At 62.3% G+C, this 89802-nt stretch carries 68 protein-coding genes, 1 tRNA gene and 2 pseudogenes; 35 read left to right on the forward strand and 36 right to left on the reverse strand.

Annotation, left to right across the window (positions count from 1 at the left end; genetic code table 11):
* Window positions 1–331 precede the first annotated feature (331 nt).
* The gene (locus tag IVB13_RS24605; protein ID WP_247490778.1) at window positions 332–781 is read right to left on the reverse strand and encodes a PAS domain-containing protein; all 450 of its coding nucleotides are present in this window, start codon (window positions 779–781) and stop codon (window positions 332–334) included.
* A gap of 831 nt (window positions 782–1612) precedes the next feature.
* On the opposite strand from IVB13_RS24605, the gene IVB13_RS24610 reads away from it, so the two are divergent.
* The gene (locus IVB13_RS24610; protein ID WP_018460443.1) at window positions 1613–1918 is read left to right on the forward strand and encodes a phage integrase N-terminal SAM-like domain-containing protein; all 306 of its coding nucleotides are present in this window, start codon (window positions 1613–1615) and stop codon (window positions 1916–1918) included.
* Window positions 1919–2693: 775 nt separating this feature from the next.
* Window positions 2694–3020, forward strand: a complete 327-nt coding sequence (locus IVB13_RS24615) for a lipocalin-like domain-containing protein (protein ID WP_157643159.1) — start codon at window positions 2694–2696, stop codon at window positions 3018–3020.
* A 425-nt stretch (window positions 3021–3445) separates the two neighbouring features.
* Here the strand turns inward: IVB13_RS24615 and IVB13_RS24620 are convergent, their stop codons facing one another.
* Window positions 3446–3985, reverse strand: a complete 540-nt coding sequence (locus IVB13_RS24620) for a hypothetical protein (RefSeq protein WP_198293420.1) — start codon at window positions 3983–3985, stop codon at window positions 3446–3448.
* Between the two features lie 2576 nt (window positions 3986–6561).
* Here IVB13_RS24620 and IVB13_RS24625 point away from each other — a divergent pair.
* From IVB13_RS24625 to IVB13_RS24645, 4 genes are all read left to right on the forward strand, one after another.
* A complete protein-coding gene (locus IVB13_RS24625; protein ID WP_083926609.1) occupies window positions 6562–7074 on the forward strand; it encodes a septal ring lytic transglycosylase RlpA family protein in 513 nt (170 codons plus the stop codon).
* Between the two features lie 184 nt (window positions 7075–7258).
* Window positions 7259–7498: a hypothetical protein gene (locus tag IVB13_RS24630; protein WP_247490780.1), complete on the forward strand. Its 240-nt coding sequence runs from the start codon at window positions 7259–7261 to the stop codon at window positions 7496–7498.
* Window positions 7499–9127: 1629 nt separating this feature from the next.
* A complete protein-coding gene (locus IVB13_RS24640) occupies window positions 9128–9610 on the forward strand; it encodes a hypothetical protein (RefSeq protein ID WP_247490783.1) in 483 nt (160 codons plus the stop codon).
* Window positions 9611–9778: 168 nt separating this feature from the next.
* On the forward strand, window positions 9779–10918 hold the full coding sequence (locus IVB13_RS24645; RefSeq protein ID WP_083926610.1) for an FAD-dependent oxidoreductase: 1140 nt from the start codon (window positions 9779–9781) through the stop codon (window positions 10916–10918).
* Window positions 10919–11667: 749 nt separating this feature from the next.
* Here the strand turns inward: IVB13_RS24645 and IVB13_RS24650 are convergent.
* Together IVB13_RS24650 and IVB13_RS24655 are read right to left on the reverse strand one after the other, a co-directional pair.
* On the reverse strand, window positions 11668–12465 hold the full coding sequence (locus IVB13_RS24650) for a tetratricopeptide repeat protein (protein ID WP_245288580.1): 798 nt from the start codon (window positions 12463–12465) through the stop codon (window positions 11668–11670).
* 23 nt (window positions 12466–12488) lie between these two features.
* On the reverse strand, window positions 12489–13109 hold the full coding sequence (locus tag IVB13_RS24655) for a FecR family protein (RefSeq protein WP_026234035.1): 621 nt from the start codon (window positions 13107–13109) through the stop codon (window positions 12489–12491).
* Window positions 13110–13404: 295 nt separating this feature from the next.
* Between IVB13_RS24655 and IVB13_RS24660 the strand changes: the two genes are divergently transcribed.
* The 5 genes and pseudogenes from IVB13_RS24660 to IVB13_RS24680 all read left to right on the forward strand — a co-directional run.
* Window positions 13405–15618 carry a VCBS domain-containing protein gene (locus tag IVB13_RS24660; protein ID WP_247299817.1) on the forward strand — a complete coding sequence of 738 codons (2214 nt, stop codon included), beginning with the start codon at window positions 13405–13407 and terminating at the stop codon, window positions 15616–15618.
* A gap of 610 nt (window positions 15619–16228) precedes the next feature.
* Window positions 16229–17386, forward strand: coding sequence for an FIST N-terminal domain-containing protein (locus IVB13_RS24665; RefSeq protein ID WP_247490785.1), 1158 nt, complete (start codon window positions 16229–16231; stop codon window positions 17384–17386).
* A gap of 5 nt (window positions 17387–17391) precedes the next feature.
* On the forward strand, window positions 17392–19137 hold the full coding sequence (locus IVB13_RS24670) for an ATP-binding protein (RefSeq protein ID WP_231190465.1): 1746 nt from the start codon (window positions 17392–17394) through the stop codon (window positions 19135–19137).
* Between the two features lie 480 nt (window positions 19138–19617).
* A complete protein-coding gene (locus IVB13_RS24675) occupies window positions 19618–19830 on the forward strand; it encodes a hypothetical protein (RefSeq protein WP_204512002.1) in 213 nt (70 codons plus the stop codon).
* 471 nt (window positions 19831–20301) lie between these two features.
* Window positions 20302–20548, forward strand: a pseudogene (locus tag IVB13_RS24680) (DNA polymerase IV); the annotation flags it as partial.
* A gap of 718 nt (window positions 20549–21266) precedes the next feature.
* Here the strand turns inward: IVB13_RS24680 and IVB13_RS24685 are convergent.
* Complete coding sequence (locus IVB13_RS24685; protein ID WP_018460462.1) at window positions 21267–21437, reverse strand: hypothetical protein; 171 nt, start codon at window positions 21435–21437, stop codon at window positions 21267–21269.
* Between the two features lie 1080 nt (window positions 21438–22517).
* Here IVB13_RS24685 and IVB13_RS24690 point away from each other — a divergent pair.
* A complete protein-coding gene (locus IVB13_RS24690; RefSeq protein ID WP_094183477.1) occupies window positions 22518–22916 on the forward strand; it encodes a hypothetical protein in 399 nt (132 codons plus the stop codon).
* A gap of 1384 nt (window positions 22917–24300) precedes the next feature.
* On the forward strand, window positions 24301–24516 hold the full coding sequence (locus tag IVB13_RS24700; RefSeq protein ID WP_247294782.1) for a hypothetical protein: 216 nt from the start codon (window positions 24301–24303) through the stop codon (window positions 24514–24516).
* A gap of 1296 nt (window positions 24517–25812) precedes the next feature.
* Here IVB13_RS24700 and IVB13_RS24705 read toward each other — a convergent pair.
* The 3 genes from IVB13_RS24705 to IVB13_RS24715 form a co-directional block, all read right to left on the reverse strand.
* Entirely contained in the window at window positions 25813–26151 is a 339-nt protein-coding gene (locus IVB13_RS24705; protein ID WP_018460464.1) for an ABC transporter substrate binding protein, read from the reverse strand.
* On the reverse strand, window positions 26148–26456 hold the full coding sequence (locus tag IVB13_RS24710; RefSeq protein ID WP_157643160.1) for a hypothetical protein: 309 nt from the start codon (window positions 26454–26456) through the stop codon (window positions 26148–26150). Before IVB13_RS24710 ends, IVB13_RS24705 begins: the two co-directional genes overlap by 4 nt.
* Window positions 26457–26839: 383 nt before the next feature.
* Complete coding sequence (locus IVB13_RS24715; RefSeq protein WP_018460466.1) at window positions 26840–27310, reverse strand: nuclear transport factor 2 family protein; 471 nt, start codon at window positions 27308–27310, stop codon at window positions 26840–26842.
* 1355 nt (window positions 27311–28665) lie between these two features.
* On the opposite strand from IVB13_RS24715, the gene IVB13_RS24720 reads away from it, so the two are divergent.
* Window positions 28666–30075, forward strand: a complete 1410-nt coding sequence (locus IVB13_RS24720; RefSeq protein WP_247490787.1) for a patatin-like phospholipase family protein — start codon at window positions 28666–28668, stop codon at window positions 30073–30075.
* A gap of 48 nt (window positions 30076–30123) precedes the next feature.
* Here the strand turns inward: IVB13_RS24720 and IVB13_RS24725 are convergent, their stop codons facing one another.
* Window positions 30124–33474, reverse strand: coding sequence for an adenylate/guanylate cyclase domain-containing protein (locus tag IVB13_RS24725; RefSeq protein WP_247294791.1), 3351 nt, complete (start codon window positions 33472–33474; stop codon window positions 30124–30126).
* Window positions 33475–34180: 706 nt separating this feature from the next.
* Between IVB13_RS24725 and IVB13_RS24730 the strand changes: the two genes are divergently transcribed.
* Window positions 34181–35203 carry a tyrosine-type recombinase/integrase gene (locus IVB13_RS24730; RefSeq protein ID WP_247490789.1) on the forward strand — a complete coding sequence of 341 codons (1023 nt, stop codon included), beginning with the start codon at window positions 34181–34183 and terminating at the stop codon, window positions 35201–35203.
* 61 nt (window positions 35204–35264) lie between these two features.
* Here the strand turns inward: IVB13_RS24730 and IVB13_RS24735 are convergent.
* From IVB13_RS24735 to IVB13_RS24755, 5 genes are all read right to left on the reverse strand, one after another.
* Window positions 35265–35340, reverse strand: a tRNA-Lys gene (locus IVB13_RS24735).
* 200 nt (window positions 35341–35540) lie between these two features.
* Complete coding sequence (locus tag IVB13_RS24740) at window positions 35541–36164, reverse strand: Spy/CpxP family protein refolding chaperone (protein WP_247490792.1); 624 nt, start codon at window positions 36162–36164, stop codon at window positions 35541–35543.
* A 193-nt stretch (window positions 36165–36357) separates the two neighbouring features.
* Window positions 36358–37362: a TRAP transporter substrate-binding protein gene (locus tag IVB13_RS24745; protein WP_018457501.1), complete on the reverse strand. Its 1005-nt coding sequence runs from the start codon at window positions 37360–37362 to the stop codon at window positions 36358–36360.
* Between the two features lie 170 nt (window positions 37363–37532).
* Entirely contained in the window at window positions 37533–39095 is a 1563-nt protein-coding gene (locus IVB13_RS24750) for a 2-isopropylmalate synthase (RefSeq protein WP_018457500.1), read from the reverse strand.
* Window positions 39096–39524: 429 nt separating this feature from the next.
* Window positions 39525–39788 carry a hypothetical protein gene (locus tag IVB13_RS24755; RefSeq protein ID WP_018457498.1) on the reverse strand — a complete coding sequence of 88 codons (264 nt, stop codon included), beginning with the start codon at window positions 39786–39788 and terminating at the stop codon, window positions 39525–39527.
* A gap of 276 nt (window positions 39789–40064) precedes the next feature.
* On the opposite strand from IVB13_RS24755, the gene IVB13_RS24760 reads away from it, so the two are divergent.
* The 10 genes from IVB13_RS24760 (at window position 40065) to IVB13_RS24805 (ending at window position 54099) form a co-directional block, all read left to right on the forward strand.
* A complete protein-coding gene (locus tag IVB13_RS24760; RefSeq protein ID WP_018457497.1) occupies window positions 40065–41285 on the forward strand; it encodes an SMP-30/gluconolactonase/LRE family protein in 1221 nt (406 codons plus the stop codon).
* Between the two features lie 198 nt (window positions 41286–41483).
* Window positions 41484–42668 (forward strand): hypothetical protein, encoded by a 1185-nt coding sequence (locus IVB13_RS24765; protein ID WP_247294795.1) that lies wholly within the window; start codon window positions 41484–41486, stop codon window positions 42666–42668.
* Window positions 42669–42678: 10 nt separating this feature from the next.
* Entirely contained in the window at window positions 42679–43782 is a 1104-nt protein-coding gene (locus IVB13_RS24770) for an FAD-dependent oxidoreductase (protein WP_247490795.1), read from the forward strand.
* Window positions 43783–44032: 250 nt separating this feature from the next.
* Window positions 44033–45274 carry an ABC transporter substrate-binding protein gene (locus IVB13_RS24775; protein WP_026233384.1) on the forward strand — a complete coding sequence of 414 codons (1242 nt, stop codon included), beginning with the start codon at window positions 44033–44035 and terminating at the stop codon, window positions 45272–45274.
* 104 nt (window positions 45275–45378) lie between these two features.
* On the forward strand, window positions 45379–46254 hold the full coding sequence (locus IVB13_RS24780; protein WP_018457493.1) for a branched-chain amino acid ABC transporter permease: 876 nt from the start codon (window positions 45379–45381) through the stop codon (window positions 46252–46254).
* A gap of 1 nt (window position 46255) precedes the next feature.
* Complete coding sequence (locus IVB13_RS24785; protein ID WP_018457492.1) at window positions 46256–47182, forward strand: branched-chain amino acid ABC transporter permease; 927 nt, start codon at window positions 46256–46258, stop codon at window positions 47180–47182.
* The gene (locus IVB13_RS24790; protein ID WP_026233383.1) at window positions 47182–48663 is read left to right on the forward strand and encodes an ATP-binding cassette domain-containing protein; all 1482 of its coding nucleotides are present in this window, start codon (window positions 47182–47184) and stop codon (window positions 48661–48663) included. Before IVB13_RS24785 ends, IVB13_RS24790 begins: the two co-directional genes overlap by 1 nt.
* 41 nt (window positions 48664–48704) lie before the next feature.
* The gene (locus IVB13_RS24795) at window positions 48705–49946 is read left to right on the forward strand and encodes an ABC transporter substrate-binding protein (RefSeq protein ID WP_026233382.1); all 1242 of its coding nucleotides are present in this window, start codon (window positions 48705–48707) and stop codon (window positions 49944–49946) included.
* A 175-nt stretch (window positions 49947–50121) separates the two neighbouring features.
* Window positions 50122–52635, forward strand: coding sequence for an excinuclease ABC subunit UvrA (gene uvrA / locus IVB13_RS24800; protein ID WP_247490797.1), 2514 nt, complete (start codon window positions 50122–50124; stop codon window positions 52633–52635).
* Between the two features lie 153 nt (window positions 52636–52788).
* Window positions 52789–54099 (forward strand): ABC transporter substrate-binding protein, encoded by a 1311-nt coding sequence (locus IVB13_RS24805; protein WP_018457488.1) that lies wholly within the window; start codon window positions 52789–52791, stop codon window positions 54097–54099.
* Between the two features lie 270 nt (window positions 54100–54369).
* On the opposite strand, the gene IVB13_RS24810 is transcribed toward IVB13_RS24805, so the two are convergent.
* From IVB13_RS24810 to IVB13_RS24845, 8 genes and pseudogenes are all read right to left on the reverse strand, one after another.
* Complete coding sequence (locus tag IVB13_RS24810; protein WP_247294797.1) at window positions 54370–55539, reverse strand: Gfo/Idh/MocA family oxidoreductase; 1170 nt, start codon at window positions 55537–55539, stop codon at window positions 54370–54372.
* Between the two features lie 42 nt (window positions 55540–55581).
* Window positions 55582–55893 (reverse strand): septal ring lytic transglycosylase RlpA family protein, encoded by a 312-nt coding sequence (locus tag IVB13_RS24815; protein ID WP_026233379.1) that lies wholly within the window; start codon window positions 55891–55893, stop codon window positions 55582–55584.
* Window positions 55894–55996: 103 nt separating this feature from the next.
* Window positions 55997–56842 carry a CmcJ/NvfI family oxidoreductase gene (locus tag IVB13_RS24820; RefSeq protein ID WP_247294798.1) on the reverse strand — a complete coding sequence of 282 codons (846 nt, stop codon included), beginning with the start codon at window positions 56840–56842 and terminating at the stop codon, window positions 55997–55999.
* A 405-nt stretch (window positions 56843–57247) separates the two neighbouring features.
* Window positions 57248–58347: pseudogene (locus tag IVB13_RS24825) on the reverse strand (LLM class flavin-dependent oxidoreductase).
* Window positions 58348–58376: 29 nt separating this feature from the next.
* Window positions 58377–59549: an acyl-CoA dehydrogenase family protein gene (locus IVB13_RS24830; RefSeq protein WP_018457483.1), complete on the reverse strand. Its 1173-nt coding sequence runs from the start codon at window positions 59547–59549 to the stop codon at window positions 58377–58379.
* Window positions 59543–60343: an ABC transporter ATP-binding protein gene (locus IVB13_RS24835; protein ID WP_018457482.1), complete on the reverse strand. Its 801-nt coding sequence runs from the start codon at window positions 60341–60343 to the stop codon at window positions 59543–59545. The genes IVB13_RS24830 and IVB13_RS24835 overlap by 7 nt, the downstream gene beginning before the upstream one ends.
* Window positions 60337–61359: an ABC transporter permease subunit gene (locus IVB13_RS24840; protein WP_247294801.1), complete on the reverse strand. Its 1023-nt coding sequence runs from the start codon at window positions 61357–61359 to the stop codon at window positions 60337–60339. The genes IVB13_RS24835 and IVB13_RS24840 overlap by 7 nt, the downstream gene beginning before the upstream one ends.
* Window positions 61337–62440 (reverse strand): ABC transporter substrate-binding protein, encoded by a 1104-nt coding sequence (locus IVB13_RS24845; RefSeq protein WP_085360713.1) that lies wholly within the window; start codon window positions 62438–62440, stop codon window positions 61337–61339. Before IVB13_RS24845 ends, IVB13_RS24840 begins: the two co-directional genes overlap by 23 nt.
* A gap of 475 nt (window positions 62441–62915) precedes the next feature.
* Between IVB13_RS24845 and IVB13_RS24850 the strand changes: the two genes are divergently transcribed.
* Window positions 62916–63896 carry an ABC transporter substrate-binding protein gene (locus IVB13_RS24850; protein ID WP_247490799.1) on the forward strand — a complete coding sequence of 327 codons (981 nt, stop codon included), beginning with the start codon at window positions 62916–62918 and terminating at the stop codon, window positions 63894–63896.
* Between the two features lie 381 nt (window positions 63897–64277).
* Window positions 64278–65372 (forward strand): catalase family protein, encoded by a 1095-nt coding sequence (locus IVB13_RS24855; RefSeq protein WP_026233377.1) that lies wholly within the window; start codon window positions 64278–64280, stop codon window positions 65370–65372.
* Window positions 65373–65377: 5 nt separating this feature from the next.
* Here the strand turns inward: IVB13_RS24855 and IVB13_RS24860 are convergent, their stop codons facing one another.
* On the reverse strand, window positions 65378–68449 hold the full coding sequence (locus tag IVB13_RS24860; RefSeq protein ID WP_247294805.1) for an AAA family ATPase: 3072 nt from the start codon (window positions 68447–68449) through the stop codon (window positions 65378–65380).
* Between the two features lie 202 nt (window positions 68450–68651).
* Between IVB13_RS24860 and IVB13_RS24865 the strand changes: the two genes are divergently transcribed.
* Complete coding sequence (locus IVB13_RS24865; RefSeq protein WP_018457475.1) at window positions 68652–68831, forward strand: hypothetical protein; 180 nt, start codon at window positions 68652–68654, stop codon at window positions 68829–68831.
* A 204-nt stretch (window positions 68832–69035) separates the two neighbouring features.
* Here IVB13_RS24865 and IVB13_RS24870 read toward each other — a convergent pair whose 3' ends face one another.
* Window positions 69036–69467, reverse strand: a complete 432-nt coding sequence (locus IVB13_RS24870; protein WP_247490801.1) for a hypothetical protein — start codon at window positions 69465–69467, stop codon at window positions 69036–69038.
* Between the two features lie 335 nt (window positions 69468–69802).
* Here IVB13_RS24870 and glgC point away from each other — a divergent pair, with 335 nt between their 5' ends.
* Genes glgC through IVB13_RS24885 form a run of 3 tightly spaced genes read left to right on the forward strand, consistent with a single transcriptional unit; the run spans window position 69803 to window position 72814 of the window.
* Complete coding sequence (glgC, locus tag IVB13_RS24875; RefSeq protein ID WP_007613273.1) at window positions 69803–71065, forward strand: glucose-1-phosphate adenylyltransferase; 1263 nt, start codon at window positions 69803–69805, stop codon at window positions 71063–71065.
* Entirely contained in the window at window positions 71062–72516 is a 1455-nt protein-coding gene (gene glgA / locus IVB13_RS24880) for a glycogen synthase GlgA (RefSeq protein WP_247490803.1), read from the forward strand. The genes glgC and glgA overlap by 4 nt, the downstream gene beginning before the upstream one ends.
* Window positions 72517–72553: 37 nt before the next feature.
* Window positions 72554–72814: a SemiSWEET transporter gene (locus tag IVB13_RS24885; protein ID WP_018457471.1), complete on the forward strand. Its 261-nt coding sequence runs from the start codon at window positions 72554–72556 to the stop codon at window positions 72812–72814.
* A 44-nt stretch (window positions 72815–72858) separates the two neighbouring features.
* Here the strand turns inward: IVB13_RS24885 and IVB13_RS24890 are convergent, their stop codons facing one another.
* The gene (locus IVB13_RS24890) at window positions 72859–73656 is read right to left on the reverse strand and encodes a class III extradiol ring-cleavage dioxygenase (protein WP_247294809.1); all 798 of its coding nucleotides are present in this window, start codon (window positions 73654–73656) and stop codon (window positions 72859–72861) included.
* Window positions 73657–73814: 158 nt separating this feature from the next.
* On the opposite strand from IVB13_RS24890, the gene IVB13_RS24895 reads away from it, so the two are divergent.
* Window positions 73815–73994 (forward strand): hypothetical protein, encoded by a 180-nt coding sequence (locus IVB13_RS24895; RefSeq protein WP_007601069.1) that lies wholly within the window; start codon window positions 73815–73817, stop codon window positions 73992–73994.
* A 15-nt stretch (window positions 73995–74009) separates the two neighbouring features.
* Here the strand turns inward: IVB13_RS24895 and IVB13_RS24900 are convergent, their stop codons facing one another.
* The gene (locus IVB13_RS24900) at window positions 74010–75470 is read right to left on the reverse strand and encodes a carboxylesterase family protein (protein WP_018457469.1); all 1461 of its coding nucleotides are present in this window, start codon (window positions 75468–75470) and stop codon (window positions 74010–74012) included.
* A gap of 81 nt (window positions 75471–75551) precedes the next feature.
* Complete coding sequence (locus IVB13_RS24905; RefSeq protein WP_018457468.1) at window positions 75552–75797, reverse strand: hypothetical protein; 246 nt, start codon at window positions 75795–75797, stop codon at window positions 75552–75554.
* A gap of 191 nt (window positions 75798–75988) precedes the next feature.
* Here IVB13_RS24905 and IVB13_RS24910 point away from each other — a divergent pair, with 191 nt between their 5' ends.
* The 3 genes from IVB13_RS24910 to IVB13_RS24920 all read left to right on the forward strand — a co-directional run bounded on the left by IVB13_RS24910 (window position 75989) and on the right by IVB13_RS24920 (window position 79474).
* Window positions 75989–78679, forward strand: a complete 2691-nt coding sequence (locus tag IVB13_RS24910) for an alpha/beta hydrolase fold domain-containing protein (RefSeq protein ID WP_026233376.1) — start codon at window positions 75989–75991, stop codon at window positions 78677–78679.
* 128 nt (window positions 78680–78807) lie between these two features.
* A complete protein-coding gene (locus IVB13_RS24915; RefSeq protein ID WP_018457466.1) occupies window positions 78808–79080 on the forward strand; it encodes a hypothetical protein in 273 nt (90 codons plus the stop codon).
* A gap of 88 nt (window positions 79081–79168) precedes the next feature.
* Window positions 79169–79474 (forward strand): hypothetical protein, encoded by a 306-nt coding sequence (locus IVB13_RS24920; RefSeq protein ID WP_018457465.1) that lies wholly within the window; start codon window positions 79169–79171, stop codon window positions 79472–79474.
* Between the two features lie 19 nt (window positions 79475–79493).
* Here the strand turns inward: IVB13_RS24920 and IVB13_RS24925 are convergent, their stop codons facing one another.
* The 9 genes from IVB13_RS24925 to IVB13_RS24965 form a co-directional block, all read right to left on the reverse strand.
* Window positions 79494–79649, reverse strand: coding sequence for a hypothetical protein (locus IVB13_RS24925; protein WP_018457464.1), 156 nt, complete (start codon window positions 79647–79649; stop codon window positions 79494–79496).
* A 111-nt stretch (window positions 79650–79760) separates the two neighbouring features.
* Window positions 79761–80276 (reverse strand): septal ring lytic transglycosylase RlpA family protein, encoded by a 516-nt coding sequence (locus IVB13_RS24930; protein WP_018457463.1) that lies wholly within the window; start codon window positions 80274–80276, stop codon window positions 79761–79763.
* Window positions 80277–80369: 93 nt separating this feature from the next.
* Window positions 80370–80591 (reverse strand): hypothetical protein, encoded by a 222-nt coding sequence (locus tag IVB13_RS24935; RefSeq protein ID WP_026233375.1) that lies wholly within the window; start codon window positions 80589–80591, stop codon window positions 80370–80372.
* Between the two features lie 30 nt (window positions 80592–80621).
* Window positions 80622–81872: a DUF1501 domain-containing protein gene (locus IVB13_RS24940; protein WP_018457461.1), complete on the reverse strand. Its 1251-nt coding sequence runs from the start codon at window positions 81870–81872 to the stop codon at window positions 80622–80624.
* Between the two features lie 2 nt (window positions 81873–81874).
* A complete protein-coding gene (locus IVB13_RS24945; RefSeq protein ID WP_018457460.1) occupies window positions 81875–83326 on the reverse strand; it encodes a DUF1800 family protein in 1452 nt (483 codons plus the stop codon).
* Between the two features lie 171 nt (window positions 83327–83497).
* Window positions 83498–86014 (reverse strand): M56 family metallopeptidase, encoded by a 2517-nt coding sequence (locus tag IVB13_RS24950; protein WP_018457459.1) that lies wholly within the window; start codon window positions 86012–86014, stop codon window positions 83498–83500.
* Window positions 86011–86403: a BlaI/MecI/CopY family transcriptional regulator gene (locus IVB13_RS24955; RefSeq protein WP_018457458.1), complete on the reverse strand. Its 393-nt coding sequence runs from the start codon at window positions 86401–86403 to the stop codon at window positions 86011–86013. The genes IVB13_RS24950 and IVB13_RS24955 overlap by 4 nt, the downstream gene beginning before the upstream one ends.
* A 261-nt stretch (window positions 86404–86664) precedes the next feature.
* Complete coding sequence (locus tag IVB13_RS24960; RefSeq protein ID WP_083926483.1) at window positions 86665–88317, reverse strand: NAD-dependent malic enzyme; 1653 nt, start codon at window positions 88315–88317, stop codon at window positions 86665–86667.
* A gap of 313 nt (window positions 88318–88630) precedes the next feature.
* Window positions 88631–89626 (reverse strand): tripartite tricarboxylate transporter substrate-binding protein, encoded by a 996-nt coding sequence (locus IVB13_RS24965; RefSeq protein WP_085350245.1) that lies wholly within the window; start codon window positions 89624–89626, stop codon window positions 88631–88633.
* Window positions 89627–89802 lie beyond the last annotated feature (176 nt).

The following is an 89802-nucleotide window of genomic DNA, read 5'->3' on the forward strand; positions in this document are numbered from 1 at the left end:
GATCTCCTTCAGGCTAGGCTGATTGGCGCGCCATAAACACAATCACGATCATCGAATATGCGTCAGAGCCAAAGTTCGGTGCTTATTCACAAAGCGTTGACCCCAGCACTCTGGCTCTTGCTGAACGGATTCCAGGAAGTGATGAAAGCGCCGCCCCTCGCTTTCATTCTGGTAAATAATCCCTCGATGATGACAGGGCGTTGACCCATTCGAATTGAGAAAGTCCGAGCGCCACTGAATGCCACATAGTCCGTGGCTCGATAAGCTAGAACGAGGTTTGACGGCATTTTCTCTGTTTCTATTACGTTGGATGACGTAAGCGCGAATCGTATCAAGAGGTGTTAGGAATTGCCTCAGCGCTGTAGCGCTCGGCGTCACTTCGCAGCGTCTGGACCAACCGACGTTGCGCTGTAATGTCGAGAGCGATCCCCAAAATACATTCCGGCTCACCTGCGCTATTCAGTAGCACTTCGGTATGGCAGTTAATCCAGCGCAAAGCGCCATTGGGCCGAATGATGCGAAATTCACCGTCGAGCAACGTCCGATCTATCATCAACTCGCTGGGACCGCGAGTCGGACCGCGATCGTCCGGATGAATCCTTCGTTGGATTTCGGTGTATGACGGCGACACCGCATGCGGATCCAATCCGAGCAGCCTAAAAAAGCCACGCGACCATTGCATCTGGCCGGCTGCATCACAGCGCCAGACACCTGCTCCCAGCTTTTCTTCAATCAAACGAAGCACATCGGATATACCGAGATGTGCCTCCAGCTGCAGCAAATTAACCCCCGTTCTCAAATACAAACATTCAACTCTCAATTGCAGAACAATTCAACACTGATGTTTGAGTGAACCCGGCCATACGGTCGCAGGCCGGTGGAACGTCTCTCCACGGGCAACGCCAACGAGAGAGGGCAACGTCGTGCGGTCCTAGAGACCGCCTACACCTCAACCCGGCCAATCGGCTGCGCGCCATTCGACGAGGCCAATGACCCGAAAATCCCTTCCGGCACTGCTGATTTTCTCGAGCATGGTGGCACTGGTTGTCGCATTCGGATTTCTAGCACAGTAAGACCCGCGGATTGTGTGCGACGTCCTCTTTTCCCCCGATAGCGACTCAAATAGCGGACGTCGTGCACTTCGCATTTGGGCCAAGCGGTAGAGTAGCGCTCTAGATATTTGGAGGGGCCTCTTACCAGGCAGGCCCTGTTGCCGCGAGATGGTCTATGGACGCGAAATCAGCCACACGATTTAAACAGCACGTAGATCGGATCATGGAGAGTTATCCCTGGCGCTCACGCTCGCCCAAGAATCTCCAGTAGCTGAGTTTCTGAGATTGAGGACATCGGTCGGCGATATCATCTCTCGGAATAGACTCCGTGCTTCAGGAAAACATTTACAAAGATTATCCCGGTCTGGATGGCATGAAAGGCTGACTGATAACTTCGGCTTCGGGTCAAAGAACGAACCCGCTCTCGCGGGAGGGCTGGCGGCGCGGTCCGCCGATCACGTCTACCGCTGTAACCGTTTGAACGAGCACAGGTGACGGGCGGGCGCTCCGTCTGCAGGATCGAGGGGTCAAGCACTCCAACCTCAAGACAGGAGCCCCCAATGAGCGAGAAGCCCATCAGCCCGCTGCGCCAACGCATGCTCGACGACATGAACATGCGCAGGTTCGTACCCGATACGCAACGCGAGTACATCCGCGCCGTCAAGAGGCTTAGGGTTTTCCTCAGCCCTCCCCCCGACAGTGCGACGGCGGAAGAGCTGCGCGCGTTCCAGCTGCATCTGACCGAGGCCCTGAGGCGGTGGACGCCGGGTGCGTCGCCTATTTGCGCAAGCCGTTCGCACGGCAAACCTTGCGGGATGCCATTGCGAGAGTACTGGCGTAACAGGCGCGGCGCTCCATCGGGGTAGGTCAATTGGGCGCCCATAACCTCAGCAGACTGAACCGCAAGTTGTTCGGCTAGGTGTGAGGCTAGTGAGAACGGGGCTGTCCGTTTTGATCCTGCGCAAGCCGGAGAGTTGCGGTGCTTGAGCAACGGCCAATGGCGAACTAGACCATGTACTCCGCGAAGTGGACAAGTCCGTTCTGGCTTCAAACCGGAGATGGCCGGCTCGCTAGGGCGCTACGGAACTGCTCAATGTATTCCGCTGGCAGGTCCCTTTGAGATCGCGCGCGTTGCAGCTTCAAGACGGGCCGCGATCTCGCTCATCCGGCGCGCCAGATCTTGGAGCGTTGTTGGCTGTACTGGGCCGGCGCCCCTTGGGGAATTCAGCTCCGTTTGCAGGTGCTCGAACTCTGCCTTGCACCGCTCCAGCTCGGCGAGAAGCATTGCGAGATCATCCATTTGGCCGAATGCGCCTCATTCCGGTGAGCTGGGGCCGTCGTACCAGATCAGGGGCAGGCGCGGCACTTGGGAAATTTACGGGTGGGCCGACCCGCTCTCCGCCGCAGGTCGATGATCCCGAGACACACATCTGGGTAGGAGATCAGCCGGCATTCCTGCTGGGTTGGCGGTTGGCACGTGGGTACTGCGGCTAGTCTGTGTCTGTGGGTGGGCCCGCTGTCCAGGTTAGATCGGAATGGCATCGTGTGGGTTTTCATCGCCGATTTTGACCCCGAAGCTCACGCCGACCTTGATCTCACGTGACCGTAGTTGAACAATTAAATTTTGTGGTGGAGGACATAATGAACAAAGCCATTGTTGCTATCGGGCTTGGGCTTGCCCTGTCGGGCGCAGCATTCGCGCAAGAGAAGTCGGCTAAGGAACAGCTTGTTGGTGCGTGGACGCTAGTCGCTGTTACCAGTGAAATGGACGACGGCCAAATAGGCGAACCCTTCGGTCCTTCCCCAAAGGGTGTGATGATTTTCTCAGTTGATGGCCATTTCTCGCTTTTCCAATCGCGCGCGGAAATTCCAAAGATTGCGGCTAATGACCGAGCCAAGGCGACGCCCGAGGAGGCGCAAAGTATCGTGGCGTCAAGCATTTGCCTATTACGGCACATACTCGGTTGACGAAAATACAAAAGGTATGATGGTCAACCTTGCAGCCAGCACCTCCGCGAATGTCGCCGCCATTCCCAATCAGAAAAGAACGATTACTTTGCTAAACTCAGACGAACTAAAATTCGACAATCCCTGAACTCCAAACGGTATGACGCTGCGAACCACTTGGAAGCGCGTAGCGGCGCCCCAGTCGAATTTGAACGGTGGCAATCGCACGCGACATAACGCCACTCTGTAAAAAACCGGAAAACCAACCGGCTGGTTCTCGTCAGATGGTGTCAGAGCGTTGGGCACCAGACGAAAATCGGCCCCGACCAACACGGGGGCTGGCGGTCGGGGGCCGTCCCTTCCAGTGCGCCACAGGCGGCGGTCGTGGGCACACGCGCTGACGTTCGGGTAGCGACAAACCGGTACACCAACTGGCGCGCGCTCTTTCAGGCCGCAACGTGTGGATTGACAACTGTATAGCCGCGCAACGATCGCGCGTGCATCCTTGTCGCGTGTCCGCCTGAGTTGGCGTCATACGCCATCCAAATGTCGCCTCTGAGATGCTGTTCTAGTACGAAGACGTGCCCACGGCGTGCCGCGACCATTCCGGGCGACGGCGACGTACGCGGAAAGCGTAGCCAGTTGGCTGCGAGGTTTAGTTCAGGCACCACACGACCAAACACGCGCAGCGCTGCGCCACAACCACAGAATGCCGCCGGGCAGCCGGGCGGCCGACCCCCGGCGATCCGGCTCTCAGCAGGGACACTCATCGCCAAGCTGTTGGCTGCGGTTACTACGAGTTGTTTGGGACGATACGCCTGCAGTGAATATTGCGAAATTCGTTCGCCGCGCGTCTGCGCGGACGAGAAGTCACATGGCATGATCACGTTGCATTCGGGCGCGTGGCCGATGCGGTAGGGTCTTGCTTCCGAACAGATCGAGCTGAGGACAACGAAGAGACACGCAGAAAATACTTGCTTGAACATTGCAGGGCTCCAAAATGAGGTCCTGCCCCGAGTACCAAGCAACAAACAACAATTTGGCCGAAAAGCGGCCAAGGTTAACAGCGATCGCGGTCCAATATCGTCAACCCTCACGGCCAGACGTTGCGACGCTATCTGATTAACTCGCAGAGAGAGAGAGAGAGAGAGAGCCTTGCACTCGTCCGACTTGTCAAGTCTGCTCCGGGGTGACCACCGGCAACGCTCGGATCGAAGCGATATAATTTCCGCTTCGCGCCCCTGAGCGGCTGCCGGTGTAGATGGAGCCCTAACAAACGGCCCCGACGCATTCCACGTCGGGCCCTTAAGATCGTCGAGCCGGTTACATCCGCCGTGCCCTCTGATGCTTGATGTGTCGATTACCGCCCACGATCTAGTGCAGAGCGTGCACTGCGGCCGCAATAGCAAGGCCGTTTGAACAGTCGTCATAACACGCGCGTCGATGTTAATGCCACGAGGTTCCCGCACCTGGACGGTTGCTTGGGCAACAATTAAAAGTCGAACCGCTCGTTCCTGCGCGCCATGAAGATTTTGGAAGCCACGAGCCGCGGCGAAATGTCAATTCATGATCGTAAGCAGATCCGAACCAACCCGGCGTAGCTCTCGCTTTTTCTCGACCGGTCAGCCCGAGCTCTCACGCACCAGCCGGGCAATTCTGCGAGGACCATCCCACACCTCTACGGCGGGGTACGTATCGAGAAATTTCTCTGCTCGCGTTCTGGCGCCTTCATCCGTCGGACTGTCTTGATAAACCGCCCGAGCAACGCCGGATAAATCGACCACATACGCAACGTACCGCATGGCAGTTCCCAAGTGCCGGAAGCTACAATACGACTCCGCCAACTGTGACGGCCTTCGTTTCATCTTACTTTCGAACCTTTGACGAGCGCCGGCTGGTGATCGAGACTTGCTCTTGGACAACCTGCCGCGCCTCCACCTCGCCTGTTTGGTTTAGGAGGGCAGGAACTCTCTTTCGGACGTTCTCTTGCCAGCCATCGCAGTACTCTAGAACAATTTACGAGGCTCCCAAGATCGACCTATGGCTTAGGAACCAACCGGCGCCTACGGACCCGAATACCCGAATATCCGTTTCGGTTGGAGTTCGTTCCGCAATGGGGACCGGGGCGCCCCTTCCCCGGTGAGCCATGCTTGCGCAGGGGTCGGGGCCGTTCCGCGCGACGCGCGCTGCATTCACAAGATCCTCCTTGCGCGAGGATCTGTAATGGCGCGCCTCGCCCCCGCCGAAAGTGGTTCGCTACAGAGGAGGTGGCGCAGGCTTGGATTGATGAGAACGATCGGGAGGGCGTCGGCTTCGAATACGAGGTGATCGGCGCGCCAGCGTGAACTTCATTGGCAAGCCATGTCGCAGAGCCACCGCGCGGCCGCCCGGCGGATAGGATCGAGAGAACAACCCCTCGCGCGTGGCCCAATTGTGCCGAAACATACAGCCAGCCAGGGCGCGCGCGAAAGCTGCGGCGTGGTCATCCGAGGTTCAGGAAGGAACGTCTAAGGTTGGTCAGCGGGGATGGGCTCCGCCGGAGTAGCATGGATGAAATACAAACTTACACTTGCCGCAATAACCGTTCTCGGTGGGGCGGCATTCTCAATTGCAACGGCATCGGCAATGCCCGTTGCTCCGTTGGGACAATCAAACATCGCGAACGTTGAGACGGTAGCTCTGGTTTGCGGCCGGCACGGATGCGTCCGAACCCGCCCGGTCTATCGTCCTGCCTATCGCCGCGGCGTAGTCGTCGTTCGTCGGCCTTATGCCCATCGGTACTATCGGCGCTACTGATCAGAGGTTTCGTTCACGTAAACTGGCGTACCCTACTTGTAAAAAGGCCGCCAACTGAGGCGGCCTTTGGTTCTTTGCTCAACCGTTTTAGTGAGGAGAGAGGACAGCGGCCACGTTAAACGCCAGTGGAACCAGAGCGCATGCGCCAGCTGAGAGCAGTCCCTATGTCACCGGCCTCCTTCGCGCATGCATTCCTGTGGGAGAAGTGGTAGCCAACTGCTGAGGTCCGACATTTTCTGGCGTTATTTGGACGTCATCCAACAACTTCGCGAGTTCGTTTCGGAGATTTATGTTCATAGCAATTGCTCCGAGGCAGTTTCGCTGAAGAAGCGCGAAAGACGCAAACTGCCGGCGATTGGAATAACACAGAAGAGCCGTGTACGGTTGCGATCCACTGCGAGCGAGGCTGGATAACGCGCGGAGCTTCTTAGGCGGCTCGCGGCATCTCGCCCCACGAGCTGCCCGTGGCCCGTTCAATGTCCTGCTCGTCTCTATAATCAGGCGAAGAGATTCACGCCACTGAACCGCCTGCACGCCAGGCCAGGTTGACGCTGCTTCGCAAAGCGTCGAGCTCTAGAACGGCTCGCCGGTTCTCGTGAATGCGCTGCAGCGGACCATCTGCTTGTTGCACTGCTTCCACTCTTCGCCATGCAACACATTCAAATCGGTATCAGATCACCTCTCTACACATGAATCCCGATGTGCCGGAACGCGCCTTACGAGTTTGCATTGTTTGTCAGTCTGGTGATTTGTAGTGAGGTCGATCATGCGTCCGCTTTCTGGAATGATCGTGATTGCAGCGGTCTCAATCTGGACGGGGCTTCACGCCGCCCCAGCCGTTGGGCAAACATTCAATGATAGATGGTCCATCGTGCCAGACGCTCACGCCGAGCCCGCTCCTGAAGGACTCGATAAGACAAAGAAGGAGGAGCCGCAAGCGCAACGCCCGAGCGGACAAGAGCCCCTGAAAGATCGTTCAGGCGCTCAATCTTTCAATCGAGTTATTTCCGGAAAAGCCTCCTACTATTCGTATTCCAAAGGCAAGACAGCGAGCGGTTCATCGTTTGATCGGAATCTACTAACCGCGGCGCATCGCCGTCTGCCGTTCGGCACGAGAGTCCGCGTCATTGATCTTGAGACGAACAAGTCGGTGGTGGTTCGTATCACCGACCGCGGACCATGGGTCCGTGGCCGCGTCCTCGACCTCTCGCTGGCGGCTGCGCGCAGCTTGGGGATTACGAATCGTGGCGTGGCTCAGGTTCGTGCTGAGGTGTTGTAGCGGACGACCATGCCCTGCGAAAACACGCGACCGCCGCCCACGCGCCCTTACGTCAATAGTCCGCCTTTTGGCCTGAAACGAATCTGCCGTGTCTCTAAAGAACCCTGACGCTATCGCGGCCCTCGTATCCGTCCTCAGGCTCGTCCACGGAGACGAAGTCGCGCGAACCATGCTCCTGGAGGGTATGAGCCTCGCCACGCTGACGGACACGATGTTCTCCGCGCCGATAGCACATCGCGATGCCGTTCGATACGTCGCGAGTGCCTTAGATGACTTCGCCATTACACCAGAACTTGGCTCCGTCTGGCAACTTCGTTACCTGTATGATGATCAACCCGGCTCATTTCGCGTCGTCGATATGGAGATAGCCACGCCGGCCGGTACGCTGTCCAGCAACGACCTTTGGCTTCGGCTGCCCGTCTAACTTGCAATGCGGACCGTGCTTCGACGATTAGCCGGAGCCCCCTGCCCTACGTGCCGGCCTTGTAGGTCTGGATCGTGCCGGCCGTTATCTCACAGCATGAGAGGGCGCGGCTGCAGCTCATCGATGCCTTTCCCGGCAGGGCTGCGTCTTTACATGCCATGGCCTGAGCCCGGTTGGCCGCGATGATCCAACTGCTCCCGCGCCCGTTCACGTAGGCGAAATTGCGAGATCGGTGACGCCCAGCGAGCTCTGAAATCTTGATCTAACTTGCATCCTGCGTGCAGGCTGGCAGCTCTCTTAAATCCGCGGGGGATCGACCTTCCGAGCACGAACGCGACGAAGAGCGACTGCAAGGAAGATTTTAGAAGCTACAATCGAAACCGGCGTGTGCAGAAAGTATTCGCAGTTGAGCGGCACGAGGCGTGCCAAAGGACACTATGCCCGTCGAAGTCGGAAGAGCCCAGCAGGACAAAGAAGTTCAAATCCTTGCAGGCGGATGTCCACAGTGGCATCACGTATCGCCATTTAGCCGAGTTACCGTAGTTCCTTACTGTAGCTTATTTCTAGAGCCGTCCACGGTTTGCGAAAAATGAACGTCTTCGCGAAAGCTTAGCGCCCAGAGTTCGGAGGAGTGGATATCCTCGGCGCGGCGAGAACCAGGGACCAGTAGCTCGCCCCCTTCCGCGAAAGCGCTCTGCGTTTTTTCCGCGCGGAGCTTGTCACTTCTACGGTTCGAGCCACGTTGACACATTAGATCGCGGGAGCCGCTAGGCTCAGTCGCGCTTGACCCGAAGTGAGGTGTGGGGCTCCCGGCTGACGGTTAGCCTCACAAGCCACCTGCGGAATCCTCCGCGAAAAGTGTGGAGAGATAGTCTGGAGCGGCCGGATTATGGGCGCGATGATGATGCGCAAGGAGCCCGCGAGCGCGCCCAGGAGGCCGTTCGAGAAGCCGACGGGCGGAGGCGGAAGCCTGGTCCGTCCGCATGGAATGCTACGGGGGCCCTGCGCAGCCCTGCCCGACGATCGATCAATGCTTAGTGGCGGACTCGCCTGGCTGGAGGTTGAGTGCGCCCGCTGCAAGACACGCGAGCCTGCCATTCGACGTCATACATCGGCATAAGCACACGCCGCTCTGGAGTTTAGGCGCTTTTTCCTGCCTCGATCAGCCTCGAACTTTCGGCGATCGGACTCATTTGCCGACGGCGCCTTCGCGCGCAGCGCTGGGCCCGAGCGCACAGGCTAAAACTGTGCTAAACAACGAAAGTCAGCACCATCGTCAAGGGTTCACATGGAGCACCAAATGGCTTCCACGCGGGACGACAGCGTCGCGGAACGGCAGATCGCGGAGGAGCTTTCGCACCTGACGCGCAAGGCGGAAGACGGTGCCTCGGTCCAGCCGACCATGGAGACGTCTCGCGCACCGGCAACGAACCATCAACCGACGAAACAGCCCCACGTGGCCTTCGTCTGCTCTCTGTTGGCTGTGTCCTTTGCTGCTTGTGGTGGTGGTCGTCCTCCGCACAACCGGCGATGAGGGCCCCTTCGGACCCTGCACCCCTGACGCGGGGCCCCCGAGATGCTGCGGCGCCGAAAGACGCGGCGCCGTCTGCAATCGCCCTGGTTTCCGACTTGACGCAGCAGCTGCAGTCGATGACGCGCGATCTCGCTGCCTTGAGGCAAGCAGTCGAACAGCTTAACGTGACGCAAGAGAAATTGGTCCACGACAATGAAAATGTGGCGCGCCAACTCAAGACAGGCCAGGAAGAACTCGCACGTAACAGCCGTGTCATCGACGATGTCAAAGGGATCCAGATCCAGATGGCCCGCGAAAGTCAAACGCTCACCGATCGCCTCAACGCAAACCAGGAGCAACTCGCCCGCGCCACGGCGAACGCCTCAGCACCAAAGGAGATGATGCCTGAAGGTACGAACGCAATCCCAGAAAAGCCACAGGTCATGCAGGAAGTACCATTGCCGCGTCCACGGCAGTCGGCCAATGTTGCCCAGGCGCCAAAGCCGGCGCCAATTGCCAGACCGCAAGCTATAAAACCGCAACCGTGTGGCCATGGTCGCGCTAAGCCGCGACCGACCTGCTCCTGCGGCCGAAACTAAAGCTATGGAGACGGGCGCCGTTGACTGCGGCTCCTATTCAGACTTTCGGATCTGGCCCGCTGTCGCCCCGCGGTCCCTTTCGCTACGTAATCGCCCTCCCGTAGACCTTGTAAACCCGCGAAATCATCAGGATGATCGGCGAGTCGTAGCATCGCTCGCGAGGCCTTCATGCGAAAATGCGAAGTCGCCGTGCTGGGTCTAGGACTCATGGGCGGAGCAGCGCTCAACTCATTGTTGGATGCCGGCGTCGATGCGCTCGGCTTCGACCCTGTCGGACCCGGTTCGGATCGAGGCTCGTCACATGGTTCATGTCGAATTTTCCGTCGCTTCAATTTCGAAAACCCCAACTACACCAGCCTGAGCGACGAGGCTCATGCCGGTTGGATCCGGCTGCAGGCCGAAAGCCGTCAAACGGTTCTGACGGAAACCCCTGTTTTGGAGGCAGGCCTCCCCGGCTCTGCGATGGTGGCGTCGTCACGCGCGGCCGCGATCGCGAAAGGGCGCCCTGATCCGATGTTGACCGCGACCGTAGCGAACAAGGAATTTCCGGCTTTCGCCCTGCCCGACGACTGGGACGTCGTAGTACAAGACGGTGGCGCGATACTGCGGACCGGTGTCGTCATGAGACTGATGCGCTCACGCGCCGGCAACCGTGTGATTCCGGAACGCGCGAGCTTCACGCCGCACCACGACGGCGTATCGATCCGCACGGTGACCGAAGAGTTCTTCGCCGAGCGCGCGATTCTGGCGCTGGGTCCATGGCTCGGTCGCGCACTCCCGACACTGGGCGCGCTGCTCAACGTGACCCGACAGGCGGTCGGCTGGTTCAAGCCGACCCGCCCTGACACTGTGGCGCTCGGTCGTTTCCCGATCTTCATTCTGGACCGAGGTCCGAACGACGTGGTCTACGGCTTTCCGGACTTCGAACAGCGCGGCGTCAAAGCGGCGCCTCACAACCACGGGCCCGTGGTCGGCCCCGACGACTGGGGTCCGCAGGCCACCGAGGCCGAACTCCGCCCGGTCGGCGATGCGTTGGCGGCCCTTGTCCCGGGCGCGGCCGGGCCAATCATCGATCGAGACGTCTGCCTCTACACCAACACCGTGCCCGCCGACCGCCTGCCCGATGCGGGCGAGGAATTCATCATCGATCGCTGGCCGGATTCCCGCCTAATCGTCTGCTCCGCGTGTTCAGGCCACGGTGCGAAGTTCGCGCCTGCCATCGGGCAAAGGCTTGCCCGACTGGCCACCGATCCGTCCTACGAAGCGGAGTCCTTCTTTCAGCTTTCCCGATATTCTCAATTCGCCTGAGCGGATATCGCGGCGTGGCCGGATCGGCTACGTTACCCTAGCGGTGTCACTGGCCGATATGTTCTGCGCCGGCGAGCTTCGGCGCGGGACCTCCGAATTCGCGCGCGAAGACTATTGAAGCGCGAATTGAGCCTTGAGCCGTGGTGTGAATCGGCGTGGCCCGAGGCTGATCGGCACGATAAGTCTCTGATTCACATCACATTGGAGGGGGCATGCTTCGATGCCGATTCACATCCCGGCCTTCCGCCGACCTGCACGCTCGTCGGCCGGACGTGCCGCGGTGGTCTCGCAGCGGCGAGCAAATCCTGTAGCTTGTAACCGTAGTTAGTCACGTCAACCGCGCCTCACCCCACCGAAAATTTTAGAATCCTCAACGCCTTGGTCATTCCCGTTTGGAGGAGCGGTGATCCTCGGGTAGGCGGGATACGTACTCGTCCACATTCCGGACCAGCGGAGCACTGATAAGGTTTTGCGTATTACCTTATCAGTTGGCCAGCTGACTCCGCTTCGTATGAAAGCTTATCAGTCGATCAACTGACCCCGTTTTGACTCGAAAGCTGATGAGTTCGCCATCTGGCTCTGTTTCGTACGTCTGCTTATCGGTTTTGTAGGAAGCAGAACCGTTTAGCATTTTTCGGGTATCGCTCGCTGGGGGAAAAATCAATAAAAAAACTGCTCGACTGCTGCAGCTCAGGTTCTCTCGGTAGGGGAGAGATGGCATTCTCCGACGGGCACGCGTTGAGGACGGACTACGGTACGCCGTAGCGCGCGAATTCCTCGGCGATGTCGCCCCGGACAGCTTTCGCGGCCGCGACATCGGCTTCTCCCGAAGCCGTCTCGCCGCGGCGGATCTTTGCCCGGCCGCGACCGTACAGCGCGGCGGCGAGCGTGGGGTCGATGCGTAGCGCGGCGTCGTAGTCGGCGATGGCCGCATCGGTCCGTCCAGCCTTGAGGTGGGCGAGCGCGCGGGAATCGTAGGTCGCAGCCGTATGCGCGCCCGACCCGATCGCCTTGTCGCAGGCTTCCACCGCGCCTTGCGGGTCGCCCGTGCTCGCCCGGATCCAGCAAAGGCCGCTCCAAGCCACTTCCATGTCGGCGTTCAGACGAGTCGCGGCGGTGTAGTCGCTTTCGGCGCGTACGAGATCGCCCTTCTTCAGCCAGGCCTGGGCGCGGTTGACGAAGGCGCCGGGGTATGCCGGCTGGAGGGCGATGGCTCGGTCGAAATCCTCCATCGCGGCGTCGTAGTCGCCTGTCCTCAGTCTCGCCGCGCCGCGGTTGTTGACGGGCTTGGCGAAGGTCGGATCGATGCCTATGGCCGCCTCGAAGTCGGCGACAGCGCGGTCGTAGTCGACCTTCGCTGCGTAGGCGATGCCGCGGTTGTTGTGGGCGATGGCCAAGGCCTGTGGCCCGCCACGGCCGGCTGCGATGAAGGCAGAGCAGGCCTCGATCCTCCGGTCGGGGGACGAAGCGGCGTTGCAGAGCTCGACGTTCCGGAATTGACCTTCCGGCTTCTGCGCCGACGCGGGGGCGGCCAGCAGCAGGATCATAACTGGCGCCGTCCCGAAGACCTTCAGCATCCCCGGCAGATGCCGAGAGCGCGGTCGGCCCTCCGCTGCCGGGGAGGCGCAACGGTCGGACCGGCCTTCCGCTTCATGACCGCATCCTTGCCCTCCTCGATCAGGGTGGCGAACTTGACCGTGCCGTCGTCCGAAATCTCGATGTGGGGCGTGGTGCCCCGGATCCCCAACGTCGCCACCGGCGTGTCCACCTTCATGCTCCCGGTCTTGGCGACGCTGCCGGCGACGAAGGTGAAGGTGCCTCTGGTCAGGCTGATCAGGGTTGAATTGTCCTTGCCGTCCGGATCGTAGACGAACTCGCTCATTTCCATGCTGGCGTTACTCGACAGGCTGAAGGAGCTGCCGTCGGCGAAATTGATACCGAGGCGCCCGTCGGCGCCCGTCCTGACGACGTCGCCCCGATAGACTGGATCGCCGACCTTCGCGCTGGCCCCGTTCTCGGACAGTCTCGCCTGCACAACCGCGGCATCGATATGCTCGATCACTGCCTTGCCAGCGACGGTCACGACCTTGCCGATTGGCTTGACGTCCTGCGCCCGAAGCGGCGCAGGCGGATACGCCACTGCAACGAGCAAAAGGCAGAGAAGTCCTGCGACCGTCCTTAGTCCGTGCATGCGTCGCTCCCGTCCGTGAAGTGCCCGCTTCGGCGGAATGATGCCAGAGCGCGCCCGGCGCACCATACCGCATGTTGCGACCGCCACTCTTTAGTCGCAACGGACGATGGTCCCGACCGCTCAGCGCCAACAAAAGAGCGCATTTGCGCGCACTCAGTCAACATTTCGTGAAGGGGTCTCGGGATGACAAAGCGTAGTCTGATGCGCAAAACCGGACACCTCGGCGGGTGGACTCACACGCGATCCATGGGTCCGGCCGCTTCGGCGGAAGCGGGCAGCATGCGAGGCGTTCAAGATGTCGCTCGCACGTGTCTTCACCGGTCTTTGGCCGGCGCAGAACCAACGCAGTCCGTCGTCCGTCCGCGGCGGGCGCGCTGTAGAGTCGGCGGTTGTCGCGAGACTCGGATGGGCCGGAGCGCTGTCTTTCGTCCCGTTGATCCTGACGGCGCTGAAAGAAGCGTGGGCCGCCGATCCCGATCTCGCGTTGTTCGACGATGCCTCCATCACCTACAAGGGCTTCGAGCATGGCACCTTCGAACTCATCACGAAGGAGGCGGTGCCGCGCCACATCATCGTGGACGATCCCGGGCAGACGGTCATCCTCAGCAAGACCGGATCGTCCGTCAGCTTCGCGCAGGTCGCCAACAACGCTTCGCGGATGGAGGACCTGCAGAGCCGGCAGCAGGACGTGCTCGACAACTACTCGAAGGACCATGGGCCGTCCGGATCCGGCACGCCTCCGGGCGAAGCGGTCGATCAGACGCTGCAGCCGATCGATTTCCACGCGCCGGACGGGCCCAATCCACAACATGCCCTTCCCGGGCTGGTGGTGCCGGCCAGCTTCGTGCCGGATGGGCCGTTGATCCATTCGCCACCGACACTGACGCTCGGGTCGGGCCCCGTCGAGATCGACACAGTCGCGTTCGATGAGTTCTCGGCGAGCAGCGGCAGCTTCTCGGCCACGAGCTTCGGCTCCGGCACGACCCCGACCTTCGGCATCGCGGGCGGCGCGATCGGCGCTTTCACCGTCGCGGGCGCAAGCTACGACGTCGAGAAGGCCGGCTCCTTCGGAATCCTGTACTTGAACAGCGGGACCGGCGCCTACGCCTACGTACCGAACAACGACGCTATCAACGCGTTGAAGGCGCCGAACGCCGACAGCTTCACGATCACGGCGTCCGACGACTTTGCCTCGGCAAGCCAAACCTTCACGATCGACATCGCCGGCACCGACGACGCGGCAGCGATAAGCGGCGAGACCGGCGGATCCGTCGCCACGATCGCCATGACTGCCGCCGCAATCGCGGCGGCGGCCATGGCGCACCACGTCCCAACCGCGACCGGCAAACTCGCCGACACCGATGTCGACGATCCGGCCAACACGTTTACGGCGGTGAGTTCTCCGCATGCCAGCGACAAAGGCTATGGCAGCTTTACGATGACGTCCGACGGGCACTGGACCTATGCGCTGGATTCCGCCAGCGCCGCGGTGCTGGCGCTAACGGCGGGCCAGACCCTGACAGACACCTTCACCGTGACCACCATCGGCGGCACGCCGCAGGTCGTCACGATGACCATCCAAGGCGCCGACGATCCGGCCGTCATCTCCGGGGACACGCATGGTCGCGTGGTCGAAGCAGGCGGAGCCGACAATTCCGCGCAGGGCGTCCCAACCGCGTGCGGCCTTTTGACCGCCACCGACGTCGACGGCCCGTCGAACGCGTTCGATCCCGTCAAATGTCCGGAGCCGAGCGACCACGGTTACGGCAGCTTCACCATGACCGCGGATGGGCACTGGACCTTCGCGCTCGACAACGGCAACTGCGCGGTGCAGGCGCTGAACGCAGGTCAATCGCTGACTGACGATTTCACCGTGAGGGCCGCGGACGGTACGGCACAGACGGTGACGGTCACCATCGAGGGCGCCAACGACGCCGCGGTCGTCTGCGGCGATATTTGCGGACGCGTGACCGAGCCAAGCAATTCCTGCGAACCCCCGCCAAGCGCCAGCGGCACCTTGTCCGAGCGGGACGTCGACAATCCCGACGACACCTTCACGGCCACGACATGTCCGCAGGCGAGCGACCACGGCTACGGCAGTTTCACGATGACGACCTGCGGCACGTGGACATATGTCCTCAACCCCGACAATCCCGCGGTCCAGGCCTTGAGGTCTTGTGACGCGCTGACCGACACCTTCACCGTGACCACGATCGACGGCACGCCGCAGATCGTGACCGTGGTCATTCAGGGCGCCGACGACCAAGGCTTTGACAACCGGGCCGAGCCCGCGTTCCATTTCGAGGCGGGTGCGGAACAGCAGCATGCCAGCTCGACGCCCCCGGCGGTCACTTCCTCGGTACCCGTCGCCGCGCTCAATCCGGAGTACGATTCCGCCGCGGCCGCATGGCCCCATCCGGCCGATGAGGCGCCGGAGGGTTGGCGTTTCGACGGGGAGGCTGCTGGCAAGGGCGGACAGCTACCCTTCCAACACGATCTGATCCTCTGAGAGCCGCCGACGCCTTCGTCGCGTCCGGCTGATTGGCGTTTTCCGGGGCGCTCCCATGGCTGCGCCGATCACATTCATGGACCCGCACCGCCATCAGCTGCACGGCCATCAAGAAGCTGCACGGCCATCAAGAGCCATGAAGGGGCGCTACTTCATTTCCGCTCCGAGGCACGATAATAATGAGTCATTGTAACCTCCAAAATCATACTCGGAAAGGCGACAGGAGCAGCACTTTCAGGATTCGCGATGTCCGCTTCGGGTCAATCGCGTCGGTCGGCCGTTCGGTTGACCACTTCTCGTCGGCCCGACAGCAGACATTCGCATCAGGCCGCCGCTCCGAAAAAAGATCCAGCCGACCACGGCTCGATCGCGGATAGCTGTCCGCTTTGGGTCGCCAGAAGGAAAGCGTCCCGACTAAAGCGTTACGACACCCCGAACCAACTTCGCTTTAAACCTTTGATTACCGACGGTGAGAATTGGCAGATTGCAGAGTAAAAGCCCCAAAAGGTTTACGTCACTTTGCCGCCTCGAGGCCCCTTGATATTTTCGAGCTACTTGGAACTTATCCTTTCGGAGGTTGTTTACTGCTGTTGTCTAAGTGGGGGAAACAATGAAAGCGTCGGTAGTCTCGACGGATTCGAGCGATAGCTCGACTGCAGGCGAATTTCTGGCCACCGAAATACGAAGATCCCTAAGCACACCGCCTGCTGCCTTGGTGTTATTTGCAGCTCCTCAGCATGACCACGGAGCGATACTTTCTGCCATAAAAAAGGAGCTGCCCGATACCATCATTGTTGGAGCTTCATCTGCCGGCGAGTTTACGAATGTGAGCAGTGGTCAAGGCTTGGCGTGTGCACTGGGGTTGGTGGGCGACGATGTGGTCTTCTCACATAGTGTTGGACGTAACCTCGCGATGGATGCCACTGCGGCAGCCCAGGAGATAGTTTCGAGGTTTACACCAACACCGCCCGGACGATTTCCGTTTCGGGCTGCTCTCGTTCTAGCTGATGCTCTAGCTGGGCATGCTGATATTTTAGTAGATCAGTTGACGTTAGCTACAGCCGGTCAGTATCAGTTTTTTGGTGGAGGAGCGGGGGACAACGCTCAATTTCAAAAGACCACTGTATTTTGTGGAGAAGAAGTTTTGTCCGACGCCGCGGTGGCATTGGAGATTCTCTCCTCGAAGCCGATCGGCGTGGGTGTTAGTCACGGCTGGAAACCTGCGTCCCGAGCCTATCGCGTCACGGCGAGCGACGGCATGAAAGTGATAAGCCTTGATGGGTTTCCAGCGATCGAAGCATTCGTAGAACACGCGGAAGAGACTCATCAGAACTTGGATCGGAAAGAACCGTTACCATTCTTCCTGCACAATATTATTGGGGTTGATAGCGGAGCTGAACATCGCTTGCGTGTTCCTCTGGCTGTGGATGAGGAAGGCGCAGTTGTGTGCGCCGCTGAGGTCCCCGTTGGTTCAGTTGTAAGAATTATGAAGACTAGCACGGCATCCGCAGTTTCTGCCGCGAAGCAGGCTGCAAATGCTGCTTTGGATGCATTAGGCGGCCCCCCAGCGGCGGCCCTTTTCTTTGATTGCGTCGCTACTCGCCTCCGTATGGGAGACGAGTTCGGGTTGGAACTCTCAAGCCTGCAAGAACGATTTTCGGAAGTGCCGTTGACGGGGTGTAACACCCACGGTCAAATCGCCCGAGCGGAGGGGCAGTTCAGTGGCTTTCACAACTGCACTGCAGTCGTTTGCGTATTTCCCGAGTAGGTCACTTGAAGGATGACGGGGCTCATCTTTTAAGTGGTTTTGCCAACGCCAACGGGAGGCGAGAAGCTGCCGCGCGATTAGCCAAGTTTATGGGAGGCGATGCTTTCCTCATTTTCTTGAAGGATGAAGAAACGGGGAGTTTTACGCCAGCTCAGGGATTTGACCAGCGCCTGCCTGGCGGCCCGTCTTGGCGAGCGTTTTTGAAGCAAGCATCAAGCTGCTGTGAGTTCTTCGGAGAGGTAGCATTTCCCGACGCTAACACGCTCGTTCCCGCGGTCGCTCGTTCGACCCCTGCGGCAATCCTGGTATTTGTCGGCAGGAACTTGTCTATCCCTTGGAATGATATCGAATCGAGCCTTCCGCTTTTAATTGAACTACTAAAGACTGAAGCGCGGGTTCATATGGCCCTAGCGCGCGCAAGTTCTGCCACGGAGGCGGCTACTCACGCAACGCATCTTGCGAGAGCACTCGATGGTGCGCGTAAAGATGTGTCCGCTACGTCCTTAAAGCTACAGCAACTCAATGCGACGCTGGAACAGCGTGTAGCGGAAGAAATCGCGCGTCGAACGGAGGCCGAAGCAGCGCTGCGCCAAGCTCAAAAGCTTGAGGCCATCGGTCAGCTTACCGGCGGTGTTGCACACGACTTTAACAACCTGCTTACGGTGATCATGGGTGGTCTTGATACGATCGGACGGCAGATCGCAAGCATGTCCGATGCGCCACAGTTTGGGCGCATCATGCGAGCGCAGGCGATGGCGCATCATGCATCCCAGCGCGCGGCCACACTCACCGCCCGCTTGCTAGCTTTTTCACGTCGCCAACCGCTGGATCCAAAGTCCATTGATGTAGATCGCTTGCTCGGGGGAATGAGCGAACTGCTCAAGAGCACTTTAGGAGAGCAAATCAGGATCGAGATAGTTGGCAATGCCGGTTTGTGGAGCGCCTTTGCTGACGCATCGGAACTAGAACATGGCATCCTCAATCTGGCGGTTAACGCGCGGGATGCAATGCCCGGCGGCGGACGACTTACAATCGAGACCGGCAACACCTGGCTGGATGATGAGTATGTTGCCGCGCTCCCAGAACCCGTGCCTCCCGGCCAATACGTTTTGGTTGCTGTCACCGACACTGGAACCGGAATGGATAAGGCAACCCTGGATCGCGTGTTCGAGCCGTTCTTCACGACTAAGGAGGTCGGCAAAGGAACTGGGCTGGGGCTAAGTCAAGTTTACGGGTTCGTGCGACAGACGGGTGGCCACATTAGGATTTATAGCGAACCGGGGCATGGCACGACGGTCAAACTCTATCTTCCTCGGTCCAAGACTGAACCCGACAAGCAGGAAGATCGCAGTATTCCGACAGCAACAATGTTACGGGGGAATGAGGCCATCCTCGTTGTGGAAGATCATGACGATTTGCGCGCGTATTCATCCGGTGTGCTCCGCGATCTCGGATATCAAGTTTTCGAAGCAGCCGACGCGGCATCAGCGATTGCTTTCCTTGAATCATCTCGCACCATCGATCTTCTCTTCACCGACGTCGTGCTCCCGGATGGCCTTCACGGACGTAACATCGCAGATCGGGCTAGAAGGTTGCATCCAATGATCAAGGTGCTGTTCACGACGGGCTACACACGGAATGCGATAGTCCACAACGGTCGACTTGATGCGGGGGTCAACTTGTTGAGCAAGCCATTTACCTTTCGCGGTCTGGCGGAGAAAGTACGAAGAATTCTTGACGAACAAACATGACTGAAATCGGATCGAGGCTATTCATTTGCCGGCCTTCGGATGGGTGCCGTCCTTCTCCTCCCGAAGTTGATCGTTTTCCAGATGCCGGAATGCTCAAATCCTCTGCGGAATCGCGAGACATAAATATTCGCCATCATTCGTCCAATAATTTCGGGGTTGCATGCGCAACGACTTACGCGAGACGTATCTGTTTGAAGCCAGGCCAGTTCTGAAATGGCGCTTGCATTTTCAGTGCGAGTCTAATCCGCTGAACCGCAGCCTCCCCTTCACGGTTTCATCGGAAGCAGCCGTTATCGGCCGGCCGGGCAAGCCTTCCGGAATGGATAGGACACTGCCATCTGATTCCCCGCGCTGCCCATCAACGTCCTTCGCCACTGCGATCTCAAGTCGGTCGCAGAAAGTTGCGCGGGTGCGTCGGCTCTTCTTGACTTCGCAACCGTAGCCTACTCAACTGAGAGCAGTGATGTTGCGAGGTGCGTCATGGAGCAGGAATTCTACCAGGGTCTCGCGCAGCGGGTCCGCGCCATCGCCCCGAAGGCCGATCCGTTCACCCGCCGTCGGTTGCTGGATCTCGCCAAGCGATACGATGCGAAGGGCAAGCCGGCGTCCCGGTCCGGAGCAAGCGAGCGGCCGCTCCCGGGGCCGCGCACAACGCCACCGCCATCGATCTTCTCCGGACCGGGCGAGGCCTGAGGCACCGGCGCCAGCAGCCACCTCAAAGGCCGTTTGTGATGAGATCACTCTCACCCGCTCCACGAACTCGGCCGGGAATCAAGAGTGCCAGCAGTGCCCCTCGAAGAAATCGAAAATGAGAATTGAGAATATGCTGAAAGCAGCACTCTCCAGGAACGCCGGGGGAGAGGGTGCGATGCCGGAGGCACAGAGCGGAATCAGCCGGCGGATTCGCATTTGAAGCAGCGCCACGTCGAGGGCGCGTTGCAATTGCAACTTTCGGCTTCTTGCAACCCGGACAGGCGGGAATGGAGCGCGGCATCGGGTTCGAGACGCAGGAGCCGTGCAGAGAATTTAGCTGAAGGGATTCGACGCGCTGGCTAACTCAGGAGAACTTCGAATATGATCCTGCGGAGGCTTCCGTGGCAAGCCTTTCGGCCTGTTCGGCGAGTACGGGCCCGCTGATTGCGTATCCGGGATCAGTCTAAGCCCCACTGCGAGGACAAGGGCGCACCGGGCCGGACGGACACGCTGAAGATAAAGTTCAAGGACTTCGGGATCATCACCCGCAGCGGTCTGTCTCCGTGGTGGTCTCGAGCAGAGACGACCTCGAGCGCTGTCCATCGCACTGCTTCAAAACGCGATGCCGCTTCCCAGGCTGGTCCGGCTGTTGGACGTCTCACTCTCCTCGCTGCAAGGGGAGGGCTTGGCAGAGCCGCAGTTTGGCCTGCCGATCTGATAGTCGATGGAAGCCACTAACTTCCCTAGGCAGCCGCGCGGGTTCGATGCAGCGGGAGGGCCATCAGGTGTCCTGAGATCGACCTTCGCGCCGAGACTGCTCATGTCACATTCGACGTGAATAAAGGTGATGCAATCGCGGCTGCTCTAAGCTAATTTCAGTGCTACGGCGCCACGCAAGAGTGCCACACAAAAACAGATCGCCGGACCGAAAACATCAATAAAATCAATGAAAAGCAGGATTGTGATCATAGTTCAATCCTGTCTGGCAGCACCAGCTAATTCAAACACTTACCTCCATCGTGCTCTCCGCAAAATTCGCGCCGGAAGCACCCCGGAAGCACGGTGAGCGGATCTTCGCCGCTCACCGATGCCTCGTGCAGCAATCAGTGGAGCTGCAGGAGCTTCTACGACTGTTGCTCGGCACAGAAAGGCAGTCGCCCTTCTTGCGCCAACGTCGGTCCGGCAAATAGGCCGACGGCAGGAAAAGTTCTGGTCATCGCAATATTCCGTCGGACCTGGTTGAGCTGATTCCCGCTTCGATTGTATCGCATTCTCCTGAGAGATGGCGCCACAACCTTGGCCGGCTATCCCCTGAAAGAGCAAAATAGGATCGACGGGCGGAGTCGATACTTGGCATCTCGCGGCCCCGAGTCCGGAGTTCGAAATACCCCTACCCCTGACCCATCCGGCGATTTCGCTGAGGGGCGCCTGAAGCTCTATTCACGATGTTCGGCGCCGAGGACCGTATTGGTTGCAGGGTCGAATGGACAGCCTTGCGCGAACGTGCCGCCGCCGACCGCGCCGATCCGAATGATATTGCCGGCACGGTCAAAAGGCATCGGTAGACCATCGAGCAGATCGCAAGCGATCAGTACGACGACGGGCAACGAAATCCCGGTCGTTCGGACCGAGCAGCTCGTGCCGGCCGGCGGACGGCCCAACGACCGGACCGCGGCTCAAGCGCGACACCCTGACGCAGTGAGCCTGACGAATCAGTCAGCTATTTTACCTGTGGTAGTCTTTTACTTTTACTACTCGCGATCTTTTGCTCTGACGCCGTCCTGATAGTGCCTTTTTTGTGCTGGGGAGGACATTTATGCGAGGCTCTCGCGCAATCCTTTACGTCGAACAACTTAGCGAACTCACTTCTCAGCTCTCAGAATTGGAAGATCTTCGAGGTCTGGTCGACGAAGCAGAGCGTCACGCCCGCGGTGTGCCCCCATTTCGCTTCACACGCCCTACTTCGCGCCGCCTTCGAAGTCGCAAACCGAGCGCCCTCTCTGTCCCATTCCGCCGCCTCACGCCACCAAGCTGGAACGCAGGAGCTCTCAGCCCTCCTGACAACGACAACCAAATCGATCGGACCTTGCTTGAGCCATTCCCCGATGGATGATGGGCTTCCCCCTGAGCCGCTCCAAGCGCGACCTTGACGAACAGATCGATCCATGGTGACAGCCGCGCAAGAGGCGTCAAAGGTCCTTGCCGATCGCATCTTGGAATAATGCCCTTTCCACCCTGATTTGCCGGTCCATAAGATGGCTCGTGAGCATTGTGGCGGCGTTCTTGATCTGCCTCTTTATCTATGCCGGGTCCGTCTTCGTTGCGGCCTTGAGCCTAGTTTCGGCCGTGCGAAGCGGAGATGCCGCTGAGGTGATGGCCGTACGAATTTGCCGCGCATCCGGCATTCGATCGTCGACCAGCCACAATTTTTGGTCCGCGCTGCGCACGGGGAACGACCCCGGTCGTCCCGGGGCTGGCGCCGGACGCGCCGGGGCCGCCCGACGTGCCACCGAAGCAGCGCGCCGTTGCCATCTTGCTTCCGGCAATAACTAGCTGGTGTATCATTTGATAGAACGGGCGCTAAATCCCGCTTCCCTCTTTCGAATGAATCCTCGGAGATGCCAGAACGGCACCAATCCCTCCCGACGCAAAAATGAGATATCCTGCCCCGACTCAGGGAGCCTCCCATGGCTAAAAAATCAATAGTCGAACGAATTTCAGACACTGTAAAAGAGATCGTGGACACCGCCTCGACTGCAGCCGCGGATGCTATGAAGCCCGATCCAGAAGCGGTTGCCGGAGTGACCAACGAGCAAGTCTACATTCCTGAAGCGACCGATGCTGCCGCTGTTCCGCCGCCGATCATCACTCGGAAGAAGAAGCGCGTTCCTGCCCCTATGAGAGCTAACAGACGGGTCGCAGCTGCTCGTACAAAGAAGACCGTATCCGCGGCGAAGAAGTCTGCCAAGAAGCCGGCTAAAACGCCACCCAAGGAGGCTGCAAAGAAAGCCGCACCACAGAAGGCGACCAAGAATTCTGCGTCTAAGAAGACCGCGAAGAAGAGCAAGAGTAAATCGAAGCGCTAGCGCTCCTTCGCGGAGCAGTTCGTTGCGACCACCAGAAACGACTCATGCTTTACTTCTGCGGCGCTCGGGTCTTCCTCCCCGTGTTCGTCCTTCACAGCCCGGCCGTCCTGACAGTCGGGGTAGAACCTTGTGATCCCCCAATGCGATGCCTTTACAACGGCTGAAGCTTTCTAGCCGGTTACTTTCACGTCTCGAACTGGGACGGGCGAAACCACATTTCTTTCAGACTCCTCTCCTAAGCATTACGCAGGAGGCCGATGATGAAGCCATCAGAGATTTACAAAGAGAACGCAGACAACTGCGCAACGCTCGCTGAAGGGGAACCATCTAAGAATAGTCCGGCTTACAAGCGGTACCGGCGCATGGAAGAGGCGTGGCGAGCTTTAGCCGAGGAGCAGGAATGGCTAGATGGGGAAGTGCCCCCCGTCGGGTCAAACCGAGCCGACACAACGAAAAAGCGGCCCGGTTAGGGCGGCTACGTCGGAGCATTCAATAGGTTGCGAGGTACTTCCGCTTTGATGGTGGCATGTCCCCTCCTGCTAGACGCCACACGCCAACGGCCGAGCGCTCAAGATCACCTTCGGCGAGATGCGCGAGATGGGCCTACGCGGTGTCCTGGTCTGCTGCCACTCCGGCCACAACGTTGCACTCAGCGCCGCTCGCTGGTCGGACGATGTTCGCCTGTCTGATATCGAGGCGCGTTGTGTATGCGCCGGATGCGGCAACCGAGGGGCTCAGGTCAGACCGGATTTTAGCACCGGCAAGCCGCCGCAGTTTGCGAGATCGAGCGCTCGTTGGAGGAACGAACGCGCAGAGGAAAAATTGCAGGTTTTGTTAGCTCTCTTCTTCGAGCTGGCGGAGCGGCCCCGGCATCAACCCTCAAGCCCCCAAGCCGGGGTCGTCTCTCAGTGCGCCAGCTTCCGCTGCCAACATATCCCGGATAGCTTCCGACCGCCACCCTTTCATCTGCCAAATTGACATAGGCGACCGCTAAATCAAACTGGGCGCCAAGACGGTCCTGGAAAAAGCGGCCCCAGGCAGATGATTCCTGAGGCCGGAAGTTCTACGCGTCCGCTCCGAGACATCGCCCGGAGCTGGAGGCGAACGCACCCAGATTGCCGAATGTTCCCGATCCCCATGGACCTGAGAGCCGGGGCACTGATGCACGTTAAGCCTTCTGCCGATTGTGAAACTGATCATATTGCGAGCCAGAGATGCTGCGGTACGATCATCGCACCGGGGCTGGCTGCATATTTCACCTAGTCGTTTTTGACCCGGAATTTTTGACCGCGCGGGCCGCAGCAGCAGTCCCCCTGCTGCGGCCTTCGTGATCACGGCTCTTAGTACCAATGACTTCGCGTCCTGTGCCATTGGAGAAGGTATTATGCCCAAAGAGAAAAATTGCCTGATTGTTCGTGCTGCGGGAAGACAACTGGACCTGTTACGCGACGAAGCCTCCCGCATCGCAAAAGGCAGTAACGTCGATTGGTGGATCGATCAGGCAGAGGTCGGCACTCGCTTTTGCTTCGAGGATACAAAAGCAAAAGAGTCATTCGCTCTCGCTTGTGACAACTTCGGTATTCCCTGCCAAGACGGCTAGTCCGCAGTTGAGCTGTAAGCCAGCGGCAGGGCCGCACAACCATCATAGCAGTCCAGCCCTATCCGGCTCCCGTGCCTGGAGGTCCGCACCTGATCCGAAGCACGTGAACCGAGCCCGTCAGCGCCGGCGCCGACAGCGGGCCATGAAGCAACGCACTGGCCGAGATAAGGGCCAAGCTGTTCCCGTCTGAACTCGTTGTCACCCGCTCTGAGGCCATCGCACTGAGATCAGATTGCGCTGTGTAGAGCCCGCCTGAATGGGGCGCGAGATCAGAACCAGGTGCGGTTATTTTGGAAGCATGCCTGTTTGGTGCGGTCCCAGATGAAATCCCCGCCGCCGCAGGGTGGACGGGGGCGAGCGGTCGCCGGGCATTCGTTCCGAACCTTGGCTCCCGTGCCCCAGCCGTCGACGACACATGCGCCACCGGTTGTCCTATGACAGCCCTCGCCACAGCCACCCGCTGCGTGCGCCCCACTAGCAGCAGCCAGAACCGTGGTCGCGAGGAGCATTCCTTGTAAGATTTTTATCACGCCAGACTCCTTCGAAGCGAATGACCCGAGCGAGAAGGAACAGATCATAACTCCTGCCGTGCCTCTTAGCTACGATCAGCGCGGCGCGAAGTCCCCGGCTCCCCACGAACCGCTCGATGGATGCGCTCCCCGTTCGAAGCTGTTGATCCAGCATTTTTACAAACTACAACCAGGTCAGCACAGCTGCATTTTTCGAATCATCCACCTGTCTCCGGACTGGAGGGACGTTCTGTTCCCGAGGCGCGTGTGAGCCACTTTGCCTCGGTCCTGCTCTTGCTGGCCAACTTGATGCTAACGCTATGTTTCGGCTTGGCAGCGTGGCGCGTTTCCGACGAGGGGACGCTGGTAAACCCGTAGCATTGGCCTAGGCTGGATGCAAACCTCGGCCAACTGACATATCCGCGTACCCCTCGCATTTTGATCTCGCGGGCTGCTGAGCGCAGGCGACCACCTGCCCCGCTATGCGCCGCGACGCTGCTACGCTCTCAACGGCAAGGCGGTCCTGAAGCATATGACGTCTAGAGTGGGTCACGAGCGGCCTTTGGTGTCCCAGGCTGCTTACTTCCGCTTGAGCTCCGGGGACCATCATCAGCGCCGGTCAGAATGTCCGAGATGGGCCCAACAGCAGACTCGTGCAGCGCAGAAGATCGTTATTCAATCACCTCGGCCGAGCAGCGTCGCAGGGAGATCGATGCCGAGCGCCTTGACCTTCGAGAACATCGGAATGCTCCCGGTCCTCAACCCGGAGGTCTGCAATCGGTGGTCATTAGCGGACAATCAACTCGTCAGCCCTCGCGACCAAATGCTGAGGAACAGATAGGCCCATATCTTTGGCAGCTTTGAGGTTGATCGCAAGATGGAATTCGCTCGGCCCTTCGACGGGCAAATCACTTGGCTTTGCCCCGTTGAGGATCTTCTCGACGAAATATGCGCCCCGACGCCATATTCCATCAATTGTAGGACCAAAGGCAAGCAGTCCGCCGCTCTGCACCCATTCTCGATATTCATGGGCGTTCGGAATTTTGTTTTCTATTCCGAAGTCGACAATCCTCTTCCGATCAAAGACGAACATCGGATCGGTGACGGTAGTCATCGCATCAATCATCGGATCCTGCCTTTTGCGCAGGATTGAAGCAAACGCGACCTCAAATTCCGGCGGTGAACGAACTTCAAACGTTCCACGATCACGTCGACATTCTGCCGGACCAGATCGGCAGCCATCCCAGGCAGAAGTTCCGAATGTCCTTTTGCCTCCCGCCATTCGATGGTGAGATTGTTGCCCTCCGAATAGCCGCGATCACTTAATTCGCGAACGAAGCCGTTTACCCAAGGATAGCTGCTCAAATTAGCCGTCAGATATCCAATGCGGTAAATCTTTTTAGATTGCGCGCTTGAGCCGCCAGCGGCCACACCGCAGCGCCGCCGAGTGCCGTTATGAACTCGCGCCGCTTCATGTCTGATGCCTCGGCAAAGGTAGAGACAACCTATCACTCGCCCCAAACTAACACATTGGGACTGGCCGGCCATGACTTCTGCCACAGAATCTCGAGTACGCCTGCCAGCCGCGCGATGTGCGGTGCGGGTTCAAAAGCGAAAACCTCAACGCGAGCATATTCAGTCCGCTAAGCCCCATGGAACGGACCTCAATGAGACGTGGATGGGCCACTTGCAGACATCGCGCGAGCGGTGTGCATTTCGAGGCAACCGTATTTCGCTTTCGGACGCGTGCAGCAAGATCAAACGCCCACCCTCAAAGAGGATGGGCGCGTGGTGACTTACGACATGATGACGTCCTACTTCTTCTCGGCGCTGGCTTCCTTAGCTGGAGGCGGCTTCATGCCGACGGTCAACTGGCGGATTTTTAAAGCGCCGCCTTCACGTATGTCGATGGCGCCCCAGAACACTGTAACCTTGGTGGCGTCGCCGCTCTTAGGGTCCTTACCGAAGATGTCGGTCTCGCCGTTGGCAACGACCAGATCGTTGTTGATGACCGACATGTTGCCGACTCTGATCTCTATATGATCGGTGCCGTTCTTGAAGTTGTTTTCGTATACGGTCTTGAGATCGGAAAACACACCGCCCGGGTTGATCTGGACCCCGTCCTTTGTATAGAGCGCAGCGACACAGGCCGCGTCTTTCTTGGCGACGCAGTCGGTGTAGGCGACGGCTAATTTTTCGGCCTCCTGCTTGACCTCATCGGCCAGTGCCGGTGCAGAGATGAAGGCGGAAGAACACAATGCCAAGAGCAATGAACGTCGCTTCATAGCAACTTCCCCTCTGGTTGTGATGCACAATTGCATCGCGACGTCCTCCTGACGTAGGACGTCGCGTTGCATTTGTTCCGGGGGGCATTCTTTCGTTAGGCTGTAATACTACGAGTATATGCCACTTTGCACGGCTTGGCGCGCGCCAACTTTGATCATCGACGACGGAGGCGGCATTCCTTCGAGAATGCGGCGAATGCGGTCGGGAAAGACAGGCAAGTTGACGCATGTGACAGATGAAAGTGTCTTGCTCGACGCGCGCGATGGCCTTGTTATCCAGATTGTTTACCAAAGCGGCCGGCAAACGGCCCAAGCAATTGCTGGATCGCTATCAAGCGGCCAGAGGCACGCACATCCCGATCCAGCTACTTGTGCGCGACCGCACCGCTCGATAGGCCCACTAGTGAGAGGGAGTCTCGGAACTCGGCCTGCGGGACGCATAATGCGTTGCACTATCACTGATCTTGTCGGGGACCCATTCCTCCGCGGTTGAGTCCCAATGATGAGTGTCGTCGAAGTGTTTCCAGAGTGGCCGCTTTGGCTTGCTTTCACCCTTCTGTCGGTTTGCATTCAGTGTGCGGAGTTGGACGACGAGCACCCCAGCCATCATCACCCATTCGCGAGCGCTATATCGGGAGTTCCATTTGATTGCGGCGAGCATTGGATGCCTCCTTTAAAGTAAGAAGCCTCTGCCACATTAGGGTGGGCCAAGAATGCAGGGATATAAACTACCTCACAGTTTGCCAACATCTTCGACATAGCCGCGGGCGATCTCACTGCGCGGCGACTGTAACCTACGTTCGTTCGGTACTCGGGCGTCATTTGCCGGGCCATCAAAACGCCCGCGACGATGTGTAGGATTGTTTTTTGGTCGCAAAGGCACGTCTCTCTTAGAGAGTGGATTTTATCGATCGTAGGTGCGCTCTCCATGGAGGTCAGCGCATGCTCCGTCCAAGGACGACTTCGGGTCAAAATGCGAAGAACTCAACCGGAGCAAATCTGGTCCGCCTTGCCGTACAGAGCGGACCTCAACGAAGCGCTCAGCGAGTTCGCTGACGCGCCATTACCGGAAGTCACGAAATGGACTACAGCTACTCCTACTACCGTCAGCGATTAATATCTAACGCGAACTGGTTCACACCTGTACGAGAGGGTCAAACGTAATCGCACGATACCAAGTCCTCGCGCTCCTAGCGTATGTGCGCTAGTTCGATGCGAAGGTCCAAGAAAGCGTCGAATATCCACCTCAACCGCGCTTTCCAATGATCCCAAAAACGATTAATCTCTTCCTCTTCACGCAATTCGGAAACTCGATCGGAGAATAAGCCACACGATAAAATAGATGGGAGGAACCAATGGTGAAGAGAGCGATTACGCTCGGCGGCGGCGGACCGGCAGCAGGGCTACACATCGGGGTTCTGAAAGCACTTGCTGAGGACGGCAAGACGTTCGACGATAAGTCTGATGTGTGGGCGTTGTCCTGCATCGGCGCCTGGGTTGGCATCGTCTACAATCAATTCGATGAAGAAAAAATCAAAAAAGAAAACAAAAGCAGAGCCGAGCTGACCTATGAATTCTTCAGGGACGGCGTGTTTCGGGACGATGAAGGCTATGAGCGTTTCCCCATAAACACCGTATTCGGGACGGATTGGAACGCCAACATCAAGGCCTTCCAGGACTTCGTCACCGATCCCAAAAGTTACAGTGATTTCCGATGGCAACCGTACAAAATGATGGAACAGATCCAGGGCAACATGTCCGCTTGGTTCAATCGTCTGCCTCGTGGTGAACAACCCTTCAAGGAATGGCGCGAAGGAGACATCAACAACTGGATACTCAATAAGGTGCTCGCACCTAATCCACTTGTCCGATACCTCACCTCCCTGGTGTACTTGTCCAAGGTCAACGGCCTATCCAGGATCAACTATCCGGATAGCGAGTTTATGAAGAGCATAAACTTCGACGAGCTGAAAAAGGACGGTATGCCACACATCTATCACAACGCCTGGAATCTCGACGAACAGAAGCTGGCGTTGTTTTCCAATCGTCGGATGAAGGAGGACGAGAAAAAGCAGTACAGGGGAGCTATCGACTCACGCAGCCTGTGTGCGTGTTCGTCTCTTCCCTTCGTCGAAGGGACGGTTGAGATCGACCAAGTTACATATTGCGAAGGGGCGTTAGTCGATACTGTGAACTTCGATAGCTTGCTCGAGGAGCACCCTGATTTGGATGAAATCTGGGTGAGCCGGATCGTCGATGCGAAGCAAATCCGCGTTCCGAAAAATCTTCACGATGCACTAGCAAATCTCTGCCAACTGTTTGCGGCAACGGTCGGTGAGGATGACGTCAAGCTTTTCAAATATCACGTCAAAGAGGCGCACACACTCGACAGAGCAGCCGAAGCCGGAATACTCGAGAAAGCGGTCGAGTGCGGGATGCTCGACAAACCAGCCGTGGACAGGAGGAACGGGAAAACGCCTTGGAGAGGCGTAGTCGTCGAGATTCACGTGCCGGGGCACATCAATTTCAAGTGGAACCACAGCAATCTCGAAAATTCGATAACGCTAGGATACGCCGCCGCTAAACAAGCAATCGATGCATTTAACAAAGCGGAAAACGAGATTAAGGCGAATAGTAAAGACGACAAGCTGCTCAAGCCCATTTTCATAAACGAGAATCCACAGGACGACCCGAATTGGTTAGAGCTGCGAGATCGTACTTATGCGGCTCTAAAGAGGGCGGCTAGTGGTGCCAAGCCCAAGTAAGCAGATCGCGTTGCGATTTAAATCTGCGCAAGCGTTGTCCCGGCTTGATCACCGTAGCCCATCGAGAAGCACCTTTGCCACCTTTAGATCATGCGTCTCGAACCCTTCGGTGAAGCTGGCATAAATCGGCGCGAGAAAATTGAGCGCTTCCTCGCGTCTGCCCTGATGGATCCACAGAGCAGCTTGGTCCGTTGCGGCGCGGAGCTCAAGCGTCCTGGCGTGTTGACTTCTTCCCGTGCTCAATGCCCGGTCGAGCAGCGCCTGCGCCTCGGCTTCCACGGCCGGTCCACCGCGGGCGACCAGCACCCGTGCCTTTAGACGATACAGTTCGGCTTCTAGGATTCGTTCGCTGTTACGGTTAGCTGTAGCTAGGCCGTGCTCGATCAACTCCAGCGCGGCCTCGTAGTCGTGACTATTTAACAATGGCGGACACAACAACACGTCGAGCGCGGTGATGGCCAGCTGATAACCGGCGCTGCGATATCCGTCCAAGACGGCACCGATCTCCCCCAGTGCGCTGGGTGAAGGATCGAGCGAAGCCACGCATATGCCCCGAAGGGCGCGCGCCAGGCGCCATTGCCGGAATCCATGTTCCTCGGAAAGGGCGATGCAACGTTCGGCATGACCTTGCGCGACCAGGAACTCGCCGCGAAGCGCGTGAAGAATGCATGCGTAGTAACAGGCATACGCCTGGGAATGCGGATGACTTATAGCGTCTGCGCGCCGAATGGCAGCGTCCATTCGCACAATTGCCGTATCGGGCTGGCCGAGCAGCCAGAGCGCCCACGACATCAGCGCCAGGTCCGCCACGCCGGCATCCTGGCCGGCCGAACGCGCCGCCAGCCTGTCGTCCTCGCTGCTCGCCTCGAACGCTTCATAGGCGCGTCCAATCGCTTCATGGGCACCGGTAAGCTGTCCCATGAAGAGGCGGATCATTGCCTGCCCGCGCATCGCGTTGAGCAACGCCGGTAGATCGTCGCGCGCTTCGGCGAGCTGGAGCAGGGCCGCGATCGTTTCCTCGGCGACCGGCAACTCACCGCGCATTACGCTCGCAGTGGTCAACCAGAACATCACCTGGAGTTGCTCGGGAGGGTCTCCCAGGCGCTCGCACAGCTCGCGCGCGCGGGCAAAGGTTGCCATCGCCTTGTTCGAGGCTGGCCCTTGCGTAGCGATCAGGCAGGGCCCAAGGGCGAAGTGGAAGGCAAGTTCCAGCTTATCCTTTCCGGCGCCTTCTGGCAGATGGCCCGAGGCCTCGATACCCCGCTGCAAGTGTGCGATGGCTTCAAGGTTGGCCGAGCGCATGGCGGCCTTCTTGCCTGCCTGCAGCCAATATGCCTCCGCCTTTTGAAACAGGCCGGCCTCTGTCAGATGATGCGCAAGAGTTTCGGGTTGAGTCTCCACAAGGTCCGGGAACCGTTGCTCGAAGGCACCCGCGATCGCAGCATGCAGCGCTGCGCGTCGGCTCTTCAGGAGTCCCGAGTAGGCAGCGTCCCGCACAAGCGCGTGCTTGAAGGTATAGATTGCCTGCGGTATCTCGCCCCGGCAGAATATCAACTCCGAGCGAACCAACTGAGCAAGCGCCTCCTCAAGTCTCTCTTTTGACAACCCGGCTACGGTGCTCAGCAGTTCGTAGGAGAACTCGCGACCCACCACAGCGCCGATCTGAGCCACCTCCCTCACTGGAGCCAATCGATCGAGCCTTGCCATCAGCGATGCGTGCAAACTCGTTGGAATCGCCATCGGGGGGAGAGGACGGTTGAGGACGTAGTGATCGTCCTGTTCATTTAATAGCCCGGTTTCGAGCACCGTCTTGGTCAGTTCCTCCACGAATAGGGGCACGCCATCGGTGCGGGCGAGGATCTGGTCCATTACCTCTTCCGGGAGCGTCTTGCCAGCGGTGACGCGCTCGATTAACGCCGCCCCGTTGCGTCGGTTCAGCCGCGTGAGCGAGATCGTCGTCACATGCGCATGACCTGGCCACGGCGGAGTGAACTCTGGCCTCGCCGTGATGAGCAGCAGCCCCCGAAGCCGGGGTAGGTGTTCCAAGGTCATCGTGAGCAGCTCCAGCGACGTCGGATCTGCCCAATGGACATCCTCTACAATGACGAACACCGGCTGTCTTGCGGCCAAGCCAGTTAGCTGGGACAAAAACGCCGCTAACGTTAGCTCCTTGCGCTTCTGCGGGCTCAGCTCTGGCATACGGTAGCGGTTACTCGGTGGAAGGGACAGAAGGTTGGCCAGAGGTAGCAACACGCGGTCGGCATCAGCCCGCACGAGCAGAGCCTCGAGCTTAGCGAACTTCTCTGCGGGCGGGTCGCCCCGCTCGAACCGGGCAGCGCGTTCGAGCTGGCGGGTGAAAGGATACAGCGCACTGTTGGTGTGGTGCGCCGAGCAGAACTGGCGCACCGTTATATGCGGTTCGCCTTGGAGCCGCTCCTCAAGCGCCAGCGCAATGTGCGACTTGCCGATACCGGGCTCTCCGGTGAGCATCACCGCGCAACCTTCGCTACGCCTGGCGTGCTGCCAGCGACGCAAGAGCATCTCGATTTCCTCGTCACGCCCGATTGGCGGCGCCAATCGAGATTTGTGCTGTGCCTCGAAGCGGCTTTCCACTTCGGTTGTTCCCAGTACCTGCCAGGCTGGCATTGGCTCGGCCCATCCTTTAAGCGCGACAGGGCCGAGATTGCGGAACTCGAAATGCCCATCAGTGAGCCGGTGCGTACTTTCGGAAATCAGCACGGTACCGGGATTGGCGAAGGTCTGCAGGCGCGCAGCCAAGTTTGGCGTCTCGCCAATGACCGTCTGCTCTTGAGCTGAACCTTCGCCGGTCAAATCGCCCACGACCACCATACCGGTAGCGATGCCAACGCGAACCTGCAGCTCGGTGGCGGGTTCTGTCCGGAGGCTAGCTACGGCATCGACCAGCGCCAGCCCGGCGCGTGTCGCTTGTTCGGCATCATCCTCGTGGGCCTGGGGATAACCGAAATAGGCGAGCACGCCATCTCCCATGTACCGCGCGATAACCCCTTCATTCCTGGCAACAACCTCCGCGATGCAGCGGTGATAGGTGCCCATTACGGCCCGCAGGTCCTCCAGATCAAGGCGGGCCGCAAGTGCCGACGAGCCGACCAAATCGCAAAACATGATTGTAAGCTGACGCCGGCCGGCGTGATCCGTCGAGGCCGGCTTAGCGCCCGCTTGAGGCGTTCGCAGGACCTCTCTCTGAAGTTCTACGATCGCGCGCAGCATCTTGCGGCGATGCCCAAGCAGGACGCCCAAATCCTTTAAATCCTGCTCCGTGAGATCGCGAACGACCGAGAGGTCGATGGCGTTTTCGCGGAATCGCTCGGCGTACTCGCCCAAACCGATCGATGCTAGCCACTCTGCAATACCTGCCATGGTATACCTATGGCTTATACGATGAGAATAGCACATTGGAGAGGCTTGCGAAGGCACATCTGTCGACCGAAGCGCCGGACGTCTTGCCCAATGTAACACAGTGGCCCAGGCGAAAAGTGAACGCCGCTGGGCGCGATGTCTGTTAGGGGTCAAAGTGCGAAGAACTCAACCTAAGCAAATCTGGTCCGCCATGCCTCATTAAGCGGACCTAGTCGAGATGTGCCGGTACTTCGCTAACGGGCCATAAGCGGGCAATCAATGCATGCCTCGTTAAGGGACCAGAAGCCCACATACCGAACAGCTCCCCCTCATCACCGAATCCCTTGGCACCTGGAGCTAAATGCGTAGACTGGGTCCGACCGAGCCAGGAGGGAGATTTGGCGATAGAGCGGCCAAATCGACGGCTGACGACGATCCTGGCGGCCGATGCAGTCGGCTAGCCCCCGCTGCAGCTTGCACGCTATCGGCTTCAGATCGACCTTGCGTTCGTTCAGCGACCTCGCACAGTTGATGTCGACTAGGGTGAAGAAGAAAACCTTCCTATCGGTCGCCCTAGTGGTGTTGTCGTAGCCAAAGTAAGGCTCCAGTTCCTCGCAGAGGAAATGGGCCCAGCATATCCGTGCCGAGCGACAGACCCTGAGCGGCGTAGGCGACGCCAAAAACTGCGAGACAGAGGGTGCGGCCTTGGACGAATGGAGGATGAACCGTGCGCGTCGTTCTGAAAGGAATTCATAAGGTCAAGAGACGGCTCGCAAATGGCGAGACGAAAGTACATTGCTACGCATGGCGTGGGGGCCCCGCCATCCATGCGCAGCCCGGTGCGCCAGACTTCGTTCGAGAGTATCACGATGCGCATGCGAGCCTTCGGCAGCCCCGCGCCGGCACCTTCATGACGATCGTTGCGCAGTACAAGGCCGCACCAGAGTTCACCGGACTAGCGGCATCGACCCGTCGTGCGTACCTCGCCTACATTAAGCTGATCGAAGATGAATTCGGCGACCTGCCGGTGGCAGCTCTGGCCGATCGTCGAGTGCGTGGTGAGTTCAAGGCCTGGCGCGACCTGTTCGCCGAGACACCACGTAAGGCGGACTACGCCTGGACCACGTTGGCGCGGATCATGTCGTTCGCAAAAGACCGCGGCATCATCGCGACCAACCCATGCGAGCGCGGGGGCCGCCTCTACGTAGCAGACCGCAGAGACAAGATTTGGACCGAGCAGGACATCGCAGCGGTTCTTGCGATCGCCTTTAGCGAGATCCAGCCCGCCTTAGTCCTGGCGTTGTGGAGTGGCCAGCGCCAAGGCGACTTGCTGCGACTGCCCTGGTCCGCCTACGAGAACCCCTACATTCGCCTGCGCCAGTCTAAAGGCGGGCGGCGCGTCGCGATGCCAGCCGGCGCGCCTTTGCGAACCCTTCTCGATATCACCGAGCGCCGAGGCCCCCTGATCCTGACCAACACGCTCGGTCGGCCATGGACGTCGGACGGCTTTCGCACGTCCTGGGGAAGGGCATGTGAGCGCGCCGGTATGGGTGAACTGACCTTTCACGACCTGCGCGGCACGGCAGTGGTGCGCCTCGCAATCGCAGGCGCCAGCGTGCCACAGATCGCAGCCGTCACAGGTCATTCGTTGAAAGACGTCGAGGCCATTCTCGATGCGCACTACCTCGGTCGCGACATTCAGCTCGCTGAAGCTGCGGTGATGAAGCTCGAAGCGAGAACAAAACTGTAAACGGTGGTGTAAACGGCGCTGGTTTTGCCGTTTGCTCAGCCCGCAAAGTGTTTGAATTATATGGTGGGCGCACCAGGGCTCGAACCTGGGACCCGCTGATTAAGAGTCAGCTGCTCTACCAACTGAGCTATGCGCCCGAAAGGCGGTTAAAGCCTTGCGAGGCCGGTCGTTTAGCAAAGCGATCCGGGTCTGGCAAGCGATGGCACGTAAGTTTTCCAAGGGTATGCCAAGGGTACGCCAAGGGTACGCCAAGGGCGTGCCCACATCCCCCAAAAAAGCGAAAAGCCGCTGGATTCCAGCGGCTTCGCCAGGGTTGATCGCGGCAACCCTTGTAGGCTCAGAGCCGGCCCTCGCGGTCCCGGTCCGGGCCATCGTCGCGGTCGAAACGGTCGCGGTGGAAGTGGTCCATGCCGCGCTCCATCATGCGGTCCATGCCACGCTCCATGAAGTGGCGGCGCGGGCCGTCTTCGCCGCCGCCGAACGGGCCGCGGTGACGGGTCAGCACGGCGAGGCGCCGCTTCTGGCCCTCGTCGAGGGTCTTGTAGAGCGGATCGGCGGCATCGGCGATCTTCTTCAGGGCCGCCGACGTTGCCCCCGTGTCCTCGGCGCGCTGACGCAGGCGGGCGACCGGATCCTCCGGCCTGACGGCGTCCTTGTTAGCGTCCTTGCCGGCATCGCCGGCTCCGGCATTCATCCGCGCATTGGCGCGGTCGATGCGCAGCTTGGCGAAGTCGCGCACGGCGGCCTCGACCGGCGGCCACAGCTTTTCCTGGTCGGCGTTGAGCTTCAGCCCGGCATGGACGGCAGCGATCCGCGCGTCGACCATGGCGGCGCGGTCTTCCGGGTTCATGCGGATGTGGCGCATGTGCTCGTGCATCCACGGGCGATGATACTGGGCATAGACCGCGCCCGAGCCGGCGATGCTGAGCACGGCGATGGCGGCGATGGTGAATTTCCTCATGCGAACTCTCCTCTGGAAGGATGTCGTGAGGATGAGCGCAGCGCGGCTTACGCGCAACTTACAACTTGGACAGGGAGCGAGTCCTTTCCAAGATGTAACGCTCCTGAATTTTAGTTCAGTCGCAATCGGAATCATTCGCAACAAAAGGGGCTTCCGCGCCAGGCACGGAAGCCCCTTTCAACCTCCGTTCAAATCAGTTCGTCGTGCTCTTCGCTTCCTTCTGGAACTCGTCGATCAGCGGCTGGCCGACGCGGCCTGCGGCGTCCTTGTAGACCGGCTCCATGGCCTTGCGCATCGCCTCGTCCTGCTCCGGCGTGAGCTTGATGATCTCGCTCTTGCCGCTCTTCCTGATCTCGGCGAGCGCGTCCTCGTTCTCCTTCTGCGACTGCGTATTGTTGAAGTCGGTCGCTTCCTTCATCGCCTTCGTCAGCTGGTCGCGGATGTCGGCCGGCAAATCGTCCCAGAACTTCTTGTTCACGATCACGACGTAGCCGATGTAGCCGTGGTTGCTCTCGGTGATGTACTTCTGCACCTCGTGCATCTTCTGGGTATAGATGTTCGACCAGGTGTTCTCCTGCCCGTCGACGACGCCGGTCTGCAGCGCCTGGTAGACTTCGCCGAACGCCATCACCTGCGGCAGCGAGCCGAGCGCCTTGAACTGGGCCTGGAGCACGCGCGAGGACTGGATGCGGAACTTGACGCCCTGATAGTCGGCCGGCGTCACCAGCTTCTTGTTGGCGCTCATCTGCTTGAAGCCGTTGTCCCAATAGGCGAGGCCGGTGATGCCCTTCGGTTCGAGCAGCTTGAGCAGCCTGGCACCGAGCGGACCTTCCGTCACCTTCCGCAGCGTCTTCAGATCAGGCAGGATGTAGGGGAGATCGAATACCTCGAACTCGCGGATGCCGAGCGGGCCGAACTTGGAATTGGACGGCGCCAGCATCTGCACGCTGCCGAGCTGGAGCGCCTCGAGTTCTTCCTTGTCCTTGTAAAGCGTCGAGTTCGGGTAGATCTCGACCTTGACCTTGCCGCCGGTGTACTTATCGGCGAGCTCCTTGAATTTCTCCGACGCCTTGCCCTTCGGCGTGTCGGTGGCCACCACGTGGCTGAACTTGATGATGATGGGCGACTGGGCCGATGCCGGCCCGGTCAAGCCAAGTGCCAGGACCGCGATGGACGCAGCGATCGCGAAGGTGCGCATAATCTCTCCCTGTTGTTATTTGGGCCACCGGGCGCGCGGGTGGCCTATGCCGTCAGCATCAATACAGGTCGACATCACCAGCTGCTATTGGTCGTTAGCAGGGCAGCCATTCATGGTGAACGCCGCAAGCACCGCCTCTCCCGCTTCCGGAAGAGGCGGTAGTAGCCACCTCAGCTCGCCGCCGCGGTCGTTACGGTGTCGCGCTGGCGTTTCATGACGATCTTGTTGAGCGCGCCGAGATAGGCCTTTGCTGAGGCCACCAGCGTATCCGGATCCGCCGCGCGCGCGGTCATCGCGCGTCCCTCGTGCGACAGCCGCACCGAGACTTCGGCCTGCGCGTCGGTGCCTTGGGTCACGGCGTGGACCTGGTACAGCTCGAGCTTGGCTTCGTGCGGCACCAGGCGCTTGATGCAGTTGAACACGGCATCGACCGGCCCGTTGCCTTCGGCCTCCTCGATCTTGATCTGGCCGTCGACATCGAGCTTCATCGTCGCGCGCTGCGGGCCATGGGTACCGGCGATCACGGTCAGCGAGGTCAGCTTGATGCGGTCGTGCGAAGCCGCCATCTCCTCGTCGACCAGCGCCTCGATGTCCTCGTCGTAGATGTCCTTCTTGCGGTCGGCCAGCGCCTTCATCCGCGTGAACGCATCTTCCAGCTGGTTCGGACCGAGCTTGTAGCCCATCTCCTCCAGCTTGTGCACGAAGGCGTGGCGGCCGGAATGCTTGCCCAGCACCAGCGAGGACTGCTTGAGGCCGACCATCTCGGGCCGCATGATCTCGTAAGTGGAAGCGTCCTTCAGCACGCCATCCTGATGGATGCCGCTCTCATGCGCGAACGCGTTGCGGCCGACGATGGCCTTGTTGTACTGCACCGGGAACGAGGTCGCCGCCGACACCACCTTCGAGGCGCGGGTCAGCTGCGTCGTGTCGATCTTATTCCAGAAAGGGAATTTGTCGTTGCGCACGTTGATCGCCATCACGATCTCTTCCAGCGCGGCGTTGCCGGCACGCTCGCCGATGCCGTTGATGGTGCACTCGACCTGGCGCGCGCCGCCAATGACGCCTGCCAGCGAGTTCGCCACCGCCATGCCGAGGTCGTTATGGCAGTGCACGGAGAACACCGCCTTGTCCGAGTTCGGCACGCGCTCGATCAGCGTCTTCATGAAGTGGGTGTATTCGTCGGGCGTGGTGTAACCGACGGTATCAGGAATGTTCACCGTGGTGGCGCCAGCCTTGATGACGGCTTCGACGATGCGGCACAGATAGTCCATCTCGCTGCGGGTGCCGTCTTCGGCCGACCATTCGACGTCGTCGATCTGGTTGCGGGCGCGCGCGACCATGGCCACCGAGGTCTCGAGCACCTGCTCCGGGGTCTTGTTCAGCTTCACCCGCATATGCAGCGGCGACGTCGCGATCACGGTGTGGACGCGGCCACGCTTGGCGAATTTCACCGCTTCTGCGCAGCGGTCGATGTCGGCCGGATGGGCACGCGACAGACCGGCGATGACGGCGTTCTTGGAGCGGCGGGCGATCTCGCTGACCGCCTGGAAGTCGCCTTCCGAGGTAATGGGGAAGCCGGCCTCGATGACGTCGACGCCCATATCGTCCAGCATCTCGGCGACCTCGAGCTTCTCCTCGAAGGTCATGGTGGCGCCGGGGCACTGCTCGCCGTCGCGCAGGGTGGTGTCGAAAATGATGACGCGGTCCTTATCGGACTTGTTCACGGGGGCCATTTGAATTTCCTTTTGAGCTTTTTGCGCCGTCAGTCTTCTGGGCGCTTGAGGTGTCCGGTGATCTCGACCAACCCCTGAGCGCCCAGGCGCATGGCGCCCAGCCGGCCCTCAGGGGCAAGTAAGAAGAAGCCCGCCAATCAGGAGGGTAGGCAGCAGCGCGGCCGGGATCGCGGCGGCGGCAAGAGCCACCTCCCCCGAAATCCCATCGATTTGGCCGCGAATCAGCATTACCGGACCCTTTGAGCCCTCAAATCCTCGGTCAAAACCGTTGACGGTTGGTTGCCGGGAGGCTCGATGCGTCGTTTCTAGACGAGAAATGGCAGCAACCGCAACGCCAAAAGATGGACAGAAGGGCTGACATGATCGCAGCGCCGGATGCGTGACCGGTGCCAATTGTTTGGCCGACCGAACGCCGGCAAGGCGGTCAAGCTATGCCGAGCGGCGAGCGCGAGCCCTGCTCTCCCAGCGGTTCAGCATCTGACCGAGCTCGCTGGTGGCAACCGGCGTAGCCGTGCCAGCGATCGCGATATCGTTGGTGTTGGCTGGTGCGTTGGCACTGAGCCAATCCGGCTCGCTGTACTCACGCCAGCGGCGCGCCTCGGCTCGTCTTTTTCGGGAGACGTAGTCGCGGGTGAAATAGCCGGCCGCAAATGCAATCCCGAGCAGCAAAACCAGTACGACGACAGCGACCACAGTAAACTCCGACTTACGCCCCGAATGACGTTCTGCCAGCATCGCGCAGGAGGTCAAGGCTTGACATTCCCCTGCTTGGCAATGTCCCGAAGACAGCTCCGGTAAACCCCGTCACGCCTGATGAATTTGTCGTTTCCATGTTCGACGTTGCAGCGCTTTGCCGCCCCGATCTCGCTGAGGATGCGTACCTCCCCCTCGCAACCGTCATCGGACCGGACTAACCTTGCCCTGCTCGGCCGGATCAACCGGCTAGCCGAACATGACCGGGAGGACGCGATGACACGCCAAAAGCAGCGTGACCAGGATGCTGCGCTTTCACGACGAACGCTCGTTCAGGGGTTTGCGCTCGGCGCCGCCACTTTTGCCGGCGCCGGCTCCGCGCTGGCCCAGACCGGACCAGCCGCACCGCCGACGACGATTACCACCCCGCCACGCGATTTCGGTCCCAACGGCGCGCCGACCACCTATTTCTGGGACCCCGATGTCGTCACAGTCGATCCGTCCTTCAACGATCTCGCGCAGCCCAACACTGCGATCAAGCGTCTCTATACGGGTTTGCTGTGGGCTGAAGGCCCGGCGTGGAGTGCACAGGGCCGCTATCTGCTATGGAGCGACATTCCCAACAACAGGCAGATGCGCTGGAGCGAAGACGACGGTCGCGTCAGCGTGTTCCGCTCGCCGTCCAACAATTCCAACGGCAACTCGTTCGATTTCCAGGGCCGTCAACTTTCCTGCGAACATTTGACCCGGCGGGTGACGCGTTATGAACATGACGGCACCGCGACCGTGCTTTGCGACAATTACAACGGCAAGAAGCTGAACTCGCCGAACGACGTCGTCGCGCATCCTGACGGCAGCTACTGGTTCACCGATCCGCCCTATGGCGGCCAGCTCTACGAAGGTGAGCCCGATGCCGTGGGCGGTCCGAGCAATTCCGGCGGCAAGCTCAATCCTCGGATTGGACAGCCGGCCGGCTTCGCACCGGGCAAGCGCGAGCTTCCGACCAATTGCTATCGCATCGACCCTAGCGGCCGTGTCGATCTCGTCGTCACCGAGGAGCAGGTGCCCGATCCCAACGGGCTGTGCTTCTCGCCGGACTTCAAGAAGCTCTACGTCGTCTCGACTGGCAAGGGACCCGGCGACACCGGCCCCGGCGGCAAGGGCGAAATATTCGTGTTCGACGTCGGCGCCGACAACAAGCTCACCAACCACAAGCGGTTCAGCGAGTGCGTGATTGACGGTGTGAAGTGCGGACCGGACGGCGTGCGCTGCGACGTCAACGGCAATGTCTGGGCCTCCAGCAATGCCGGCCGCGCCGTCGGCTACAGCGGCGTGACGACGTGGTCGCCGGAGGGCAAGCTGCTCGGCCGCATCCGGTTGCCCGAAGTGTGCGGCAACGTCTGCTTCGGCGGCCCCAAGCGCAATCGCCTGTTCATGGCGGCGAGCCAATCGCTCTATGCGGTGTACACGGCCACGCAAGGCGCCGGACCGGGCTGAGCCCGCGCGCAAGATCGCAAGCACGGGCGTCGGCGTGGATCGCCGGCGCCCGCGGTTCCCTGATCGCAATCAAATTACGCCGCGGGCAAATCTCCGCCATTAATCCAACGAAGATTGAATCGCGCGGCAAGGCCGCAGCGCGGTGCAAAGGCATGATGCTCTTCGTTCTCGCGCCCGACTTGAACCGGGAGTTGCGCGATGCGCCGTATGCCGAACGACACCATCATCGTCAGCGTGGGGAACCAGCAATTCGTGACGGAGTTCGGAGACCCGGGCCTTCCGAACGGAGGCCGCGGCGGCAGCGACAAGATGATCGCGACCGTCGACGGTGGCAACGCGGTCCTGATATTCGTTGGCGACGACCAGACCCTCCAAGGACATTCTCACGGAGGAGGCGACCATCTCGCCGCGACCGTCACAGGCTTCGGGGACTACGTGTTCCTGGACGGCGATGCGCAGGCGATGTCCGGCGACGCCCATGGCGGCAACGATGTACTTCATGTCGATGCATCGACATCGATCTACGCGTCTCTCGGCATTTTTGGCGATGCCGAAACCGCCATGTCAGCCGACACGGGGGGCGGCAATGACGTCGTCATTGCATCGATGGGAAACAGATCGTCCGGCACGTTCGGCGGAGATTCCGGCAGTTCCATGAGCGATCACGCGCGTGGCGGCAATGATATCCTCAGCGTGACCCAGGGCGGCAGTTACGGCGGCGCTTCAATCTCCGGCGATGCCCTCGTCTCCATGAGCGGCGATGCGCACGGCGGCAACGACATGCTCATCTACACCGTCGGTGCCCCAGCCCGATCCGGCGGCGCGTCTCTGGTCGGAGACGCCGGCTACATGAGCGACGATACCCGTGGCGGCAACGATATCCTGATCGCGACCGTCGACGGCAACCCGGACTCCACGTCCATCGTGCTCGTCGGAGACGCCTCGAACATGTCAGGCAATGCGCATGGCGGAGATGATATCCTCCTCGGCAGCAGCCGCGACGATTTCCTGTATGGCGACGCACAGACCTACGCTCCGTTCACAGCCGGCTCGATCACCGGCGGCAAGGACATGTTGAATGGCGGTGGCGGAAATGACCAGCTCTGGGGCGGACCGAACGACGACAGATTCGTCTTCGACAAAAATTCGGGCCTGGACGTGATCAACGATTTCGACCAGGGCAACAAGGCTGTCGGCAGCACGGCGCGAGAGCATGATTTGATCAATTTGCACGATTACGGCTTCGCAGACTGGGCGGCGCTGAAAAGCCTGATCAGCGATGACAGCACAGGAAACGCGGTGATCCACCTGACGGCGACCGATACGATTACGCTGGCGGGAATCCATACCGCGGATCTCCATGCGAAGGATTTCATTGTGTAAGGGAGCATTCATGCGCGTTGTGATCTGCGGCGGCGGCGTGATCGGCGCCTGCATCGCCTGGTTTCTCCGCCGCCGTGGCATCGAAATCGTCGTCGTGGAGCGGGCGGGCGTCGCGGCCGCGGCGTCAGGCAAGGCGGGCGGCTTCCTCGCGCGCGACTGGTGCGAGGGCTCGCCGCTCGATGCGCTGGCGCGACGGAGCTTTGCGATCCATGCGCAGCTGCCGGAACAGATCGCAGGCGATTGGGGCTATCACCCGATGACCGCTTATAGCGGCTTCGTTGCCGCCGATGGCCACCCGCGCCGGGATGCACCGTCCGCGCTCGGCTGGCTCAGCAACGGCGTCATCATCGCCCAGCGCATCGGCACGATGGAGACCGCCGCGATCGTTCACCCCAAAAAATTCACCGCAGCCGTGATGAACGCGGCGCTCGCGGAAGGCGCCGAGTTTCGTCCCGGCCAGGTGACCGGCATCATGCGCGATGCGAACGGCACCACCGCGACGGGCGTCGAGGTCGACGGCGGCATCGTCGAGGCGGACGCCGTCGTGATCGCGATGGGACCATGGTCGCTGCTCGCGGCGCAATGGATGAGCCTGCCCGCCGTCTACGGCCAGCGCAGCCCGAGCATCGTGTACGACACCGGCACGGATGCGCCGGCCGATGCGCTGTTCCTGGAGTATGAAGAGAATGGCAGTGCCGTGTCGATCGAGGTCTTTCCTCGCGCCGACGGCAGCACGCATATCACCGCTCTCTCCGACATCGCGCCGCTTCCGCTCGATCCGGCGGCCGTGACGCCGGACAAGGACGCGATCGCGCGCCTGCAAACCATGTCCGAGCGGCTGTCGCCGCTGTTCCGCTCCGAGAGGATCATTGCGCAACAAGCCTGCTTCCGGCCGGTGACACAGGACGGCCTGCCGCTGATCGGCAAGGTGCCGCGAAGTGAAGGTCTGTATGTTGCGACGGGGCACAATGTATGGGGCATCCTGAATGCGCCCGCCACGGGCGAGGTCATGGCGCAACTGATCGCGGAGGGTGCGACGCGCAACGTCGACATCTCGCCATTCGATCCGGCCCGGCTCGCGCCGCTCGATCCATCGCTGCTGCAAGCGCGCTGAGCCGACGCGACGGCATCGCAATTCAGCGTTCCGGTTGCTGTGCGCCCGCGATAGCTGCGCATGCCTACCGACGAAATCTGCATGCCTCCGCGTGAAACGGGTCCGACAGCTTTCCTGCCCGCTATTGCCCAGCGCTAGACTTTAGTTCGTGCCTCACAATCCTGAACGCGGTTTCACTTGCCGAGAATGTCTCCGCCGGTATAGTCGCGGCATAATGGCTCATAAGAGGCCTGTTAAGGGAGAGAACAAGATGAAGAAACCGCTCTCTGTTGCGTTGCGAATAGCACTCGGTACCGCCGCGGCCGCTGTGTTGATGACGTCAGGCGCGGCGCTTGCGGCCGACCCGATCAGGATCGGCGTGATCGCGGAAGCGCAGGCGATTGCCGGCGCCTCCATCCCCCAGGCGGCACAGCTCGCCGCCGACGAGATAAACGCCAATGGCGGCGTCGACGGCCGCAAGATCGAGATCGTCTCTTACGACAATCATTCCTCCTCGGCAGATTCAGTGCGCGCCTTCCAGCGCGCGGTGAACGAGGACAAGGTCAATGCGGTCATCGCCAGCTACATCAGCGAAGTCGTGCTGGCACTGGAGCCCTGGGCCTCGCGGCTGAAGACGCCGTTCGTCACGCCCGGTGCCGCCTCCAACGAGATCAGCAAGAGCGTCCATGCCGACTACGAGAAGAACAAGTACACCTTCCACGGCTATCTGACCTCCGCCGCGCTGGCGCTTTCCGTCTGCGACGGCGCCAAGGACCTGCTCGTCGACAAGATGCACATGAAGACCGCGGTCATCATGAGCGAGGACGCCGCCTGGACCAAGCCGCTCGACATCGGCTACGAGGAATGCCTGCCCAAGATCGGGCTGAAGGTGCTCGACCACATCCGCTTCTCGCCCGATACCACCGACTTCACGCCGATCTTCAACAAGATCGAAGGCTCCAAGCCCGACGTGATCATCACCGGGATCTCCCATGTCGGCGTGCAGCCGACGGTGCAGTGGAAGAACCAGCAGGTGCCGATCCCGATGTTCGGCATCTCCTCGCAGGCCACCAACGAGACCTTCGGCAAGGACACCAATCAGGCGGCCGAGGGCGTACTCTACCAGGGCGTCTCCGGCCCAGGCGTCGCGGTGACGCCGAAATCAGTGCCGTTCGCCGAAGCCTTCAAGAAGAAGTTCGGCAACTATCCCTCCTATGCCGGCTACACCGCCTATGACGAGGTCTACTACATCGCCGATGCGGTGAAGCGCGCGGGCTCGACCGACGCCGACAAGCTGGTCGCCGCTCTGGAGACGACCGACTGGGAAGGCACGATCGGCCGTGTCCAGTTCTACGGCAAGGACGATCCGTTCACGCACTCGATCAAATACGGCAAGGGCCTGATCACCGGGCTGATGCTGCAATGGCAGGACGGCAAGCAGAGCGCGGTCTGGCCCAAGGAAGTCGCCAAGGTCGACGTCAAGTTCCCGAGCTTCATCAAGCTCTCGAACTAGCAGGACACGCTCCCGGGACCAGCTCCCGGGAGCTTCCACATGCGGCCCCCGCAGCACGTTGCTCCAGCAACATCGTCTCTCATAAATCGGATTGCCAACCCTAGATGCGTGCTTTCCAGATTCTGATCGATGGCTTTGCCATCAGCGCTCTCTATGCTCTCGGTGCCACCGGCTTCACGCTGATCTTCGGCGTCTCCGGCGTCCTCAACCTCTCCCACGGGGCCATCATGGTGGCGGCAGCGGTGGCGGCCTGGGCTGCCGCCAGCATCCTGAATGTCGGCACCTATGCCGGCGCACTGATCGGCGTCGGTGTCGCCCTCCTTACATCCTTTGCGACCTATTTCGCGGTGGTGAAGCCGATCCAGGATTCCCGGCGCATCCCGAATGAAGAGAAGGAGATCTTCGTCCTCACCGGCACGCTGCTATGGGGGATCATGATCCAGGAGGTGATCGCTTATTTGTTCACCAACAACGCCAAGACCGTGCTGCCGATCGTCGAGGGCGTGGTCGAGATTCTCGGCGTCCGCACGCCCAGGAACGAGATCTTTACCGCGATCGTGTGCTGCTTCGTCATCGCTCTGTTGTGGCTCCTGGTGAACCGCACCCGCACCGGTAAGGCGGTGCTGGCGGCCTCGATGAACCCACGCGGCGTCACCCTGCTCGGCCTCGAGCTCACCAACATCTACGTCGTGGTGTGGGCGATCTACGGCATCCTCGCCGGCATCGCCGGCGTGCTGCTCGGAATGTTTCTCGGCGTCAGCTCCTACAGCGTCGGACCGCTGACCGCGAGCGCGTTCTCGATCGTCGTGCTCGGCGGCCTCGGCAGCGTCTCCGGCTCGCTGATCGCAGCCTTCGTGGTCGGCTATCTCGAAACGCTCACGGCCTATCTGGTCTCGCCGGCCTACCGCACCATTCCGGCGCTGCTGCTGCTCGTGTTCGTGATGTACATCCGGCCCCAGGGCCTTCTGGGGAGGCGCTGAGATGGCCAGCTTCTTTACGACACGCCTGTTCTTCATCTCATTCGCGCTCGTCGTCATCGCGGCGACGCTGCCGCTCTACGTCTCCGGCTACGTGCTCGGGCTTCTCACCGTCGCCTTCTATTTCGGCGTGTTCGCAATGGCGTGGGACCTGCTGTTCGGCTTCGCCGGCGAGGTCAATTTCGGGCCGACCTTCCTGATCGGCGTCGGCGCCTACACCGCCGGCATCCTGAATGCCCAGTTCGGCTGGTCGGTTTACGCTTGCATCGTGCTCGGCGCGCTCGCCTCCGTCATCGCCGGCCTCGTGCTGGCGTTGCCGGCGCTTCGGGTGCGCGGACCGTATTTCGGCCTGACCACGCTGGTCGCGGTGCTGATGCTGCAGAATTTCATCGTGGTGTTTGCCGACCTCACCGGTGGCGAGATCGGGCTGACCATTCCCGACGTCATCTCCATCAACGCCGGCGTCAATTACTGGATCGCGCTCGGCTTCATGACGATCTCGGCGGCCATTCTCTATGGCCTGTCGCAATCGCCTGTTGGCCTGGTGCTGCAAGCCAGCGGCCAGGACCCGGTCCAGGCCGGCGCGCTCGGCTTCAACATCGTCAAGCACAAGCTCGCCGCCTTCATCGTCAGTGCGTTCTTCTCGGGGTTATCAGGCGCGCTGCTGGTGTTCTACTTCGGCACCGCCTCGGTCGGCACCGTCGTCGACGTCGCGGTCGGCGTCAACGTGATCGTCTCAGCCGTGCTCGGCGGCCGGCGCACCGTGCTTGGCGCGGCACTCGGCGCGATCTTCCTGATCGTCGCCGGCGAGTTCCTCAGGCCCACCGGCGAGCTTGCGACCTTCATCGTCTCGGCCGTCGCGCTGCTCGTCGTGCTGTTTTTCCCCGGCGGCTTCCTCGGAGCGGCCCTCTCGCGTGAGGCGCGCTCGTGATGGATATGCGATCTTCAAACCGGGCCGTGCTCGAAGTCCGCGGCCTGACCAAGCGCTTCGGCGGATTGACGGCGGTGAAGAACCTGGGCTTCGAGGTCAATAGCGGCGAGATCTTTGGCCTGATCGGCCCGAACGGCTCGGGCAAATCGACCGCGATGAAGAGCGTCATGGGCATCGAGCGCCCGACATCAGGCGAAGTCGTATTCGAGGGCGAGAACGTCGCGGGCTTGCCGGCGCACAAGATCGCGCGCAAGGGCTTTGGCATGGTGTTCCAGCATTCGCGACCGCTGAACCGGCAGACTGTGCTGGAGAACATCATGGTCGCGCTGCTGCCGGACAGCCTGTTCATGCTGTTTCCGGACAAGGCGCTGCTCGAGCGCGCCAAATGGATCGCCGATCGCGTCGGGCTCGGCAACGTGATGAACCGCCGCCCGCCGACGCTGCCCTTCGCCGACCTGCGCCGGCTCGAGCTGGCCAAGGCTATCGCGCGCGATCCCAAGGTCGTGCTGGTGGACGAGCCCTTTGCCGGGCTGACGCGGGCCGAGGTCGAAATGTTTTCCGACCTGATCCGCAGTTTCCGCGACGAGGGCCGCGCGGTGATGCTGGTCGACCACAACGTCAAGAGCGTCGCGGCGTTGGTCGACCGCGTGCTCGCGATGTATCTCGGCGAGGAGATCGTCACCGGCAAGGCCGAGGACGTCATGAAGAACGAGACGGTGCGGCGGGTCTATCTCGGCGGCGCCATCGAGACCCATGCGCGGCCCGAGACCAGCTTCAAGGACAAGGTGCCGCTGCTCCAGGTCGAGAATGTCAGCGTGTTCTACGGCAAGGCGCAGGCGCTGGAGAACGTCTCGATCCACGTCCATGAGGGCGAGTTCGTCTCGATCGTCGGTCTCAACGGCGCCGGCAAGACCACATTGTTCAACACCATCTCGGGCTTCCTGCCTTATAGCGGCGAGATCGTGCGCAACGGCGAGAAGCTGCGCGGCACGACGCCGGCGAAGATCGCCCGCAGCGGCCTCGTGCAGTGCCCGGAATCGCGCGAGCTGTTCGGCGAGATGAGCGTGCGCGAAAACCTCGATCTCGGCGGGCAACATCTGGCCGACGACAAGCGCGCGGCACAGCTCGCCTGGCTGTTCGAGCTATTCCCGATCCTGAAAGAGCGTCAGGGCCAGATGGCGCAAACGCTCTCCGGCGGCGAGCAGCAGATGCTTGCGATCGGCCGCGCGCTGATGATGCAGCCGCAGATCCTGATCCTGGATGAACCGACGCTGGGTCTCGCCCCCGTCATCCTCGAACTCCTGTCCAAGGCCCTAACGAGGCTGCGGCAGACGACGTCGATTACGGTGCTGCTCGGCGAGCAGAACGTGACCTTCGCGCTTCCGCATGCCGACCGCGTCTATGTGCTCGAGCATGCGAGGATCGTCTGGGAGGGCGATCCGGGCCGCTTCGCCGCGGAGGCTGGCGCCGATTTTCTCTAGTTCGCCCATACCAACAACAAAACAAGCAAAAGGAAACGACCATGCGACCATCGAAGAGTTTGAGCGGCAGCTTCCTCCTCGCCTCCGCGCTGGCGCTGTGCCTTGCTGCTCCCGCCTATGCGCAGTCGAACGATCCTATCAAGATCGGCGTCATCGCCGAGGTGCAGTCGATCGCTGGTGCCGCGACGCCCGGCGGCGCGCAGATCGCCGCCGACGAGATCAACGCCAAGGGTGGCATTCTCGGCCGCAAGATCGAGATCGTGACCTACGACAACAAGAGCTCCTCGGCGGACTCGGTGCGCGCGTTCCAGCGCGCGGTGAGCGAGGACAAAGTCTCCGCCGTGATCGCGAGCTATATCAGCGAGGTCGTGCTGGCGCTCGAGCCCTGGGCAGCGCGGCTGAAGATGCCGCTGATCACCCCCGGCGCGGCCTCGAACGAGATCACCAAGGCGATCCATAACGACTACGAAAAGAACAAATACACCTTCCACGGCTATCTGACCTCGGCCGCACAAGCGCAGCTCGTCTGCGACGCCGCCAAGGATCTGCTGGTCGAGAAGCTCAAGTTCAAGACGGCCGCGATCATGAGCGAGGACGCCGCCTGGACCAAGCCGCTCGACGTCGGCTACGAAGCCTGTCTTCCGAAAGCAGGCCTCAAGGTCGTCGAGCACGTGCGGTTCTCGCCCGATACCACCGACTTCACGCCGATCTTCAACAATATCGAGGCCAAGAAGCCGGACGTGATCGTCACCGGCATCTCGCATGTCGGCGTGCAGCCGACGGTGCAGTGGAAGAACCAGCAGGTGCCGGTCCCGATGTTCGGCATCAGCGCGCAGGCGCTGAGCCCGACCTTCTGGAAGGACACCAATGGCGCCGCCGACGGCGTGCCGTCGCTGGCGGTCGCAACGCCCGACGTCGCCGTGACCTCCAAGACGAAGCCGTTCGCGGCCGCCTTCAAGGCCAAGTTCGGCTCGCCGCCGGCCTACACCGGCTACACCGCCTATGACGAAGTCTACTTCATCACGGAGGCGATCAAGCGCGCCGGCTCGACCGATCCGGACAAGATGGTCGCTGAGCTCGAAAAGACCGACTACGAGGGCACGATCGGCCGCATCCAGTTCTACGGCAAGGACGACGAGTTCACCCACGGCATCAAGTCCGGTCCCACGACCGTATCCGGTCTGGTCTTCCAGTGGCAGGACTCCAAGCAGGTCGTGGTCTGGCCCGAGAAGATCGCGGAGGGCAAGCTGAAGTTTCCGAGCTTCGTGAAGCTGTCGCAGTAACACGCCACGCTGGGGCACCAGGGCCCCGTCCCGAGCGCCCCATCGCCCTTGCATGGCCCGTCGCTTCAATCGCGGCGGGCCTTCGCTTTGTGCAGAACGCAACCGATGCGCTGGCATCTGTGGACCCATCCTGCGATCCTGCCGTTATCTCCCATGCGTGGGCCGGAGCAGCGAGATGGACGACCGATCAAGACACCCCGATGACCTGATGCAGGATGACGGCTTCGTTCGCGTGCGGGGCGCGCGTGAGCACAATCTCAGGAACGTCGACGTCAGTATTCCGCGCAACGCCCTCGTCGTGTTCACCGGCGTGTCGGGCTCCGGAAAATCCTCGCTCGCCTTCGGAACGGTCTACGCCGAGGCGCAACGGCGATATCTGGAATCGGTGTCGCCTTACGCGCGGCGCCTCTTCCACCAGATGCAGATCCCTGAGGTGGACGACATCGAAGGCCTGCCGCCCGCCGTAGCGCTCCAGCAGCAGCGCGGCGCGCCGACGACGAGGTCGTCCGTGGGCAGCGTGACGACCATCTCGAACCTGCTCAGGATGCTCTATTCCCGTGCCGGCGAATACCCGCGCGGACAAAGGATGCTCTATGCGGAATCGTTCTCGCCGAACACGCCGGAAGGAGCCTGCCCGACCTGTCACGGTATCGGCAGGATGCTCGACGTCACCGAGAAGTCCATGGTGCCCGACGACACCCTCACCATTCGCGAGCGCGCCGTCGCGGCGTGGCCGAGTGCCTGGCAGGGGCAGAACCTCCGGGACATCCTGACCACGCTGGGCTACGACCTGGACAAGCCCTGGCGTGAGCTGCCCAGGAAGGACCGCGACTGGATCCTGTTCACGGAGGAGCAGCCGACCGTTCCGGTCTATGCCGGTTACGACTTGGCCGAGGTCAAACGGGCCCTGCGCCGCAAGGAGGAGCCGAGCTATCAGGGCACGTTCACCGGCGCCAAGCGCTACGTGATGCAGACCTTTGCCAAGTCCGAGAGTGCGATGATGAAGCGCCGCGTCGCGCAATTCATGATCACCCAGGACTGCCCGACCTGCCATGGCACGCGATTGAAGCCCGAGGCACTCAAGGTCAAATTCGCCGGACTTGATATCGCCGAGATGTCTCATCTGCCGCTCGAGAAGCTGCAGGAGGTGATGAACCCTTTCGCGGAGACTTCGACCGTCGGAGCATCGGAGAAAACCATCGTCGCCAGGCGCATCTGCGAGGATCTGTCGGCGCGGCTGGCCGTCCTGCTCGACCTCGGCCTCGGCTATCTCGCCTGCGAGCGCAGCACGCCAACGCTGTCGCCCGGCGAGTTGCAGCGGCTGCGGCTTGCGACCCAGGTTCGCTCCAACCTGTTCGGCGTCGTCTATGTGCTCGACGAACCGTCGGCAGGTCTGCATCCCGCCGACACCGAGGCGCTGCTGCGGGCGCTGGACCGGCTGAAACACGCGGGCAATTCGATCTTCGTGGTCGAGCACGAGATCGAGGTGATCAAGCATGCCGACTGGCTGGTGGATGTCGGGCCTGATGCCGGCGAAGGCGGCGGGAACATCCTCTATAGCGGACCGCCCTCAGGACTCGGGCAGGTCGCGCAATCGCGAACCGCCCATTATCTCGCGCATCCACGAAAGCCGCTGCCGATGGTCCGCCGCCAGCCGAAGGCGCATCTGAAAGTCCGGGGTGTGACCCGGAATAATCTCCGCGGCCTCGACGTCGATATCCCGCTCGGCGTTCTCGCCAGCGTGACCGGCGTGTCGGGCTCCGGCAAATCGAGCCTGATCAGCCAATTCCTCGTCGATGCCATGGCGGAGCATCTCGGCCATGCACGGGCTGCGGACGCGGACGACGATAGCCTGGCACCCACGGTCGAGACATTGGGCGGCGAGATCGTCGCCGGCCTCGACCAGGTCGATCGTCTCGTCGTGGTGGATCAGAGGCCGATCGGCCGCACGCCGCGATCCAACCTTGCAACCTATACCGGCCTGTTCGACCACGTCCGGAAGCTGTTCGCCGTGACGCCGCAGGCAAAGTCCCGCCGCTACGATGCCGGGCGCTTTTCCTTCAATGTCGCGAAGGGCCGATGCAGCACCTGCGAAGGCGAAGGATTTGTCTGCGTCGAGCTTCTGTTTCTTCCCAGCGTCTATGCGCCCTGCCCGACCTGCAAGGGCGCGCGCTACAATGACAAGACGCTGGAGGTGAAGATCCGCGGAAAATCCATCGCGGATGTGCTGGCGATGCGCGTCGACGAAGCCTTCGAATTCTTCCACGAAGATCCAACCCTCAACCGGTCCCTATCGGTCGTCCGCGAGGTCGGGCTCGGCTATATTCGTCTCGGTCAGTCCGCCACCGAATTGTCGGGCGGGGAAGCCCAGCGCATCAAGCTTGCGACCGAGCTCATGCGGCCGCAACGCGGTCACACGCTCTATGTCCTGGACGAGCCGACCACCGGTCTTCATCCCAGGGATGTCGAGCGGCTGATCGCCCAACTCGAGCGCATCGTGGACGCCGGCAACAGCGTGGTCGTGGTCGAGCACGACATGGATGTCGTCTCTCATAGCGACTGGATCATCGACCTCGGTCCCGGCGCCGGCGAGGAAGGCGGCCGTATCGTGTCGTCGGGGACGCCGCGAGAGGTCGCCGCGGCCGGCGGGAAGACCGCTGGCTATCTTGCCCGTCGCTTGAAACAGTAACGGGCGCGCTCATCACCCATTTCGCAATTGCGTTCTGCGTCGCGGAGACCGGACCCCGACTTTCGCCATGTTGACTTTCCGCCGCCCCGCTCCCCATACTTCGAAAAAGAATAACAAGACCAAATCATAAGACGATCTTTGAGGGAGGATAGGATGCCCACTTCACGCAGGCAGCTGCTGAAGAGCTCGGCGGCTGCCGCCGCCGCACTCAGCCTCGATTGGACACGGGCCCAGGCGCAAGCCGAGAATTTGCGCATCGGCTTGATCTACGACCTCACCGGTCCGTTTGCCGCCGGCGGCTCGGTCGCCTCCTCGGTCGGCGCGCAGATCGCCATCGACCTCGTCAACGAAAAGGGCGGCATCGGCGGCAAGACCAAGATCGTGCCGGTCGCGGCGGACTCTCAGAGCAAGGCCGACGTCGCCATCAACGAGGCCGAGCGGCTGATCAGCCAGGAAAAGATCGACATCATCAACGGCGTCTATTCCAGCGCGCATGCGGTGCCGATGGCGGCGAAGGTCGAGCAGCAGAAGAAGATCCTCTGGATCACCACCGCGGTCTCGACCGCCGTGTTCAAGGACAAGAACCTGCAATATGTGTTTCGCGCGCAGATCCATTCCGATCAGTACGGCCAGGCCTTCGCGGGCTTCGTCGCCGAGCACGCGCAAGGCAAGCTCGGCATGGACCCGAAGGACGTCAAGGTCGCGCTGATCCACGAGGACGGCCCTTACGGCGTCGGCGTCGCGGCGGCCGACGAGGCCTATGCCAAGCAGGCGGGCATCCAGGTGGTGATGCGCGAAGGCTATTCGGCTTCCGCGCCCGATCTCTCGGTGCTCGTGACCAAGCTCAAGCGCGCCAAGGTCGATGTGATCTCGCACGCCGGCTACAACCCCGACATCACCCTGTTCCTGCGCCAGGCCCGCGAGAGCGGATTGCGCTTCAAGATGCTGTTCGGCGCGGGCGCCGGCTACAGCCAGCTCGACAAGCTGCGCGCGACCTTCGGCCCCGACATCGACAATTTCTGCAACATCGATCCGGTGCCGGCGCAACTGCTCGATGCCTCCAAGCTCGCGCCTGGAATCGGCGACCTGACCAAGACCATGGTCTCGCGCTACCAGGCCAAGACCAGCGCCACCGACGTGCCGCCGCATTGCTCGATGGGTTTCAACCAGACCTGGATCTTGCTCAACAACGTGCTGCCGGTCGCCAAGGAGAAGTACGGCAGCTTCGAGCCCGAGGCCATTCGCAAGGCCGCGCTCGACGTCGACATTCCAGCCGGCGGCACCATCCAGGGCTATGGCGTGAAATTCTTCCCGCCGGGCACGCCGATGTCCGGCCAGAACGAGCGCTCGACCCCGGTGGTGATGCAGAATGCCGGCGAACACATCTCGGTGGTGTGGCCGACGAACATCCGGACGCGGGACCCGGTGTTTCCGCTGCCGAAGGGCTCGACCTACGGGACGTGAGGCTACGCGCCGCGCCGACGGTGCACCCTTTCCCCTTGCTTGCGGGAGAGGGTGGCTCGCCGCGAAACGGCGAGACGGGTGAGGGTTGCCTCCGCGAGCAAACCTCTCTCATTTTAAACCGCGGAGAGAACCCCTCATCCGGCGCTATAGCCGAAGCTACGCTTCGGCGTTCTTGAGAACGGCGGCCGAAGGCCGCCTATGCCACCTTCTCCCGCAAGGGGAGAAGGATTGGCACCGTGCCTGCGGCTAGCTCAGTGAGTTCATCACGCCCTACATCATCACCCTTCGTCCCTCCTCCGCCGCCCAGTATCCCGCGTAGTTCACCTTGATTGTCTCGTACGCCAGCGCGAGGTCCGACAGCGGCTGCCGTCCCGTCGCGGCGCATTCCATGAAGTCCTGGATCTCCTGGAGATAGCCGCGCGTCCACTCCTCTTCGAGGCAGACATATTGCCAGCCGGTTTTGCGGTCGACCTTCTCGGTGATGTAGACGGAGGCGAGTTTCTCCTCGGAGGTCTGGTAGCTCATCAGATGATCATTCGGCGTGATGTTGGCGAACAGCGAGCCGCCTGACGTGTAGGTCTCGATCAGATTGCGCACGCCGCCCATGATCATGTCGCCGGAGAACACGGTGGCCTTGGTGCCGTCCGAAAACGTCGCGGTCAGCGTGCCCCAATCCTCGACGTCGACAGGATTGGCCTTGATGTAGGTGCGCTCCTCCGGCTTGAGGATGGCCGTGACATTGCCGACATCGCCGCTGACGCTGGCGACGCGGATGGTTTCACCGCGCGCCTTGGCCTCGACCTGCTTGAGATACAGCACCGCCGAGAGCGGATGGCAGCCCATCCGGATCAGCGAGCCGCCCCCGGTCATCGCCCATTGCGCGGCATGGGCCGCATGCGATCCGGAATGGCTCTCCTCGCCCTTCATGAACAGGATTTTGTCCTTGGTCGCTCTCAGAATCTCCGCGGTCTTGGTCACGGCCGGCGCGTAGATCCAGTCCTCGGCATACATGAAGAGCTTTCCGGTGCGCTCGATCGCGGCACGCGTGGCGTCCATCTCTTCCAGCACGCGCTCATACATCAGCGCCTTCGGCACATGCCTGCCGATCGGCTGCCGGTCGCCGTCGCGGCCGAAATAGCCGGCGAACGGCTTTTCGCAGATCACATGCTTGCCGGCCTGCATGGCGGCGACGATCATCCCCGCATGAAGATTGGGCGGCGTGCAGATGTCGATGACATCGAGCTCGCGGTCTGCGATCAGCTCGGCGAAGCTGCGATAGACCCGTTGGATCTGGTGGCGGCCGGCGAATTCGACGACATGGTCGCCGCGCGCAGCGACCGCCGCGACCTCGACATCCACCCCGTAGACGCGCCGGAACGCATACATATGCAGCTCCGACACGAAGCCGCAGCCGACGAGTCCCACCCTGATCCTGGCCATAGCGCCCCCCGCTTTGGGCGGCACTATAGCGTGCTGGCAGGTCTATTCCACCGAGACCCGCACCACGCCGGCGCTCATCATGCCCAGCGCCTTGGCAGCCGGCACCGAGAGATCGACGATGCGGCCGCGGATGAAGGGGCCGCGATCGTTGACGCGGCACTGAATCGAGCGGCTGCCGTAGGACACCCTCAGCACGCTTCCGAACGGACGCGTCCGGTGCGCGCAGGTCAGCTCACCTTTCCCGGCTTTTCCGTAGCTGTAATAGGAGGCAAGCCCGCTTTCGGCCTGGGCAAAGGAAACTGCAGAAAGCGAAAACGTAGCAAGGCAAGAAAATAACGTGGTCTGCGCTCGCACGGCACCCCTCCGGGTTGGCCTGCCCCGGGCGCAAACGTTTGTCGGTTCCCGTGGGTTCCTGAGCCACTGCCGGGCCGCGCCCGGCAGTGCCATCACAGTTCTGTTACTGTTTGTGGAATACGAGCGTCCGAACCTCGATGCTCTCGCGCGGCGCGGCATCGGCCGGCGTGGTCGGATCGACGAACGCGGCGTGCGGCCCGAAGCGGGTGCGGCCATCGGTTGCGGAATCGTAGCACTTGAGCAGCAGTGCTTCGTCCGCCGTCATCTCGGGGAAATAGAACCAGCGATGGTTCGGATTGTATTTCACCGAATAGATTTCGCCGCGACGGTTGGGATAGATCAGATCCGAGGCGACGAGATCGTCGGGCGCAACCGTCGTGCCGTCGGCCATCGCCAGCGGCGAATCTCGCAAAGGACCGCGGATCGGCCGCCACAGATTGATCACCTGGACGCGGCCCTTCAGCAACTCTTCGGCCTCGTCGGGCAGATGCTCGCGCACGCGGTTGGCGCCTGAGACGGCGGTCTGATCCACGTGGACGCGCGTTGCCGGCTGACGCGGGCCACCGTCGCGGATGTCCGCGGCACCCTCAACGCGCCTGCGCACGGTATGGTCGAAGATGACGACGCGGTCGGCTTTCAGCGTTGCGCGCAGGAAGGCCTCGACGGCGGGATAGTAGACCGCCTTGATTTCCTCCTCATTAGAGAAGTCCTTCACCTGATGTGGATGCCGCACCAGCGCAAAGCCTTCGCGGTCGAGCGAGATGTTTTGTGCGATCAGCCGGGCATCGAAGATCGGTACCTGATGCGGCTCCGGCAATGACGTGCTTTTGGGCTCGCCAGGCGGTGGATCGAAGGCGTAAGTGCGCGGCTTGCCCGAAACCGGCGCGAGGTAATTGAGTTCAGCGGTGACGAAGGGAAGCGATTCGATTTTTGTTTCTTGCAGGCCCATGGCCGGTCTCCCGATGTGGTCGTCTGGATGATTTTTGAAGACACCGGGCGTACTGCAAGGGAGTTGGTGCAAATAGCAATGCGAGTGCTGTCGCTGGCATGAAACGCAGAACAAACGCATCGCGAAATCCGGCCGGGTTGGAATGCGCCCTGCCCGCTTCACGGATGCTTGAGAGCCTTTTGAGATCTCGTGCCCCGGACGCAGCGCATCACGCAGTGGTACGCTGCTGAGCCGGGGCCTATCTCACCGGGAGCATCTGTGCGGCATGGGTCCCGGCTCTGCGCAGTAGCGATCTCGGCCGCCTCGAGCTTCTGCTTGATCAGACCCCAGTGAAGGTAGAGGTCGATTTCGCTCTGCTCGTCCGCGACCAGCCGAACATTATCGCGTCGGCCAGCATGAGACGGATCATTCCGCCGCCTCGCCGCGAACAGGCTGGCGCTTGGCGATCAGCTCGCGCGTCAGCGGGATCAGCTCACGGCCATACTCGATGGCATCGGGAAGCGGATCGAAGCCGCGGATCAGGAAATGGCTGACGCCGAGGTCGCAATAGTCGCCGAAGACCTCGGCGACCTGCTCGGGCGTGCCGACCAGCGCGGTGGTGTTGCTGTTGGCGCCGGTGAGCTTTGCGATCTCGGTCCACAGCCGCTTGTCGATGCGGCTGCCCTGGTCGGCGAGCGAGAGCAGACGCCGCGCGCCAGCGGTGGCATGGCCGTCGGCGGGCTTGCGATAGCCGGTCTTGTCCTGGAGCGCGGTGGCGCGCGCAAGAATCTCGTCCGCCTTTTCCCAGGCCTGCTTCTCGGTCGGAGCGATGATCGGCCGCACCGAGAGGCTGAAGCGCGGCGTCCGACGGCCCTGCCTGACGGCCGCATTGTGAACCCGCGAGGTGACGTCGCGCACCTGCGCATAGGATTCACCCCACAGCGCAAAGGTGTCGGCATGCTTGCCCGCGACGTCGATCGCAGCGTCAGAGCCACCACCGACGAAGGTGTAGATGCCGGCCTTCTGCAGCGGCTTCATCTGCGAAAAACCGTTCTCGACGTTGTAGTACTTTCCGCTGTAGTTGAACGGCTTCTCGCTGGTCCATTCCAGCTTCACCACGTCGAGAAACTCGCTGGTGCGGGCGTAACGCTCGTCCTTGTCGTCGAGCGTATTGCCGTCCTGCCTAAGCTCGGCTGCATTGCCGCCGGTGATGACGTGGAGCGAGACGCGGCCTCCATAGAGTTGGTCAAGCGTCGCAAGCTGCCGCGCGAGCAGCGTCGGCGCGGTAAAGCCCGGTCGCTGCGCGATCATCACTTTCAACGATTTGGTGATGGTCAGCACATGCTGTGCGACCTGGAGCGCATCGGCGTGGTTGAATGGAACGCCAGCAGCGCACGATCGAAACCCGCGAGCTCATGCGCCTTCGCCACCGTCTCGATATAGGCGGCATCGAGCACCGGGCCCTGGCGTACGATGGTCTCGGAAGCATTGCTGTTGGCGATAAAGCCGATGAACTCGACCGACATGATGTTCTCCCTGAATGTTTGGCGGCAGGCTAGAGGCCCAATGCGGCACGGCCGAGGCCGGTGCGCGTGGAATCGTCCTGCGGCGTGTGCACGCGACCGCACAGGACGTCGCGATAGTGCCGCTCCAGCGGATTGGCGCGGGACAGGCCGTGATTGCCGGTCAGCGACAAGGCATTCTCGACCGCGGCGACGGCGTTATTGGTGACGGCCAGCTTGATGACGTTGGACTCGGCCGCGGAAAGCGCGACACCGTCATCGAAATCACCGGCAAAGGATGCGATCAGCCGTGCATTGACGATGAGCCGCGCCTCGATCGCGCCAAGGATCTCCTGCGCCCGCGGCAAGGTCGCAAGCGGCGCGCCCAGGCTGGCAGGGACCCGCTGCTTCAGGAACCCGACCAGCCAGTCGCGTGCAGCCCGCGCAACGCCGTCATAGATCGCGGCGACAAAGATCGTGTGGACCGTCGCCTGCGCCACATCAGGTGCGCGCCAGTCCGCCGGCTCGCGCACATCGATCTCGGCATCGAGGGGTATCACGACGTCCTCGAAGATGACGTCGTGGCTGCCGCTGGCCCGCAGGCCGTGATGATCCCATGTCTCGACGATGCGCGTGCCTGGCAGGCCCGCCGGCACCAGGAACTGTCCAACGCGCGGCTCGGCTTCGTCCGTCCGCGCCCAGACCAGATACCATTTCAGGATCGGCGATCCCGTCGAATAGATCTTGTGCCCCGAGAGCCGCCAGCCGGTCTCGGTCCGACGTGCAATGGTCGCGGGCAGGCCGCCGCGCGCAGGCGAGCCCAGTTCGGGCTCGACGCGGAGCGCATTGACGAGCGCAAGGCCTTCGACGCTCTCGCGCGCGAGCTTGCGCGACAGCCGCGCCGGCCAGGTCGGGCTCCGTGCCATCACCAGATGGTTGATGTAGTGCATCGACAGCACCAGCGCTGTCGACGGATCGGCCTTGCCGATGATGCCGAGGACGCGGGCGGCGTATCGTGCGCCAGCTCCGGCCCCGCCATGGGCGGCAGGCACCGTCAGCGACAGCAGGCCTGCTTCGGAAAGCTCGCGAAAGTTCTCGAACGGGAAGCTGCCGGTGCGATCGTGCTCGGCCGCGCGGGCGGCGAAAGCCTCGGCCAGCGCCTCGGCACGTGCGATGTAGTCGGGCTCGTGATGCGCCGCGCGGCCCTTGGCGATCGAAGTCACCATGTGGCGTCCAATCCGAGCAGGCCAAGGATCTGGCGGCGCAAATCCACCAGATACGGATCGCCGCGATGGCGCGGATAGGACCGGTCGACACGGATGTCTGCCTTCACACGCGCCGGGCGGTCGCTGAACACGATGACGCGGTTGGCGAGCACCAGCGCCTCCTCGGCGTCATGCGTCACCAGCAGCGTGGTAAAACCCTTGCGCTGCCACAGTGAGACCAGCTCGGCCTGCATGGTGATGCGGGTCAGCGAGTCGAGCTTACCGAGCGGTTCGTCGAGGATGAGGATTTTGGGATCATTGACCAGTGCGCGGGCCAGCGCGACGCGCTGCGCCATGCCGCCCGAGAGCTGGTGCGGATAGGCATTGCGGAAGGACGATAGCCCGACGAGATCGAGCGCGGCATCGACGCGATGACGCTGGCTCTTCAAGATGCCCTGCGCCTCCAACCCGAGCGCGACGTTGTCCCAGACCGTGCGCCAAGGAAACAAGGTGGGATCCTGGAACACGACGACGCGCGACGGGTGCGGTCGCGTGATGCGCGCCTCGTCCTCGCGCAGCGTTCCGGACCGGGGCTTGTCGAGGCCTGCGACGAGGCGCAGCAGCGTGGACTTGCCGCAGCCGGAGGGGCCGAGCAGCGCAACGAACTCGCCCGGCTCGACGGAGATGCTGACGTCGCTGAGCACCGGCAGCTCGGCGCCGTCGATGTCGAAGGCGTGGCTGACCTGCTCGATGTCGAGCGCGGCACCGGCCGCCGGGTGAGCGTCGAAGTCAGCCAGTGCGGTTGCGGCTACCATTTCACTGTCCCCTTTTGCCAAACCAGCAGGCGATCGCGGATCGCAAACAGCAGCGTGATCGCGCCGGAGCAGAGCAACGACATCACGATCAGCGCCGCATACATGTTGGCATAGGCGGCCCAGCCCTGCGCCCATTGCAGGTACCAGCCGAGCCCTGCCTTGACGCCGATCATCTCGGCGACGACGAGCACGGCAAAGGACGAGCCGAGCCCCATGAACAGGCCCACGAAAACGTGCGGCAAGGCCGCGGGGATCGCGACCTTCAGCACCAGGAAGGAAGGCTTCGCCCCGAGCGTCCGCGCGACGTCGTAATATGCGTTGCTCACGCTCGCGACACCCGACCAAGTCAGCACGGTGACCGGGAAGCCGGTTGCCAGCGCGATCAGAAAGCTCGATGCGCTCCAGCTCGACGGAAAGGTGAAGAAGGCGATCGGCAGCCAGGCGGTCGCCGGCAACGGGCCGATGAAGCGCAGCACCGGATGCACCCAATAGCCGACCGCGCGCGACCAGCCGATCGAGACGCCGGTCAGGAAGCCGACCGTCGCGCCGATCAGATAGCCGCCGAGCTGGAGCTTGACCGAGGCGAACACGCTGTCGAGCAGTTTTGGCAGATCGTCGGTGTAGACCTCGATGATCGATTGCGGCGGCGGAAAGAACGGCAACGGTAGCCAGGCGAATTTTGCCGTCGCGACTTCCCACAGGGTCAGGACAACGCCGAGCACGACGAGCCACGGCGCGCGCTGGCGCAAGGCCCGGCCCGTCGAACCGAGGTAATCGGCGCCGACCGTCCCGAACAACGCGATCGCTGCGATGACAAACGCGGCAATGCCGAGCGAATGGGTCCGCGACCAGTCGCCGACGTCCTCCCACCACAGGCAGGACAGGCCGAAGGCAATCCACGCCACGCTGGCGAGAATGCCGGCACCGGAGTCCCGGACCCAGCTCGTCAGCCAGGGTGCGCGCGAGAGGCGCGGCGCGCCGGAGGCAAGGCCGTCAGACAGCGAATACGTCGACATAGATGCGCTCCGCGAATCTGGCCGTATCGGTGCTCTGCTTGAACACCTGCACGCTCTTGAGATCGTCGGCATAGGCCTTGAGCTCGCGCTTTAGCACTTCGCCGACGGGGTGATGGTGATGAGTGTGGTAGCGCACCATGCCCTCGATATCCGTGAGCGACGCCGTCTTCGGCGCGTAAGGCTGGAACGATTTCGCCGTCACAGACGGATTTTGCGCGGTGAACATCGCGGCATCAAGCAGCGCCTGCGTCAGGGCGCGCGCGACCAGCGGCTCCTCGCGCACCAGGCTGCCGCGCAGGCCGAGGATGCAGCAGCTCTTGTCGCGATACTCGCCATCGAGATTGGAGGCGACCTCCTTGTACTGGCTGTCCTTGAGCCAGAGATAACCCAGCGGGTCGGACGACAGGAATGCCTGCACCTCGCCCTTCTCGACGGCGACGTTGAGAAGGTTGCCGGGATAGGCGCGCCAGTCGACATCCTTGTTCGGATCGATACCGAGCTTGGCGAGCTGAATGGAGAAGAAATTCTTGTCTGGGCCGCCGAGATCACCGACCGCGACGATCTTGCCCTTGAGATCGGCAAGCTTGCTCACGCTGGAATCGGCGCGGGTCAGGACCCGCATGCAGCCACCGTGGGTGCCGGCGGCAATCTTGACGTCAAAGCCCTGCTCCAGCGGCTTTAGCCAGCGCAGCGCCATGCCGAGACCGGCATCGCTCTTGCCGGTTGCGATGGCCTCGAGCAGCTGGTCGGTCGAACCGGAATAATTGATGAGCTCGATGTCGAGATTATGCTTCTGGAACAAGCCGTGCTCGATGGCGACCGGCACCGGGGCGAGACAGACCGCGCCCGCGTTCCAGGATAGCTTGAGCTTGCGCGGCGCGCCGGTGAGCGCGGGCACATCCGACGCAGTCCGGCACAGCGGAAACTCCGAGAGATCGACGCCGGGCGCGATTGTCCGCGGCGCAAAGGCCTGTGCCGCACCGAAGGCACCGAGCGGCGCAGCGAATGCCGCAGCTAATCCCGCCTGGAGCAAATGGCGCCGGTCGAGCCTCGATCCGTCGCGCTTGTCGTCGTCGTTCATCCGTCTCCACTCCTGCGCTGGCACGGCTCCGCCATCGGCACAACAGCTTGCGTTGCGCCTGTTCCGTGCGGACCTGCGTCGAGAGAAAATCTTTTCGCCGGCGCCTGCTCGGTGCCTTGATGCGATGCGCAAATCATGCGGCGCGTTCGCCGTATCGTCAATGAAATGGAATTTCGAATGTGGCACGAAGCGAAGTCATTCTCTCCACCGGTGCGTGCGAGGACGACGAAAGGATTTCCGCCGATGGATCGATTGACGGAGCACGGGGCTACTCCCTCTCCTGCTTCATTTTTGCGCAGCATCAGTGGCGCATACCGCACGTTCTCGAAATCGGCGCCTCGCTGAAACGTCCTTGCCGATCGCGCGCGCAATACGGTTAGCCATTTCATTGACCGCGCATCATGCGGCCATAGACTTGATCGTCTCGATGCATCGTTCGCTCACGCGTCGTGGGCAAAGCAACAAGACAGGCCACATGAGCATCAACTCCCTCGATCATTCCATCGCGCGCCGGCTCGCTGCATCGCTGCTTGCCGCCGCCATCACCCTGTCGACGGCCGCGGCGTCGTTCGCAGCCGATGCCGTCGTGCTGCGGGTCGGCGACCAGAAGGGCGGCAATCGTTCGCTGCTCGAGATCTCGGGCTACGCGAAGGATCTGCCTTACAAGATCGAGTGGTCGGAATTCCCCGCGGCAGCTCCAATCCTGGAGGCGCTCAACGCCGGCGCGCTCGACGTCGGCTATACCGGCGACCTTTCGTTCCTTTCCGTCTACGCGGCCGGCGCGCCGATCAAGGCGATCGGCGGCACAAGGTCGGATGCCAAGACACAAGCCATCCTCGTGCGCCAGGATTCCCCGATCAAATCGGCCGCCGACCTCAAGGGAAAACGCCTCGCCGGCACGCGCAGCGGCTGGGGCCAGTTTCTGATCGACGCCACGCGGGAGAAGGCGCAGATCAGGCTGGAGGACGCGACCTTCGCGCCGCTCGGCCCGGTCGACGCCAAGATCGCGCTGGTTGCGGGCTCGATCGACGCCTGGGCGGTGTGGGAGCCCTACGTCTCGTTCGCGACGCTCAAGGACAAGGCCCGCGTCATCGCCAATGGCGAGGGCCTGACGCCGACCATCACCTTCATCGTCGCTTCCGACAACGCCATCGCCACCAAGCGCGCAGCGGTGCAGGACCTCGTGCAGCGGCTGAACAAGGCGCGGCTGTGGTCGCTGGATCATCTCGGCGAGTACGCCAAGAGCACGGCCGAGTTGACCAAGCTGCCGGAGGATGTGCTGCTCTCGGCCTACACCGCGCAGCGCACCAGCCCGATTCCGATCGACGAGAACGTCGTGAAGGAGGTGCAGGAAGCCTCCGACCGCTCGACGCGCTACGGCATCCTGCCGAAGAAGCTCGACGTCAGCAAAGCCGTCGACCGCAGCTTCACCGCTGCGGCCGCGGGATCGAACTAGGCGGAGGCGGCGGGATGCGCGGGCTCCGTCTCAACGCTGGCCCGCTGCATCTCGCCGCGATCTTACTCGCGCATTTGGCCTGCATGAGCCTGATCGTGTGGCTGTCGCTTTAGACGCCAGCCAGGACCCCCGCTCGCCGGCCCGGCCTTAAGGAAAAAATCAGGACAACATAAGGAACCCATAAGGACTTACGAGACGCCGCTGGCCTAGCATCGACCGTGTGATCGCGTCGGTAACAGGATGCCTCATCCCGCGGCTTGTCCAGGCAATCACAACTCGCTCTCGGGTTGCCGATCCCGACTGGACGGGCTTACAGTGATCCGCCCTGCGGCCGTCGACGCTTGCAATGGGAAGGCGACCTTCGGGCTGGAGATCAGCGCCATGTCAGCCGATCAGTATCTTCGTTACGATCCGTCCGTCGAACACATCCTGCCGGAGGAAGCGGCGGCGGTCGAGGAGATCGTTGCTTCGATTTCGCGAACGAGTGATCGCACTTTTCGCAAAAACAAGCATGGGACCCGGCAGCAGCACGCCAAGGGCGCCGGCTATCTCCGGGGCGAGCTGATCGTCTACGACAATTTGCCGGATCATCTGCGCCAAGGCCTGTTCAAGCAGGCTGGCCACTTCCCGATCATCGTCCGCCTCTCCACCGCATTCAACAGGAGCGATCGTGTACGTTCGCCGCGAGGGTTTGCCATCAAGGTTTTGGGTGTGACGGGGGCTAAGGCGCTCGGCGACGACGATTCGACGAACCAGGATCTCCTGCTCGTCAATCACCCCAGCTATTTCGCGGATGCGATGGCCTATATGCGCGCACAGCACAAGGTCGAGCACACCCTGTTCCTGCCTGATCTGGCGTACGGACCCATAGGCTTTTTGGCGCGCGCCCTGGTCGCCGCATCGGACAGAACAGGCATTCCGATCCCGATCGTCTTGAAAGCGCTCGGTGATGCCGGCAGCAACATCCTCGGAGAGACCTTTCACACCGAGGGTGCATTGCGGTTTGGCGATTATATCGCAAGGCTTCGCCTGATGCCGATGTCGGCGTCGGTTCGCCAACTCACCGGCCGACCCTGCCACGATGCCGATGATGCCGTGCTGAACAGCGTCGTTGCCTTCTTCAAGGATAATGCGGCCGAGTACGAATTATTCGCCCAGCTCTGCACCGACCTCGAGCGAACACCGATCGAAGATGCCTCGATCGACTGGCCTGAAGACGTCGCGCCGCCGCAAGCACTCGGCAAGATCACGCTTCCGCGCCAGACCGCCGACAGCCCCGCGCGTCGCGTCTATTCCGACGAGGTGCTTTCGTTCGATCCATGGCGATGTCTCGCCGCGCATCAGCCGCTCGGCTCGATCATGCGATTGCGCAGGGATGCCTACCGTGCCTCCCGCACGCTGCGGCAGCAGCAAAATCAATTCAAGGTCAAGCAACGGCCCGGCGAACCGCGAGAGATCGCGGACCTGCCGGATTGAGCCGATCAGCGTCCCGCAATATCGGGCCCGGTGTCCCGGCCTGCGTCGAAAAAGGATGCCGAGCGCAGCGGATCATTGGGATCAAGCGTCTCTGCCAGCGATGCGATCACCTGGCAGGAGCGGTCCCGCCACTTGGCAGCCCTTTGCGCTTGTCCGAGGCTCTCATAGAGCCCCGCGGTCGTGCGGTAAACCCGCCAGGTGGCATGCGGCAACCTGGCATGGCGGAGGATCGACATGGCCGCCGACAGATGCCCGCCGGCGAGTTGCGCATCGTGCTTCAGCATCGCAATTCTCGCCATGGCCTCGTAGCACAGCGCGAGAAACGGCCGGTCAGGTGCCGCGCTCGTCACCTCGTGAAACTGGCTGGCCGAGCCCTGGGCACGGTCCAGATCGCCGATCGCGATCCAATAGTCGCAGCAAGTCAGCAGATAATGGGGGATGACCAGCGACTCCATCGGCACCCGGTCGACCTCCATTCGCCGCTCCATCGCATCGAGATGCTGCCGCGCCCGAGCCAGGTCGCCCATCCTGACATAAGCTCGCGCCAGCAGATTCCTGCCAACGAAGAAGGTGAACGGATTGGCCTCGATCATCGGGCCGAGCGCATCCTCCGCACGCCGTGACGCGCTGCCATATTCCTCCGCCTCGGAGTACAGCCATCCGATCGCGAGATGACACAGCGCGACGGCCTGCGGATTTGCATTCCGCTCCGAGATAGCCAACGCGGAGACGAGGTTTCGTTGCGCCTGGCCCCATTCGCCGAGATAAATCTGGGCAAACGCCTCGACCGATTCATAAAGCACGAACAGATAGACGTCACCGACCAGGCGGGCGAGCTCCTTTCCCCTGGTCGTCGCATCGCAGCAGGCCGGATAATTCGCGCGCAGAAACTCCAGCACCATTTCCATCGAGCAGCGTCGCAGCCGCATGCTCAGATCCTGCTCTCCGGTGATCAGTGCTGACGCACGCTCGGCAAGGTCCGCATTCTCACGATCCCAGCCGCGGAGCATCAGCTTCAGATTGGCAACGTTGCCCTGGACCAGAGCGCTGAATGCGGCGTCGTCGATCGCCCTGCTTTTGATAAGGGCCTGTTCCGCAACAGGCAGGCTCTGGCGCCGATCGACGTAAAGACAGAATCTGCTGAGATCGACCAGCGCGTTCACCTCTTCGCGCACGTGCCCGTTCTCCGCCGCGTGCGCCACGATAGCGCTGAGATCCTGCAGGGAATTCAGGAAATCTCCACTGGCCCGCCAGGCCCAGGCGCGCTGAAGCAGCAACTTCAGACGTGTCGTCACCCGAAATTCCGGCGGCAGATGCGGCACCAGCTCCAAGGCGCGGGACAGGTAATTGGCGGCCTCGCGCGTGCTGAACCTTCGCGCCGAGCCCTCGGCCGCCGCGCCCAGATAATGCATCGCTTTCGGGAAATCACGGCCCAGTTCGAAATGGCGCGCGACAACGGCGGCGATCTCCGCAGCCTGCGGCCCATAGCCCTGCTCGAGCCCCGCCCCAAGCAGCGCATGGGTTTTCGCGCAGCGCGCTGGTGCGAGCCGCTGGTAGAGGATCTCCTGGTAAAGCGCGTGCTGGAACGCATAGCGACCGGAGACGCTTCCGTTCGGCCACTCGGTCATGCCGGCCCCGACGATAATGCGATCGGTCCGTGCCAGGTCCTCGCACATCTGCTCGACATCCAGCACGGGACGGTCCAGCGCACCGGCGATATGGAGCGCGGAAAACTCCGCTCCCGCCGCACTGGCGACCTCGAGCAGGCAGCGCTCGTCTTCGGTGAGGTGATCGATCTGCTGCTTGATCATTCCTTCCAGATCGCGCGGCATGCTGTCATGCGAGGCCGCGTCTTCGCTGACCAGCCGCCAGCCCAATTCGTGCTCGACCAGTGCACCCTGCGCCACGAGATGATCGAGCAGAGACGACACGAACAGAGGATGCCCGCCGGTTCGCGCGAAGATGCGCTCGACCAGCTCTCTGGCAAAATCGGCCGAGTTGAAGCGCAGGGACAGATAGCGTTCGACGTCGGTGCCGGTCAGTCGATCGAGCGCGAGCTCGGTGGCGTGTCCGTGAATCCGCAAGTCCTGATGAACGGCACGGATAGGATGTCCGCCGACGGCGACTTCCATCGGCCGGTAGGTGGCGAGCACGAGGATAGAAGCCCTCCGATCCCGCCGCGCCAGCCGGGAGAGCACATCCACGGTGGCAAAGTCGCTCCAATGCAGATCTTCCAGGATGATCACCCATGGTCGCGTGACAGCGAGATGTTCCATGAGATCGGAAAATTCGCGCAGCATGCGCTCCCGCGTTGCGCCAAAGACCTCATGCTGGAATGTGGCCCGCTCTGCTTCGCCGAGGAAACCGGGCATCTGCGCGAGCCAGGTCGGCGCGTGCTCGCGGATGGACGTCAGCAGCGATGCTCCATCGGTGCGACGGCAGCACTCGTTCAGCGCTCCGATCAGCGGAAGAAAGGCCTCATGGGTGCCGAACAACTCGTTGCAGCTACAATGCAGCACGCCCAGTCCCTGCTGGTTCATCCTGTCGAGCGTCATTTGCAAGAGGGTGGTCTTGCCGATCCCGGCCTCGCCGGTGATGAAGACGACCTGACGCTGTCCGGTGCGAGCGAGTTGCAATGCCTTCTCCAGCGTGTCGAGTGCCCCGGTGCGCCCGACTCTCCAGTGCCGGCGTCGATCGACGACCTGCTCCGTGACGGAAGCGGTCTCTTCTTCGGGCGCCCGCTCGATCGCAGGCAAGTCGGCGGTCGCGACCGGCGCAATGAAACGATAGCCGCGCCGCGTGACCGTCTCGATGTAATTGGGGGACTGCCTGTCGTCGCCGAGCACCGAGCGTAGCGCGTTCACGGCAACGGCGAGGCTCGACTCGCTGACGTGCAGATCGGACCAGACCGCGTCGAGCAACTCTTCCTTGGTGACGAGCTCACCGGGCCGACCGACGAGATAGCAAAGAACCTCGAACGGCTTCGGCGCCAGCGCGATCCGCTCCCCGCCTCGCCACAACAGCGCGTTGGCACGGTCGAGGCGGAATTCACCAAAGGCAAGCGCGTCTCTACGCACGGCTCAGACCCCCGGATGCTCGCCCATCTTAAGGGAAAGCTCAGCCAAATGTAAGGACGCGATAAAGACCTGCGCCCTGCGCCGGCACTAGCATTGGCCTGTCCATTTCAGAGACGCCGGCAAGGCGTCGGACGGCCTTTTCATCACGCTGTCATTTCAGTCGGCAGGCAGTCGATGCCTGAATTTTGGCAAGGAGTTGGCCATGAGCATTCTAAAACATCTGGCGATCTCGCCTCTCGCTTTTGCCATTCGCCATTACGACATCAGGGTCATATTGGGCCTCACCGTCCTCAGTCGCATCTTCCTCGTCGCCATCTACCTTGCGTGCGGCGGCCCGGGCCTGTCCGAGTTCGATCTCGCCAACGCCATCGCGCTGCCATGAGCTCGGGACCGCTCGAATGGTGCATCGAGATCGCGATCATCGTCGCGATCTGCATCGGGATTGTCGTGGGCGGGCATGGCCGGCTCGTCGTGCCGCATCACCGGGTTCAGCGCGCGCAAGCCGATCGGGCCGCTTGCATTCAGCGGCCCTCAAACCTCTTCAGCGTCGTCGCCCTGCGGCGAGCGGGTCCGCCCGTTTGATCGATCACCAATACGCGCGGTGATAGTGCCGGTAATACGGCCGGTAGTAGCCGTAACGAGGGCCGAAATACGGGCGGTAAGGCCGATAGTAGCGCGGATAAGCATAGGCCGGACCATAGCCGTAATAGGCCGGCGCATAACCATAGCCGTAGCCCGGGTATCCGTAGCCGCCATAATAGGGCCCGCCGCCATAGTAGCCATAGCCATAGGGCGCGCTGCTGGCGATGGCACCTGCGATGATCGCGCCAGCGGCAAGGCCGCCGAGACCCCATCCAAAACCTCGGCCGCGCCAGTGCACCTGCCTGACATCGTCGCCGACGGCGGCCTTCATGGTTGCGACATTGGTGGGCAGCGGAGCCGCCGCCGCCTGCTGAATCCCCCCCGCCATGACCGCGGCGGCGAGCGAACCGGCGACTGCCGTTTTCCAGACCCTCATCGTCTTACTCCTTTCTGACGTTTGGCTTGGACATGGATCGCAGCGCCATCATCGGGCATCCTGGCGCGAGGTCAAAGCCTCGAGTTTTGCGTGCACCGCACAAGACGCATGCCTCCATTCTGATCAACCGGTACCTGACGGGCTCGACAACCTTGCCGCGAGTGACACCGGCAGGACGGTGCCTGGGGCCCGATCACGGCGGCAAAGCATTAAGCTTCCGGCGCATTCGCAACCAACAACCACCTTCCCGATTTACTATTCGTGCCGTTACTATCGGTTCCAAATGAGCGCGGCCGGGAGGCTTCTCGCGAGCGCAAGAGTTGTGGGAGGATGACATGAGTGCCGCGAGACCCGAGCCGCTTGCCCGTCAGGCGCTGGCGTTTGTCCTGGCCGGCGGACGCGGCAGCCGGCTGCTGGAGCTGACCGACCGTCGCGCCAAGCCTGCGGTCTATTTCGGCGGAAAATCCCGCATCATCGATTTCGCGCTGTCGAACGCGGTGAACTCGGGCATCCGCCGCATCGCCGTCGCCACCCAGTACAAGGCGCACAGCCTGATCCGGCACCTTCAGATGGGCTGGAACTTCTTCCGCCCCGAGCGCAACGAGAGCTTCGACATCCTCCCGGCGAGCCAGCGCGTCTCCGAAAACATGTGGTATGTCGGCACGGCCGATGCAGTCTACCAGAACATCGACATCATCGAATCCCACGCCTGCCGCTTCATCGTCGTTCTCGCCGGCGACCATATCTATAAAATGGATTACGAGGTGATGCTGCGCCAGCACGTCGACAGCGGCGCCGACGTCACCGTCGGCTGCCTGGAGATGCCGCGCCAGGAATCTTCCGGCTTCGGCATCATGCATATCGACGAGAACGGCTGGATCAAAGAGTTCCTGGAAAAGCCGAAAGATCCGCCGCCGATGCCGGGCAAGCCGGACGTTTCGCTCGCCAGCATGGGCATCTACGTGTTCGACGCAAAATTCCTGTTCGAAGAGCTCAAGCGCGACGCCGAGGATCCGAATTCCAACCACGATTTCGGCAAGGACATCATCCCCTACCTCGTCAAGAACGGCCGCGCCATGGCGCACCAGTATTCGACCTCCTGCGTTCGCTCGGGCAGCGACCCCCGCGCCTATTGGCGCGACGTCGGCACGGTCGACGCCTATTGGGCCGCCAATATCGACCTCACCGACGTAGTGCCCGAGCTCGATTTGTTCGACAGCGCCTGGCCGATCTGGTCCTATTCCGAGATCACACCACCGGCAAAATTCGTCCACGACGAGGAGAGCCGGCGCGGCCAGGCCGTGAGCTCGCTGGTCTCGGGCGGCTGCATCATTTCCGGCGCCTCGCTGCGGCGCTCACTGCTGTTCACCGGCGTGCGCGTCAACTCCTACGCCAATGTCGAGAACGCCGTGATCATGCCCTATGTCAATGTCGGCCGCGGCGCGCGCCTGAAGAACGTCGTGATCGATCGCGGCGTCGAGATCCCGGAAGGGCTCGTCGTCGGCGAAGATCCCGAGCTGGACGCAAGACGCTTCCGCACCACCGAGCAGGGCATTTCGCTCATCACCCAGCCGATGCTCGACAGGCTCAATACATGACGCCTGTTCGCGTCCTCGCGGTCGCCTCTGAAGTCTATCCCATCGTCAAGACTGGCGGTCTCGCCGATGTCGCGGGCGCGCTGCCGATTGCGCTCAAGGCGCATGGCGTCGAGATGCGCACCTTGATGCCAGGCTATCCTGACGTGATGCGGGTGCTGGGGGGAGCCGACGAAATCCGGCGCTGGCCGGATTATTTCGGCGGACCCGGACGTCTGCTCGCCGGCTCGCATGACGGCCTCGATCTGTTCGTGCTCGACGTGCCGCATCTCTACGCACGGCCTGGCAACCCCTACGTGACGCCCGAAGGCGTCGACTGGCCGGACAATGGCGTGCGGTTCGCCGCGCTCTCGCGCATCGCGGCCGATATCGGCCACGGCCTCGTTCCCGCCTTCGTGCCCGACGTGGTGCATGCCCATGACTGGCAGGCCGGGCTCGCGCCGGCCTATCTGCACTATGACAATCGGCCGCGGCCGGCCACCGTGATGACCATCCACACCATGGCCTATCAGGGCAAGTTCGTGCCCGAGCTGATTGGTTCGATTGGCCTGCCGTGGCGCGCCTACGGCGTCAACGACCTCGAATATTTCGGCGGCATCAGTTTCTTGAAGGCCGGCCTGCAATTCGCCGATCGCATCACCACGGTCTCGCCGACCTATGCGCAGGAGATCCAGACCGACGAGGGCGGCATGGGGTTCGGCGGCCTGCTTCGCGCCCGCGCGAACGCGCTGAGCGGAATCCTCAACGGCATCGATGTATCCGTTTGGAATCCGCAAGAAGATCCGCACATCGCCTACCGCTTCGGCGCGGAGGACCTCACGTTCCGGGCCGCGAACAAGGCGGTGCTTCAGCAACAGTTCAATCTGGATTCCTCGGACGAAGCGCCATTGCTCGGCGTCATCAGCCGCCTGTCGTGGCAGAAGGGGCTCGATCTCCTGCTCGAAGCCATTCCGACCATTTTGCGCGAAGGCATGCAGCTCGCTTTGCTCGGCAGCGGCGATCGCGATCTCCAGGATCGCTATCAGGCCGTAGCGCGCGCGAACCCTGGCCGGATCGGGGTCGTGATCGGCTACGACGAGATCATGGCGCATCTGATCCAGGCCGGCTCGGACGCGCTCATCGTGCCCTCGCGGTTCGAGCCATGCGGCCTGACCCAGCTCTGCGCGTTGCGCTACGGCGCCGTGCCCATCGTCTCGCGGGTCGGCGGCCTCGAGGATACCATCGTCGATATCGGCGAGGCCGATAAATCAGGCCGCGATGCCACCGGCTTCAAGTTCGCACCCGTCACCGCGGATGCCCTCGCCGGCACGCTGCGCAAGGCCAACATCGCCTTCCACGACAAGCTGACCTGGCGCCGGCTGCAACTGAGCGGCCTTGCGACCGACGTGTCCTGGCGCAACCGCGCCGGTGACTATGCCGCGCTCTATCGCGGCCTCATGACCGCGCGCGCCTGAGGCGCGACCATCCTCGAATCAATGCTATAGAGCCGCCATGGACCCGTTCTTGATCAAGCTGATCGGCTTTGCCGCCGCGACCTGCACCACCGTGGCCTACGCGCCGCAAGCCATCAAAGTGTGGAAGACCCGCTCCACCGGCGATATTTCGCTCGGCATGTTCCTGGTCATGGTGCTTGGGCTGGCGCTCTGGCTCGTCTATGGCCTGCTGTCGGGCGATGCGCCCCTCGTCGCCGCGAACGCCATCACCATGGTGCTCGCCGGCGGCATCCTGTTCATGAAGCTGAAATACGGGTGAGCCACTCTTCTTCACCTCTCCTCGCTTGCGGGAAGAGGAGAAGATCACCCGCCAAACACATACGACGCCATCGCGACATTCGCGACCTCGTCGACGAAGACGCGCTTGCCCGTGTCGCTGACGGCGGCGCCGGCGGCCACCATCAGCGGCAGCAGATGATCTTCGCGCGGATGGGCCAGGCGCGCACTCGGCGCGTTCTCCCAGTCAACCAGCATCGCGTTGCGCCGCGCCGCGTCCTTGTGGCTGATCGCCTCGTTCAGGTAAGCCTCGAAATCATACGAGACCGGCTTCGATTCGGCACGGCCGAACCCGCGCATGTTGTGATAGGTGAGTCCGCTGCCGACGATCAGAATGCCTTCGTCGCGTAGGGAGGCAATCGCCTGCCCCATCCTGATGTGCTCGGCCGGATCGTAACTCGATCTCAGCGACAGCAGCACGATCGGCATGTCGGCGTTCGGATACATCAGCCCGAGCGGCACGAAGGTGCCGTGATCGAACCCCTGGTTGGGATCCTCCCGGCAATCAACACCCGCGCGCGTGAGCAGCGCCTTTACCTCCGCGGCGAGCTCGGGCCGCCCCGGCGCCGGGTATTTGAGGTGATAGGTGTGCTCGGGGAAACCGTGATAATCGTACACCATCGGCGGATGCGCGGAAGTCGACACGGTGAAGGCGTCAGCCTCCCAATGTCCTGATATGACGAGCACGGCCTTGGGCCTCTCCGGCAAGAGCTGTGGCAGCCGGCCGAACGCCTCGGCGGTTTTCGCGTATTGCACCCGCCTGTCTTCCATGAACGGCCACGGACCGCCGCCATGCGACAGGAAGAAGGTGGGAAATCGCACCATGGGCGAAGGCTCGTTTCGTTGGCAACATGCGCGTGCGAGTTGCCCGCGCGATCGGCCGCGAGCATAGGCAAACCCGTATGGTTAGCAAGACGTTAACGATTTGCTGCCCAGAATCCCGGGCGTAGCCGAAGGAGTCGGCCAGCAGCCAGGGACGTGAAATGAAGAAGTTTGCGTTGGGGGATGTCGTCAACAGTGACAAGGGCCGCCGCGGCGTCGTTCGCGCCGCCTACAAGTCGAAGGAAGGCCAGCAGTTCTACGCCGTCGAGAAAGACGGCGCGATGGATTATCTGGAGGAAGACCGGCTAAGCCCGGCGCCGCGCGTCGAGCTCGCGGCTTAAGTCCAACTCATCCCTCTAATGCGCGAACCGGTCCAGACGCTCCGACCAGGGGTCGTCTCCGCTCGCGATGCCATCGTTCGCGATCAGCAGCAGGCGATCGCTGCCTGCGGCCGAATCCCAATGCGGCAGGTCCGCACCGTTGGGATCGCCGCTCCTGGCGAAATTGATCCAGTAGGCGCGCATGCGATTTGCGACCTCGCGATCGGCTCCTGACAAGATGCCTGCACCGGGCATGCCTTCGACGCCGAAGATGAACTGCAATTCCCGCCCGTGACCGCCCTCGGGGTTTGCGCGCCGTGCCTCCGGCACATAGGTGAAGCGATAGCGAAAGGTCGGCGCACCGCTGGCGGCATGCAGGCGCGCCAGCAGTCTCACTGGCTCGGAGAAGACCCTGTCGGTGTAGAACCTTGCCGCGCGGTCCGAAGGTCTGGCGAGATCGGGATAGAGCCTGCGCAGCTCATCGCTGGTGGTGCCTGACGATGCCAGCTCTTCCCGGATATCCAGCTCGCCGTCGAAACCGGTCTCGTCGTCGTTCGAGCCGATGATCAAGGGGATGCGGCTCTCATGTCCAGCTGCGAAGCCCGCGGCGACCTCCTCGCTCACCAGACTCCCATCGATCGTCGGCGCGAAGCTGCGCGGCGATTTTTCCAGGAAATGTTTTTCGACGGCAAGCAGGCGTTGCGGTTCGGCTGTACGTAAATCGGCCTGTCGCCCCAGCACCGCCACGAATTGCCGCCCCACAATTTCGGCCTCTTGTGCCGAACGCAGGCGCGCACGGCCGGGGATCGATTGCAGAATGGCTTTCTGGAAGAGATCGCGCGATTGCTCCGACAGCATCAGCAGCGCGATCGACGTTGCGCCTGCGCCACTGCCGAACAAGGTGACGTTGGTGGGATCACCGCCGAAGGCCGCGATGTTGTCGTGCACCCAATGCAGCGCCGCGATCTGGTCCATCAGGCCGAAATTGCCGGAGCCGCCTTCCGACAGCGCGGGATCGCTGAGCCAGCCGAACGCGCCGAGGCGAAAATTCACGGTCACCACGATGAGGCCGGCTTGCGCGAGCCTGGCACCGTCGAACAGCGGATCATTCGCGGTGCCGCTGACGAAAGCGCCGTCGTGGATGAACATCATCACCGGTAGCGGGCCGTCGACCCCGAACGGACGAAACACGTTCAGCGTGAGGCAATCCTCGCTCGATCCCGGCAGCGAGGGCTGAAGACACGGCGCGCCATAGGCATAGGCGGTGCGCATCTCCGAACTCTCGGGTGCAGCCTGCGGCGGACGCCAGCGCAGCGGTCCGAGCGGCGCGGCCACATAGGCCAGCCCCTTGAACGAGGCCACCTCGCCTTCGACGGCGCCAAGCATCTGTCCTTCGCGCGTCAGCGCAAATGGAAACTGGCCGACCGGCTGGGCCACGACCGAGCCGGCGCAACAGAGGACGAGTGACGTCGCAAAAAGCGCGAACACGGACCGCATCTTCGGAGCATCTCGACGCGCGGAAGGATTTTGGGCAGGTTATGTCCGTGGCCCGCCGCGAAGCAAGCGCCGCGGCTGCGCCTAGCTCCGCTTGGCGGCAAGCTCCGCCAGTGCGTGCCGTGCGATGATGCCGAGCTCGCCGAGCGTGGAGTGACCGGACCGCGCCGCCTCGATCAGCCGCTCGGCGATGAACCTGCGGCTGTCGTGATCGCCGCCGTGAGGCAGTTGGCGGCACGTCTCCTCCAGGACGACGTCCATGTTCGCTTTGGTCCGCTCACTCAACTCTGTCATGACGCCCGTTTGCACGCGTGGCAAAAACAAGAGCATACACAGGTGGATCGACCCTGATTAGCCCGGGAAATCACGGCCCTTGTGCATCGCGATGCGTGTGCCGCCGCAACATTCACGCGGCCATGATGACGCCGCAAATGGCTACCGAAGATTGCACATGCCGTGATGACAAGCCGAACCTGCAGCGATAGCCTGCGGGCAAAACAAAACACACGGGAGGAAATGCCATGCCTGATGCAATGGTTGCTGCACGTGCCTCGGACACGGGGCGCGGAACCAGCCAGCAGGTCGATGTTGCCGTGGTCGGTGCCGGATTTGCCGGCCTCTATCTTCTGCATCGGCTACGCAAGGCCGGCCTGACGGCGGTCGGCCTCGAAGAAGCCGGCGACGTCGGCGGCACCTGGTACTGGAACCGATATCCCGGGGCGCGCTGCGACATCCAGACCATTGATTACAGCTACACCTTCGATCCCGACCTCGAGACCGCATGGACCTGGTCGGAGAAATATGCGACCCAGCCCGAGATCCTGCGCTATCTCGGCTTCGTCGCCGACCGCTACGATCTCAGGCGTGACATCCGCTTCAAGACCAAGGTCACGGAAGCGAAATGGGACGAGGCGATCGAGCGCTGGCAGCTCACCACCGATAATGGCCCGCCGGTCTCCTGCCGCCATTACATCATGGCCACCGGCTGCCTCTCGGCGCCCAAGCCGCCGGAGATCGACGGCGTGAAGGACTTCAAGGGCGAGGTCTATTTCACCGGACGCTGGCCGCATGACGGCGTCCATCTCGGCGGCAAGCGCGTCGCGGTGATCGGCACGGGATCGTCGGCCATTCAGTCGATCCCGCTGATCGCCGAGCAGGCTGCGCACCTGACCGTGTTCCAGCGCACCCCGAATTTCGCGCTTCCGGCGCACAACGGTCCCGCGCCGTCCGATCGCATGAGCCTGCTGCAAGGCGATCGCGCGGCCTATCGCGAGCAGGCGCGCCAGTCGATGGCCGGCGTGCCCTATCCGCAGCAGACGGTCGTTAGCTGGCAATTAAGCGATGCCGAGCGTCGTGAGCGGTTCGAACGCGCTTGGGCGGCCGGCGACCTCGTCCACATCCTGACCCAGCTCTGGGCCGACCAGGCGGTCGACATCGACGGCAACAAGATCGTCCAGGACCTGATCCGCGAGAAGATCCGCGCCGCCGTCAAAGACCCCGAGACCGCCGCGGCGCTGATGCCGGACGATCATCCGTTCGGCGCCAAACGCCCCTGCCTCGATACCAACTATTACGCGACCTACAACCGGCCGAACGTCACGCTGGTCAATCTGCGTCAGGAGCCGATCAAGGCGATCACCGCAAGTGGGATCACGACGGCCAAGCGCAGCGTCGACGTGGACGTGATCGTGTTCGCGACCGGCTTCGACGCCATGACCGGCGCGATCCGCGCCGTGCATCCGATCACCGGACGTGGCGGCAAGTCGCTCACCGACGTCTGGGCGCAGGGGCCGCAGACCTATCTCGGCCTCACCGTCGCAGGCTTCCCGAACTTCTTCATGATCACCGGTCCCGGCAGCCCGTCGGTGCTGTCGAACATGGCGGTGTCAATCGAGCAGCATGTCGACTGGGTCGTCGACCGGCTCAAAGCATTGCGCGACGGCGGCTTCACCACGATCGAGCCGACCGAGACGGCGCAAGCCGGCTGGAACAGGCACATGGCCGATTGCTCGATGGTGACGCTGCACCGGCTCGCCAACACCTGGTACACGGGCGCCAACGTGCCCGGCAAGGTGCAGGGCCTGATGCCCTATACCGGCGGCGTCGGTCCCTATCGCAGCATCTGCGACGAGGTGGTCAGCCGCGGCATGCTCGGCTTCAAGCTGACCGGCCCCGACGTCGCCGCGCAATGCAATGACGGCGAGGTGGTGCGGCTGCAGCCGGACGTGCGGCTGGTGCTGAACCTGCTGGCGTCACTCAACCTGCCGCCGATCGAGTCGATGGGCGCCCTCGGCGCCCGCGCCTTCGTCGACGAGTTCAACAAGGGCCGCCCGGCGGGACGGCCGATCGGCGAGATCGTCGACGGCACCCTGACAGGCGCCGACGGTCCGCTGCCTTACCGGGTATACCGGCCGGCAACGCCGGGGCCGCATCCGGTGGTGGTCTATTTCCACGGCGGCGGCTGGGTGCTCGGCGACGAGCAGTCGGACGAGCCGTTCTGCCGCGACATGGTGCGGCGGACCGGCATGATGCTGGTCAGCGTCGGCTATCGTCATGCGCCCGAGCATCGTTTCCCGGCCGCGGCCGAAGACGGCTATGCGGCGACGCGCTGGATCGCCGAGCACGCCGCCGAGCTCGGCGGCAGGCCGGGCCCGGTGCTGGTCGCGGGCTGGAGCGCCGGCGGCAACATCGCCGCCGTCACCTGCCAGCTTGCGCGCGATCGCGGCGGCCCTGAGATCGCGGGCCAACTCCTGATCTGCCCGGTCACCGACTGCACCTTCGACCGCCCCTCCTACAACGACAATGCGACCGGCTATTTCCTGACGCGCTCGCTGATGTACTGGTTCTGGGACCTCTACTGCTCGCCGACCGACCGCACCGATCCACGCGCCTCGCCGCTCCGCGGCAAGGTCGAAAGGCTACCGCCGGCCTTCGTCGTCACCTGCGAATTCGATCCCCTGCGCGACGAAGGCATCGCCTATGCCGAGGCGATGGCAGCCGCCGGCGTCCCGGTCGAGCAACTCAAGGCGCGTGGCCATTTCCATTCGTCCTTCACGATGGTGGACGTGATCATCACCGGCGCGCCGAGCCGGGTGCAGATGGCCGAGGCCTTGCGGCGCTTTGCCGGGCTTCCGCCCGAAGTTGGTCGCGGCGATGAGACCAGCCACGGGCACACCAGCCCGGGCCATAAAATCGCGGCGGCCGCGAGCTGAAAGCAAACATTTGCCGGGAACTATTTCCCGGTCATCGCGTTTGGTGCTGAGGCATTGAGATGCAGTAATGGGTGTAGGCCCCGGTACGCACGATCGTGTGCCGGGGTCTTTTTGCGTGAGGCGGGACGATGGGGGACGTGGTTGGGGATTCAAAGGTCGACTTTGGTGTCCTTGCGGTGCTGCATAAATGGCCGTCGCTTGCGAACCAGCGACGGTCGGACCGAGCGTCCTACCAGGTGATCGAGGGTACGCTCGACGAATGCATCTCGGCGTTCATGGCGAAGCCGGCGGCGACCAGGCATCTCTATGAGATCCGCACCATCGCGCAACCGCCGCTGGTCACGGACATTCTCTCGCCCGAGCACATCACGGAGCTGGCGCGGCTGCGCGAATTTCTCTGATCCTCGCAGAAGCACCGGCTGAGCGCGGGAACCTTCTGCCGGTTTTTCCCGTTGATGGTGATCGGAAGCGAAGGCGTGAGTGCCTCACATGCTTGAAGCCGGCGTGCCAGCCCCTGTCGTGCCCTATGGCGCAGACCAGACCCTGTTCGTGGTGATCGACCGCCTCGACAAGGCGACCGAAATTCGCGTCGAGCGAAGCGATCTCGACGCCACGATCGGCGAGCTCGTCGCTGGCTGCTTCAACGACCCCATCAAGGTCATCTCGTTCAACACGCTGGAGCACTGGATGAAGGACATCTCGACCGATGTCGCCGGCGAGATCCGGGCGCGCTGTGACATTGATGGCATGACGCTGCCGGACTATCTCAGCGACTTCGTCGAAAGCCACAGCTGAGCGCGCATGGGGATGAGAATCAGGCGCGCCGGTACTTGCCGGCGATGACCTCGATCTCGCGGCGGCGTTCGTGCGCGAAGGTCAGGAGCTTTTCGATCGTCAATGTATCCGTGATCCGTTTGGCCAGCCGCTCGGCGCGTGCGGCCTGATCTTCGAGATACTGGATCGTGGTCAAACGCCGCCTCCCAAGAGCTTAGATCTAGTCCCGAATGATTGGGTATCCATGGTGGCTTGAGGCGGCTAACAGCCGGTTAAGCACAGCGCTTCGGATCGATGCAGCCGCAAATTATTGCACCACGTCGAGCCGGACATTGGTGACACCCTTGTCGACCATGCCGAGCGCCTCCGCCGCGGAGGGAGAGACGTCGACCACGCGTCCGCGAACATACGGCCCGCGATCGTTGATCCTGACGGTGACGAAGCGGCCGGATGAGACATCGGTGACGCGCAGCTTGGTGCCGAACGGCAGGCTGGGATGGGCCGCGGTCAATTCGTTCTTGTCGAACCTCTCGCCGCTCGCCGTCTCCGTGTCCGAATAGAAACTGGCGACGCCGTGGGAGACGCTCTGCTTTGCATCACCGTCGGGGATGCGCGCCCGGCTGATCGGACGCGGATGCAGCGCCGCCACCCTGTGCGGTCGTTCGACAGCGGCCTGGCGGTGGGTGCCGAGATCGGCCTTCTGGTGGCCGACCGGCGATTGCGCACACGCCGCAAGCGACGCCGCGCCGATGGTGGCGAGCAGGATCCGGCACAGGCTTGCCGGCGAAATCCGGGCATTTTCGGCACGTGCAAAGCAAGACATGATGCGCCCTCCGAATGGCCCCGAGTTTCGGTGGGCAATGAGGGCAGAACCTTGTCGGAACGAAAGCGCGCCTGAGGCCGCAGCCGTTTCGGGTTAGCTGTGGCGATTCCACCACACTGGCTTGTCCTGAATCGAGACAGGCTCGTGGGATAAGCCCGATACGACGCGCCAGATCGGGCGCGTCTCCGGCGGAACCTCGTCAGGTTCGGCGCCGCTCCTCGAGAGCCGCGCGAGCTCGCGCCGATAGAGCCGCTGCCAGCCGGTCTTCAAGCTGGCGAGAAAGTCGAGCTCCCGTTGTGTCAGCGTGCACATCATGAACCCGATCCGGTTGCGAGAGCCGCGTCGTCAGCCGACGAGGCCTCCCATCGGTTTGACGTCGGCGCTGCCCGGGAAGACGGCTTCTGCGAGCACCTTCTCCTCGACGCGCAGATGATCCCTCAGCAGGCCTTTCAGCACCGCGCGCAAATCCGTGGTCGGCTTGAGATCGCGATCCTCGAAGAGTTGCGCCGGCTTCAGACCGGGCCAGTCCGCGATCACGCGACCACCGTTGAGCCCGCCGCCGATCAGGAAAGCGACCGTGCCCGTGCCGTGGTCGGTACCCTGCGTACCGTTGATGCGCGCGGTTCGCCCGAACTCGGTGACGACGGCCACGACTGTTTCGCGCCACGCTTCGCCCATATTGCTCTCGATCGCGGCAAAGGCGCCGTCGAGAGCACCGAGCAGATTGTAGAGCTGGCCCGAGGCCACGCCCTCGGCGATGTGCGTATCCCAGCCGACGAAGCCCATGGCGCCGACACGCGGGCCGTCAGGCTTGGCGAGATAGCGCGCGGCCGTGCCGGCGGCTTCGGCGAAATAGGCGCGCACGCGCGCGATGCCGGGCGGCGGCAAGGTCGGATCGTCGGACATCGGATCGCCCGCGCCTGGTGCGCCGCCGAGCGAAGCGAGCCTCATGCGGGCCTGGAGCACGGTCGCAAGCTTCGGATCGGTGTGTTGGTAGAGATCGAGCAGGCGGTTCTGCGTGTCCTCGCTCGCCGGCAACAATCTCTGCGGCACCCATGTCATGACGGGCGCCGAACCGCGCACCACCAGCGGCGTCACGGAGCCGATGCCGAGCGCGCGGCTGCCGCGCGGGTCGACACGCCCGCTGGATTCCAGCGCGAGCAGCGCGCGGTTGAGCCATCCCGAGCTGGTCATGCCCGGCTTGACGAGCCCGCTTTCCAGCACGTCCTGGCCGTCGAAATGCGAACGCTCGCGATAGGGCGTCGCGGCGGCATGGACGATCGCAGCCTTGCCGCTCTTGTAGAGCCGATGCAGATTCGGCATCGCCGGATTGAGCGCGAAGAAGGCATCGAGCGGCAGCGCGGGCGGCTTGCCGTCCAGCACCAGCGCACGATCGCCGCGCAAGGAGATCCAGTCGGGATCGCCGACCGGCGCAACCGCGCCAAGGCCGTCGAGCGCACCGCGCAGCACAATGACCAGCAGGCGCGGATCGCGCCCTTCGGCACGCGCGATCCGCGGCATCTGGCTCCACGTGAACAGCGCGCCGGAGCCGACCAGAAGCTCGCGCCGCGTGGGCAGATGATGGTCAAAGCCCATGGTCACCTCCTCTGGAAATCCGCCGACATGAACAACAGCGCGAGCGCCTGCTGCCGGCTCTCGGCGCGGCCGACGGCCTGCTTCACCTCGGGTGATATCTCCGATGCGAAGACGTCCTCGATGATCGCCTGCGGATCAGCCGTACCGGCGAGGCGCTCGGCAAAATTGTTGGCGATGTCGAGCCGCCGGCCGACGCCGTCGATCCAGCTCGCCTCGTCGTCCGGATAGCCCTTGGGCGCGGATGGACGCCACAGCGCCTCGCCGAGCAGCTCCAGCCCGCCGGTGAAGCGGACTGGATCGACCGTCGTGGCGCCGGTCGCGCGCACCATGCCAACGCCCCACTCGCTGGGACGCTTGAGCTTCGACGGCGGCCCGCGCCAGGCCTCGTCCGAGGACACCATCGCGATCGCGACCTGCTTAAGATCGCCCTCGGTGTCGCGAAAAGTCTTCGCCATCTGCTCGATCAGCACAGGCGGCGGCTCGTCGGCGACGAAATGGCGCGCGAGCTTGGTCGCGATATGGGTTGCGGTCGCCGGATGCGCGGCGAGATCGCGCAGCACCGCGCGGCCCTGCTCGGCATCCTCCTGCTCGTAGCGCTTGCCGAGCACGGTTTGCCCGCCGGGCTCGTGCAGCCGCGGATTGAAGGTGAACTCGCCACCGTGCTCGGGATTGTCGCCGGGCGGCACCAGCGTCCATCCCGTCAACACATTGGCGAAGCTGATGACGTCGTCCTGGGTGTAGCCGGCGCGCACGCCGAGCGTATGCAGCTCCATGATCTCGCGCGCGATGTTCTCGTTGAGGCCGCGGCTGCGGTTGATGCCGGCGATCGAGTTCGCACCCATCGAGCCGAGATTGTCGAGATAGAACAGCATCGCCGGATGGCCCTCGACGGCCAACAGGAGATCGACGAAGCGGCCGAGCATATTGGCGCGAACGGCTTCGCGCTCATAGGCGCCGGACATGCTCTGGATCTTGTTGGCCGAGATGCAGAAATGGTTGGACCAGAACCACACCAGCCGCTCGGCGAAGCCGATCTCGGCGGCAAGCGCGGCTTCCGTGCGCAGCTTGGCTTCCTGCAAATAGATCGGACGCCCGGGATCGGGCACGGCCTCGGCCGCCTGCTTGGCCGCCATCTCGGCGGCGTCCTTGTCCGCACCCTGCCCTTGCGTCTGGTCTTCCGACATTGTCGGCGCGGACGCCGTCTGCTGCCTCTTGGCCTGCTGCTGCGCCTGCTTGGCCCTAGCCGCGCGCCGCGCATTGGCGTCGGCAACGGTGCGATAGGCCTTTGCGCTGGTGGGAAGGACGGCGGCGGCGGTCAGCGTGAGCGGCCGGTCGAGATCGGCGATCAGTGCGCCGCGCGGGTCGGTGCCGACGGCGGCGATCGATCCCGGTCGCGGCCCCATCCCGAAGCGATGAAGCGCCAGCACAGCTTCGGCCTTTGCGGAATTGGTCATCGCGAACGCCTGATTTTCTCGAGCCTGCCAGCGGCACGCCGCGCAAGGCTACGAACCGTAATGCTACATATCGTAGCATTTGCGGTGCTGGCCCGCAAGCAGAGATTGCGCTGTCCCGTCCGATATCGCGAGCCGCCCATCCGGCGTGACTGATGGACGGCCGCAACGCTCCTAGAAATTCGGCCCGAGCGCGATCTTGGTGATCGTGCCGTTCCTGACGCCGATCCGCCATTCCGCCGAGCCGTTGGCGAACTGGGCGATGTAGATGTCGCTGTCGAGCGCGGTGACGCCGCGGAACGAGACCGCACGCAGCGCGCCGAGCTTCGCCAGGATCGCCTGGTCGAACGGAAGCTGCTGCCGCGTGATGTCGGCGACTTCCGACGTCATGTGCTCGTAGTCCGGCTGGCCCTTGCCGACATCAGCGATATAGCGGCGCAGCATATCCTCGCCATTGGCGATCGGAACGGCGCGGCGGGCGGCGCGCCCCGGCTTCGCGCCCATGTTGGAAGCCTCGACATTGTGGAAGCGCGTCTGCCGACCCGGCATCAGCACCTCGAGGCACCGTCCGGACTTGTCGGCGATCACCCAGGGATTGTTCACCGTGGTCGTGGCCGCCCAGCTCATGTTGGGCCGGACCACGCTCTGGGCCTTGCGATTGCCGTCGGCATCGAGATTGAAGACGCGGATGTCCTCGCCCATCTCGTTGTAGACCATGATCCGGATCGGCGAAGTGCCGGCGCGGCCGCGCACATTCGCCTCCTCGGCGCACGTGACGATGCCGCCGAGCTCATCATTGCCGTCGGCCCGGAAGATGACGTCGCCGGCCTTGCCGTCTGGCTCGAGCAGCAGGCGGAATTCCGCCGTGCCGTTCTCGAATTTCGCACCATAGATGTCGTAGCCGCCCGGTCCGACGCCGCGGAAGAACAGCGACTCCACCGGACCGAGGGCGACGAAGGTCGCGTGCAACTCGTCGACCTGGCGGTGGACCTTGGCGGCGAGCGGTGCGCTCATCCGGTCGTAGTTCGGCGTGCCGCTGCGCAGATCCTCGATCCCGCGCAGGATCATCTCCTTGCCGCCGGCGACCGGGACCTGCTCGCGGAAACGATCGGGGACTTCCGCAACGCGACGCGCGAAGTCGGCCTCGATCGCCTGCGCCGCGGCCGCATCGATCCGCGGTGCGAGGCGGGCGCCGAACACCGCGTTCTGGACCAGCACGCGCGAGACCCTGGCCTGCTCGTCGCGCAGGAAAACCAGCAGATTGTCGCCACGGATCGAGAAGGCGTCGGCCCCCTCAGCGAGGAGCGCAGCCCGGCCCTGTACGGTTTCCTGCACCTGGAGCCGATCCCCGTCGCGGTCCACCGTGAGCACGCGGTTCGGTGCGATCCTGTACCAGCCCACATATTGATCGAGTGATCCGGAATCGGTGGCCGCCGTCGGCATCTCGGCAACGAGAAGTGCGCGGATGTCGCGTCCATTCATGCGCAGCATCAGCTCGGCGGAGCGGCGCTCCGCATCGAGCGGGAACGTGATCTCACCGGACGAGGCGGGGTAGGATGCGATGCCGTCAGTGCCGACCGTCAGGCGCAATTTGCGCTGCCCGGTGAGCTGGCCGTAGACCTCGTCGCCGTCGCGGAAGATCGCGAACACCGAGGTCGGACCCATGGCGTAGAAATTGACGAAGGGGCGGTAATGCTGGGCCGGCACCTCTCCACTATCCGCGGCGAGCGGCGCAGGCTCCGGCGTGCGATAGGCGATCATGCCGGCGGACACGATCACGGCCGGGACGATCGCAGCCGCGATCCACGCCCGCTTGCGCCAGCCGACCGCGACGGGCATCGCGGCGGCCGCGATGATGCGCTCGACGCGGGCGCGCACGGTCGAGGCCCGCGCCATCGCGAGCTCGACCGGCCGCGGGTTTACCGTGCTTGCAAAATCAAGCAGGATTTCCGCATAGGACAGCCGGTCGTCGATCACCTCGATGGCCTCGGCGTCGCTGATGATCTCGGCAAGTTCGGCCAGACGCGCGAGCTGCCACCACGAGAACGGGCTGAACCAGAACACCGCGCGATTGAGGGAGGCGAGCAGGAGTATATAGAAATCGCGGTTGGCGACATGCGCGCCCTCATGCGCGAGCACCGCGAGGCGCTTCTTGGCGTCCCAGCCGGAAAATTGCGGCGGCACCAGAATGGTCGAGCCAAACGTGACGGGACCGCCGACGTCGCGGCTGACGCGCACATCGGCGTCGACCATGCGCGGACCGTTGATCGGCCTTGCCGCGCGCGCGAGGCGCCAGGTCAGACAGAGGCCGATGGCCAGCCGCAGCAGCAACAGGCTGGCGACGCCGGCATGGATGACGGTAGCGATCAGCCACCAATTGATTGAGACGCCGTTCTTCGACGGCGGAATCGCCGCGCCGGGCGTCATCGGCTGCATGGGCTGCGGCATCTCGAACGTCGAGATATCAACTGGCATGACATCAGCCGGCACCGATACCGGCGATGGCAGCCGGGTGATCGTGACCGTCGGCCAATGCATCACGAACGGCATCGCCAGCGACGCCAGCAGCACGACGACCCACGCCGTCATGTGGACGTGCGGATTGCGCACGCGAAACAGGTTGAGGCCGAACCAGACGACGCCTCCCAGCACAAGGGAGCGCAGCGCCGCCTCCGCCAGAGTTGCGATCATTCTTTCTTCACTCCCCTCGCCTTCTTCGCCTTGGCCACCTGGTCGGCCAGTGTGCGCAACTGCTGCTGATCGAGCATCGCATTGTCGACCATGCCGACGAGGACCTCCTCCATCGAGCCGTTGCAGAACCAGTCGACGATGCGCTGCACCGCCTTGGCCGCAACCCGCGCGCGCTCTTCGGCTGCGTGGTAGACATAGGTGCGTCCGTCCACCGTGTGCCGAGCATAGCCCTTTTCTTCCAGCCGGCGCAGCACCGTGCGGACTGTCGATTCCTTCAGCCGACGCGACAGCTTCTCGCGCACAATTTCGGCCGTCACAGGACCATGGGCCCAAACCAGTTGCATGACCTCGTGCTCGAGGTCGCCCAGTTCGGGCAAACGATCGTCCATGGCGGCTTACCTTGATTGAATTTCTTGTAACGCTACAGAGCGTCGCATATACGGCCGCGCCGCGCAACCGGGTTTCTACCTGAAATGGTATCGCTGTGCTGACCTAACGTGGCTTGCTTCAAGCGGTCGTCGGGCCCGGGCTTGTCCGGGGCATCCACGTTCTTCGTACCATCCGGCGAGGCGTGGATGGCCGGGACATAGGCGAGCGGAAGCGACGCCGTCCTTCGGACGGCTATGCCCGGCCATGACGAGGCGGAGGCCTCAGTACTGCGGCTCGTACATCTGGGACTGAACCAGTCCCTTCACGTCGTTCGGCGCGGGTCCGTCCGCGAGCCCGCGCTGAAAGGCGACATCGGCGACGGCGGCGGCGATACGCACCGAGACTTCGCGGATGCGTGGCAGCGCCGGGTAGAGGCTGCCTTGCGCGAGATCGTCCTTGCCGACGCAATCGGCGAGCGTATGGGCGGCCGCCATGAACATCTCGTCCGTGACCAGCCGCGAGCGGCTGGCGATGACGCCGAGGCCGACGCCCGGGAAGATGTAGGAGTTGTTGCCCTGGCGCGGCACGAAGGTTCGGCCGTTGAGCTTGACGGGGTCATACGGACTGCCGCAGGCAAACAGCGCGCGGCCTCCGGTGTAGCGGTAGGCGTCCTCCGCCGAACATTCGGCCTTCGAAGTCGGATTGGAGAGCGCGAACACGATCGGCTGCTCGTTGAGCTCGGCCATCGCCTTGAGCACGTCGGGCGTGAAGGCGCCACCGACCGCGGCAACACCGATGATGGCGGTCGGCTTCAGCGTCCTGATCGCGGTGAGGAAATCGGCGATCGGCGCCTGACCGGCATGGGCATAACGGAGCTTGTGACCGGACAGGCCTTGGCGGGCGCCAACGACGAGGCCGCGGGAATCCACCAGCCAGTTGCGCCGAAGCGCCTCGGCTTCAGAGGCACCTTCCGCCATCATCGCGGACGTCACGAGATCGGCGATGCCGGTCGCGGCCTCGCCGGCGCCGAGGAACAGGATGCGCTGGTCCTTCAGCTTGCCGCCGTTGACGCGCAGCGCCGAAAACAGGCCGGCGAGCGCCACCGCAGCCGTGCCCTGGATGTCGTCGTTGAAGACGCAGGCCTCATCGCGGTATTTGTGCAGCAGCTTGAACGCCGAGTGGTTGGCGAAATCCTCGAACTGGATCAGCACACCCGGAAAGGTCTTTCGCGCGGCGACCATGAACTCGTCGACGAAGCTGTCATAGGCCTCGCCCGTGAGCCGCCGCTCGCGCAGGCCGAGATAATACGGGTCCTTCAGGAGCTCTTCGTTGTTGGTGCCGACGTCGAGCACGATCGGCAGGCACGTTTCGGGATGCACGCCGGCGCAGGCCGAATAGAGCGAGAGCTTTCCGACCGGAATGCCCATTCCGTTGGCGCCGAGATCGCCGAGGCCGAGGATGCGCTCGCCATCGGTGACGACGATCAGCTTGGCCGGATAGGGCCAGTTCTTCAGGATCTCGGCGATCTGGCCGCGATCGCGCGAGGAGATGAACATGCCGCGTGGCCGCTGGAAAATCAGGCCGTATTTCTGGCAGGCGAGCCCGACCGTCGGCGTGTAGATGATCGGTTGAATCTCGTCGATATTGTCGACGACGACGCGGAAGAACAGCGCCTCGTTGCGGTCGTGCAAGGCATTCAGCGCGACATATTTCTCGAGATCGGTCGGCAGCGTGCGCAGATTGACCAGCACGCGCTCGACCTGGGTCTCCATCGTCAGCACGCAAGGCGGCAGCAGGCCGCGCAGGCCGAGATCGTCGCGCTCCTGCGCGGAGAAGGCGGTGCCCTTGTTGAGCAGGGGATCGCGCAGCAGCGCCATGCCGTGCACGGAATCGGACGATGTCGAATGGGCGCTGACCCGAGCAGGTCTATTCACGAATTCCCCCAGGGAGTTTCTTATTGAAGGGCGAGCATTGTCGGCCAGCACTCACCTGAGATCAAGGACGCAGAAAACTGCGGCAAGCATTGTGATCCCGCACCGCAGCGAGGTTTTGGTGACAGACCGGTCGTCGTGCGCACGAAAAGGTTAACGCCGCGAGGCTGTCGTTCTCCTCATGGTGAGGAGCGCGGAACGCGCGTCTCCGGACGATGCTTTGCATCGCCGGGCGAACCACGCAGGCCCTGCTCTCGCTTGCGGCGCATCCTTCGAGACACCCGCTCCGCGGGCTCCTCAGGATGAGGCAGTGGTATTATTCCGCCTTGATGTCGGCGGCCTTCACGATCGGCCACCATTTCTCGGTCTCGGCCTTCTGGAAGGCTCCGAGCGCTGCGGGCGTCTGCTGATCGGGCGGAGGAATCTCCTGCCCCAATTCGCCAAACCGCTGCTTGACGGTGGGATCGGCAAGCACGGTGACAATGGCCGCGTTGAGCTTTGTGACGATCTCCTTCGGCGTGTTCTTCGGTGCCCAGATGCCGTGCCAGTAGGAGATGTAGAGACCGGGCAACCCCGCCTCGTCGACCGTCGGGATATCGGGCGCGGAGGCGAGCCGCGTCGGCGACGTCACCGCGAACGCCTTGATCGCACCGTTCTTGTAGTGCGGCAGCGAGTTCGAGGCCTGATCGAACATGATGTCGATCTGCCCGGCCACGAGGTCGATCATGGCGGGCCCCGCGCCGCGATACGGCACGAACTGGAAGTCGGTGCCGGTCCTCTCCTTGAAGAAGACACCGGCGACGTGGGCCCCCGTGCCGGCGCCGGCCGTGCCGGCAGTCACCTTGCCGGGGTTGGCCTTCAGCCACGCGATCATCTCTTTCAGAGTGTTGGCTTCGAGCGTCTTCCGGCCGACGATGAGCTGCGTGCCCATCGCGATCGTCGCGACCGGCTCGAAATCGGCGATCACGTCGTATGGCAGCTTGAAGATCGCGCCGTTGAGCACATGCGTGCCCCAATGGCCGATCGTGATCGTGGTGCCATCAGGCGTTGCGCGCGCGACGCGGGCGCCGGCGATGCTGCCGGAGGCGCCGGCGATGTTCTCCACCACGATCGACGTGTGCAATTCAGCGGCGATGCGTTCGGACAGGATGCGCGCCAGCGTATCGGTCGGACCGCCCGCCGCGAACGGCACCACGAGGGTGATCGGCCGCGACGGAAACGGCTGGGCGCTTAGCGGCGCGATCAACCCATAGGCGATCAGCCCAGCAATGACGATCGCATGATTATGCAATCCGGCCCACAGCCCCCGCATCAGTCTCCCCCCACGCTTTTTGTCGCCCGCATGTTGTCAGCAGGCTGGAGCCGGAGTGAACGCTGCGGCGCGGGCCGAGGCAAGCTGAAAATGATGTCGGACAGCTTAGCACTACTTTGGCAGAATGTGTTTTCGCCGCTGTTTTTCAAGGATTTGCTTTCGGCAATATGGGCACT

Source organism: Bradyrhizobium sp. 17 (assembly GCF_023073515.1).
Taxonomy (GTDB): Bacteria; Pseudomonadota; Alphaproteobacteria; order Rhizobiales; family Xanthobacteraceae; genus Bradyrhizobium; species Bradyrhizobium canariense_D.

Bases quoted from the DNA above. Each gene is read 5' to 3' on its own strand.
- IVB13_RS24610 (WP_018460443.1), top strand. From the start codon at position 1,613: ATGAGCGAGAAGCCCATCAGCCCGCTGCGCCAACGCATGCTCGACGAC.
- IVB13_RS24615 (WP_157643159.1), top strand. From the start codon at position 2,694: ATGAACAAAGCCATTGTTGCTATCGGGCTTGGGCTTGCCCTGTCGGGC.
- IVB13_RS24620 (WP_198293420.1), bottom strand. From the start codon at position 3,985: ATGTTCAAGCAAGTATTTTCTGCGTGTCTCTTCGTTGTCCTCAGCTCG.
- IVB13_RS24625 (WP_083926609.1), top strand. From the start codon at position 6,562: ATGCGTCCGCTTTCTGGAATGATCGTGATTGCAGCGGTCTCAATCTGG.
- IVB13_RS24630 (WP_247490780.1), top strand. From the start codon at position 7,259: ATGAGCCTCGCCACGCTGACGGACACGATGTTCTCCGCGCCGATAGCA.
- IVB13_RS24645 (WP_083926610.1), top strand. From the start codon at position 9,779: ATGCGAAAATGCGAAGTCGCCGTGCTGGGTCTAGGACTCATGGGCGGA.
- IVB13_RS24650 (WP_245288580.1), bottom strand. From the start codon at position 12,465: ATGATCCTGCTGCTGGCCGCCCCCGCGTCGGCGCAGAAGCCGGAAGGT.
- IVB13_RS24655 (WP_026234035.1), bottom strand. From the start codon at position 13,109: ATGCACGGACTAAGGACGGTCGCAGGACTTCTCTGCCTTTTGCTCGTT.
- IVB13_RS24660 (WP_247299817.1), top strand. From the start codon at position 13,405: ATGTCGCTCGCACGTGTCTTCACCGGTCTTTGGCCGGCGCAGAACCAA.
- IVB13_RS24665 (WP_247490785.1), top strand. From the start codon at position 16,229: ATGAAAGCGTCGGTAGTCTCGACGGATTCGAGCGATAGCTCGACTGCA.
- IVB13_RS24675 (WP_204512002.1), top strand. From the start codon at position 19,618: ATGGAGCAGGAATTCTACCAGGGTCTCGCGCAGCGGGTCCGCGCCATC.
- IVB13_RS24690 (WP_094183477.1), top strand. From the start codon at position 22,518: ATGGCTAAAAAATCAATAGTCGAACGAATTTCAGACACTGTAAAAGAG.
- IVB13_RS24700 (WP_247294782.1), top strand. From the start codon at position 24,301: ATGCCCAAAGAGAAAAATTGCCTGATTGTTCGTGCTGCGGGAAGACAA.
- IVB13_RS24705 (WP_018460464.1), bottom strand. From the start codon at position 26,151: ATGATTGATGCGATGACTACCGTCACCGATCCGATGTTCGTCTTTGAT.
- IVB13_RS24715 (WP_018460466.1), bottom strand. From the start codon at position 27,310: ATGAAGCGACGTTCATTGCTCTTGGCATTGTGTTCTTCCGCCTTCATC.
- IVB13_RS24720 (WP_247490787.1), top strand. From the start codon at position 28,666: ATGGTGAAGAGAGCGATTACGCTCGGCGGCGGCGGACCGGCAGCAGGG.
- IVB13_RS24725 (WP_247294791.1), bottom strand. From the start codon at position 33,474: ATGGCAGGTATTGCAGAGTGGCTAGCATCGATCGGTTTGGGCGAGTAC.
- IVB13_RS24740 (WP_247490792.1), bottom strand. From the start codon at position 36,164: ATGAGGAAATTCACCATCGCCGCCATCGCCGTGCTCAGCATCGCCGGC.
- IVB13_RS24745 (WP_018457501.1), bottom strand. From the start codon at position 37,362: ATGCGCACCTTCGCGATCGCTGCGTCCATCGCGGTCCTGGCACTTGGC.
- IVB13_RS24750 (WP_018457500.1), bottom strand. From the start codon at position 39,095: ATGGCCCCCGTGAACAAGTCCGATAAGGACCGCGTCATCATTTTCGAC.
- IVB13_RS24760 (WP_018457497.1), top strand. From the start codon at position 40,065: ATGACACGCCAAAAGCAGCGTGACCAGGATGCTGCGCTTTCACGACGA.
- IVB13_RS24765 (WP_247294795.1), top strand. From the start codon at position 41,484: ATGCGCCGTATGCCGAACGACACCATCATCGTCAGCGTGGGGAACCAG.
- IVB13_RS24770 (WP_247490795.1), top strand. From the start codon at position 42,679: ATGCGCGTTGTGATCTGCGGCGGCGGCGTGATCGGCGCCTGCATCGCC.
- IVB13_RS24775 (WP_026233384.1), top strand. From the start codon at position 44,033: ATGAAGAAACCGCTCTCTGTTGCGTTGCGAATAGCACTCGGTACCGCC.
- IVB13_RS24780 (WP_018457493.1), top strand. From the start codon at position 45,379: ATGCGTGCTTTCCAGATTCTGATCGATGGCTTTGCCATCAGCGCTCTC.
- IVB13_RS24785 (WP_018457492.1), top strand. From the start codon at position 46,256: ATGGCCAGCTTCTTTACGACACGCCTGTTCTTCATCTCATTCGCGCTC.
- IVB13_RS24790 (WP_026233383.1), top strand. From the start codon at position 47,182: ATGGATATGCGATCTTCAAACCGGGCCGTGCTCGAAGTCCGCGGCCTG.
- IVB13_RS24795 (WP_026233382.1), top strand. From the start codon at position 48,705: ATGCGACCATCGAAGAGTTTGAGCGGCAGCTTCCTCCTCGCCTCCGCG.
- uvrA (WP_247490797.1), top strand. From the start codon at position 50,122: ATGGACGACCGATCAAGACACCCCGATGACCTGATGCAGGATGACGGC.
- IVB13_RS24805 (WP_018457488.1), top strand. From the start codon at position 52,789: ATGCCCACTTCACGCAGGCAGCTGCTGAAGAGCTCGGCGGCTGCCGCC.
- IVB13_RS24810 (WP_247294797.1), bottom strand. From the start codon at position 55,539: ATGGCCAGGATCAGGGTGGGACTCGTCGGCTGCGGCTTCGTGTCGGAG.
- IVB13_RS24820 (WP_247294798.1), bottom strand. From the start codon at position 56,842: ATGGGCCTGCAAGAAACAAAAATCGAATCGCTTCCCTTCGTCACCGCT.
- IVB13_RS24830 (WP_018457483.1), bottom strand. From the start codon at position 59,549: ATGGTGACTTCGATCGCCAAGGGCCGCGCGGCGCATCACGAGCCCGAC.
- IVB13_RS24835 (WP_018457482.1), bottom strand. From the start codon at position 60,343: ATGGTAGCCGCAACCGCACTGGCTGACTTCGACGCTCACCCGGCGGCC.
- IVB13_RS24840 (WP_247294801.1), bottom strand. From the start codon at position 61,359: ATGTCGACGTATTCGCTGTCTGACGGCCTTGCCTCCGGCGCGCCGCGC.
- IVB13_RS24845 (WP_085360713.1), bottom strand. From the start codon at position 62,440: ATGAACGACGACGACAAGCGCGACGGATCGAGGCTCGACCGGCGCCAT.
- IVB13_RS24850 (WP_247490799.1), top strand. From the start codon at position 62,916: ATGAGCATCAACTCCCTCGATCATTCCATCGCGCGCCGGCTCGCTGCA.
- IVB13_RS24855 (WP_026233377.1), top strand. From the start codon at position 64,278: ATGTCAGCCGATCAGTATCTTCGTTACGATCCGTCCGTCGAACACATC.
- IVB13_RS24865 (WP_018457475.1), top strand. From the start codon at position 68,652: ATGAGCATTCTAAAACATCTGGCGATCTCGCCTCTCGCTTTTGCCATT.
- IVB13_RS24870 (WP_247490801.1), bottom strand. From the start codon at position 69,467: ATGAGGGTCTGGAAAACGGCAGTCGCCGGTTCGCTCGCCGCCGCGGTC.
- glgC (WP_007613273.1), top strand. From the start codon at position 69,803: ATGAGTGCCGCGAGACCCGAGCCGCTTGCCCGTCAGGCGCTGGCGTTT.
- glgA (WP_247490803.1), top strand. From the start codon at position 71,062: ATGACGCCTGTTCGCGTCCTCGCGGTCGCCTCTGAAGTCTATCCCATC.
- IVB13_RS24885 (WP_018457471.1), top strand. From the start codon at position 72,554: ATGGACCCGTTCTTGATCAAGCTGATCGGCTTTGCCGCCGCGACCTGC.
- IVB13_RS24890 (WP_247294809.1), bottom strand. From the start codon at position 73,656: ATGGTGCGATTTCCCACCTTCTTCCTGTCGCATGGCGGCGGTCCGTGG.
- IVB13_RS24895 (WP_007601069.1), top strand. From the start codon at position 73,815: ATGAAGAAGTTTGCGTTGGGGGATGTCGTCAACAGTGACAAGGGCCGC.
- IVB13_RS24900 (WP_018457469.1), bottom strand. From the start codon at position 75,470: ATGCGGTCCGTGTTCGCGCTTTTTGCGACGTCACTCGTCCTCTGTTGC.
- IVB13_RS24905 (WP_018457468.1), bottom strand. From the start codon at position 75,797: ATGCTCTTGTTTTTGCCACGCGTGCAAACGGGCGTCATGACAGAGTTG.
- IVB13_RS24910 (WP_026233376.1), top strand. From the start codon at position 75,989: ATGCCTGATGCAATGGTTGCTGCACGTGCCTCGGACACGGGGCGCGGA.
- IVB13_RS24915 (WP_018457466.1), top strand. From the start codon at position 78,808: ATGGGGGACGTGGTTGGGGATTCAAAGGTCGACTTTGGTGTCCTTGCG.
- IVB13_RS24920 (WP_018457465.1), top strand. From the start codon at position 79,169: ATGCTTGAAGCCGGCGTGCCAGCCCCTGTCGTGCCCTATGGCGCAGAC.
- IVB13_RS24930 (WP_018457463.1), bottom strand. From the start codon at position 80,276: ATGTCTTGCTTTGCACGTGCCGAAAATGCCCGGATTTCGCCGGCAAGC.
- IVB13_RS24935 (WP_026233375.1), bottom strand. From the start codon at position 80,591: ATGATGTGCACGCTGACACAACGGGAGCTCGACTTTCTCGCCAGCTTG.
- IVB13_RS24940 (WP_018457461.1), bottom strand. From the start codon at position 81,872: ATGGGCTTTGACCATCATCTGCCCACGCGGCGCGAGCTTCTGGTCGGC.
- IVB13_RS24945 (WP_018457460.1), bottom strand. From the start codon at position 83,326: ATGACCAATTCCGCAAAGGCCGAAGCTGTGCTGGCGCTTCATCGCTTC.
- IVB13_RS24950 (WP_018457459.1), bottom strand. From the start codon at position 86,014: ATGATCGCAACTCTGGCGGAGGCGGCGCTGCGCTCCCTTGTGCTGGGA.
- IVB13_RS24955 (WP_018457458.1), bottom strand. From the start codon at position 86,403: ATGGACGATCGTTTGCCCGAACTGGGCGACCTCGAGCACGAGGTCATG.
- IVB13_RS24965 (WP_085350245.1), bottom strand. From the start codon at position 89,626: ATGCGGGGGCTGTGGGCCGGATTGCATAATCATGCGATCGTCATTGCT.